A 115343-nucleotide genomic window follows, 5' to 3' on the forward strand; every position below is an offset into this window, starting at 1 on the left:
TTCTTTTTGATTTCTCAATGCCGCATCAGTGAAATTCTAGCGTTACGCATACAAGCCGGGTTGGCTAGCACTGTAGAGATTTGTCGAGTTTTGTTCAGCGAACTGCATGGTGGCGTAACAGTGGGGAATCGTCAACTTGCTGGGCAAGCGACGAAACTCGTTCATCGGAACGAGGAAGCGCGTTGATGTCTCGACGGAAAGTGGACTGGAAACTGGCAGCGACGCCACATGGGTCGCGATGAACGTGAAAGCGGCCTCGGAACTCGAGGCGTCACGCTCCGATATTGATGACATCCGGCTTGCAAAGACCGACAAGGAGCTTGCACGATTTAGCCGGACGTGTGTGCGGTCGGCAACGCGAATGAAGCATGAACACGCCTTACAAACGCCCCGGCCGCAAACGTTTCACAAGCACTGCGCCGCTCATGCCAGCGCACAGGCTTCGCTAATCCGCTCTTTCGGCTGCCGGGTCGCCTCGCCTTAAAACGTATGCTGCATGCCGACACCGTAGGTACTGCCCGAAGGATTGGCCGTCAGCTTGTCGTAGGAATAGACCGCGTACACATACGTGCGCTTCGACAACGTATGGTTAAAGGCAATGGAGCCGGTGTTGCGCACATTGCTCTGGTTCGACGGCGCGCTATGCTTCGTGCGCGCCCATTCCGCGAGAATCGTGTTCGACGGCGACAACGGTACGGAAACCCCTAGCTCATACGTATGCGAGCCGGTCTCGACGTTGTTGTTGCTGGTCATCTGCGCAGCCCCATAGAGCTTGACGAGCTTTGCATCGTACGCAGCGCCTGCGAGATAAAGATATTGACCGGTCGACGGCGCAACCGCCGCCGTTCGTACGCGCTGCGCCGAGAACACCGCCGTGAGCGGCCCGTTTGCGTAGGTCAGGTGCAAACCGATGTTGTCCTTCCCCTGTTGACCCGTGGTGCTGCTCACGCCGTAAATCACCGTACCCGTGAGGCCGTTGTAGTTTGGCGAAACGTACTCGACGGCGTTTTGCCAGACCGTGTCGCCGATCTGCGTATTACTATAGCTCGCGGTATACGACTGCACGATCAACGGCGAAAACACCACCGACGAACCGAACGGGTTGACGAGTTGCTGGTTGGAATAAGTCGGGTTGGTCTGCTCCCCCACTTTGAACGTGCCGTAGGCGCCGGTCAGGCCGACATAGGCATTGCGCGAAAACAGACCATCCGTGGTGTTGCGTCCCATCTGCCCCGTGTTCGGCCTGAAAAAACTCTCGAGCGCAAAGATCACTGCGTTGCCGCCACCAAGGTCTTCCCGGCCGCGCATGCCCCAGAACGACGTTGTCATTCCGCCGCCGCCCATCTGCACCGCGCTCGCACGCGTCGTGCTCAGTTTCGAACTGTCGATGTACATGCCGATGAGTCCATAGAGCTGCACGAAAGACGATGGCGTCGCCGCCGCGCCGCTTGCCGCCGATGAATCGTCCGCGTGCGCAACGCCGATTCCATTGACCGCCAACCATGCCGTTGCCACGCAGGCAGCGGTGAGACGTGCTCGCCCGGGCAAGCCGTTTTTCTTTACTGACATCATGTTTTTGTCTCCAGACCAGTTTGTTTTTATGCGCGCGAGCGCTCCCCCGCTGCGTGCACGGACAGTGCACGCAGACAGCGAAATACTCGAGGATTTTTCTCGCCGGCTAGCCCGTCATTCGGCGTGGCGGCGCGACATTTCGGCGTTCAGTTTCGAGCGGTCAAGCTCGTGTTCCCATGCCGACACCACCAATGTGGCGACACCGTTGCCGATGGTGTTGGCAATTGCGAGTCCCGTTCCCATGAAGCGGTGAATGCCGAGGATCAGCACCATTCCGGACACCGGAATAATCGGGAACACCAGCAGCGTCGAGGTCAGCATCACGAAGGCGGCACCCGCCACGCCGCTCGCGCCCTTCGACGTCAACATCGCCACGCCCACGAGCGTGAGCTCCTGTGTCAGGCTGAGCTCGATGTTGAATGCCTGCGCGATGAACAGCACGGCCATCGTCAGGTAAATGTTGGTGCCGTCGAGATTGAACGAATAGCCGGCCGGAATCACAAGACCCACCACCGATTTCGAGCAGCCGAGCCGTTCGAGTTTTTCGAGCATCCGCGGCAGCGCGGCTTCGGACGAACTCGTGCCGAGCACGATCAGGATTTCCTCGCGGATATAGCTCAGAAAACGCAGGATGCTGAAACCCAGCAGGCGAGAAATCACGCCGAGCACCACCAGCACGAAAAAGACGAGCGTCAGATAGAACGTGCCGATCAGCTTCAGCAAAGGCAGGACGGCGCCGATGCCATAGGTGCCGATCGTGAACGCGATCGATCCGAATGCCCCGATCGCCGCGACCTTCATGATGATGTGAACGATGCCGAAGAACGTCTGCGCGAAGCGGTCGATCATGCGAACCAGCGGCCGGCCGTATTCTCCCGTGGCCGCGAGCGCGGCGCCGAACAGCACGGAGACCAGCAGAATCTGCAGGACGTTGCCACTCGAGAATGCGCTGACCACGGTCTCGGGAATGATGTGCATCAGAAACTCGACCGTGTTCTGCTCATGCGCGGCCGTCGCGAATCCGGCGAGCGCTTTGGTGTCGATCGAAGCGGGATTCAGATTGAAGCCGGTGCCGGGATGAAACAGATGGCCGGCGAGCAGCCCGATCACGAGCGACAATGTCGATACGACTTCGAAATACAGCAGCGCCTTGCCGCCTACACGCCCGACCTTCTTGATGTCGCCCATGCCGGCAATGCCGGTGACGACGGTGCAGAAGATGATCGGGCCGATCACCATCTTGACCAGCTTGATGAACGCGTCGCCGAGCGGCTTCATCTGCACGGCGAGCGACGGCGCGAAATGGCCCAGCAGCACGCCGAGAAGGATCGCGAGCAGCACGTGGAAATACAGCGCGCGATAGAAGGGTTTCTTCGCGCTGCGCGCGGGGGATGTCATGACGGCGCTGTCGTTCATGGCGCCGCTCGCGAATGGGCCAAACGAGTCGAACGGGCCGAACGGGCCCCGTGGCAATGCATACCGGTCATTGTTGTCTCCTGATACGAATGGTGGACGGAAAGCCGGCCGATTCCGGATTTCCGCCTGGCTGCCATTCTTGGTGTGGCAGTTCAAAAGTGACGAAAGTGAAGCAAGCGAAATGCGGGAAGCAGGTCAAGCTAACGGTTCGCTCAGAATCCGTAAAGCCGTGCCGGGTTCGTGACGAGCAGTTGCTCGCGCAGCGCCGCGTCCGGGCAGAAGCGGAACAGCAGATCGACCAGCTCGCCGTCATTCGGCATGTCCTTGCTGATGTTCGGATGCGGCCAGTCGGTACCCCACAGCACGCGCTCGGGGGCCGCTTCGATCAGCGCGCGCGCGAATGGAATCGCATCGTCGAACGGACGGCGGCCGGCGGACACGCGCTCGGCACCGCACACCTTGACCCACGCAAGCGGATTGCGCATCAGTTCCAGAAGCTGGCGGAACGGCTGCTGATCGACGCCGGCTTCGGCGCGTACGCGGCCCATGTGGTCGATCACGAACGGCACCTTGATCCGCGCGATCCGCCCGGCGTATTGCAGGATGTCCTGCGCGTCGAGATGCAGCACGACGTGCCAGCCAAGGCCCTCGATCCGTTCGAGCACCCGGTCGAATACGTCGAGATCGGGCGCTCCGCCCAGATGCGCGACGAAATTGAAGCGCACGCCGCGCACGCCGTGCGCGTCGAGGTCGGCCAACTGTTCGTCGCTCACGTCGCCGTCGACGATCGCGACGCCGCGATAGCGCCCCTTGCCGCGTGCGATCGCATCCAGCATCGCCGTGTTGTCCGTGCCATGGCAGCTTGCCTGCACGATCACGCCGCGGCTCGCGCCGAGAAAATCGTGCAACGCGACAAGACGCTCGAACGGGGCGTCAGGCGGCGTGTAGCTGCGGTCCGGCGCATAAGGAAACTGATCGGCGGGGCCGAAGACGTGGCAGTGCGCGTCACATGCTCCGGCGGGAAGTTGCTGGGCGGGTCGAACGGGATGGGGATCGGGAGGCAGGCAGGATTTCATGAAGCGTCGTCTCGATGTCATGCCGCGTGGCGCGGCTTGGTATGGGTTGCATGCATTGTGGCGACGATGGCGGCTCGGTACAATCGCCATATTGAACTAGCTGATATGTGAATTTCACATAACTCGCCCATCATGGACCTGAAGCAGCTCGAGGCATTCGTTCACGTCGCCGAACTCGGCAGCTTTACCCGTGCCGCAATCACGCTGGACACGAACCAGCCCGCCCTGAGCCGGCTCGTGCGGCATCTTGAAGTGGAGTTGCGGCATACGCTGCTCGAACGGACCGGCCGCGGCGTAACGTTGACGCCGGCGGGCCAGCGGATGCTCGCGCATGCCAAAGGTATCCTGCAGCAGGTGCAGCGCGCCTCGCAGGATCTGGACGAGTTGCACGGCGCGCCCGGCGGCCATTTCGGCATCGGCATTACCCCCAGCTTCGCGCGGGTCGCCACGCATGAGCTGGTCCGTGGCTTCCGTTCCTCGTTTCCCGGCGCGACCATCTCGGTGGCGCAAGGCTTGTCCACTTATCTGATCGAATGGCTGATGATGGGCCGCATCGACGTCGCGGTACTGTACGACACGTTCGATACGCCGCTGATCGACAAGCGAACCATCTTTACCGAAGAACTGTTTCTGATCGGCCCGGACAGTGGCGATACGCACACAGAGTCGACTCGCGAGCCCACAACCACGATCACGCTGCGGGAAATCGTGCGCTACCCGCTCATCATCCCTGGCCGCATGCACGCGATCAGACGGATGGTTGAAGCGGCCGCCGCGGAACAGGGCGTAAGATTGCGGATCGAACTGGAGGTCGATGCCGTGACCTCCATCCTCGATCTGGTCAGCGAGGGTATCGGCTATGCGGTGCTATCGCTCAACGCGACGACGAGCGATGCGCTCAAGCGGCGCTTCCAGATGATCCGCATTACCGAGCCGACGCTCTTCAGCCGTCTTGCGATTGCAACCAGTAGCAAGCACACGCTGTCGCAACTTGCCATCCATGCGATTGCGATGCTTGAAGCGAAAATATTGCCGCTCTATGGCACCGCGGCGTGATTCTGCGTTTTGCTTCTGCGTTTTTCTTTTGCGTTTTGCTTCCGCGTTTTGGCCCAGCGCTTTGACCTAGCGTTTACTCCGCACGTCCGCTCTCTTGACCAACCCGACATCCGCGACCGCCGAACTGCTCAATCTCGCCCAACTGCGTGCGTTCACCATCGTCGTCGAACACGGCAGCGCAAGCCGGGCCGCGGCGCTGCTCTTTCGCGCGCAATCGGCCGTGACGCGCGCCGTGCGGGAACTCGAAGAAACGCTCGGCGAACGGCTGCTGGAACGCCGGCCATCGGGCATGCTGCCCACCTCGGTCGGCCGTGCCGTCGACGAGCGCAGCCGGCGCATCTTCGCGGAATTGCATGCACTCGCACAATGGTGCGCGACGCGCCAGGCGCGCACACGAACCTTCACTGCCGGCTCGATTCCTTCTTACTTGCTGAACACGCGCCGCCTGCAATTATTCGTGGCACTCGTGCGCCATCAGCATATGCCGAGCGCGGCGCAGGCCCTCGGGGTCAGCCAGCCGGCCGTCAGCAGCGCAGTGCGGATTCTTGAGAACGGTGCGGAGATTTCGCTGTTTCACCGTACGGCACGAGGCGTGCAACTCACCCGCGAGGGTGAAATTTTCGCACTGCACGTGCGGCGCGCGCTCAACGAACTGCGCCACATCCCGGACGATATCGCCGCCGTGCGCGGCGTTATCCGTGGTCATGCCGCGGTCGGCGCGTTACCGCTCAGCCGCACGTTGATCCTTCCGGAAGCGGTGGCGCGTGTCAGGCGCGACTATCCGGGTGTGCGCATCACCACCGACGAAAGCGCCTACGAAACGCTGGTGGCAAAGCTGCGTGCCGGCGACATCGACTTCATTCTCGGCGCCCTGCGTCCCACCGATGCCGCGAGCGGGCTGCATGGCGAACCGCTGATGTCGGACGATATGGTCGTGCTCGCCCGCGCGGACCATCCGCTCGCCGGCAAGCGGGGACTCAAGCTACGACAACTGGCCGATGCGGAGTGGCTTTTGCCGCGCAACCACACGCCGGCGCGTTCGATCCTCGATGCGCTCTTCGTGCGCATGAAGCTCAAAGCGCCAGTACCCGCAATCGAAACCGCGGATCTCGCGATGATTCGCGGTCTCCTGTTGCGTACGGACATGCTTGCCGTTCTGTCTGCGCAACAGGTTCACTACGAACTCGAGACCGGACAACTGGTGATTCTGGACGTCGCGCTCCCCAACACGGAACGCGCAATCGGTCTCACGACGCGCGCGGCAGCCGAACCCTCGCCGGCCGCCCGCAAGCTGATGGAAGCGATCCGCGACGTTACCCGACGGACCTGAGCCGATCCGCGCGATCCGCCGCGCCGGCCACCCGGCGCACAGCACCCGCCACTCGCCACTCGCCACTCGCCACTCGCCACTCGCCACCCAGCGCATTTTCATCGATTCCATCGGTATAAACGCGGACATCACCCCCTCCTCGCCGGCTCCGATAAACAAAACAGGCGGCACATTCAACACTTGGCAGCGGGCAAACGTCCGCGCCCCTCCATACTTTCGACATCGATAAAAAGCAGAACGGAGGAGACAGTGAGTCTGTTGAGGAAGACGTACGTCCAGGTGCTGATCGCCATCGCCCTTGCGATCGCATTCGGTCTGCTCGCGCCGCATCAGGCCGTGATGATGAAACCGCTCGGCGACAGCTTCATCGCGCTCCTGAAGATGATGCTCGGACCCATCATTTTCTGCACCGTCGTTCATGGAATCGGGCATGTCAAAGACTTCAGGCGGCTAGGCCGGCTCGGCATCAAAACCCTGCTCTATTTCGAAGTGGTCAGCACGCTCGCCATGCTGGTCGGATTCACGATCGTCAATATCGTGCGGCCTGGCGACGGACTGCATGCAAGCGCCCTGACCCTGAGTCCGGCGCAAGCCGCGGCGGACGCCATCAAGGCAGGCAGTTCCGGCGATTTCTCGTTTATCCACTTCCTGACTTCCATCATTCCCCACACCTTGCTCTCCGCTTTCGTCAGCGGCGACATTCTCCCCGTCCTGTTCGTTTCGCTTTTGACGGGCTTCGCGTTGAGCAGTTGCGCGAAGCCTGACTGGATCATTTTCCGGCTGATCGAAGAGGCGCAAACGGTCGTCTTCAAGATTCTCGGTTTCATCATGCGCCTCTCGCCGCTCGGCGCATTCGGTGCGATGGCAACCGCGGTGGGCAGCTACGGCGGCGTCACACTGCTTTATCTGCTGCGCTACGTACTGACCTATTACGCGAGCACATTATTTTTTGTGTTCGTCGTACTGGGCATTGTGGCGGCCACAGCAGGCTTCTCCATTCTGAAGATTCTTGGCCTGATCAAGGAGGAAGCGATTCTCGCGATGGGCACGGCCGCCAGCGAAGTCGCGCTGCCCCGTCTCATCACCAAGCTCGAACAGGCCGGCTGCGACGAAGCCGTGGTCGGCTTCGTGCTGCCGGCAGGATATAGCTTCAACATCGACGGCGCCTGCCTGTATATGGCGTGCGGGGTCGGCTTCATTGCGCAGGCGACCGATACTCCGCTCTCGCTCTCGCAACAACTGGCCCTGCTCGCGGTCATGCTGCTGACGTCGAAGGGCGGCGCCGGCGCGGCCGGTGGCGCGCTGGTCAAACTGGCGGCCACCTTGCAGTCTTCGCGCGCGCTGCCGTTGTCGGGCGTAGGTCTGCTGTTCGGCATCGATCGCGTGCTCGCGATCGCCACGTCGACAACCAACGTGATCGGCAACTCGGTCGCGGTACTCGTGCTGTCGAAATGGGAGCGCATGTTCGATCAGCAAAAATTCGACGCCTACGTAAGCGGGCGTCACGCGCCGCCAACTGCGCCGGTGACCGTCCGGACAAGCGAACATCCGCGTTGAAGCCGCGACGCAAATCACAGCGCGCCTTCCGATCAAATTGTCATTTCCACCCTTACTCGCAGAGAATCAGCATGGATCAGAATCTCACTCAGCCTACTGGCCGCATCGCAATCATCGGCTTCGGAGAAGTGGGGCCGATCTTCGGTCGCACATTGAAAGCGGCCGGCCATGATGTGTCGATCTTCGACATCAAGTTGCAAGACGCAGCCACGCGTTCGACGATCGTGCAGCGGGCCCACGAATGCAACGTTCACGTGGCCGACGATCTCCCCGCGGCACTGCGCGACACGCAACTCATTTTCTCCGCGGTCACCGCAAGCCAGGCTGAAGCGGTCGCCACAGCTTCAGCGGAATATCTGACGCGCGGCCAGACCTTCGTCGATCTCAATTCGGTTTCACCCGCTGTCAAACAACGCAACTGCCAGCAGATCGAGCGCAATGGCGCCGACTATGTGGAAGCCGCGGTGATGGCGCCGGTTCCACCGTACGGCATCAAAGTTCCGATGTTGCTGGGTGGGCGTCTCGCTACGCAAATGGCAGACCGTCTCAATGGTTTAGGGATGCGCACGGAAGCCGTGGCGCAGGAAGTCGGCCTCGCGTCGGCCATCAAGCTATGCCGCAGCATCATGATCAAAGGCATGGAAGCGCTATGCGTTCAGTCGATGCTGGCGGCTAAACAGTTCGACGTAGACGGCCGCGTGCTAGCATCGCTCGCCGCGAGCTTTCCGGGCGTAGGCTGGGATAAGGGCTACGAAGCGTATCTGATCGGCCGCGTGGTCGAACACGGGCAACGGCGCTCCGAAGAAATGCGCGAAGCCGCCTTGATGCTGGAAGGTTTAGGAATGTCGAGTGCCCTTGCGAACGCTGTCGCCGACGTTCAACAGGACCTGGCGACACGAGGCGCGCCATTGGTCGAAGCACTGGATCCGAAGGGAAGTCTTCCGGAGTGGAGAAACCTGCTCGGGCCGGCCTGATCCGATCAACGCCACGTTAACGCAAACCCGCTGCGATCACCCCTCGCCGCCCGGCACCACGATATTGAACACCAATGAGAGCGTGCCCACCAGAATGAGGCTCGATGCCCAGACTGCATCCAGATTGAACCAGCTCCGCGACACGAACTTCAATCCCACGTAGCGGTAGACCCACCAGGCCAGCAGTCCGCCGGCAACAGTCATGGCGGTGGCATGGACGCCGGAAACAAGCAGCGCCATGCCCAGGTTGGCGTCGATCAGCGCCCGTGCGGCCTGGTGCCCTTGATCCATGTCGTAGGACCGGCAAAGGCCGAGGTAGATCGGTACAAGCATCAGTCCCGCGCCGTGCGCGATCGCAACGGCGAAAGACCAGAGCGCGAGCCGCGACGGTGGAATCCGCGCGAGCACACGTGGATGACGCCGCCAGATCAGCAGGCAGACACCAAAGCCGATGACCAGCACACTCGCGCCGATCTGGATCTCGCGCCGCCAGGCGAGCAGGATCGCAAGCATGGCGAAGGGCACCATGACCGCGAGCATGGCCAGTACGTGCCCCGCCGCGAGGTATAAGAGCGCGGAGAACAGCGCCCGTGGCCGTCTCTCCATCAGCCCGCTCGACACGGCAAGCGGCCACCCCATCGCCGGGTTGATCCCGTGATAGAGACCGCTCGCCGCGACGGCCAACCAGAGGCCGGTCTGCTGCCAGCCGCCCCCGATCAAATCCCCACCGACGGGTAGCAGAATGAATCGGTCGAGCAGTCGCCACCTTCGAGCCGGATCTGGTGAGCCCGGTATCCGTCGGGAAAGTCGACCCAGTAATCGTCTGCCAGTGCGAGGCCGCCGCCAGGCTCAGCCCGGGCCATCACCTGTGCCGCCGGCACACCGTCCGGGTAGAACTGGTTGTCCCATGTCGAGTAGAGCGAGTTGGTCCAGTAGACCCGTTTCCCGTCGCGGCTGATCTCGACCATCTGCGGACCACCCGCAAAGGTTTTACCGTTCGGATGCGGCGTGCGCCGTACGATCCCGCCAATGTGGACCGAACCCGTGAGCTTCGGCTTACGCGGTTCCGTCACGTCGTACTGGCGCATCTCGCCGGTTCCCCAGCAGGCAACGTAGAGGAATTTGTCGTCGATGGAGAGATCGATATCGGTGACGAGCGGCGGCACCGCACCGAATCCCTGAAGCAACGGTGGCAGCAGTTCCGTGGCCGCGGGCTCGGGCGGAATGGTCGCGGTCTTCTCGATGTGGAATGTGCCCCCCTCGCGCCACCAGGTCCAGATCGATCCTTCAAGGTTCGTCGTATCCACCACCACGCCGATGAAGCCGTATTCGCGGCTGGGATCGTGCGCAGGCCGCACTTCGAGCGCCATCTGGTGGTTCGCGCCGAGATCGAGGGTCTGCACGTTGCGCCTCGCCCGCAGATCCCAGAAGTGGATGCGGTGCCCGTACTTGTTCGACAGAAGGTCTTCGGGGACGATCCCGTTCTCGAATTGCGGCGGCAACGCCCACTCGCTCGACACCATGTAGTCACGCGGCAGGTTCCACCAGAAATCGTAGTGCTTCTCCTGCGGCCCGCGGTCGATCTCCCAGCGGCCGAGCACATCGAAAGTCTCGCAGTCCATGATGAAAATGCCCGGGGGGCCGTCTATGCCATCCTTCCCACCGCCACCGAGCGTGCTGACGTAGATGCCTTCTGGCCCGCAATGGACCGTGTGCGGACGCGAATAACCTGTCTTGCTGAAAATTTCCTCAGGTTCGATGATCTTGTGGATGCGCGCCTGAGTCGGATGAGGCTGGGTGTCGACGATGTAGATGCGCGAGGAACGCATCCCCGGAATGATCAGATAGCGCCGCTCAAGAAAGGCATGACCGGTCAGCGGCGACAGTGACGATGAACAGGCATTCCATCCGAAGTGGTGGAATTCATCCCCCCTGTTCGGCACCGGCACGGTGTGAACCACCTGGCTGTAAGTCGGTGAGCCGGGCTTCACGTCGATGACGGCGAGCGCGTCCGGTTGCGAGAAATCGGGGCTGAGCAACAACGTGTAGGCGAAGTCCTCCGCCGGCGCATCCATCGCGAGTTTCGGCGACGCGTGGAAAGTGGGATCTGGGCGCATACGCATGACGGGACGCTCCTTGTCTATCTGGTTCAGGACCCAAGGCGCACGTCTACTCACAGTCGCCAACGGCTCGCACGCCTTGTTACGAACCGTCGTTTGTCGATGAGATGTTCAGCGTGCCGGCGGCAGGCCGCGACGCAGCTTAAGATTTGTAGCTCATGGCAGCGACAGGCGAAACCGGACGTTTCGCCAACGTTGGCACCCTTCGTATTTCATCAGTTTCAAATCAGGTTCAAGCGCGTTTCTACACTATAGTCGTCGCAGGCGTTGGGCTGTTAGTGCTGCACGCCCCAGCGCCGAACGGTCACGCGTTCGAGCGTATCGAACACCAGATGCTCGATCAGCAAACCGATCACGATGACCGCGGCCAACCCTGCGAAAACGCGATCCGTGTACAACTCGTTGCGATTCTGGAAGATATACCAGCCAAGCCCACCACTGCCGGAACTCGCACCGAATACGAGTTCGGCGGCGATCAGCGTGCGCCATGCAAAGGCCCAGCCTACCCGCAAGCCGGCCAGAATCGCGGGCAACGCCGCCGGCACCAGAATCAGCAGCACATGGCGCATGCCCGTGAGCCCGTAGTTGCGCCCCGTCATGCGCAACGTCGCCGGCACCGATTGAAAACCGGAGTAGGTGTTCAGCGCCAGCGGCCACAGCACTGCATGGACCAGCACGAACAACAGGCTGCCGGTGCCGAGACCGAACCAGAGCAACGCGAGCGGCAATAGCGCGATGGAAGGCAACGGGTTGAACATCGCCGTCAGCATCGACAGAACATCACGGCCGAGGCGCGTCGACACGGCGAGCGAGGTCAGCACGAACGCGAGTGCCGCGCCGAGCAGATAGCCGCGCAACAGCACGGACATCGACACAGCCGTTTTCTGCAGCAGCTCGCCGGACCACACGCCCTGGACGAATGCGCTGAACGTCGCGCCGAAGGTCGGCAGCAGCAGATCGTTGTCGATCGCGCGTGCGGCGATCTCCCAGATGGCGATCAACACCAGCGCGATCAGCGTCTTGCGCAACCAGCCTTGCGCGAAGATGCGTTTGCCGAGCGGCAGCGGCGCCTCGAGTGCGAGTTCGCCGAGCGGTTCGAGCGGACGCTCGTACTCCTCGCGAACCGGCGGCAACAAGGTGGCGGGAGAACTCATTGCACGGCCTCCGTCTGCTCGAATAACAGGTGATGAATACGCGCGACGCTGCGCTGAAAATCGCTGCGTCCGAAACTATCCTGCGAATACTGATGACTGTTCAACTCGGCACGCACACGCCCCGGATGCGGCGACAGCAACAGAATACGGTTGCCGACCACCAGCGCCTCTTCGATCGAGTGCGTCACGAACAGCAGCGTGAAGTTGACTTCCTCCCACAGCCGCAGCAGTTCTTCCTGCATCTTGCGGCGCGTGAGCGCATCGAGCGCGGCGAACGGCTCGTCCATCAGCAGCACGCGCGGCTGCATCGCCAGTGCACGGGCAATCGCGACGCGCTGCTTCATGCCGCCCGACAAGGTATGCGGATAGGCCTTGGCAAACGACGCGAGCCCTACCTTCTCCAGATAATGCAGCGCGCGCTCGTTGGCTTCCGCGCGCGAAAGCTTCTTCGCTACACGCAGCGGAAAGGCGACGTTCTGCAGAACCGTCTTCCACGGCGGCAACTGATCGAATTCCTGAAACACGACGATACGATCGGCTCCCGGCCCTCGCACAATCTGGCCATCGAGCGAGATACTGCCGGAGGTCGGCTCGATAAAGCCGGCCACGGCTTTGAGCAGGGTCGACTTGCCGCAACCCGACGGTCCCAGCAGCACGAAACGGTCGCCGCCGTAGACATCGAAACTCACGTCATGAGTGGCGCGAACGATCCGCTCGCGCGTGCGGTATTCGAGGTTGACATTCTCGACCGCGAGCAGCTTTTCGCTGGTCGCGGGCGCAGCCTGCCCAGCACCGTTCGGAAACAGCAAGGTAGGATTGGCCACCATCAGATCGCTCCCTGTAAGCCGGCCGTGCGGGCCGATGAATCACCGGCCAGGCTCGAGAAGAAATTCATGTTCAACTTCCCGCCGCGGTTGCCGGGTCGTCGAAGAAATAGTCCTTCCACGACTTGGGCTCGTTCTTGATGACGCCGACGCGATGCATGAACTGCGCGAGTCCGAACGTGTTCTGCGGCGCGACTTTGAACTGCACCTGCGGGTCCTTGATGATCTTCAGCAGCAGATTACGGTCGATCTTCGACTGGTTCGTGCGGATGTAGATGTCGGCTGCGGCGTCGGGATTCGCCGAGATAAAGCGTGCGGCGTCCGCCAGCGCGTCGACGAATGCACGGTAGGTCTTCGGATTGTTGTCGCGGAATTTTTCCGTCGCGTACAGAACGGTTGCCGAACTCGGGCCGCCCAGCACGTCATATGAGCTCAGCACGATGTGCGCCTTCGGATTGCCGGCCAGCTCCTGCTCCTGAAACGGCGGATTGCCGAAGTGTCCGGTGATTTCCGTGCCGCCCGCGATGATCGCCGCGGCCGCGTCGGGATGCGGCAGCGCCTGCGTGAACTTGTCGAGACGGTTGTAATCCTTGTCGCCCCAGCGCTTCGCCGCCGCGTATTGCAGCACGCGCGATTGCACCGACACATTGACCGCCGGCAACGCGATGCGGTCCTTCTCGGTGAAGTCGGCGATCGTCCTGACATTGGGATTGTTGCTGACGAGGTAGTACGGCAGGTTGCCGAGCGAGGCCACGCCCTTCACATTCTGCTTGCCGTGCGTGCGGTCCCAGATCGTCAGCAAGGGGCCGACGCCCGCGCCGGCGATATCCACCGCGCCGGAGAGCAGCGCATCGTTGACGGCGGCGCCGCCCGAGAGCTTCACCCAGTCGACCTTGATATCGAGCCCCTGCTTGCGCCCTTCCTTCTCGACGAACTGCTGGTCACGCGCCACGTTCAGCAGCAAATAGACAACCCCAAACTGTTCGGCAATGCGGATCTGCCCTTCGGCATGCGCGGGTATGGCTGCGCCGAAGCCGGCCGCACCCATCGATAAGGTCAGCAGCGTTGCGGTCAAGCGACGGGCAAAAGACGACCGCATAGCGGTCGGGCGAAACCTGGCAAGCATCGGGACTCCGGTCAGCATGGGGTGGTGATCATTGTTGTTAAGGTGAGCAGCGTTGCCGTCAGAACGGCACGTCGCCTTCAATCGTCGTGCGATACAGTTTGCGGCGCAGATGATCGGGCGTGCCGGCCGCCAGATGCATCAATGAGCGGTTGTCCCAGAACACCATGTCGTGTTCGGCCCATTGATGCCGGTACAGATGTTCGGGGCGCACGCTATGCGCGAAAATTTCCTCGAGTAATGACTTGCTCTCGTCTTCGGGCAAGCCGATCACGCGAGTCGTGAAATGCTCGCTGACGAAGAGCGCGCGGCGCCCGGTCTCAGGATGCGTACGTACGATCGGCTGCACCACCGGCTTCACTTGCGCGATCTGCTCCGCCGACAGATTCGGCCGCCACGGGCTGCGCTTCTGCAATTCCGCGTATTTCGCGAGATACGTGTGCTCCGCCGAACGCCCTTCCACTGCGCTGCGCAAGTGCGCCGGCAAGCTGTCCCACGCGAGGTGCATATTGGCGAACAGCGTGTCGCCGCCTTCCGAAGGCAGTTCCTGCGCATGCAGCAGCGAACCGAGGCTCGGCTTCTCCTTGTACGACAGATCGGAATGCCAGTAATGGCCGGCGTCGCCAAGACCGATCGGCTGGCCGTTCTCGACGATGTTCGAGACGACCAGCACCTCCGGGTAGCCCGGCAACTGAAATTGATGCAGCACGTGAATCTGCAGCGGGCCGAAGCGGCGGCTAAAGGCAATCTGCTGATCCGGCGTGATGCGTTGATCGCGAAACACCAGCACGTGGTGGTCCAGATGCGCACGGTGGATGCGGGCGAAATCGTCCTGACCCAGCGGCTTGCTGAGATCGAGACCCAGAACTTCCGCGCCGACGGGGCCGTCGAAAGCGCGAATCTCGATGGGCTGGGTCTGATTGGCACGCCCGGCAATGCCGGCGGCGGTGGATGCAAAGGCAGTCGTCACAGGAAACTCTTCGTCGATTCTGTTCGAAAGACGCCGGCGAGGGCGCAGTCAGACGAATTTACCGGCGCACGCGCGCGGCGACAACGAAGCAAATCCGATACGGTTATCTGCTGAAGTGATAAACCCGATGCTTTAACGCGCTGCGGGCAGCGCTTGATGGATAACGTCCCTCGAGTCCGGACCGATCGGTCCAACATGCCACGCATTGGCAACGTGCTGCAACGTGCCTCGCCGAGGCGCTGGAAAACCTTCGCACCCGGTGCGACGCGGTCTGGTTTGTCTGCGGGATGGGGATCGGGCGCGTGGGCGGCGCCCGGCGCACAGGCGTTTTTTTGATCGTCCGCTAGTGGTCGGACTTGGTGCCGGGGATCGGACTCGAACCGACAAGCTGTTAAGCGGCGGATTTTAAGTCCGCTATGTTTACCAATTTCATCACCCCGGCAAGGGTCGGAACTGCTTGTGGACGCGAATTCTACCATTGCCGGGCGGGCGCACCAAACCGGCGCAATCCAGCCGCAGGCCGTCCCGCCGCCCGCTCCGCAGGCGCACAACCCGGAGTCATCCGGGAGTCACAAAGCTTCCCGATAATCCGCTCACGAAAACGTTTACAACCTGAGCGGAAACGATGATCCCAACGATCAAAGATGTCGCCGCCCACGCGGGCTTTTCCATCGCTACGGTCTCGCGCGCCATCAACGCGCCGCATACCGTGAACCCAGTCACGCTCGACAAGGTGCGTCAGTCCATCGACGCCCTTAACTTCCGCCCCAGTCCGCTAGGCCGGCAACTGCGCGGCGAGCGCACGCGCCTCATCGGCGTGATCCTGCCGACGCTCGCCAACCCCGTGTTCGCCGAATGCCTGCAAGGTATCGACGAGCTCGCCGCGGCGCAGGGCTACCGGCTCATGCTGATGACCACCCAGTACGATGCCGACCGCGAACGCCACGCCATCGAAACGCTGCGTGAACATCGCGTGGAAGGCCTGATCCTGACCGTCGCCGATGCCGACACGCATCCGCTGCTCGACGAGCTCGACCGCGCCGGCCTGCTCTATGTGCTGATGCATAACGACACGGTGCGGCGTCCGTCGGTCTCGGTCGACAACCGTCTCGCCGCGTTCGATGGCGTACGCATGCTGATTGCGCACGGCCATCGCCGCATCCTGATGCTCGCGGGAACGCTCGCCGCCTCGGACCGCGCCCGTCAGCGGCATCTCGGCTACGCGCAGGCGATGCAGCAAGCCGGGCTCACCCCCGCGCCCGCGCTCGAGGTGGATTTCAACGCCGACGAACTGTCGCCGTCCGTGCTGGCCCATCTGACCAGCGGCGCGAACCGCCCCACCGCCCTTTTCTGCAGCAACGATCTGCTCGCCATGGTCGTGATGCGCGGTCTGCGCCGTGCGCGTATGCAGATTCCGCACGACATGTCGATTCTCGGCTTCGACGGACTCGCCATGGGCGAATTGCTGTCGCCGCCGCTGGCAAGTATCTGTGCGCCGAATCGCGAGATCGGCTGCGCCGCGTGGCAGCGTTTGCTGGCGCGCGTCACCGGTAGCTACGAAACATTAGGTGAAACGTCGCTCACGCTGACGTTGCCGCACAGCCTGCGCGAAGGCGCCACCATCGCGGCGATTTCGAACCGCACGGAAACGTCGGCGGCAACCGAGAAACCGTTTGCCTAGTCGCTTGTCTGGCCGCTTGTCTGGCCGTTTGCATCAGCATTCAATTCGAACCCCGAACCACCCGCTCTCTTCCGCTCCAGGAGACCCGCAGTGATCCGCTCTTCAACACGCTTTGCTTCATCGATCAAACCGCTCTGGCGCCGCGTCGCCCGCACCGCGGCTACCGCGCTCTCGGCCGGCATGATCGTCACCGCGGCCCTCGCCGCCCTCGCGCCACAAGCGGCCCACGCCGACGAAACCGCGATCTGCTACAACTGCCCGCCCGAATGGGCCGACTGGGCAAGCCAGATCAAGGCGATCCAGCAAAAGACCGGCATCCGCGTGCCGTTCGACAACAAGAACTCCGGCCAGTCGATCGCGCAACTGATGGCCGAGCAGAAGAGCCCCGTCGCGGACGTGGTGTATCTCGGTGTGTCGTCGGCGTTCCAGGCGAAGGACAAGGGCGTCATTCAGCCATACAAGCCCGCGCACTGGGACGACATCCCCGCGAACATGAAGGACCCGCAAGGCTACTGGTTCACGATCCACTCGGGCACGCTGGGCTTTTTCGTCAATAAGGATGCGCTGGAAGGCAAGCCGGTGCCGCGCTCGTGGGCCGATCTTCTGAAGCCTGAGTACAAAGGCATGATCGGCTACCTCGATCCGTCGAGCGCATTTGTCGGCTATGCCGGCGCGGTCGCGGTGAATCAGGCGCTCGGCGGCACGCTCGACAACTTCGAGCCGGGCCTCGACTGGTTCCGCAAGCTGAAAGCCAACGCGCCGATCGTGCCGAAGCAGACCGCCTATGCGCGCGTGATGTCCGGTGAAATCCCGATCCTGCTCGACTACGACTTCGACGCCTACCGCGCAAAATACAAGGATCACGCCAACGTCGAATTTGTGATTCCGAAGGAAGGCACGATCTCGGTGCCGTACGTGATGAGTCTCGTGAAGGGCGCGCCGCATGAAGCAAACGGCAAGAAGGTGCTCGATTTCGTGCTGTCTGACGAAGGCCAGAAACTGTGGGCCGACGCCTATCTGCGTCCGGTACGCGCCAACGCGATGAGCCCGGAAACCGCCGCCAAATTCCTGCCCGCAAGCGACTATGCCCGCGCCAAACCGGTCGACTTCGGCAAAATGGCCGAGAAGCAGTCGAGCTTCGGCGAGCGTTATCTACAGGTGATGCATTGAACGACGTCACGTTCCCGCTGCGCTGGCGCATCGCCTTGATCGCGCCGGCGCTGGCGGTTTTTATCGCCTTCTGGCTGTTGCCGATGGGCGCGCTCGCGCAAATCAGCGGCGACGGCCACGCGTTCGCGACCTATCGCGCGATGCTGACGAATCCGCGCTACATGTCGAGCCTCGGCTCGACCGTCGTGTTGTCCGCAGCGGTCACGGCGACGACGCTGGTACTCTCGGTCATCGCCGGTTTGCTGCTGGCGCGCCGTGAGTTTCCGCTCAAGCGCACGCTGCTCGCGCTGCTGACGTTTCCGTTGGCATTCCCTGGCGTCGTGGTCGGCTTCATGGTGATCATGCTGGCCGGACGCCAGGGTTTGATCGGCGCGTTGTCGCTGAAACTGACCGGCGACCGCTGGGTGTTCGCCTACTCGATGAGCGGCCTGTTTCTCGGCTATCTGTACTTCTCGATTCCTCGCGTGATCGTCACGGTGATGGCCTCGGCAACCAAGCTCGATGCCTCGCTCGAAGAAGCCGCGCGTTCGCTCGGTGCATCGCCGTGGCGCATTACGCGCGACATCGTGTTGCCCGCGTTGTCGCCAGGTTTGATCGCCGCGGGCGCGGTATGTTTCGCGACCGCGATGGGCGCCTTCGGCACCGCCTTCACGCTGGCCACCGACATCGACGTATTGCCGATGACCATCTACACCGAGTTCACGCTCAACGCGAACATGGTGACGGCCGCGGGTCTCTCGATCGTGCTCGGCATCGTGACATGGGCCGTGCTGGCGCTGGCTCGCAGTGTGAGCGGCTCCGCTGTGGCGGCAAGCGCATGAGCGGTGTGTCCCAACCCGATGACAAGACTTCGATGAATTCCGTCACTGCTCCAGTCAAACAGGCCGCCAGGCCGCGCGCGCAGCGGTTCAGGCTGCCCACCTCACGCACGTGGCTCGCAGCCGGACAGTGGTTCGTTACGCTGCTGCTATGCGCTTTTCTGATCGTGCCGGTTGTGATGTCGATCATGGCCGGGCTCACGGTCAACTACTTCAAAGGCGTATCGAGCGGACTCACGCTGCGCTGGCTCGGCGAAGTGTGGACGCAGTATCACGATTCGGTATTTCTCTCGCTCGAAGTGGCGGCGGCGACCTTGTTGATCACGCTGCTGACCGGCGTGCCGGCCGGGTACGTGCTGGCACGCAGCAAGACACGGCTCTCACGCATCATCGAAGAATTTCTGGTGCTGCCGATCGCCCTGCCCGGTCTCGCTTCCGCACTTGCGCTGCTGGTGGTCTACGGCGGCTTCACGATGTTTCGCATGAGCGTCGCGTTTATCGTCGTCGGGCATGTGGTGTTCACGCTGCCGTTCATGGTTCGCGCGGTCGCTGCGGTGTGCGCGAGCAGCGATCTGCGCACGCTCGAAGAAGGCGCGGCGAGCCTCGGCGCGAGCTTCTTTCAGCGCTTCATCACGATCGTGCTGCCGAATGCGCGGCCGGGAATCGTCGCGGGCGCACTGGCTGTGCTGACGCTCTCGATCGGCGAATTCAACCTGACGTGGATGCTGCACACGCCCGACACCAAGACGCTGCCGGTCGGCCTCGCCGACACCTATGCGTCGTTACGCATCGAGATCGGCAGCGCCTACACGATTCTGTTTTTCATCATGACGATGCCGCTGCTCGTCGCGATGCAATGGCTCGGCGTCGATGCGACCGGCCAGCGCAGCGCGGGGAAAAAGCGCAGCGCTGCCGCCCGTTCAAAGCCTATACCGACGTCCACGCCATGAAACTCGACTCCGTTCCCATCACGCTCACGCAATGCGCAAAAACGTTTCGTGGCACGCGCGTGCTCGAACCGCTCGATCTGCACATCGGCGCCGGCGAGACGCTGGTGCTGCTCGGCCCGTCCGGTTGCGGCAAGACCACTACATTACGCATGATCGCGGGCCTGGAGACACCTGACGCCGGTGGCAGCATCGCATTCGGCGACGAAGACGTCACCGCGCTGCCGATCGAAAAACGCCAGGTCGGCATGGTGTTCCAGAGCTACGCGCTGTTTCCGAACCTGACCGTGCGCGGCAATATCGGCTACGGACTGAAGATCAAACGCGTGCCGGCTGAAACCGCACGGCAACGCGTCGACGAATTGCTCGCGATGATGCGTCTCACCGCGCACGCGGACAAACCCATCGATCAGCTTTCGGGCGGCCAGCGTCAGCGCGTCGCTCTCGCGCGCGCACTCGCCGTGCAACCTCGTGTGCTGCTGCTCGACGAACCGCTGACCGCACTTGATGCGCGTTTGCGCGACACCTTGCGCAGCGAGATGAATACGCTGCTGCGCGAACTGGGCATCACGACCGTCTACGTGACGCACGATCAGGCCGAAGCGATGGAGTTGGGCGACCGCATTGTCGTGATGAGCGCGGGGCGCATCGAACAGATCGGCTCTCCACGTGATATTTACTACCGCCCGGCGAATCGCACCGTCGCGCAATTCGTCGGCACAATCAACCGGCTGGCGGGCGAGCGGCGCGATGGTCTGCTGACGACAACCGGCGGCGCCGTACCGCTGCCCTCAGGTCCCGCAAACGCCAGCGCGGCACACGAAATTTTCTTCCGCCCTGAAGACGCGTATCTGGCCGACCCGGCCAGCGCCCAATTGCGCGGCAATATCGAAAGCACGGCATTTCTGGGCGAACGCACCCGGCTGACAATCGGCGGCGCCGCGCCGGACGCCTTGCTGATCGACGTCGCGGGCCGGGTAGAACTTGCACGCGGCACACCGGTCGGGATTTCGATCGCGCAGGACGCGCTGATTGCGCTATCGTAATGAGGCAGCGCTGTGTTTTTAGCGCGCCATAAAAAAGGATCTCCCCATGCTGTTGGCTCAAATTAGCGACCTGCATATCAAACGGCCCGGCGCGCTGGCTTACCGCCGCGTCGACACCGGTGCCTATCTCGCGCGCACTGTCGCCGCGCTCAATGAGTTGGAGCCGCGTCCCGATGCTGTGATCATGACCGGCGACCTCGTCGATCAAGGCGATCCGGAACAGTACGAGCACCTCAAGACGCTGCTCGCACGGCTCGAAATCCCCTACTTCCTGCTGGTGGGCAATCACGACGAACGGGCCGCGTTGCGCGCGGCGTTTCCCGATCGCAACGAATTGCGCAGTGGCGGCGAGTTCGTTCAATACGCGGTCGATGTAGGACCGCTGCGCATAATCGCGCTCGATTCGATGGTGCCGGGACAAAGCGCCGGCCATCTGTGCGATGCGCGTCTCGCCTGGCTCGAGACGCAACTCGATGCGGCGCAGGGCAAGCCGACGGTGGTGGCGTTGCATCATCCGCCGTTCGTCTGCGGAATCGGGCATATGGATGAATTGCGGCTCGATCCCGCGGCCGCCGACAAGCTCGCCACGTTGATCGCGCGCTATCCGAATGTGGAGCGGGTGATCTGCGGCCATGTGCATCGGCCGATGTTCGTGCGGTTTGGCGGCACGATCGCGTCGGCAGTGCCGGCGCCCGCGCATCAGGTCGGGCTCGACTTGCGCGACGATGCGCCGTCCGCGTTCGTGATGGAGCCGCCTGCGTATGCGCTGCATCGCTACGATCCGGCAACGGGCATCGTCACGCATCATGCGTATGTCGATAAGGCCGATGGGCCGTATCCGTTTTACGAGCCGGAAGGCGACTTGATCGATTGACGGTGTCGCCTCGCCGGTTCAGAGGGCGACGAAAGTTTGCGCTACGCGCCGGGACAGTCTGAAATACGGTATTCCGAGCGCGGCGGCGATAACAGCCTGAACGAAGCCATCGAACGGGATGGCAATGTCGATGCCAATGGTGCGGGTCATGTGGTCGCCGAGCAGATAGGCGACGGTACGCATGACGACAACAGCCACCAGCCACGTCTGCACCTGCATCGGGAAGCGCGCCGATTTGCGCCGCGCGAGCAGCGCCAGCCAGCCCGCGCCGGCAACGATGAACGACCCGATGATCACGTCGAATCCGACCATCGCGATCACGGTGCGATACCAGCCGTGCGTTTCAGGACGCACGAATACCGCCAGCAATTCCCATTCGAGCATGAGCTTGAGCGGATCGCGCAATGCGACTGCGGTTGAGACTGCCCATGCGGCGAAGCAGATCAGGACGATGAGCAGCCAGCCGCTGACTCGTCGGGGTTCGGGTGTCGAGGATGTGTTCATGAAATCGGTCATGTGATGGATCGTGTTGCGCGCGCCGATTCTACGAACGAAAACCGAACGACCATCTCATTTTGTCTGCGAGGCCTGCCGGGGAGCGCCAGGCTCCGGCTGGCGTTACCGCTTCCCGTTGCGCGGCACCGGCCTCGCGCCGGCATTGCCTTTACGCTCATGTAGCGCTTCAGAGCGCATGCCTCACCGTCAGCACGATCCTTCCCGCTCCGGTATGATCGGCACGCTTGAGGACCGCGCATGGGCCGGTCCATCGACAGTCCCCCCTCATGTCCACATCCGACGCTTCCACTCCCGCTTCCGCCGACCGGTCGTTGCGCGGCTTGCTGCTTCTGCTCGCGACGATTGCCGGCGTGGCAGTCGCCAACATTTACTACAACCAGCCGCTGCTCGACGATTTCCGGCAGTCGTTTCCGAACAGCGCGTCGTGGGTCGGCGCGGTGCCGGCCGTGACACAGCTCGGTTACGCGGCCGGGATGCTGTTGCTGGCGCCGCTCGGCGACCGCTTCGATCGACGCCGCCTGATCCTGTTGCAGATCGTCGGCATGTGTATCGCGCTGGTGATCGCGTCCGCCGCGCCGACGCTGTCCGTGCTGATTGTCGCGAGCCTGGCGATCGGCGTACTCGCCACCATCGCGCAGCAGGCGGTGCCGTTCGCGGCCGAACTCGCGCCGCCAACGGAGCGTGGCCATGCCGTCGGCACCGTGATGAGCGGACTGTTGCTCGGGATTTTGCTGGCACGGACCGCAGCGGGCATTGTCGCGGAGTATTTCGGCTGGCGCGCGGTGTTCGGCGCTTCGGTCGTCGCGTTGCTGGTGCTGGCGGTGGTGATCATCATGCGTCTGCCGAAGAGCAAGCCGACGTCGACGTTGCCGTACGGCAAGCTGCTGGTCTCGATGTGGCACCTGGTGGTCGAGCATCGCGCACTGCGTGAAGCGTCGTTGACCGGCGCGGCAATGTTCGCGGCGTTCAGCATTTTCTGGTCGGTGCTGGCGTTATTGCTGGCGGGCGCACCGTTTCATCTTGGGCCGCAGGCGGCCGGCCTGTTTGGGATCGTCGGCGCGGCAGGGGCGATGGCCGCGCCGCTCGCCGGCAAGTTTTCCGACCGGCGCGGGCCACGGGCGATCATCACGATGTCGATCGTGCTGGTGGCGATTGCGTTTGTTGTCTTTGCCGTGTCGGCGAAGAGTATCGCCGGATTGGTGATCGGCGTCATCATCCTCGATATCGGTGTGCAGGCTGCGCAGATCTCCAATCAGTCACGGATTTATGCGTTGAAGCCTGAGGCGCGGAGTCGCGTGAATACGGTTTACATGGTGGCGTATTTTATTGGCGGTGCTGTCGGGTCCGGGGTCGGCGCGGCGGTTTGGCCGGCGTTTGGTTGGGTGGGCGTGAGTGTTGCCGGGTTTGGTTTTGCCGGGCTGGCGGCATGGAATCATTTGAGGCTCCCTGCTGCAGTTAAGCGATAGGTTTTTGCCTGCGCAACGCTTTGGTGATACGCCTGCGGTGTTGGCCTTTCCTTGATTGGCTGGTTGTCTATTAGCGTTGCCCCTGTGCGGGACGGCACGTCTACGCCGACGACGCAAACACCGCTGCACGCTTACAATAGGATCGCAGCGCAATTGATAGCACTGCCGCCGTCCTGTTTAACAGGCAATCAGACTGGATCGACTGGCGTAAGCCCCGGTCAGACGAAAGCTGGCCGGGCTAGCGCGTGCCGTAAAACATGAGCACGTCAACCAATGCATTATCGACAAGGAGAACTCTCATGAATCGACTAATCGCTTTGCTTCTCATTGCAGGGATGACCGCGCTCGCGGGTTGCAACACGATGGCGGGGGTCGGGCAGGATATTTCGAAGGGTGGCAACGCCATCACGAATTCGGCCGATCAAGCCAAGTAGGCCAGCAATAAGCAATCGGCTGCAAAGCGCCGCGCGGCGCCTTGCAATGCAGGATTCGCCACAAGCCCGCCGCGGGAAATCGCGGCGGGCTTTTCTTATCGTATCGATCGCATGCTATGCACGCCTGCGAGTTCGCGAGCTGATCGACCCGTCAGTGTGTTCGACCGCTCGATGCCCGGCGTGCGGGCGTTGCCTTTCTGTGCAATCAGCAGATGGATCTGCCCCGGCGCGATCTGGCTCTGCAACACGTGTGCTGCGAGGTTCGAGACAGCCTCTGACACCGGAAACATGTCTGACGGGCCAGCGGGTTGCGCGGATTAGAATTTTTCCTCGGCGGGTTGGCGCGTTCCGCGGTGTATCGTTCGCGCACAACCCACACTTACACGGTCCCCCGCATGTCCTACCACCACTTACTCGCCGAACTCGACCTCGGCTTCACCCGCTTGCGCAACCGCGTGGTGATGGGTTCGATGCACACCGGCATGGAGGACCGTTTCTGGAATTACCCGAAACTGGCCGAGTATTTCCGCGAGCGCGCGAGAGGCGGCGTCGGCCTGATCGTCACGGGCGGCATCTCGCCGAACCGGCAAGGCTGGTTGCTGCCCTTCGGCGGCACGCTGAACTCGGTGTTCGATCTGCGCAATCACCGTCTGCTGACCGGAGCCGTGCATGCCGAAGGCGGCAAGATCGCGTTGCAGATCCTGCATGCGGGCCGCTATGGGTACCAGCCGTTCGTGGTGTCGGCGTCGGCGCTCAGATCGCCGATCTCGAAGTTCAAACCGCGCGCACTCACCGAAGCCGGGATTGCGCGGACCGTGCGCGACTATGCACGCTGTGCACGCCTCGCCCAGCGCGCCGGGTACGACGGCATCGAGATCATGGGCAGCGAAGGCTATCTGCTCAACCAGTTCCTGTGTCCTCGCACGAACCGTCGCAGCGACCGTTACGGTGGCAGCATCGAGAACCGCATGCGGCTCGCGCGCGAGATTGTCGAGCAGGTACGCGCGGTGTGCGGCGAACGCTTTATCGTGGTGTACCGTCTCTCGCTGATCGATCTGGTCGAAGGCGGCAACACGTGGGAGGAAACCGTACAGGTGGCTCAGGCGCTCGAAGCCGCCGGCGTCACGATGTTCAACACGGGAATCGGCTGGCATGAGGCACGGGTGCCGACCATCGTGACGTCGGTGCCGCGGGCGGCCTTCGCGGCGCTGAGCGCGCGGCTGAAGGCCGCGGTCAAGGTGCCGGTGATCGTGTCGAACCGCATCAATACGCCCGAGGTCGCAGAGGAACTGCTCGCCCAGGGAGCGGGCGATCTGGTTTCGATGGCGAGACCGCTGCTAGCCGACCCCGAGTTCGTGCTGAAGGCCGCCGAAGGGCGCGCGCACGAAATCAACACCTGCATCGCCTGCAATCAGGCCTGCCTCGATCACACGTTCAAGAACCAGCGCGCGAGTTGCCTCGTGAATCCGCGTGCGGGACGCGAGACCGAATTGATCTATCAGCCGGTTTCAAGCCCGCAGGCGGCGCGTTCGGTTGCCGTGGTCGGCGCGGGGCCGGCGGGACTTTCCGCGGCCACCGTTGCGGCGTCGCGCGGACATCGCGTGACCCTGTTCGATGCGGGTGCAACCATCGGCGGCCAGTTCAATCTGGCGATGCGCGTGCCGGGCAAGGAAGAGTTCAGCGAAACGATCCGCTATTTTCAGAGCCAGTTGCAGCGCCATCGCGTCGACGTGCGGCTCGAAACGCGCGTCGATCCGGCGCTGCTCGCAGCAGGCCGTTACGACGATGTGATCATCGCCACGGGCATCGTGCCGCGGAGCCCGGCGATCCCGGGCATCGACGGGGCCAATGTGCGCTCTTATGTGGACGTGCTGCGCGGCGCGCCGGTGGGACGCCGCGTCGCGGTGATCGGCGCGGGCGGGATCGGCTTCGACGTCAGCGAGTTTTTGCTGCATCGTCCCGGCGATCCACTGCCGATGCCGCGCGATGCCTGGCTCGACGAATGGGGGGTCGATCTCACCGTGCGGGAGCGCGGCGGTTTGAAAGCGCCGGCGCCGGCGCAGCCGTTCCGCGAGATCTGGTTGCTGCAACGCAAGGCCGGCAAGCTTGGCATGGGGCTCGGCAAAACCTCGGGCTGGGTGCATCGCGCGACGCTGGCGAGAAACGGCGTGAAGATGCTCGGCGGCGTGTCGTATCTGGAGATTGGCGAGCGCGGTTTGAAGATTGCGCGTGAAGGTGTCGAGGAATGGCTCGAGGTGGATACGATCGTCGTGTGCGCGGGGCAGGAATCGTTGCGCGATCTGCACCCGGAGGCGGCAGCGCGGGCTGCGGATAAGGCAAACGGTACGAAAGGTCCGCGCTATCACCTGATCGGGGGCGCGAAAGTCGCGACCGAACTGGATGCGAAACGCGCGATTCGCGAAGGTGCTGAGGTGGCGGCGGCGCTCTAAAGCGGCGGAGTACAGAGGTGGTCACCACGCTCTGAAGCAACGGCGAGCGCAGGTACTCGCCGCACGCGGAAGCGGTGGAACGTGCAGACCAAGTACCGGAGTGCGACGGACAGCGGCCAGCAAGCCGCCGCCCACCTCAGGCAAGTCCCTTCTTCCGGTAATCGAACCAGAAAGACAGGCCCACGCTGGCCAGAATCACGATCGTCGCGATCACCGTCGAATGCGTAACCGGCTCGCCGAGCAACAACGCGCCGAGCGCCACCGCGACGACCGGATTCACGTACATGCAACTGCTGGCGATGATCGGACTCGTATGCCGGATCAGAAAACCATACGCAACATAGGCGGCCATCGTCCCGATCAGCATCAGGTAGACGAACGCCAGCACCGGCAGAAAATGCACCTCCATCATCCGCTCGCCCGATACCCAGGCGACCATCGTCGACATCGCGCCGCCGAGGCCGATCTGCAACGACGTCGATAGAAACAGGTCCGACGGCAGTTTCAACCGGCTGGCCAGATGCGCGCCACCCGCCCAGAAAAGCGCACCGCACAGTATCGCCAGGCTGCCGCCGGCCGATCCCGGCGCGCTATCGCCGTGACTCAGGATCGCGATGCCCACCAGTCCGAGACCGACCGCGAACCACTCGCCTCGGCCGATCTTGCGCCCCGCCACCGCCGCGATCACCGTCGCGAACAGCGGCACGGTCGCCACCATCACGGCCGCCGTGCCCGTGCCGACCGTGCGCATACCGTAAGCCAGCATGCCGCTCGACAAGCCGACCAGCATCGTGCCGACAATACCTGCATTGCGAATTTCACCCGCGCTCGGCCAAGCCGGATTGCGGCGCACCGCGAAGATGAAAAGCCCTATGCCGGCAAACAGATTGCGCAGCCCCGAGAGCAGCAGCGGCGGAAACGAACCGAGCGCGACGTGCACGGCGAGATAGGTCGAGCCCCATACGAGATAGACGACGGCTAGCGCGAGCGCGATCTGTCCATTGCGGGACTGCGGCAAACGGATTGGAAAACCACGCGAAGAACCACGCGAAAAGCGGCTGGGAAGTTGCGGCGCCATGCGTTCACCCCGCCCATGCCGCTCGAGGTGCCACGCCCCCGCTGAAAACCCGGTGTCGGGATGGCGGACACCGCATCGGCGATGCGGTCTGACGGGCGAGGCTGGCGGACATGTCGGTGGAGCAGAAGGACGATCGATGGCCAATGGGGCCACAACGCCGCGGCGGTCGATAGAAATCGATCCACGGCTGACACACGCCCAAAGTTTGGCGCGCATCGCATTATGCAGTAAGCGCCCACCGCGTCGGCTGAAAGAATCGTAACTTTTTTGCGTACATGCAACAAAAAAGCCGGGGACGTTTCCCCGGCTTTTGAGCCGCCTGTGATGCCGGCGTTGAAGCTATGCAACCGGCATTGCCGGCATCGCTCAGTTGGCCATCGCGCCCGACGCTTCGTGCTTCATGCCCATCGCGTCGCCGCTCTTTTTCATCTTGTCGTGCTTCATCGCGTCCTTCTTCATGCTGTCTTTCGACATGGTGTCTTTGGACATCGAATCCTTCGACATGGTGTCCTTGGACATCGCGTCGTTGGACATTGCGCCGCTTGCCTGGGCGAACGCGGCACCGCCGCTGGTCAGGAGGGCGACGGCCATTGCTGCGATTGCGAACTTTTTCATGGGAAAACTCCGTTTCGGTTTCGTTATGGATCAATCTGAACCGGCATCTCATTGACGCCGGGGTACTTCCGAAGCTTCTGCCGCCCGGGGTCGCGCGTCCGTCTTTGCACGCGCCGACCCGCGCGCGTCAGGAGCCTCCGAACCAGTTGTAGCCCTGGTCGACCCAATAGCCGCCGGGATACGTGTTGGTGACGAACATCTCGACGATGTGCTTCGGATTCTTGTAGCCGAGCTTGGTCGGCATGCGCAGCTTCATTGGGAAGCCGTATTTCGCGGGCAATCTCTCGCCGTCGTATTCGAAGGTCAGGAGCGTTTGCGGATGCAGCGCGGTCGGCATGTCGATGCTTTCGTAGTAGTCGTCGGCGCATTTGAAACCGACGTACTTCGCGCTCGTGTCCGCACCGATGCGCCGCAGAAAATCGGCAAACGGCGTACCGCCCCAGCGGCCGATCGCGCTCCACCCTTCCACGCAGATATGGCGCGTGATCTGCTCGGCATGCGGCAGCGCGTACAGCTCGGGCAAGGTCCAGACACGCTGACCGGTGACGAGGCCGCTGATCTTCAGCTTGTAGTCGGAGGCGTCGACATCGGGGACGTCGTCGATACCGTAGAACGCGTTGAACGGAAATGGCCGCGTGATCTGCGCTTCGGTGTAGGTCGGCGCAAGTTGCTTCGGATCGAACAGGGCGGCTTGCGCGCGGTCGTTCAGGCGCGACACGGCCGTCAGGAATGCGTTGACCGAATCGTTGTCGGTGAGCGAGCAGCCTGTCAGCATCGACAGGCCGCCGAGCGTCAGAAGCCGCTTGCCGAACAGGCGCCGCGACGGCATCGCGAGTTCGCGCCGTGCGTCGATCAGGATCGACTCGCGGTCGAGCTTATTGCCAGACATAGCAGCGAGCTTTCGATCAGGTCTTGAATCGGGCTTGGTCATGATTCGATATCCTTAAGCTTTGCGTATCCGTGTCTTGGTGTGTCCACGATTTAGCGTCCACGCAGCATGGCGAGCAGCGAGCGCGGCACGAGCGCCACCATCACCAGATGCACGGCGATGAACGCAGCCATCAGCGACATGGCGCAGAAGTGGACGATGCGCGCGTTGTCGTAACCGCCCATCAGTTCGCGCAGCAGCGGAAACTGCACCGATTTCCAGATCGCGAGACCCGAGAGCACCAGCACGATCAGATCGCAGACGACAAACAGGTAAGCGAATTTCTGCACCGCGTTGTAGACGCGCAGATCGGCGTGCGAGAGCTTGCCGGTCAATGCGGCGATGAAGTCGCGCAGCACGGCGCGCGGCGAAACCGGCAGAAACTTGCGCACGAAACGCCCGCTCACCAGGTTCAGCGCGAGATACAGCAGGCCGTTGAATACCAGCAGCCACATCGCCGCGAAGTGCCATTGCAGCGCGCCGCCGAGCCAGCCGCCGAGCGTGATCCCGGTGGGGAACGTAAAGTCTTTGAAGATCGGCGACGCGTCATAGATGCGCCAGCCGGACAGCATCATCAGGATGGCCGCGAGTGCATTGAGCCAATGCGTGATGCGCACCCACACCGGATGAATCGTGCCGCTCTTCGGCGTGACGGGCGGAGCGGTTTTGCTGAGAGCATGAGGCGTTGCCATGAGAGTCTCCGGTGAAATGGGGCGCTGGGTTGCGTCGCGCGGTCAATTGCAGGCGGCGAGTTCGCCCACTTGCAGCACGTCGCCGGTCGCGGCGTTTTCGACGAACGCGACGACGCCGAAGTTGTCAGCCGGGGCGTTGGCATCGGCGTCGTCGATGCGGATATCGCGGCGGATTTGCGCGTTACCGGCAACCAGCGGCACGGGGCCGATCCATTGCCGCACGACGCGTTCGTGATGCAGCGTTGCGCCGCTGTTTTCACCAGCTCCGACCTGCGAGTTCAACGCGTTCTGATAGACGGCGACGTAGGCATTCAGCGGACCTGTGGCGTCCCTCGCCTTGCTGGTGAATTGCGCATCCACATTGAAGGCGCCCTTCGCGTGGGGCTTCAGTTCAAGCGCCACGTTTGCCTGCGCCGGTTCGGCGACAACCTTGCCGATGCGGCTCTGGAAACTGTCGCGCTGCGACCAGCTACGCAGCTCGCGGCCGGATACGAAGATTTCGGGCGTGTAGATGGTGTGGCCGCCGGCGAGGTCGGTGAGGGCTTGCTGACGTTCGGTAAAGCGATGCTGCGAAAAGCGGTCGGTCCAGCCGAGGCTATTCCAGTAGTCCACGTGCAAGGCCAACGGCACGATGCTTTGAGTTGCGCCGCTGTTTTTCCACTGGCTCAGCCAGTTGTCCGCGGGCGGGCAACTGCTGCAGCCTTCGCTGCTGTAGAGCTCCACCAGCGCTACGCGGTGGGACGGGCTGTGCGACGCGCATACGGCGCCGGCAGCGGCGGCGAGGCCGCTGGCTGACAGGGTAGTCAGCGCGACGGCTAACGCGATTGCGCGGGCGAAAGGCCGGTGGGCCCGGTGGGTTCGTGCGGTTTGCATGGCGTGCTCTCATCAGGATCTGCACGTTTGTCGATCCACGAGCCCGCTTATGACAGCCAGTTCTGATTTTTATTTTGGTTTGTGTCGGCCGGCTACGGCCGCGACCGTTCCATGCCTGTTCCACGCTGTTGGCGCTCGCGGGGCGTCTGTCCACCTTCAGGGCGCGTCCCCATGCGCCCCGGCCCGGCCCGCAGAGGTGCCTCAATCGTAACTAACGACAACCGTCACGCGGGTATCCAGCGCCGCATTCTTCGGTGCAAGCGACAACACCCCGCCATCGCGGCCGACCCGGTAGTGTCCATCGCTAGCGGCCCGAAAGACACGTCCACCGCTATCGACAAAACGCTCAGTCAGCGCGTTACCATTACGCGCCGCCGTCGCGCCGTCGTTCACCTGAAGGGCGACATCGGCGCCCGTCGCGACGCCCGGCGAAGCGCTAAAGGTTAGCGTGACCGCCGAACCTGTTCGCGCTAGCCGTCCGCCGGCAGCGTCGGCAACTACCCCAGCCGGAGCCGCCGAAATCGTCAGTTGCGGCGCCACGATCGCTCCTGAAAAGCTGATCGTTCCACCACTCGCCGCCACCGCCGGCATCGGCGATACAGCCAGCGCCACCGTCGCCACACCTGCGCTGAGCGCCCCAAACCGCACTCGTCCCGTTTTCATGGGCACCTCTCCTTAAGCCGTCCCGATCCGCATCACGTCGTTGACGCGCCACCCACCGCCAGTCGCTCGACTGGGCAACGGCCGCCCCTACAGGTGGATTAACGGCAGCGCCACGGCGGCCTTGAACGGCCCGGTGCGAAAAAGACGCGCCACAGCCTGCGCACACGGCACCGCCCGGCAGCAGCTAAGGAGACGCCGGGGGTGCCGGGCCCGTGCTAACATTCACCTTTCGATTGCGTCGATCCAGTTTTCTTTCCGGCGCTTATCCCAAGACCTTTCGCTTCCTGCCGGCTACCCTCATGCGTCCTCCGTTCTCCCGTGCCCTCACCCGCTTGCGCCCCCGCCGCGCAACCGGTTGCGCACGCGCGGACGTCGCGGCGCCTCACGCCGGCCAGCCGTCCCGAACGCTCCCGCTTCCCGCCGCCCGGCGCCCGATCTGACGTTGCTTCCTCCATCATCGGAGCCACGTCGTCGGGCTCCGGGCTGATCTCATCCGTACGCCATTCCCTGACATGCAGATCAATTGGAGAACCCGTCATGAAAAAGACGAAACCCTGTTACCTCACCGAACTCGACGTCGCCCGTCTTGAAAAGCACTCGGCCGCGCCCGGCGCCGACGCCAGATGGCAGGACATGCTCGACGATGTGCTCGAGCGTGCCGTGATTGTCGAATCGCGCGACATTCCCGCGAATGTCGTCACGATGAATTCGCAAGCCACGTTGATCGACGAAACCAGCGGCGAGCAGATGACCTGGACGGTCGTCTATCCGCCCAATGCGGATTTCGCCCAGGGCCGCCTGAACGTGTTCTCGCCGGTCGGCCTCGCGTTGCTCGGCGCCAAACGCGGCGAACGCATCCGCTTCACACCGCCGAGCGGCACGGAGAAAGTCCTGAAGCTCGACAAGATCCTGTTCCAGCCCGAAGCCGCCGACAATTTCACGCTGTAGACGAGGCACACTCGCAGACATACGCGCAGGCGCATTCGCAGGCACACGCGCAGGCCCACTCGCAGGCCCACTCGCAAGCACGCGCGCGACGCAGTACTGCTGCGCCGCATCATTCCCGGCAGCCCTATCACAACAAGAATAGTGCGTGGCTGACCGGCGTTATCTCTAACATCTGACTTTTTCAAGACGGGTTGCCAAGCAACGCCCGGGCGGTGTATCGTGTGCGCTGCTAACGCGGGGGTCCTGCGTAGCGCGGAGGTTGGAGGTCCGTGTTGCGTGGGTGAGAAATACCCTTTGAACCTGATCTGGATAATGCCAGCGCAGGGAAGCGTACGGATTTCGCACCTGGTCTACCGTTTCATCTCTCGCGATTTCCGACAACTTCCGTCTCGTCTCCTGCTTAGCGGCCCCACATCAGGAGATAACGCATGAACGCCAATCCGAAGTTCCTTTCCGCCGACGCTCACGTCGATGCCGCCGCTGTCGCGCCGCTGCCGAATTCCCGCAAGGTCTACGTGACCGGCTCGCGCCCCGATATCCGCGTGCCGATGCGCGAAGTTTCCCAGGCGGATACGCCGGACAGCTTCGGCGGCGAGAAGAATCCGCCGGTCTATGTCTACGATACGTCGGGCCCCTACTCCGATCCGGAAGCCAAAATCGACATCCGCGCCGGTCTGCCCGCGCTGCGTCAAACCTGGATCGAAGAGCGCGGCGACACCGAAGCGCTGACGGGCCTCTCGAGCGACTTCAGCCGCGAACGCGCCGCCGATACCGCAACCGCCGATCTGCGTTTCAAAGGCCTGCATCGCACGCCGCGCCGCGCCATCGTCGGCAAGAACGTCTCGCAGATGCACTACGCGCGCAAAGGCATCATCACGCCGGAGATGGAATACATCGCGATTCGCGAGAACCAGCAGCGCGCCGCGTATCTGGAGACGCTGAAGACGAGCGGTCCGAACGGCGAAAAGCTCGCCGCAATGATGGGCCGTCAGCATCCGGGCCAGGCGTTCGGCGCGAGCGCCTTCGGTCCCGACGGCCTGAAGGAAATCACCGCGGAATTCGTGCGCGAAGAAGTGGCACGCGGCCGCGCGATCATCCCGAACAACATCAACCACCCGGAAAGCGAGCCGATGATCATCGGCCGTAACTTCCTCGTGAAGGTGAATGCGAACATCGGCAACTCGGCCGTGACCTCGTCGATCGGTGAAGAAGTTGACAAGATGACCTGGGCGATCCGCTGGGGCGGCGACACGGTGATGGATCTGTCCACCGGCAAGCACATTCACGAAACGCGCGAGTGGATCATCCGTAACAGCCCGGTGCCGATCGGCACGGTGCCGATCTATCAGGCTTTGGAAAAGGTCAACGGCAAGGCAGAAGACCTGACGTGGGAAATCTTCCGCGACACGCTGATCGAACAGGCCGAGCAAGGCGTCGACTACTTCACGATTCACGCGGGCGTGCGTCTGCAATACGTGCCGCTGACGGCCAAGCGCATGACCGGTATCGTCTCGCGCGGCGGCTCGATCATGGCGAAGTGGTGTCTGGCTCACCACAAGGAAAGCTTCCTGTACGAGCACTTCGAAGACATCTGCGAAATCATGAAGGCGTATGACGTGGCCTTCTCGCTCGGCGACGGTCTGCGTCCCGGCTCGATCTACGATGCCAACGACGAAGCGCAACTCGGCGAGTTGAAGACGCTCGGCGAACTCACGCAGATCGCGTGGAAGCACGACGTGCAGACCATGATCGAAGGCCCAGGCCACGTGCCGATGCAACTGATCAAGGAAAACATGGACCTGCAACTGGAATGGTGTGACGAAGCACCGTTCTACACGCTGGGACCGTTGACGACCGACATCGCACCGGGCTACGACCACATCACCTCGGGCATCGGCGCGGCAATGATCGGCTGGTTCGGCACGGCAATGCTCTGCTACGTCACGCCGAAGGAACACCTTGGGCTGCCGAACAAGGACGACGTCAAGACCGGCATCATCACGTACAAGCTCGCCGCGCACGCCGCCGATCTGGCGAAGGGCCATCCGGGCGCGCAGGTGCGTGACAATGCGTTGTCGAAGGCGCGTTTCGAATTCCGTTGGGAAGACCAGTTCAATCTCGGTCTCGATCCGGACAAGGCACGCGAATTCCACGACGAAACGCTGCCGAAGGATTCGGCCAAGGTCGCGCACTTCTGTTCGATGTGCGGTCCGCACTTCTGCTCGATGAAGATCACCCAGGACGTGCGCGAATTCGCGGCGCAACAGGGCGTCACCGACGACGAAGCGCTGAAGAAAGGCATGGAAGTGAAGTCGATCGAGTTCATGAAGAAAGGCGCTGAAATTTATCAGCGGCAGTAACGTACGGATCGCGGGCGCAGACGTGCGCGCCCGTCATTCGAACCTTCCGCTTCACTGCGTTGCAGCATCGAAGCCCGCCTCTGGCGGGCTTTTGCCTTTCCGCGCAAACCGGCATGCCAAATGCCACATGCCACATGCCACATGCCACATGCCGGCAGAATGTAAGCACGCGATCGCGAAATCGGCCATCTGCGGAGTCGCGCCCGCGCCTCTGAATGCCCGCCGATTACTGCGAAAAATGCTTTGCAACGGGGTGAAATACGCCGTTACGGTTTTGCAATCCTGTTGGCGCCACAGCGGCGTAAGCTCAGGCCATTACGCCCGCCGATGGCGGCGTCCGATGGTAAACAGGAGCGCGTCATGAAGTCCCGCGTCATCGATTCTCTTTGCACACTCAGCCAGCGGCTGCCGCGCGGCTTGCCCCGTTTCTCCCAAACTGGAATCGCGTTTGCCGGCGCGGTCTGCGTACTGACGCTATCCGGCTGCTATTACCCATACGGCTACTATCCGGGCGCCTACCCGTATTACGCCTACGGCACGGTCCCGGCCACCGACGTTCAGCGTGAAGTCCCTGTCGGCACGGCCGACGATCCGGCAACCTCGCAACAACAGCAAGCCCAGGCCTCGCAGCAGGCGCGGGCCAATGCGCAAACCCAACCGCCCACCTACGCGGTGGCCCAGCCGCCCGTGTACGTTGCGCCCGCCTATCCCGTCTACTATCCGCCGCCGGTCTATCCGGCTTATTACGGCTATCCGGGCTGGTATGGCCCGTCGGTCTCCATCGGCTTCGGTTTCGGCGGCTATTGGGGCGGCCGCGGCGGATGGGGTGGCCACGGACACTGGCACTGAGTCTCGCTGACCTGCTTTGACCGCCCCGTGCCCGCCGCTATCGGCGCACGGGACGGGCCCCCTGCCACACAACATTCGCGCCCCGGCCTTCCCCGAAACCGGCGTGTCCGCCAGCACGCGCCATGCCCCGCGGAACTGGCCTCACGCGCATCATCCCGCGACGCTCCCGGCATGCAAGACGCGGCGCGCCCTTCTCCCCCCGCCCGTAGTTTCCCTTCTTGACGCGCTCCAACCGGGCTCTATGCTTGGGGAAGCCACACGCAGTACTCGTTTAAATAAGCGACCCGGCGCGTCCTGCACGCTCCGCCGACGCCCATCCGTCCTGCCAGAGCGACGCGCCCGTAGTGCGTAGTCCCGCGTCGATTTCGAACAACAACGAAGGAGACGTGATGTTTCATCAACTACTCACTCCAGTCGGCAATGCGCTATTGCCGTCGTTTCTGGTTGCCGCGCTACCGATCGTCGTCGTCCTGTTACTGCTTGGCTGGGCGCGCCGGCCGGCCTGGCAGGCTTCACTCGCGGGGCTGATCGTCGGCCTGATCGTGGCGATTTTCGTCTGGCAGTTCCCGGTCGGACTCGCGTTCGCTTCGGTGGCCAACGGTGCGGTCTTCGCCTGCTGGCCGGTAATGTGGATCGTGTTCGCCGCGATCCTGCTTTACAACATCTCGCAACGCTCGGGCCGCTTCGCGGCCTTCCGGATGTGGATGATCGACAACCTGCCGAACGATAGGCGCGTCGTGCTGGTCGTGATCGGTTTTTCTTTCGGAGCGCTATTCGAAGGGATCTCCGGTTTCGGCACGCCAGTCGCGATCACCAGTTCGCTGTTGATCCTGCTCGGCTTCCCCACGCTCGAAGCCCTCACGTTTACGCTGATCTTCAATACCGCTCCGGTCGCGTTCGGCGCGCTGGGCGTGCCGATCACGGTGCTCGGCGCGGTCACGCACCTGCCGGCCGACACGCTCGCCAAGATGGTCGGACGGCAGTTGCCGTTCTTCGCCCTACTGCTGCCGTTCTACGTGATTGGCGTGTATGCGGGATTTCGCAACATGCTGCGCGTGTGGCCGGTACTGCTGGTGTCCGGCGCGAGCTTCGCGCTGACCCAGTTCGTCACGGCGAATTACGTCAACTACAGTTTGACCGACGTGCTGTCGTCGCTGGTCTCGCTGATCCTGACGATTGCGTTCCTGCGCGTCTGGAAACCCGCCGTCGATCCAAAGTTCGCGATCAACATCGACCGCGTGGGCGAAGTGCGCGGCAAGATCAGCGGCGCCCAGGGCTGGTATCCGTGGATCATCGTCTCGGCGGTGGTGATCGTCTGGACCATCGCCAAAATCTTCCTGATCGGCGACGTCAAGCTGCCGTGGCCGGGCCTCGACAAGGCCGTGTACATCACCCTGTACAACACGCCGTACGGTGCGGTGTGGGACTTCCAGCCGCTCGCCACCGGCACGGCGATTCTGGTCGCCGCCATCATCACGTCGTTCGCGACGGGTCTGGGGATCAGCGAATTCGGCAAGGCCATTGTCGACACGTGGGTCCAGACGCGCATCGCCATTCTGACGGTGGCGACCATCGTCGCGCTCGCCTATCTGATGAACTACTCAGGGCTCACCTATACGCTTGGGCTCGGTGCTGCGTCGGTCGGACCGTTCTTTCCGCTGGTGTCGGCGTTCCTCGGCTGGGTCGCGGTGTTCCTGTCCGGCAGCGATACCTCGGGTAACGCGCTGTTCGGCAACCTGCAGGTGGTGGCGGCTCATCAGTTGAACCTGAACCCGATCCTGATGGCGGCGACCAATTCGTCGGGCGGCGTGATGGGCAAGATGATCTCGCCGCAAAACATCTCGACCGGGGTGGCGACCACCGAGCTCAAAGGCAAGGAAGGCGTCGTCTTCGCCAGGACCTTCAAGCATTCGATTCTGTTGACGGTGATCCTCGGCGTGCTGGTGTGGCTGCAGCAGAACGTCCTGCAAGGGATGATTCCGCACTGAGACGCGCCTGGCCCATCGACGTGACTGCACGCACCTGCTAATTCCTTGAAGCGGCAGCTTGCGCGATGGGCCGGGATCACCGCTGAGTTGTCATAATATAATTCACCTCCACTAGGGTCCTGGCTTACCGGGCTTGGACCCGATCAGTAACCACCCCAATCTCATCGTAATTTTTCTCACATTAGCGTGAGAATTGCTCGTTTTGCAGTCCGCCCAGCCGCACTTACGATGACGGCTATCAGACGCCGCTCATCTCCCGAATCTTGCCGTTTCACTCCAGCCTGAAACGTTTCGCGCAATCGCGCTGCTACGATGCACTGGCGTCTCGACTCAACCGCGCGCGGCGCCACGACAATGAATACCAAGAGTTTGCTGCAATTGCTGATCCTGGCCGCCCTGTGGGGCGCCTCGTTTCTGTTTATACGTGTCGGCGTGACCGACTTCGGCGTCGCCCCGCTGATGGCGTTGCGGGTCGGCATCGGCGCGATTTTCCTCGCCGTCGTGCTGGTCGCGCGGCGCCCGTTGCGTCAGTCCGCGACGATCCTGCGCACGCGCGCCTTTCCGCTCCTCGTGGTCGGTATCCTGAATTCGGCGGCGCCGTTCTGTCTGTTCGCGTATGCCGAACTGACGCTGTCGGCGGGCGTGACGTCCGTCATCAATGCAAGCACGCCGCTGTGGGGTGCACTCGTCGGCTTCCTATGGCTGCGTGACCGCCTGAGCGCGCTGCGCACGCTCGGTCTCGTGATCGGCTTTCTCGGCGTGCTGTTGCTGGTGTGGGATCAGATCGCCGCGCCGGACGGTTCGGCCGCCACGCCGTTGAGCACCGCGCTCGCGGCCGCTGCCGCGCTCGGCGCCACGCTGCTGTACGGCATCGCCGCCAATTACACGAAGCGCCACCTGACCGGCGTCGATGCGTTGACCGTCGCGACCGGCACGATGACCGGCGCCACCATCGTGCTGCTGCCGCTCGCCGTAATCTACTGGCCGGCTGCGCCGATCTCGCTGCACGCCTGGGGCGCGGTCATCGCCCTGGGCGTCGCGTGTACCGGCATCGCGTACATGCTGTTCTTCCATCTGATCTCAGTCATCGGGCCGGCACGTACGATTACGGTGACCTTCGTGATCCCGATCTTCGGCATTCTGTGGGGTGCGCTATTTCTCAGCGAAACCGTGTCGCCAGGCATGCTGGCAGGCTGTGGCGTGATTCTCGTCGGCACCGCGCTGGCCACCGGCGTGGTTAAACGCCTGCCCTGGAGCGGCCCGCGCCACGCCGACACCTGAAAACCGCCGCGCGCACTACGTTCGGCGCAACCCGGTTCTCGCCCTGACGAGAATCGCGCCGGCACGGAATATATCTTCGGGCGACGCTTCCCTCCTTCAGCGTCGCCGTTTCCCGTCCTATACCGTTCGCCGCATCGGCACCCGCCTGGGACGCAATCCCGAACACCCAAAAAAATAGCCCGCACTCCATTGGAGTGCGGGCGAAACCGTCGCCCTACGAGGATAGGCGACGGGGCCACCGAGGCCGCGCGCCACGCGCGCAGGCCGTCATCGGGCTAAGCACCGGTTCGTTCGCCGGTGCTGAAAGGGTCTGGGAATCGCCGCTTCGAGACTCGCCGCAAGCTCATGACGGATGTTACGAATCCGGCCCCATGAGTCTTTAAAAGCAGCTTGCGTGCCAGTTATGGAAATTCACAAGAAATTGTTCGCAAACCATTGATTGTTATTGGATTGTTTTGCGATGAAAACAGGCTGGGGAGGTTGGCTGAAAGGGTTCTGCGAGTTACGTCACCGGGGTAACGTCACGTAACATACGGCCGCACGCGGCGGCCGCGGTGCCTCGCTTCAAGCCTTTGAAGCGAGGCCGAAAGCGAGGTTGAACATCAGGAGAACGGCCATTTCGTGCGTTGTGCAGCCGTATGCCGGACACGCAGGGCCGCCGGCCGCCGCGTCTCGCGCGGCGACAAGGCCGCACCGCAGACAAGTGCCAGGACGAGCAAGCTCGCCGCCCACATCCAGTAAGGAATCACGTCGAACATGGCCATCTCCCGTTGAGCGCCGGTTTATACCGGTGTTTCAGACAGAAGCAAAACGCGTGCGCACCATGCCGCCGATCTGACAACAGCCCGCGGACGAAGGCTGAAGCGGACATAAAAAATGTCAGCTATCAGGCTTTTCACGCGCATCACGCGCATCACGCGCATCACGCGCATCACGCGAATTTTGCCCGGTCGTAGTATCTCTGCCCTTGATCCGTCAGGGTCACGCTGCGCGTACTTCGGTTAAATAACACCACCCCGAGGCGTCTCTCGAGCGCGCCGATAGCCTTGCTGATGACCGACTGTGAGTCGCCGGTTCGACGCGCGGCGGCGGTAAAACCGCCTGCTTCAACCACGGCTATGAAGGCGTTTAATTCGTGAAATCGATCCATATTAATTCCACCATGGAATTAATATTATTATAATTCAAGCTATTATCATAGGATCAGGCATCACCCACAATCCAGCTTTCTCCACACGCTGAAGGACTGGTGCCATGAATATCGATCTCACGGGCCGCAAGGCCGTCGTTACCGGGTCAACGGCGGGTATCGGCCGAGCCATTGCAGAAGGGCTGGGGCGCGCAGGCGCCGCGGTCGTGATCAACGGCCGCTCAGAGAAGCGCGTCTCCACGGCGCTTCGGGAGCTTCGCGAACTCTTGCCAAAGACGGAGTTTACTGGCGTCATCGCCGATCTTGCGACCCCGGAAGGCGCGGCGGAGTTATTCGCTCAGGCGCCGGATGCGGACATTCTCGTCAACAATGTGGGGACTGGGCGTTGGAAGTCCTTCTTCGAAATTGAGGACCGTGAGTGGATCGATCTCTTCGAACTTAACGTCATGAGCGGCATTCGCGCCTCCCGCCACTATGTGCCGAACATGACGAAGCGCGGCTGGGGACGCGTCGTCTTCATCAGCAGCGAGTCCGCGCTTGCCATCCCCAAGGACATGATCGACTACGCCACGACCAAGACCGCTCAACTCGCCATTGCGAGGGGCTTGGCCGAGGTGGTAGGCGGAACGGGCGTCACCGTTAATTCGGTTCTTCCTGGTCCGACGAATTCGGAGATCATGGGTGGTTGGGCGCAGGCGAACGCAGATGCGCAAGGCATTACGCGTGAGGAAGCCGAGCAGCAGTTCCTGAAAACGAATCGCCCGACCACGCTCCTCAATCGCTTTGCGACAACCGAAGAAGTCGCAAACCTGGTTGTCTATGTCTGCTCGGAGCAGGCGTCGGCGACAACAGGCACTTCCTTGCGTGTCGACGGCGGTGTCGTTCGGACAATTGCATAGGGCGCACGCTTTTTCACTCGCTCATCCCGGAGTTCGACGGCCTGCGCCTAGGATTGTGCCGCATCGGCAACGAACGGACTTGGTGAGTTCGATCCTAGCCATGACGACTCCTCGGAAAGACCCGATTCCGAGGAGCCTGATAGGGGCCAGGAGCAGGGAAGCCAGGTCAAGCTTTGGAAAGCACCGACATAGGTTGAACTCACCTAAGCTATTGATAAACCTGCTGTAGCTGGCTGGGTCGTAGTCCGGCGAAGTACGGTGCTGGAGTCATCCTGAAATAAAAAAACCCGCCCGGGCTTCACCCCGGGCGGGTTTCAGACAGCGTTCGCTGCGTGCTACAACTTCGTTCAGTGCATCAGTGCAGCTGGTCGACCATCAGACCCATGATCTGCTTGGCCTGCGGGCTCTGATCGATCGTGCCGTTGCTGTCGACGACTGCCACACGGGTCTGGTTAGGCGTCACCGCGCGCACGTTCACGAGATACTGCTTGGCGACCTTTTCCTTCTTGCCGTGGAACACCTGGCTCCAGAAACCCTGCTCCGCCGAGGTCATGTCCTTCGGATCGACGTAGCGCACGAAGTACAAACCGCGGCTCGCATCGCGATCGTCGACCGTGAAGTTGCTGCGATCGAGCGCGAGGCCCACGCGTAGCCATGCACGGTCATACGGTTCGCCGAGGGTGAGTTCGGTGGAGGAGAACTGCGCGTCCGTGGTATTTGCCGCGTCATCCGGCATGCGCGGTTGCGCCGACAGCGCCACGTTTTGCGCCGCCGTGGCCGCAGCCGCCGACTTCGCACCCGCGGTAGCCGCGTTCGGAGCTACTTGCGCACCTGCCGGCGAGAGCTCGGCGCTTTGCGTATCCGCCGACTTCGTGCGCGAATCGGTCAGCGCCAGCGCTGCCATCAGCCGCTTCAGGTATTCCTGTTCAAGGCCCGGATCGTTCGGCTTGGCTTCCCACTTGGTCGAATCGTTGTTCGGGCCGGTGATCGCCTCACGCATACCCTTCTGGCTGATGAACACATAAGTGCCGCCGTTCGGCGCCGTTTCGAGACGCGTGCGGTACTTGTTGCGCTCGGAACTCACGTAGCTGTTGCCCATTGCCTTGGACAGCGTGTCGCGGATCAGGCCGTCGTTGATCTGCGCATGCGTTTCGTTCCAGTCCGTTTCCATCACGCCCTTGTCGCGCTGGTCGACCACCAGCAGGAAGCCCTGTTCCTGCCAGAAACGGCGGATTTGCGCCCAGGCCTGGTCGGGCGCCTTGTTGTCGATCACGAGCCAGCTTTCCGTACCGTCGCGCTGGATATGCATGCCGGTAACTTGCGGCACCACCGTCAGCGTGCTGGTAGCCGGTGCTTGCGCCTGGACCTGCTTGAGCGTGGACAGCGAGGTTTCGCCGCCTTGCGGAGGCAACGAACGCTGATCGGACGTCTCATCGATCATGTTCGGCGGTACGGCAAGCGACACCTGCTTCGATTTCGAGTCGCTCTTGTAGTCAATTTTGGTCGGCGACGAAGTGCCGCAGCCGGCGACCAGACCGCCTGCCATCAGCATTACTGCAAACCGCTTGGTAAGACGAAGATCAGTCATGTTCAGGGAATCCTTCCGCTACGCCACGGCAAGTTTCCGTGGATCAACCCAACATTTTACCGATCCCAGCGGGACATGTGCAAAAACCCGGGTTTGACCGCGAATTGAGCGGCGCCCAGCCGGCAAAATCGCGGGTTCGACAAGCGGTCCGGACACCGATAAATCGCTGCGCAGCACGCGGCCTCCCATTGCAGAAAAGAGCCCTGTTTCACGGCCGCGATCGTCTCCCACGACAGCAGATTTAACAGTTCACAACACTTCCCAATCGTCTGTCAGAGATGTACCCGGCTTCTGTCAGATTATTGTTTTAAAAGAGATTTTCCGCTCTTGTCACATGCTATTTTCAAGATTGCCTCAAGCGTCGCGCAACGCTCCTGACAAGGATCAGGAAACCCGGGTGTTATCTTGAATTGGACGTCTCAACAAAAGATTGAGCGCTCCAACTACGAGACAGGTTGCCATGCCAAATCATTCTTTCTTACCTGCCCTCACCGCCCCGGCAATGGCGCTTGCCTTGCTGTTTGCCGGCGCCGGCGCGCATGCCGAATTGGGCGGCACGATGCCCACCCAGGCGAATCCGCCAGCCGCCGCGCCCCAAACCTTGCTGAACGGCGCCTTACGCCTGCGCACGCTAACCGATGCGGGCAACACCACCGTCAACGAGTACGCGACGAGTACCGGCCAGATCATCGCTTACGCGTGGCAAGGTCCAACCATGCCGGATCTGCCCGCGCTACTGGGAAAGTACGCCGACTCCTACAGAACGGGGGTCGCAGCGGAAGTGCCGGACGGCAATCTGCACGCCTCGCGGGTCGTCCGCCCGGACGTCGTCGTGGAATCCGGCGGCCCGATGCGCGGTTACACAGGGCGCGCGTGGCTGCCCGCGGCCTTACCGGCCGGCGTCACGGCCGACGATTTCCACTGACGCGCGCAAATCAAAAAAACACTGCGGCGATTGCCGCCCTCGACATCATGAAACCTTCCTCTCGACTCCACGCCCTGCTCCTCGTCTGCGCGACACTCTCCGGTTGTGGGGGCGGCGGGGGCGGCGGCACATCGGCGGACTCGTCCCAGGCAGGCTCAGCCAGCCCGGCCAGCAGCCCGAACGAGGCAAACCCGTCCGGAGCCACCGTTCCGGACACGGTCACCTCCGTGCCACAGTCGAACACGCCGAACGTTCAGCCGATCGTGGTCACCAGCGCGCCCGGTCTGACGCGCAACATGCTCACGACGAGCGTCACCGTCTGCCAGCCCGGCACCAGCAACTGCGCGACGATCGACAACATTCAGGTCGACACCGGCTCGCATGGCTTGCGGATTCTCGCGTCCGCGCTGCCGGCCAGCCTCACGCTGGCTGCGGTGGGTTCGGGTAGCGGGGTCACCGGCGAGTGCGCGGTATTCGGCAGCGGCTATGCGTGGGGCGCAGTGCGCAGCGCGGATGTGCGCATGGCCGGTCAGTTGGCCGCAGCCACTCCGATCCAGTTGATCGCCGACCCGTCCGTGCCCACCGTGCCCGCCGACTGCGCGGGCTCAGGCAGGGCGATGCAGACCGTCTCGAGCCTGCGCGCCAACGGCATTCTTGGCGTCGGTTTATTCACGGCCGACTGCGGCGGCGGCTGTGTCGACACCGCGCTGCCACGCTGGTATTACAGCTGCGACGCCGGCGGCGCCTGCCTCGCGAGCACGCAAGCCCTTGCGCAGCAGGTGACCAATCCGGTCAGCAACTTCGCGCTCGACAACAACGGTGTGGTCATCGATCTGCCGGCAATCGCCGACGCCGGCGCGGTCAGCGTGTCGGGTTCGATGATTTTCGGCATCGGCACCCAGGCGAACAACACACTCGGCGGCGCCAGTGTGGTCAAGGCGAATCGGGTCACAGGGTATGTGGTCACGAACAGCGCCGGCCAGACTTACACGCAGAGTTACGTCGACAGCGGCTCGAACGGCCTGTTCTTCAGCAATAGCCAGTTGCCGCAATGCGGTTTCTGGTACTGCCCGGGTTCGACGCAGACAGCGAACGCCTCGATCGTGGGTACCGATGGCGCGTCGACCACCGTATCGTTTGAGATCGGCAATTCGGCCACGCTGTTCGCGTCGTCGAATAATGCCTTCGACAACCTGGCCGGCATCGCCAGCAATAGCTTCGGCTGGGGCCTGCCGTTCTTTTTCGGACGGCGGGTCTATACGGCGATCGCGTCGCGCGAAACGTCGGCCGGGCCGGGTCCGTATTACGCGTTCTGATCCCATTTTCCCGCACGGAAAATTCCCAAATGCCTATCCAGGGCTGATTTGATATGTGCCGGCTGCGATAATCGGCGCCCCCGGCTAACTTCGCCTCAACATAGTTAGTCATGCATATCTTAAAAAAGCCAATTGATGGAAGTCACTTTTTCGCTCGACCATTTCGAGCAACTCGTCTATACGCGACAACACGCAGAAGCGTCGGTCCAGCTTGTCACAGCACTGGCGCTGCTTCACGACAAGCGCGGCGAACTGGACGGCAGTTTCAAAGCCTCGGGCATGGTCAATCTGTCTCCCCGCGAGCAACGTCAGCGTTTCTGCACGCGCCTCGCCAGCGCGGCGTCGACCTTGTTCGCCAACCCGGATTTTCAGCCCACGGCCGAGTGTTTCAGGCTGCTCTTCACGCTGCATGAATGGACCGGCATGCTGTTCTCGACCACGGCATTCGGCAATACCGACCACATCACGCTTCACCTGAATCCTCGCGGCCCGGCAGACATGCAGTTTCTGCCAGGCGACACGTTCATTGAAAAACTGTGCGTGCTCTATTCGACCGAATCCGAACTGGAACTGGACTTTGCCGCGCTCTGGACGTACGACAAAGTCATCGCCGCCTGTCTCGCGCTTACTCTGCTGGCGCCGGTTTTCAAAGGCTCGGCGAACGCGCACGGCAAGCGCGAAGCGTTGCTGGAATGGCTGCCCGGCAAACTGCAGCACATCGACGACCTCGACGCGCTGCCGTCGGCCGTGCTGCACAACGCCTATATGTTCTGCAGCTACGCCGACTCGCCGCGGCGGCACGCGATCAAGCAGGACATCAACGTGCTGGTGCGCCGTAAGCTCGAACAACTCGGCCTGACCGACCTGCCCGCGCCAAAGCGCATGTCTGCCACAGGCGGCAAACCGCCGCGCCGCAAGAAGCCCTTGATGGTGGTTGTGCTCGAGTGGTTCAGCGGCGCCCATTCGATCTATCGCACGCATTCGCGCACGCTCGAAGCCGCGCGCGAACATTTCGAGGTGGTGGGTTTCGGCTTCGGTTACGCCGTCGACGACGTGGGCCGGAACATCTTCGACCGTTTCATCGAACTGGAGCAGCCGGACTACATCGGCGAGTGCATGAAGACAATTCGCGACTTTGCCGAGGCCGAGCAGCCGGACGTGTTGTACATGCCGAGCGTCGGCATGTTCGTGCTGACGGTGTTCATGTCCAATCTACGCATCGCGCCGTTGCAGATCGCCGCGCTCGGCCACCCGGCCACCACGCACTCGGACAAGATCGACTACATCAGCGTCGAGGAAGATTATGTCGGCGACCCGGCCTGCTTCAGCGAACGCCTGATGAAACTGCCGAAAGACGGGCAGCCGTACCGCCCGTCCGTCGCGCTGCCGAATATCGTCGCGCGGATTCCGCCGCCGCGCGAAACCCTGCAGATCGTCGTCACGGCCAGCGCGATGAAGCTCAACCCCGGTTTTCTCGATGCTTGCCGCGCGATCGGCGAGCGTGCCGCGACACCCGTTGAGTTTCACTTCATGACCGGCGTGCCCTTGGGTCTGCCGTTCTACCGTCTGCGCGACGTCGTCGCGCGGGCGGTGCCGGGCGCCGTCGTGCACGACTTCCACGACTACGCCGCATATCTGACGCGCGTCAACCAGTCCGACCTGTTCCTCAGCCCGTTTCCGTTCGGCAATACCAACGGTATCGTCGACGCCTTGACGCTCGGTTTGCCCGGTGTATGCAAACGCGGGCCGGAAGTGTTCGAACAGATCGACGGCGCGCTGTTCGAGCGTGTGGATATGCCGTCGTGGATCATCGCGGACAGCGTCGAGGCTTATATCGCTGCGGCTGTGCGAATGATCGACCAGCACGAAGAGCGGACGGCGCTGCGGCAACGCCTGATCGATACACAGGCGGTGCAGCGCTGCTTTGAAGGGCGGCCGCAGGCGTTCGGTGAAGGCGTGCTGGAATTGATGCGCGAAAACAAAAGCCGCCAGACGGACGGGGCGGCTTGAGGCTTGAGGCTTGAGGCTTGAGGCTTGAGGCTCGCAATTCGCATTTGCGGTTTGCGGTTTGCGGTTTGCGGTTTGCGGTTTGCGGTTTGCGGTTTGCGGTTTGCGGTTTGCGGTTTGCGAGGCGCCGGTGAAAACCGGCTGCACTCGTTACAAGCAAGGCTTTACTCCGTGGCTTCGCTGGCAGCGCCAACGGCCGGCGTGGCGAGCTTCGCCGGTGCCAGCCAGCTGAATGCATCAAGCACCGAGCCGTGAAACGTGCACTCGGCGGCGGCAGGCGTGCGGGTCGTCTTCGGCTTGGCCGATTTGAGCGAGGCTGCTTTGACCTCCGACGCAGCAAGACTTCCGGAAGCGGCTGTAGCACCCGAAGCCACGCCAGCCGTCACGCCGGACGCTGCCGCAGCGCCCGAAACCGGGGAAGCCGGGGAAGCCGCCGATACCGCCGACGCCGCGCGCACGCCCGAAGCCGCGCGGGCCGCATTCGCGAGTTGCGTGGCGGACGCTGCCGCCGATGCCGCCGATGCCGCCGCGGCAGCCGCAACCTCCGATGCCGTCGCCACATGCTCGATCGAGCCTTCGACAACCACTCGCGAGCCGTCGATACCGACACCCTTATGCGTGACTTTCAGCTTATCCGGCGATGTGTCGGCCAGCTTGCTTCGCATCAACTGCTCGCATGCATCCGAGTTCTTGTAGACGGCCGTGCAAGCCGCCAGCAGCGTTGCAGCGGCAGCGATACAGGCGATAGGGAGAATCCGAATCTTCATTGATGTTCCGTTTTTCAAGCTGTCGGCAATTGTAGCTTACGGGCTGAGGGATCGGCACCGCGGCCTGCGCCGCCACCAATATCGACAACCTTTTCGTGCTGCTCGCCTTTCATGCGGAAGCGGGCGGCCGGCGGCGTCGCATGATCACCGGGCGGTTTGCCGCGCAGGCGCATATGAATATGGCGATTGGCGATTTCTTTCCAGGCGGATCGCGGCCGATAATAGGCGCCATGGACACGCCCCCCACTCTCCAGACCCGCGCGCTGCGCTCCACGCTTGCAGCGCTGGGCGCCGCGCTGCTGCTGGCCGCCTGCGCCACCGCGCCGGCATCGCCCCCTCCCACCGCCGCTGATTCTGCCTCGCTCGACGCCGCCCTCTCCGGGCCGCAGCGCAGCGACAGAAACCGGGCACGCGACGTCTATCGCCATCCGAAGGAAACGCTGCAGTTCTTCGGCGTGGCGCCGTCGCAAACCGTGCTGGAAATCGCGCCCGGTGGCGGCTGGTACACGGAAATACTCGCGCCCTATCTGCACGACCACGGCAAGCTGTACGAAGCGCAATACGAGAGCCCGGATGCTGCGTCGGCGGCAGAGGAGCAGGCTGGCCGGGCGCCTTTCGCGCGCAAGCTGGCGGCCACGCCGGCGATCTACGGCAATGTGGTGGTCGGCACCCTGCGAGCGGGCCAGTTCAGCGGCTTTCCGGCCGACGGCAGCGTGGACGAGGTGCTGACCTTCCGCAATATCCACAACTGGATCAAGGATGGCCAGATCGACGCGAACCTGCGCGCCTTTTACGCGGCGCTTAAGCCGGGCGGCGTCCTGGGTGTCGAGGAGCATCGCGCGGCGCCGGGCACTTCCCTGCAACAGACCATCGACAGCGGCTATGTGACCGAAGCCTATGTCATCGAACACGCGCGCGCGGCAGGTTTCGAACTGGCCGGCCAAAGCGAAGTGAACAGCAATCCGCGCGACACGAAAAACTATCCGCATGGCGTGTGGTCCCTTCCGCCCACGTATGAAGGCCACGACGTCGATCGGGCGAAATACGCGGCGATCGGCGAATCGGATCGCATGACGTTGCGTTTCGTGAAACCCAGGTGACAGGCCTGACCGGCGCGGATCCCGGCGCGCCCCGCCGGGATAGGCCCCCGGCCGGCGCGTGCTTCGCCGCCCCGCGCTTGACGCCGTCTTAATAATATGTTCCTATTGCGCACTATGTACCGCGCCCAGACCACCCTATCGCTACTACTAGCCCGCTCTACCGGGCTAGGTCTGCTGCTGCGCGCTTCCATCTGATACACCCGAAGCACCGCTCAATTCCCCAGTAACTGACCCAGCCCCGGTTTCCGACCGGCGGCCATGCTTTGCGTTTTCGTCGTCCGGTCGACACCAGGTTGATCGATCCCAAAGGATGATGAAAATGTTGAAGAACCCTGCTACCAAGTACCACTCGTTCAAGCCCATCAATTTGACCGACCGCCAGTGGCCTTCGCGCGTCATCACGCGTGCACCGATCTGGATGAGCACCGACCTGCGCGACGGCAACCAGGCGTTGTTCGAGCCGATGAACGCGCAACGCAAGATGCGCATGTTCAAGACGCTGGTGCAGATCGGCTTCAAGGAAATCGAAGTCGCATTCCCGTCTGCCTCGCAGACCGACTTCAATTTCGTGCGCGAGTTGATCGAAGGCGGGCATATCCCCGACGACGTCACCATCGAAGTGTTGACGCAAGCTCGAGACGACCTGATCGAACGCACCTTCGAATCCTTGCGTGGCGTACCGCGCGCGATCGTCCATCTGTACAACGCCACTGCGCCGGAATTCCGCCGCATAGTATTCGGCCTCGAAAAGAGCGGCGTGAAAGAACTCGCGCAAAACGCCGCCCGCACGATGAAGCGTCTTGCCGACGCCGCGCCGGAAACGCACTTCACGTTGCAATACAGCCCGGAAGTGTTCAGCGGCACCGAGCTCGAATTCGCCAAGGAAGTATGCGACACCGTATTCGACATCTGGCAACCGACGCCCGAGCACAAAGCGATCGTCAACCTGCCCGCTACCGTCGAAATGGCTACGCCGAATGTCTACGCGGACCAGATCGAATGGATGCACCGCAATCTCGCGCGCCGCGATTCGTTGATCGTTTCCGTGCACCCGCATAACGATCGCGGCACGGCCGTGGCGGCTGCGGAACTGGCGGTGATGGCGGGAGCGGATCGTGTCGAAGGATGTTTGTTCGGCAATGGCGAACGGACCGGCAATGTCGATCTCGTGACGCTTGCGTTGAATCTGTACACGCAGGGTGTCGATCCTGAACTCGACTTTTCGAATATCAATGAAGTCGCGCGGACCGCCGAGGAATGCACGCAGTTGCCGGTGCATCCGCGTCATCCGTATGTCGGCGATCTGGTGTTCACGGCGTTCTCCGGCTCGCATCAGGATGCGATCAAGAAGGGGCTTGCTGTGCAGAAAGCGGATGCGGTTTGGGAAGTGCCCTATATGCCGATCGATCCGAGCGATCTCGGGCGGACTTACGATTCCGTCATTCGTGTGAATAGCCAGTCCGGTAAGGGCGGGATTGCTTACTTGCTCGAGCAGACTTATGGAGTGGTGTTGCCGCGGCGCTTGCAGGTCGATTTCAGCTCTGCTGTGCAGCGGTTTACCGACGCTAGCGGTCAGGAAGTTACGCCTTCGCAGATCTGGGAATTGTTCCAGCAAGAGTATGTGCACACTGCTGCGCCGATTCACTATGTTGGACATAGTCTGTCTGAGCGCGACGGGCGTGAACATATCAAGCTGACGGTCGATGTTCATGGCTCGCGGCGCGTTCTGAGCGGTGAAGGAAATGGGCCGCTTGATGCGTTGATGCATGCTATTGGGGTGCCGGTGCGGATTCAGCACTATGAGGAGCGGGCTTTGACGCAGGGGGCGGATGCGAGGGCTGTTGCTGTCGCGGAGATGGCGGGGGCGGATGTGGTTGGGAGCGCGTTTGGGGTTGGGATTGATGCCAATCTGGTGACGGCTTCGATTCGGGCGGTGATTAGTGGGGTTAATCGCGCTTACGCGCGGGCTCATGTTGAGGCTCAAGGGCGGTTTTTTGAGGTGGCCTTGAGGGATGATGTGGAGGGTTTGGTGGTTTGAGGTTTTTTTTGTTTGATCTGGGTTTTTTTTGTTTGATCTGGGTTTTTTGGTTTTTGGTTGATCTGGATTTTTTGGCCTTTGCTTGAATTGTTTGTGGTTTATTAGCGTTCGCCCCTGTGCGGGGCAGGCACCTACTTTTCTTTGCATGCCGCAAAGAAAAGTAGGCAAAAGAAAGCGGCTCACACCGCTAGCTTATAAGTGGGTCCCCCGCACAGTTGCGGTAGTGGTGCATCTGGAATCTGTGTTCTCGCACATCCAGCGCGAGTGACAAGGGCGTCATACTTCCCGGCTCGCACTATGTGCTCGTCGGAAGGGTCTGCTGGTGAGCCAGGGGCTGCTTTTTGTTTGTCGTAATTTTTTTGAGGGGCGCTTCGGCGCCCTTCTTTTTTTGCTGCGCTGCCTGGTCACGGAGAGGTCCTCGGTCCATCTCTCCATCTTTCCTTCTTCCCGTCTTGTCCTCTCTCTGGTCAGGCCTGCCTTGTCCATTCTTCCGGCAAGCTGTGCGTCAGCGTCGATACGAAACGCTCTGTTTCCGGCTCGCGGGGATTCATGAAAATGTCGCGCGATGGGCCCTGCTCTACCACGACGCCGTTGCTCAGGAACACTACGTCTCGCGCAATTGTCGCGGCAAGACGCAAGTCGTGGGTCGCCATCAACATCGTCATGCCTTCGGTGGCGAGCTGCTTGAGTACTTCCACCACCTCCGCGGCTAGTCCTGGATCGAGTGCCGATGTGGGTTCGTCGCACAACAATACTTCCGGCGACGGCGCCAATGCGCGCGCAATCGCTACGCGTTGTTGCTGTCCGCCAGAAAGCGTCGAGGGCCATGCGTCCGCTTTGTGGGCGATGCCTACTTTCTCGAGTAATTCGTCCGCGCGTACTCGCGCTTTTTCCTTGTCCCACTTCTGGACGGTCAGCAGGCCTTCCATTACGTTCTGGCGCACCGTTAAATGCGGAAACAACTGGAAATTCTGGAACACCATGCCGGTGCGGCGGCGAATGGTCAGCACCGCCTCTCGCGATGGTTTGTGATCGCGGCTGAATTCGAGGCGCTGGTCGCCCAGTTCAAGTGAGCCGGACTCGGGAATTTCCAGCAGGTTTACGCAGCGCAAAAGCGTACTCTTGCCGCTGCCGGATGGACCGATCAGCGCAGTAACGTTACCGGGCGCGAGTTGCAGATCTACCGAATTCAACACCCGGTTCTCGCCGAAGTACTTGTCGATTTTTTCCAGTCGAATCATCAGTTGCTCGCCTGGAAAAGTGCATGACGGCCGAACTTGCGCTCGAGTCGGACCTGCGCGGACGACAATACCGAACTGAACACGAGATAAACGAGTGCCGCTTCGGTGTAGAGAATCAACGGCTCATAAGTCACCGACGCAATCCGCTGCGCCGCCTGGAACACCTCGGGCACCGTCAGTACCGCAGCGAGCGATGTGTCCTTCACCAACGCGATGAACGAGTTCGACAGCGGCGGCAACGCAACGCGTGCCGCTTGTGGCAAGATCGCGCGGCGCAACGCCTGCTCACGCGTCATGCCCATCGAATACGCCGCTTCCCACTGTCCCTTCGGTATCGACTCGATCACGCCGCGTATCACTTCCGAGTTATACGCACCGACATTCAGCGAAAAACCGATGATCGCCGCCGTCAACGGATCAAGTACGATGCCCACGTTCGGCAGGCCGTAGAAAATCACGAACAGTTGCACCAGTAACGGCGAGCCGCGAAACAGCCACACGTAAAAACGCACGCACGCTACCGCCCAGCGCGGTCCGAATAGGCGAATCAGCGCGACGATAAACGCGAGCACGATCCCGATCGCGAACGATGCCAGCGTGAGCGGCACGGTGAAGACGAGCCCCGCATACAGCAGGGGCCACAGCGACTGCGCCATCAGATGCAACCATGCCGGCATGATTCAGCCTCGCAGGTGGCGCTTATTGGGAAACGTCTTTACCGAAATACTTCTGCGAAATCTTGAGGTACGTGCCGTCTTTCCTCATGTCGGCGAGCGCCTTATTGATTGCCGCCTGCAATTCCGGGCTGCCCTTGCGGATCAGCACCGCGGACTTATCGCTGCTGTCAGCCGACGTATCGAGCGCGGCAATCTTCACCTTCGCATCCGGCTTGTGCTTCTTGAAGTCGAGGAACGACAGCGAATCGTTGACGGTGGCGTCGACGCGGCCCGACGTCAACAGATCGATCGATTCGTTGAAGCCCTGCACGGGAATCACCTCCGCGCCGTGCGCGGCCGCGATCTTGCCGAAGTTGCTGGTCAGCGTGTTCGCCGACTTCTTGCCCTTCAGGTCGTCAAAGGTCTTGATCGTCGTGTTGTTCGAACCCACGATCAGCGCGGCGTGCGACGTGATGTACGGGTCCGAGAAATCGTATTTCACCTTGCGCGCGTCGGTGACAGCGACTTCGTTGATCACCGCGTCATAACGGTTCACGTCGAGGCCGGCGATCAATCCGTCCCATTTACCTTCGACGAATTGCGGCTTGACCCCCAGTCGTTTCGCGATCTCCGTGCCGATCTCCACGTCGAAACCGGTCAGCTTGCCGGATTCATCGTGGTACGTGAACGGCGCATAGGTGCCTTCAGTGCCGATCTTGAACACGCCCGCGGACTTGATCTGCGCGAGCTCGTCAGCGGCGAATGCCGGGCTCAGGGTCACCGCTTGCAGCAGCGCGATCAGCAGAATGGAACGAATCGACTTCATCAGGGGGCTCCGTAATGTTTGCTACGTCAGTTGCATGGTTTTGTGTGCGGCATTCCGCCAGCAGTCAAGCCCGGCAGAGTGGGCGGACTGTAGCAAACGGTCTGCGTTTTTACAAAGGATCAGGTTTCCGATCAATATGCGCTTGCGTGCTAAGCGGACAGCCAAGTCGTCTCGTACAACAGCGAATTCGACTTTACAGCAGATATGACAGACGCGGCATGCATCGCACCACGGAACGCGTACCGGGCGCCATCGGGGAAAACGCGGGAGGGTGTCGCCGCAGCGAATGCGCGGCGGTAAAAATAGTCGGCACGGGCGGTACTGCGGGACCGCCCGGCAGATTGCAGATTGCAAACCGCTTACCGTTCCACCGGATGCGGCTCCTTCCGTTTATTGGCAACCCGGATCGCATCGAAGTAAGCCGGATTCGGCGGACGCTTCAGATAGCGCCCCGCGCCACGCACGGCCCGCAGTTCGCCATCGGTCCATGCCAGCGCGCCGCGGGTGAGCGTATGCATCGCCACGCCCTGTACCGTCATCCCTTCGAACACGTTGAAGTCGACCTTCTGATGATGCGTCTTCACCGAAATCGTTTTGCTTGCCTTCGGGTCCCACACGACCAGGTCTGCATCCGCGCCCACCTGTACCGCACCTTTACGCGGATACAGGTTGAAAATCTGCGCGGCATTGGTCGACGTGATGCGCACGAACTCATTCGGCGTGAGACGCCCCGAATTCACACCGTGATGCCAGAGCACCGCCATGCGATCTTCAACGCCGCCGCAGCCATTCGGGATCTTCGTGAAGTCTTCGCGTCCCATCGCCTTCTGCGACGCGCAGAACACGCAGTGATCGGTCGCGGTGGTGTGCAACTGGCCCGCTTGCAGACCATGCCACAACGCCTTGCGATGCTCCGCGGAACGGAACGGCGGACTCATCACGTGCGCCGCCGCACGGGTCCAGTCGGGATCGCGATACACCGCTTCATCGATCACCAGATGGCCCGGCAGCACTTCGCCGAACACCCGAAGCCCTTCGCTACGGGCGCGCGCAATCGCATCGACCGCGTCTTTCGAGGACACGTGGACGATATACACCGGCACGCCCAGCACCTGCGCGATGCGAATCGCCCGATTGGCGGCCTCGCCCTCGACTTCCGGCGGCCGCGACAGCGGATGCGCCTCCGGACCTGTGAAGCCTTTCGCCAGCAACTGACGCTGTAACTGAAACACCAGTTCACCGTTTTCAGCATGCACAGTGGGCAGTGCACCGAGTTCGAGCGAGCGCGAGAAGCTGTTCACGAGCACTTCGTCGTCGGCCATGATCGCATTCTTGTAGGCCATGAAGTGCTTGAAACTCGACACGCCGTGTTCGTGCACGAGCGTGCCCATGTCGCGATAGACCGAATCGTCCCACCACGTCACCGCCACGTGAAAGCCATAATCCGCCGAAGCCTTTTCTGCCCAACCGCGCCATTCCTTGAAGGCCTCCATCAACGGTTGTTTCGGACTCGGAATCACAAAGTCGATGATGCTGGTCGTGCCGCCGGATAAACCCGCGGCCGTACCGGTATAGAAATCGTCGCTCGCCGTCGTGCCCATGAACGGCAATTCCATATGCGTATGCGGATCGATACCGCCGGGCATCACATACTGCCCGCCCGCATCGACGATCGTGGCGCCGGCCGGCGCTTCCAGGTCCACGCCGATCTGCAGGATCGTGCCGCCGTCCTCCGGGTCCGCACACAACACATCCGCACGATACGTGTTCTCCGCGTCGATAATCGTGCCGCCGCGAATCAGGGTCGTCATGTTGCCGCCTCCTTATGAACTGCTGGTTTCGGTGCTACGTATTTCATCTGCCTGGTGCAGGGTTTATGCACCCACCACGCGCGCGCTCGGTCCTTTGCTCAGCTTCATCCACGCGCTGTATACAATCGACGCCAACGCGAGTCCGACAAACCATGCATACGTATAGAGCGTGTTGAAAATCGCCGGCACATTCGGAAACGAGGCCGGAAACGCAGTGTGCAAAAAGCCCGGCAGGTTCGGCAGCACGCCGACCACGAGCGCCACCACCGCGCCGATATTCCAGCCGCCGGTGTAGCTGTACTCGCCATGTTCGTCGAACAGTTCACGCGGGTCCAGCCGCGTGCCGCGAATCAGAAAGTAGTCGACCATCAGAATGCCCGCCACCGGACCGAGCAAGGCCGAGTATCCGACCAGCCACGTGAAGATGTAGCCTTGCGTGGTGGCGAGAATCTTCCACGGCATCATCACAATGGCGATGGTCGCGGTAATCATGCCGCCCACGCGATACGAAATACCCTTCGGCCACAGGCTCGAAAAATCATAAGCCGGGCCGACGAGATTCGCCGCCAGATTGCAGCACATCGTATCCAGCGTCAGGATGATCAGCGCGAGACCGACGCCGATGCCGGTCATACGGCTCGTCAGGTCAATCGGGTCCCAGATCGCCTTCCCGTAGATCACCACGGTCGCCGACGTCACCACCACGGAGATGACCGAAAGCAACGCCATCGGAATCGGCAAACCAATCGACTGGCCGATGATCTGATCGCGCTGTGTTTTCGCAAAGCGTGTGAAGTCGGGGATATTCAGCGCGAGCGTCGCCCAGAAACCCACCATTGCCGTGAGGCCGGGCCAGAACGTCACCCAGAACATGCCCTCTTTCTTACCGCCCGGCACGAACTGCGACGGTGCCGACAGCATCGAGCCGAGGCCGCCCGCCTTCGAGGTGGCCCACCACACCAGTGCGATACACATCACGATCTTGATCGGCGCGGACCAGCTTTCGAGCCAGCGGATCGAATCGGTGCCATGCACGATGAAGTAGATCTGCAACGCCCAGAACACGAGGAAACACGCGAGCTGCGCAAGCGAGATGTCGAGAAATGGCAACGCCGCGCCGTGCAGCGCGTTGCCGGTCAGAATATTCAGCAGCGTGTAGATCGCGCTGCCGCCAAGCCATGTCTGAATGCCGTACCAGCCGCACGCGACGATCGCGCGCAGCATCGCCGGCAGTTTCGCCCCCTGCGTGCCGAAGGAAGAACGCACCAGCACCGCATATGGAATGCCGTGCTTCGCGCCCGCGTGTCCGATCAACAGCATCGGCACCAGCACGATCAGATTGCCGAGCAACACGGTCGCCACCGCCTGCCACGGCGACATGCCCTCTTCCGTCAACCCGGCCGCGAGCATGTACGAAGCGATGTTCATCACCATCCCCACCCAGAGCGCGGCGAAGTGATACCACCTCCACGTGCGCTGTGCGACGCCGGTCGGCGCAAGGTCATCGTTATAAAGACTGCTGCCCTGCGCGCCGGCCGCAAACTGCGGATCGACGGGTTGCGCTGTCTGCTTCATCGAAAGATCTCCACTGATCGTTGAGGCCCGCGCGGCTTCTGCTGGCGCGTCGGGCTTTGAGGGTAAGTTACAGGTTCAGCACAAGCGCATTGCTTCGTTTTCTTTCCTACTGGCAGTTCGTGTTTCAGGCTGCTTTCGCTGCATCAGCCTGCGCATGGGCATGCTCAGTGGTTTCAGCAGCATCCGACTTGTCGCTTTCACCCGCGGCCACACGCGCCGGGTTGTTCGGATGCGTGGTCCAATTTGCGTACTCGCCGCTGTCCACGCGCTCCATCGTGATGCACTGTTCGACCGGGCACACATGCATGCACAGATTGCAGCCGACACATTCGGAGTCCATCACTTCAAAATGCCGGACGCCAGCTTTTTCTTTCATGATCGCCTGGTGCGCGGTGTCTTCGCACGCGATATGGCAAAGGCCGCACTGGATGCACTTATCCTGATCGATACGTGCCTTGATATCGTATTTGAGGTTCAGGTACTTCCAGTCGGTCACGTTCGGCACGGCGCGGCCGCGAATGTCGTCGAGTGTCGCGTAGCCTTTTTCGTCCATCCAGTTCGAGAGGCCATCCGTGAGATCGGAAACGATACGGAATCCATAGTGCATTGCCGCCGTGCAGACCTGCACGCTGCCCGCGCCAAGCACCATGAACTCGGCCGCATCGCGCCACGTCGAAATGCCGCCGATGCCGGAGATCGGCAGATTGGGGGTTTCCACGTCGCGCGCAATTTCAGCCACCATGTTCAACGCGATCGGCTTCACTGCCGGACCGCAGTAGCCGCCGTGCGTGCCTTTGCCGTCGACCATCGGCAACGGCGACATGGCATCGAGATCCACCGCAACGATAGAGTTGATGGTGTTGATCAGCGACACGCCGTCCGCCCCGCCTTTATAAGCCGCACGCGAACCCAGGCGGATGTCGCTGATATTCGGCGTGAGCTTGACGAGGCATGGCAGCTTCGTGCCTTCCTTGACCCAGCGCGTGACCATCTCCACATATTCGGGCACCTGGCCCACGGCCGCGCCCATGCCGCGTTCGCTCATCCCATGCGGGCAGCCGAAATTCAGTTCGACCGCATCGGCGCCGGTGTCTTCGACGAGCGGCAAAATCCACTTCCAGTCGCGTTCGTTGCACGGCACCATCAGCGAAACGATCATCGCGCGATCCGGCCAGTCACGTTTGACCTGGGTGATTTCCTTGAGGTTGACGTCGAGCGGACGGTCAGTGATCAGTTCGATATTGTTCAGGCCCGCGATGCGCTGGCCATTCCATTGCACTGCACCGTAGCGCGAGCTGACGTTCACTACATGCGGGTCGAGGCCCAGTGTTTTCCACACCACGCCGCCCCAGCCCGCTTCGAACGCGCGGTTCACGTTATAGGCTTTGTCGGTCGGTGGCGCGGAGGCAAGCCAGAAAGGATTCGGCGACGTAATGCCGGCAATCGTACAGCGCAGATCGGCCATGTTCGGCTCCTTGGGGACTGCTGTTTTTTATCTGGTGAATACGTAACTTAAGTGGCTTAAGCGGTTTCGGTTGCTCACGCGACTCAGGCTCAGGCGGCTTTGACCGCCGTGCGGGCAAACTGAGCGTCAATCGCGGCGGCGGCGATCTTGCCGTCCTGCACCGCTTGTACCGTCAGATCGATCCCGCCAGTCGCCGCGCAATCGCCACCCGCCCATACGCCGGACAACGAAGTTTGTCCGTTTGCGTCGACCGCGATACGGCTTCCATCAAGCGTCAACAGTTCTCGCTCAATGCCGACCGGCACCAGCGTTTGCCCGATTGCTTTGAGCACCATGTCGGCCTCCACTACAAAGCGCTCCTGACTGCCATCGCCTAACGTGCGCTCGAATTCGACACCCGTCACCACGCCGCCCTCTCCGATCAAACGCATAGGCGTTGCGTGCGTGACGAGCGTAACGCCGTTGGTTTGCGCGAAATCGCGTTCGGCCCACGTCGCGCTCATCGATTCGACACCGCGCCGATACACCATCGTCACCGAGGTCGCGCCGAGTTTGTGGCTTTGCACGGCGGCATCCACTGCCGTATTGCCGCCGCCGATCACGACGACCCGGCGGCCCACCGGCACCGTGCCGAAATCAGTCGCGGTGCGTACCTGTTCGATGAAATCCACTGCGTTCATCACGCCGCTCAGGTCCTCGCCTTCCATCGCCAATGCGCGCACGCCCGTGAGGCCGATCGCGAGGAAAACCGCATCGTGCTGCTTGCGCAGCGTATCGAGATCCACGTCACGTCCAAGCGCGACACCGTGCCTGATCTCAATGCCACCGATCGAACATAGCCACGCCACTTCCTTCTGCGCAAAATCGTCGACGGTTTTATAGGCGGCAATGCCGTATTCGTTCAGACCGCCCGCCTTCTCGTGAGCGTCGTAAATGGTCACGTTATGGCCGGCCAATGCAAGCCGATGCGCACACGCAAGTCCAGCCGGTCCCGCACCGACCACCGCGACATGCCGCCCCGTTTCGGCCGCACGCTTGAACAGCGCTTCACCGCGCGCCATTGCCCAATCGGTCGCGTGGCGTTGCAGCGCGCCGATCGCCACCGGCTTCGCATCCTGATGGTTACGCACGCAAGCGCCCTCGCAAAGAATCTCGGTCGGGCAAACGCGCGCGCACATGCCGCCCATCGGATTCGCCGAGAGAATGTCCACAGCGGCGCCCTTCAGATTGCCGTTGCTGATCTTGCGAATAAAACTGGGAATGTCGATCTGGGTCGGACACGCGTTCACGCATGGCGCGTCGTAACAATAGTGACACCGGCTCGCCGCCGCGGCCGCGGCACTCGCGTCGAGCAACGGCGCGATGTCGGAGAATTCGCATGACAGTTGATCGGCCGATAGGCGTTGAGCCGCAATATCGCCGGTTTGCTTGATGGCCATACACGATCCTTCTTCGATGTGAGGACGTAGCCGGTCCCGCCGGCTGCGCCGAAGCGGAGCCGGGGCGGCATGTTTTATGGGTACTACGGTGAGGCTGGGGAATCGCTAAAACTCGCAACGACCCCGCAACCACAACCCGCTACAGCTACCGCTAACGTGTTATGAAACCGGCTCGCACGCTCGTTCGAGCATCGCGTGCAACAAGACGTTCGCGCCCGCTTCGATCCATTCGAAGGTGGCGTCCTCGATCTCGTTGTGACTGATTCCGTCGACGCACGGCACGAACACCATCGAAGTCGGCGCGACTTGCGAGAGATAGCAGGCGTCGTGTCCCGCACCGGACACCATGTTGCGATGCGGATAGCCAAAGCGTTCGGCCGCAGCGCGTACCGATTTCACGCAGGCCTCGTCGAAAGCGACCGGCGCGTAGTAAAAGATCTGCTCGAGTTCCGTTTCCAGACCGATCGTGCTCGTGATCTTCTCCACACCCTCGCGCAACGCGGCATCCATCTTCGCGAGCACCGCGTCATCGGGATGACGAAAATCGACTGTGAAGAACACGCGCCCTGGAATCACATTGCGTGAGTTCGGATAGACCTGCATCATGCCGACCGTCGCGCAACCGAACGGCGCGTTATCCAGCCCGATGCGATTGACCAGATCGACCACGCGTGCAGCGCCCAGCAAGGCATCGCGACGGCGCGGCATCGGCGTCGGACCCGCATGCGCCTCCTGCCCTGTCAACGTGATCTCATACCAGCGCTGACCTTGCGCATCGGTCACCACACCAATGGTTTTTTGCTCGGCCTCGAGAATCGGCCCCTGTTCGATATGCAATTCGAACGCGGCATGCAAGGGACGGCCGCCACAAGGCGCATCGCCCGCATAGCCGATGCGTTTGAGTTCCTCGCCGATGGTCTTGCCGTCAACGTCCTTGCGCGAAAGGCCGTAGTCCAGCGTAAAGACACCGGCGAATACACCCGAGGCAACCATTGCGGGCGCGAAGCGCGAGCCTTCCTCATTGGTCCAGATCACCACTTCGACAGGATGCTCGGTCTCGATACCGTGATCGTTCAGACTGCGGATCACTTCGAGTCCGCCGAGCACGCCGTAGATGCCGTCGAAGCGGCCGCCGGTCGGCTGCGAGTCCGCATGCGAGCCGGTCACGACCGGCAACGCATCGGGATTGCGCCCGGCACGGCGCATGAATACATTGCCCATCTGATCGACCGTGACGGTGCAACCCGCCTCCTTCGCCCAACTGACGATCAGGTCGCGCCCCTGTTTATCGAGGTCGGTCAGCGCCAGCCGGCACACGCCGCCTTTGGGCGTCGCGCCGATCTTCGCCATGGTCATCAGGCTGTCCCACAGCCGCTTGCCGTCGACCTTGATCGACGTAGCTGGCGCCGCTTGTTTCAGCGCTTCGGATACCGCGTTCATTCGTCTCGCTCCTTTCGGTGAACCGACATGAAACTGGTGCATTGGCGGCGAGTTTTGGGGCGTGGCCGCACGGTGGCGGTGCACACTCGACACCCTGGATCGCGTCTCGTACAGAGGGCAAACCCCAGGGCATCTCCCGCTCTCTCAATCCTGTCCAGTTGGACAGGTTGTAGACGATTAAGCTCGCCAAATCAACACCTTTCGTACGGTGGAAAACATAGCGAGAAGCGTGCCATTGCATTGCAACACGCATTTTTCGATGCCATTGAATGCGCGTGTCCATCCGCGCTCAAACGACTAGAATGAAGCGCGACGCGGCACACATGCCGATGAAGGCCAACATGAGAGACGACAACGTGGCTGCCGACATCACGGAAACCGACGAAACACAGGACGAAACTCGCGCACCTTTGCGGCGGCGCAAGGCGCACATTCGCGAGTCGAACGAAGCGCATTTATTGGCTTGCGCCGAAGCGGTTTTCGCGGAGCGAGGACTCGACGGAACCAGCACGGCGATGATCGCGGAACGCGCAGGCTTACCGAAAGCTAACCTGCATTACTACTTCCCGACAAAACTCGCGTTGTACCGGCGTGTACTGGAAGACCTGTTCGAAGACTGGCACCGCGCGGCGGATACGTTCGAAAGCAGCGACGATCCGGTCGAGGCGATCAGCGGATACGTACGCGCGAAAATGGAGTTGTCGCGCCGCCGGCCTTTGGGTTCGAAGGTGTGGGCGAGTGAGATCATCCACGGCGCGGAGCATATGGAGGACATTCTCACGGGGCGCGTCAAGCCGTGGCTCGACAGCCGCGTGAAGGTGATCGACAACTGGATTGCGCGCGGGCTGCTGGCGCCGGTGAATGCGCAAACGCTGATGTATATGATCTGGGCGACCACCCAGCATTACGCCGACTTCGATGCGCAGATTCGCGCGCTTAAAGGCAAACGCGCATTGACGCAGAAGGCGTTTGAGGCGACGACGGAGGAAGTCGTGCAGTTGATCATTCGGGCATGTGGAGCCGTCTCGCCGGCACAGCACGAAGACGGCGTGGACCCGTCGAGATAAAAAGAAAAAAACCCGGCTGCGCTCTTTTAATGGCAGCCGGGCTTTCGTACGATTGCGTTGAACCTCTCGCGGTTTAGCGGTTCAATACGTCTCCAGATGCAGCCGCCCTTCCCGCTTCAGCTTCATCCATAGCGCTTCCCAGTCGAGCTGGTGCTGCTCACCAATTTCCTTGAGCGCCTGCAACACGCCATCTTCCATCCCCTTCAACCCGCACACGTAGATATGCGTGTTGTCGTCCTTGAGCATGTGCGCGACGTCGACCGCGCGCTCGCGCATCGCATCCTGCACGTAGCGCTTAGGCTGACCCGGTGTGCGCGAAAACGCCAGATTCGTGTCGATGAAATCCTTGGGCAGATTCGTCAGCGGCCCGAAATACGGCAACTCTTCTTTCGTGCGTGCACCGAAGAACAGCATCAGCTTGCCCGTCGCGCCCTTCAGCCGACGCCGCCTGCGGTACTCAGTCATCGCGCGCATCGGCGCTGAGCCGGTGCCCGTGCAAATCATCAGCAGATGCGAGTTCGGATGATTCGGCATCAGGAAGGTACCACCGAACGGGCCTATCACGCTGACCACGTCGCCCTTCTTCAGATCGCACAGATAATTCGAGCAGACACCATCGAGTGCATCGCCGTGCTGCTGGGACACGCGCTTCACGGTGAGGGAAACATTGTTATAGCCGGGCCGCTCGCCGTCGCGCGGGCTCGCAATTGAATACTGCCGTGCGTGATGCGTGCGGCCGTCCGCTGTCGCGCCCGGCGGCAGGATGCCGATCGACTGGCCCTCCAGCACAGGAAAAGGCATCGAGCCGAAATCGAGCACAATATGATGGATATCGCTATCGGTCGAGCCGTCGGTGAGACGGTAGTTGCCCACCACCGTCGCGGTAGTCGGCTCCTTGTGCGTATAGAGATTCACGTACGGTTTCGCGGCGGACCATGGCGGCACAACCGACCCGCGCACAGTATCGACGTCAATACCGCTCGCTTCTGCCGGTGTATCGCCCGACGATCCCGCTGCGGCGTCTTCCACGGCCGGTACGGCCATGGTGTTCTGCTCGGGCAACACGTCCCACTTGAACTGCTCGTCGATGGGATACGCATCGGCTTTCAGTACCGTGCGCCAGTTATCGATCGCGCCGGTCGGACACGGCGGCACGCACGCCATGCAACCGTTGCAGACGTCCGCCTTGACTACATAATTGTTCTCGTCGTGCGTGATCGCATCGACCGGGCAAGTCTCTTCGCAGGTATTGCAGCGAATGCAGATTTCCGGATCGATCAGATGCTGCCTGAGAACTTCGATCGATACTGGGCCGTTCATGACTTCCTCCACCCTATATTCGTGCGAATACGGCGCCGCACGTTTTTAATCGCCGTACTCAGTTAAAGCGCACGTATTCGAAATCGACCGGCTGACGGTTCACGCCCATCGCAGGCGGCGCAATCCAGTTCGCGAACTTGCCTGGCTGAGTGACGGGTCCCATCAACGATGCGACATATGCACGGTCTTCCGGCGTCGCGAGCCACTTCGCTTCATTCGCAGCCCATTCGGTCTCGCTGACAACGCGGCCATCCGGTGAAACGCGGGTACCCGCAAATGTGCCGATCTGCCGGTTGAACGCTTTGTGCGGCACCGTCATACGGAAATCGATGCCGGCTTTTTCGAGCACCTTGTTCCAGCGGCCGACACCCGCCACCGAATCTTTAATATAGTCGTCGCGCAGTACTTCGTTCATTGCGTTGAGCATCGGCACTTCACGCTCCACCAGCTTACCGTCCTGCACATCGAGCAGCTTATAGCTCTGACCGTTCAATTGATGATCGTCGTCGCGCTTGTTCTCTTCATAGCGGCCCTTCAAACCCGAGCTATAGAACGTGGCCGCATTCGAGGAATGATCGGCGCCGAACAGGTCGATCGTCACCGAATAGTGGAAGTTAAGATAACGCTGAATGGTCGGCAGATCGATCACGCCGGCCGCGCGAATCTTTGCGACGTCGTCCGTGCCCAGTTCGTTCATCACTTGCGCGGTGCGCTGAATCACGCGCGACACACCCGATTCGCCGACGAACATGTGATGCGCTTCTTCGGTCAGCATGAACTTCGTGGTACGCGCCAGCGGATCGAAACCCGACTCGGCGAGCGCCGACAACTGGAACTTGCCGTCGCGATCGGTGAAGTACGTGAACATGTAGAACGCGAGCCAGTCCGGCGTTTTCTCGTTGAAGGCGCCGAGAATGCGCGGATTGTCTTCGTCGCCCGAACGGCGGCCGAGCAGTGCTTCGGCTTCCTCGCGTCCATCGCGGCCGAAGTAACGGTGCAACAGATACACCATGGCCCACAGGTGGCGCCCTTCTTCCACATTCACCTGAAACAGGTTGCGCAGATCGTACATCGACGGCGCGGTCAGACCCAGATGCCGTTGCTGCTCGACCGAAGCCGGTTCCGTATCGCCTTGCGTCACGATGATGCGGCGCAGATTCGCGCGATGCTCGCCGGGCACGTCCTGCCACGCGGCCTCACCCTTGTGCTCGCCGAAATGAATCTTGCGGTCCTGCTCGCCCGGCGTGAGGAAAATGCCCCAGCGATAATCCGGCATCTTCACGTGATCGAAATGCGCCCAGCCGCCCGCGTCGACGCTCACCGCCGTGCGCAGATACACGTCGTAGCCATGCGAGCCTTCCGGGCCCATATCGCCCCACCACGACAGAAAATTCGGCTGCCACTGTTCGAGCGCGCGTTGCAATGCGCGGTCGTCGGCGAGATTGACGTTGTTCGGAATCTTTTCGCTGTAGTTGATCGTAGACATGGTCGGTTCCTTGGTCGGAAACTGCAGTGCTTGAGTATGAGAGGCGCGTATCAGGCAGGCGGCGTTGCGTTCAGTTGCGTTGCGTTACGTCGCGTCGCGTCGAAAGGATCAAACGCGCGAGACGTCGAATTGCGCCTTGCTGCCCTTGCCGTACACCTTGAGCGCACCCTTCTCGCCCACTGCGTTCGGCCGGTTGAAAATCCAGTTCTGCCAGGCGGTGAGACGGCCGAAAATACGCGTCTCCATCGTTTCCGGGCCGTTGAAGCGCAGATTCGCTTCGAGGCCGGTCAATGCATCCGGCGACATCGCCGTACGTTCTTCGAGCGCGATGCGAATTTCGTCGGCCCAATCGATATCGTCCGGCGACGCGGTCACGAGACCCAGGCGCTCGGCTTCAACGGGCTTGATCGCCTGGCCGATCTTCGAGCGCACGGCATCGAGCGGTTCGGCTTCTTCATAGAAGCGGCGAGCAAGACGTGATTGATGCGTGACCATCGGATAGAGACCGAAGTTGACTTCCGACAGCGTGATCGCCGGTTCTTCGTCTTCGTTACTCGGCAGTGCCGCCATATAGCTGCGGTCGCAGGCGAAGGCGAGCTCCGCGAAGGTGCCCGCAAAGCACGAGCCCGGCTCGATCAGCGCGAACAGCGAACGCGACGATACGTCGATACGCGCCAGCGTGCGGCGCAGCAAGCCGATGGTTTCGCGCACGAACCAGTGGTCCTTGTGCTGCATCAGCGTGGCGTCGGCGGCGAGCAGGTTGCGGGCGTCGCCTTCAGTCTTGAAGACCCACGTGCCGACCTCGAGCTCGTTAGTGCGCATCGACAGGATCGCATCGTCGAGTTCGCGGGCGAACTGCAGCGGCCACCAGCTCGTGCCCGCCGCGACGATCGCGTCGATCTCCGTGGGTTGTCCCGCTTGCGGCGCTTTCGCCGTGAAGGTGGCAATGCGTTTCGCACGATCGATCGTCACGTCGAGCGTTTTATAAGTCAGGCCGTCTTCGCGCTCGGTGCGTTCGATACGCGTGAGCATCACGCCTTGCGCGTCCGACGGGCGATCGCTTTGTTCGGCGAGTTCGAGCGCACGGGCCTGAATCGTCTGATCGAACTGATTCGGCTTCACGACTTCATCCACGAGACGCCATGCTTTCGCACGCTCACCGCGAATGCCTTCGACCACCGTGCAGAAGATGTCCGCGCGATCGTGACGCACTTTGCGTTTGTCGGTAACACGCGTCAGGCCGCCCGTGCCCGGCAGCACACCCAGCAGGGGCACTTCCGGCAGCGATACCGACGACGAGCGGTCATCCACCAGATAGATTTCGTCGCAAGCGAGCGCGAGTTCGTAACCGCCGCCGGCGCATGCACCGTTCACGGCAGCGAGAAACTTCAGACCTGAATGACGCGACGAGTCTTCGAGACCATTGCGCGTTTCGTTGGTGAACTTGCAGAAGTTGACCTTCCACGCATGCGTCGACAGACCCAGCATGAAGATGTTCGCGCCCGAGCAGAACACGCGGTCCTTCAGGCTCGTCAGCACCACCGTTTTGACTTCGGGATGCTCGAAACGGATGCGTTGTATCGCGTCATGCAGTTCGATGTCGACGCCGAGGTCGTACGAATTCAGCTTCAGCTTGTAGCCGTCGCGGATACCGCCGTCCTCAGCGATATCGATGCCGAGGGTCGCAACCGGACCGTTGAAACTCAGCTTCCAATGCTTGTACTGCGAGGGATCGGTGCGGTAGTCGACCGGCGCGATTGCGGTTTCTGCTGTGGACATGGGGCGTCTCCTGACTGGACGATGCAAAACTTGTTTTTTGAACAATAGTGCATCGTCAAACCCATGTAAAGCACTTTAGTGCATGTTTGCTAGTAAACCCTGGCGTCGTACTGCATTTCAGCTCAGCCGTGCTTCGTCCGGCGATTCCGCCGCGAGCCTTGCCGCAAGCCGGTCTCGCAACTGCAAATAGGCGTCGGCCAAGGTTTGCTCGCTGGTGTCGAAGGTCATGTCGGCACGGCCGTACAGCTCGCTACGCCCGGCCAGGATGCGCTTCAGGTCATCCATCGCTTCCTTGTTGCCGGACATCGGCCGCAGGTCGCCTTGTGCGACGACACGGCGCATATGCTCCTCCGGCGTGGCTTGCAGCCATACGGTGAAACAGTGGGACAGCAGCGCATTGAAGGTGCCCGACTCCGACACCAGGCCGCCCGGCGACGCGATCACCGCGCGCTCATGCTCCTGAATCACCGCCTCGAGGGCCCGATGCTCATAGCGCCGGTAAGCGCTCGCGCCGTAGAGCGAATGAATCTCCGACGGCGGGCAGCCCGCGAGTTGCTCGATCACGCGCGTGAGTTCGACGAACGGCACCTTGCGCTCCTGCGCCAGCATCCGTCCAAAGGTCGACTTGCCCGCGCCGCGCAGGCCGATCAGCGCAATCCGGTCCTTGCGATGCGGGTCGCGCGGCGCCTGCGCGAACATGTCGGCCAACGCCACCCGTGCGCGTTGCAAGGCCGCCTGGTCGCGCCCCTGCAGCAGTTCGCGGATCAGCAGCCACTCAGCGGAGGCCGTGGTTTCGTCGCCGATCACTTCGGCCAGCGGGCAGTTCAGCGTCGCCGCGATCTGCCGCAACACCAGTACCGACGCATTTCCCACTCCCGATTCCAGATTCGCCAGATGACGCTCCGACAAACCGGTTTCAGTCGCCAGCGTCTTGCGCGTCATGCCGCGGCGCGCGCGCAGCAGGCGCACGCGATCTCCCATCGCCGTCAGGAAAGGATCGCGTTCCTCGCGCTCGCCGACACGCTCCGCCCCGCTCTCGGCCCCGCGGTTGGCCCCAGCGGCGCGGCTTGCATCCTCATCAGCCGGATCGTCCAGCGGCGCGGAAGAGTAATTTTGGTTCATGTTTAACTGCCCCTTGAATACGTTACATGTACTATAGTGCTTGACAGGGTCTTGGTGAACGGTTAATTTTCGCCAAATATTGATCCAATAACAAACGCTGTCGAGGTTTTTCGGCAGCGTCACGGAAACAGCGCAACAACACGTATGAATTAAGGTGCGTGTGCGCGCCGATCTGGAGGCTCGCATGTCCCCACATGACTTCCAACGCCTGATTGCGGGCGTGACAGAGCAACTCGCCGGCCGGCCGCTCGACGGCACGCTGGCCACGTGGCTCAACGACACTTATCCCGCGGACGGTCCGACTTTCCGCGATCTGTCGAATGCCTGCCGCAGCGGCGTGGCCGAAGGCTGGCTGTGCAACCGCGAAGGCGGCGGCATTCGCTATGGCCGGATCTTCAAGGCCTTGCCGGAGACCCACGGCTTTTCCGTCGACGTGGTTGATATGAAGGATATTGCCGGCCCGCATCATGTTCACCCGAACGGCGAAATCGATCTGATCATGCCGCTCACCGAAGGCGCCACCTTCGACGGTCATCCGGCCGGCTGGTGCGTGTACGGCCCCGGCAGCGCGCATCGTCCAACCGTCGCGAATGGGCAGGCGCTGGTGCTGTATCTGCTGCCGCAAGGCGCGATCGAATTCACTCCCGCCTCCCCCTCCGCCTGAGACTTGTCATGACCGAACTATTGAAAAATTACGTTGCCGGCGAGTGGATCGCGGGAGGCGGCGAAGGTGTGACGCTAACCGACCCGGTCACCGGCGTGGCGCTTGTGCGCGTGTCGAGCCAGGGCCTGGATCTCGCTCGCGCATTCGGCTTCGCTCGAGAAGAAGGCGGCGCGGCTTTACGTGAGCTGACCTATGCGCAGCGCGCCGCGCGTCTTGCCGAGATCGTCAAACTGCTGCAGGCCAAGCGCGACGATTACTATGCAATCGCGACCGCGAACTCTGGTACGACGCGTAATGATTCGGCGGTCGATATCGACGGTGGAATCTTCACGCTGTCGTATTACGCGAAACTCGGCGCATCGCTCGGCGAGGTACATGCGCTGCGTGACGGCAACGCTGTCTCGTTGAGCAAAGACCAATCGTTCAGCACGCAGCATGTGCTCACGCCGACACGCGGCGTCGCGCTCTTCATCAACGCGTTCAATTTTCCGTCGTGGGGCTTGTGGGAGAAAGCGGCGCCCGCGTTGCTATCCGGCGTGCCCGTCATCATCAAGCCCGCTACGGCAACGGCATGGCTCACGCAAAAAATGGTTGCCGACGTGGTCGACGCCGGCATTCTGCCGCCTGGCGCGTTGTCCGTCATCTGCGGTAGTTCAGCGGGTCTGCTCGATCAGATTCAGACATTCGACGTGGTGTCGTTCACCGGCTCCGCGCAAACCGCCGCAACCTTGCGCGCGCACCCGGCTTTCGTCGAGCGCGGAGCGCGTCTGAATGTCGAAGCCGACAGTCTCAACAGCGCCATTCTCTGTGCCGATGCAACGCCCGAGACGCCGGCCTTCGACCTGTTCATCAAGGAAGTGGTGCGCGAAATGACCGTGAAGTCCGGTCAGAAATGCACGGCGATCCGGCGCGCGTTCGTGCCGGAAGCATCGCTCGAAGCGGTACTGGATGCACTCAAAGCAAAGCTCGCGACAATAAGCGTCGGCAATCCGCGCAACGACGCGGTGCGGATGGGTTCACTCGTGAGCCGCGAGCAATACGAGAATGTACTGGCCGGTATTGCCGCGTTACGCGAGGAAGCCGTGCTCGCGTATGACGGCTCGGCTGCGCCGCTTATCGATGCCGAGGCCACGATTGCGGCCTGCGTCGCGCCGCATCTATTCGTCGTCAACGATCCCGATAGCGCAACGCTGCTGCACGATGTCGAAGTGTTCGGACCGGTGGCAACCGTGGCGCCTTATCGCGTCGCCGCCGCGGCAAACGGCACGCTCCCCGAAGCGCACGCCGTCGCACTCGCGCGACGCGGCCAGGGCTCGCTCGTCGCGTCGATCTATTCGAACGACGACGCACATCTCGGCCGCCTCGCGCTGGCGCTCGCCGATTCGCATGGGCGCGTGCATGCGATCTCGCCTTCAGTCCAGCAGAGTCAAACCGGCCATGGCAACGTGATGCCGATGTCACTGCATGGCGGACCGGGCCGCGCGGGTGGCGGCGAAGAACTCGGCGGCCTGCGTGCATTGGGTTTCTATCACAGACGCTCGGCCGTCCAGGCATCGAGCGCGGCAATCGACGCACTGACGCAAACCACACATTTGCCCACGGCGTAACCGCACAAGTCAAGCATCAAGCAATGAGGTAGCAAGCATCGAGCGGCTCACGAGCACATAACCGCCGGACCGCCCCCACCTGATGGAGGAGACATATGGAAGCCCTGCTGGAACCGGCTGCGAATCAGCCCGCCGCGACGGTCGAACCGCCACCCGCGGTATTTAACTTCGCGGCCTATCTGTTCCGACTGAATGAATCGCGCGCCGCCAAAACCGCTTATATCGACGACACCGGCACCACCACTTACGGCGAACTCGAAGAAAGGGCCCGGCGTTTCGCAAGCGCATTGCGCACGCTCGGCATCCATCCGGAAGAACGCGTACTGCTGGTGATGCTCGATACCGTCGAGCTGCCGATCGCATTTCTCGGCGCGCTCTATGCGGGCGTCGTGCCGGTCGTTGCGAATACGCTGCTCACCGCGGCCGACTACGTGTATATGCTGACGCACAGCCACGCGCGTGCCGTGATCGCATCGGGCGCCTTGCTGCCGAATGTCACGCAGGCGATGGCTACCGCCGAACACGACGGTTGCCAGTTGATCGTTTCACAGCCGCCCGAAGGCGTGCCTTTGACCGCGCCGTTACTTAAAGATCTGATCTATGCGGCCACACCGGCCATCAAGGCACCCGCAACAGGTTGCGACGATATCGCGTTCTGGCTGTATTCGTCGGGTTCGACCGGCAAACCGAAAGGCACCGTCCATACGCATGCGAATCTGTACTGGACTGCCGAACTGTACGCGAAGCCGATTCTTGGCATTGTCGAAAGCGATGTGGTTTTCTCCGCGGCCAAATTGTTCTTTGCGTATGGCCTGGGCAACGGTCTGACGTTTCCGCTTTCGGTCGGCGCCACGGCCGTATTGATGGCGGAGCGTCCCACTGCCGAGGCCATTTTTTTGCGCCTCGTACAGCATCGCCCAACCATCTTCTACGGCGTACCGACGCTCTACGCGAGCATGCTCGTGTGCCCTAACCTGCCCGCGCGCGCCGACGTCGCGATGCGTGTGTGCACGTCGGCGGGCGAAGCGCTGCCGCGCGAAATTGGCGAGCGCTTTACTGCACACTTCGGTTGCGAGATTCTCGACGGTATCGGCTCGACCGAAATGCTGCATATCTTCCTGTCGAATCGCGCGGGCGCGGTCGAATACGGCACCACAGGACGTCCGGTGCCCGGCTATGAAATCGAACTGCGCGACGAAGCGGGTCATCCGGTGCCTGACGGCGAAGTCGGCGATCTGTATATCAAAGGACCGAGCGCGGCACTGATGTACTGGAGCAATCGCGAGAAGTCGCGTGCGACGTTCCTCGGCGAATGGATTCGCAGCGGCGATAAGTACTGCCGTCTCGCGAACGGCTGCTACGTGTATGCGGGCCGCAGCGACGACATGCTGAAAGTAAGCGGCCAGTATGTATCGCCCGTCGAAGTGGAAATGGTTCTGGTGCAACACGATGCGGTACTGGAAGCCGCGGTGGTTGGCGTAGATCACGGCGGCCTCGTCAAGACCCGCGCGTTCGTGGTGCTGAAGCGTGAATTCGCGCCGTCTGAGATACTCGTGGATGAGTTGAAGGCCTTCGTCAAGGAACGGCTCGCGCCGCATAAGTATCCGCGCGATATTTTATTCGTCGACGATTTGCCGAAAACCGCTACCGGCAAGATTCAACGCTTCAAACTGCGCGAACTGTCATAAGGTGATCCATGCAGAACCCCGCAACCGCAACCATTGCTAGCGAATTTGCAGAATTGCCCGCCACGGCATCGCATGGGCCGTTGCGCATCGAATATCGCTGGGTGAATGAAGCGGCGACCCATGCGCCTATCGCCATCTTCCTGCACGAAGGACTTGGCTCGATTGCGATGTGGCGCGACTGGCCGCAAGCGCTGTGCGAGCGGCTCGGTATGCGGGGCCTCGTTTATTCACGACCGGGTTATGGACACTCCACGCCGCGTGAGCACAGCGTCAAGTGGCCGGTCGATTTCATGACTGAGCAGGCGCGCGATATCCTGCCCGCTTTGCTCGACGCGCTCGATATCGGCATGCAGGAACGCAGGCGCATGTGGCTGATCGGCCATAGCGACGGCGGCTCGATTACGCTGCTGTACGCGGCAATGCATCCGGATGCACTAGCCGGCGCGGTGGCAATCGCACCACATGTATTCGTCGAAGACATCTCGGTGGAAAGCATCGCGCAGACCAAACAACTCTACGAAACCACCGATCTGCGCAGCAAGCTAAGCCGCTATCACGCCGACGTCGATTCCGCGTTTTATGGCTGGAACGATATCTGGCTGAACCCGGTGTTCAGAGAATGGAATATCGCCGATAAACTGGCCACTATCGGGCAACCTCTGCTCGCGGTCCAAGGTCACGACGACAACTACGGCACGATGGCGCAAATCGACACAATCGCCGAGCGTGTGCCGCATGCGCAATTGGTCAAACTCGATGCTTGTGGACACTCGCCGCATCGCGATGCGCCGGATGCGCTGAATGAGGCAATCGCGGCGTTCGTTGCAAAACATCGCTAGCCGGAAACGTCCACCGAGACGCCCTAAAACTGCGCCGCCTCCGGCGCAGTTTTTATACAGCAGAAGTAAGGTAGTGCACCATTCGCAAAGCGACTTGCAAGATCAAGTGCTTTAATTCCCCACTCTAAAAGATACCGGTGCGTAAGCATTCAATATGCCCGCAGACTTCGCTGATTTCTTTAATTCATTGGATCCGACGTCGCCAAGGTTGCCGACTTATATGGGTGCCGGTGTGCCGCTGCCGTTTCTGAACATCGAGAAGTAAGTCGTCACGTCGCTGCCCGGATCGATTCGTCGATATATTCGGCGATGCCGGTCGGCATTTCCGCCCGGCGGTCGGTGTAGGCGCCTTGCCGGGCAATATTACCGTCGAGATCGAGGCCGTCACCGCGGTCCAGGATGGACTGCCGCCCAATTTTCAACAAATACCCAAATTTCCACATCTTCACAAAAGTTACACAGGTAAGCGACTATTCTTGCGCATCGCTGACCTGGGCGCGTGGATGCCCTGGCGCACCTTCCCCGTGCCGGAGACATTGTCATGTCTATTGTGTCGAAGCCGTCCATTGCCTTTCATCGCAAACGTTTGGCGGGCGCACTGGCCGCCGTGTCGCTCTGCTTGCTGCTCGGCGCTTGCGGCAACGACGACGACAAAACACCGGACCCGAGCACCACGAGTTCTACCGATGGCGCCGGCGATAACGGCGGCGCTTCGCAGGTCCTGTCAGCGAATCCGTGGTCCGCTTCACCCGCCGCATCCGCCTTACCCGCAGTCACGATTCAAACCCCAGCACTGCCCGCATCAAGCGCCGACGCGGCGTTGTCCGCTGCCGCGTCGACGCCGCTCGCTACACCCGTCATCCACACCGTAGATTGAGTTCCGCGCCCCATGCGGCACGTGGCTCATGCTCGCGCCGCATGGTTCGTTCCTCTTATGAAGATCGAAAGCCCAAACCATGACTTCAAAAAATCGCCGTGATTTTCTGCGCTCCGCCGCGCATGCAGCCGGTTCCGCCACCGCGTTGAGCATGTTGCCGCTGGGCATTCGCAACGCACTCGCCATTCCTGCCAACAACCAGACTGGCACGATCCGCGACGTCGAGCATATCGTCGTGCTGATGCAGGAAAACCGCTCGTTCGACCACTACTTCGGCACGCTCAAGGGCGTACGCGGTTTCGGCGACACGCGCGCGATCAACCTGCCTAACGGCAAGCCGGTGTGGTACCAGCCGCTCGCCGCGGATGTCGGCTACGTGCTGCCGTTCCGTCCGACCGCGCCGAACCTCGGTCTGCAATTCCTGCAGGATCTCGCGCACGACTGGACCAGCACGCACGCAGCGTGGAACGGCGGCCGCTACGATCAATGGGTGCCGTCCAAGGGCACCACGACGATGGCCTATCTCACGCGCGACGACATTCCGTTTCACTATCAACTCGCCGACGCCTTCACAATCTGCGACGCGTATCACTGCTCGCTGATGGGCCCGACCGACCCGAACCGTTACTACATGTGGAGCGGCTGGGTCGGCAATGACGGCAACGGCGGCGGCCCAGTGATCGACAACTCGGAACTCGGCTACGGCTGGTCCACGTATCCGGAAGTGCTGCAGAACGCCGGCATCACGTGGAAGATCTATCAGGACATGGGGACGGGACTCAACGCCAGCGGCTCGTGGGGCTGGACGCAAAACCCGTACATCGGCAACTACGGCGACAACTCGCTGCTCTATTTCAACCAGTATCGCAACGCGCAGCCGGGCAACCCGCTGTACGACAATGCGCGCATCGGCACGAACGCGGCCAATGGCGACGGTTACTTCGACATCCTCAAGCGCGACGTGCAGAACAACGCCCTGCCGCAAGTCTCGTGGATCGTTGCGCCGGAAGCGTATTCCGAGCACCCGAACTGGCCGTCCAATTACGGTGCGTGGTATATCGATCAGGTCCTGCAGATTCTCACGTCGAATCCCGAGGTGTGGAGCAAGACCGTGCTGTTGATCAACTACGACGAAAACGACGGCTTTTTCGATCACATGGCGCCGCCGTTCGCACCGGCATCGAGCGCAAACGGTTTGTCGACCGTCGACACCAGCAATGAAAACTATGCGGGCAGCGGCAGCACGCCGGCGGGTCCGTACGGACTCGGACCGCGTGTGCCGATGCTGGTGGTCTCGCCGTGGTCGAAGGGTGGCTACGTGTGCTCGGAACTGTTCGACCATACGTCGGTGATCCGCTTTATCGAAAAGCGCTTCGGCCAGCAGCACAATCTCGGCGAATCGAACATCACGCCGTGGCGCCGCGCGGTGTGCGGCGATCTGATGTCGGCGTTCAACTTCAGCACCCCGAACGACGCGTTCCCGACGCTGCCGAGCACGAGCGGCTACGTGCCGCCCGATCAGAATCGCCATCCGGACTATGTGCCGCTGCCGCCGCTCGTGCAGGCGGTGCCGAAGCAGGAACCCGGCGTGCGCCCCGCTCGTGCGCTGCCGTACGAACTGTTCGTGCGTGTGCACGGTGAAGGCGCGGAGAACAAGCTGACGATGCGTTTCGTCAATTCGGGCCGCGCGGGCGCCGTGTTTCTCGTCTATGCAGCCAATGGTCTCGCTGCGCCGCTGACCTATACGGTCGAAGCCGGCAAGCGGCTGCAGGATCAGTTGCCGTTGAATCTCGACGGTACATACGATTACACCGTCTACGGCCCGAACGGTTTTCTGCGCCGCTTCGCGGGCAAGCCGGTCGCGAGAAGCTGGTGGCACGGCTCGGATATCGCGCGCCCGGATGTTGCCGAGGGCTACGACATCGCGAACGGCAATCTGCAATTGCGGCTGGAGAACGTGGGCAGCGCGCGCTGCCAGTTCACCATCGTCAATGCTTATGACGCGAGCAATGTGGTCAAGCATTCGGTGCGCGGCGGCGATACCGAACAGTTGTACCTCGATCTGCGCAACGCCTACGGCTGGTACGACCTGACGATTACCGTCGACACGGACCCGTCGTTCGCGCGACGCTTCGCCGGACACGTGGAAACCGGCAAGAGCAGCATGAGCGATCCGGCACTGGGAAGCTAAGTTTCAGTTCGGTTTCGGTTCAGTTCGGTTCAGTTCAGTTCGCGCTAAAAGAAACGGCCGCTGCGATAAAAAGCAGCGGCCGTTTTTTCATGCATTCGCGTTGCAGCGCATAAGCCCGAATCTCAAGCCGCCACAGCCGCCCTCACCGACTCACGCTCGCGTGTTTTGTCGCGAATCGCCTGTACGATGAACTCCGCATCGCGCGCGACGCCGGAGAAGCGCCCCGATCCCCATGTATGCAGCCACGGCAGACCGACGAAATACAAACCGTCGATCGGTGTAATGCCACGGGTATGCGCCGGATAACCGCGACCGTTGAACACCGGCGCGTCGAGCCAGCTGAAGTCCGGTGTAAAGCCGATGCACCAGATGATTGCCGAAATGCCGCTGGTGTGGAGATCGAGCGTCGTGCGTTCTTCGGCCGGCCGCCAGACGGGTTCGTAGACTTCACCCGCTGGTGCAGCGATACCATGCTTTTCAATGAAACCGTCGATGCTCGCGTTGATCCGGTTGTACGTATCATCTGCGGCGTCGAGATTGGCGGCGAGTGTCGGTGCGAAATGGAATTGTCCGTCGCGCAGATCGTCGAGCTTGCCGTACAGCGCCATGCCTTCGGCGGCGAACTTGCGCAGATCGATGTCGCGGCCGCCGTCGCGGCCGGTTACGTAGTGATTGGTGTTGTCGCGCACGCCTTCACGTAATGGATGCTTTTCCACCGGCATGTCGTAGTACTGCATGTCGGCGAGCCAATCGACCACATCGCGGCCCCGATAGAAGCGCGCGCAACGCGGCGCCTCGCCAACCGCGAGAACGACCTTACGGCCTGCCAGATGCAGGTCCTCCGCGATCTGCGCGCCGGATTGCCCCGTGCCGACCACCATGACCACGCCTTCGGGCAAGGCCTGCGGATTCCGATACGCCGACGATTGCAACTGCACGACGCTTGCGGGCAAACGCTCTGCGAGACGCGGCACGATCGGCGTGTGATAGCCGCCCGAGGCCACCACGACCTGATCCGCGGTGAAATCGCCCTGCGTGGTCACAATCGTATAGACGCCATCGTCGCGCTGCTTCACGCGCTTGACTTCCGCGTGCTCGATCACCGGCGCATCGACGTGCGCGATGAAGCCGTCGAGATAGTCGATGATCTCGTCCTTCTTCATGAACCCGTGCGGGTCGTCGCCCGGGTAGGGATAGCCCGGCAATGCACACTGCCAGTTCGGCGTCACGAGACAAAACGCGTCCCAGCGTTGCTGACGCCACGTATGCGTCACCGTGTTCTTTTCCACAACCAGATGGCCGATGCCGGCCTGCTTGAGGTAATAGCTGACTGACAGGCCCGCCTGCCCGCCGCCGATGACAAGTACGCTGTAATGCCCGTCAGCGCGCCCGTGAGGGATTGGATTCGACATGATGCGTCCTCTGAAAAATAAGCGCCTAGCTGAACTCGATGACCTTGACGGTCGCCTCGGGACGATCGCGAAAACGCTCGGCATCGCGCTCGATCTGTGCGAGCTGATCCATCGCCGCCGAGCAGGCAAAGCCGTACTTCTCGCGCACGCGCTCTGATGCGATCCCTAACGCTTGCCGCGAACGTTCGACGAAATCGTCAAGCGCATAGGCTTCGCCGGGTTTGAAGAAATCACCGATAACGAGCGACGGCGAATAACAGTTCGCTTCATCGCCATCGGGCCACTGAATCCGGAAGTGCATGACAGGCATGGAAAATCCTCAATCGATCAATGAATAGCTAACGCGCGCGTTACGAGTAATTGGCGGTACACGTCGACGTGACGTCGAGCGCTTGCCGCCCAGCTAAAGCGTGCGAGTAATGCGGGCACTGCCCGGTCAAAATCAATACGACTACCGCTGCTGCTGAGAGCACGTAACAAGGCCGTTGCTATAGACTCAACATCGGCCGGATTGGCCCAGTAACAGGTGGTGTCGTCGAGATACTCGGTAAACGGTGCGAGTGCCGAGGCAACCACCGGCGTGCCACTTGCAAGCGCCTCCAGCACCACCAGACCGAAGCCCTCGCGCAACGACACCATCGACAAAACGTCCGCGCTGCGAAATAGTGCTGGCATTGCGGTATCTTCTAGCGGCCCGGTCACAACCACGCTTTCGTCCGGGCCAATCGACAGCCCCAACTCAGCCGTCCGCTTAAGCACGCCGCGGGCGTAGGCATCGTGGTCGAGCAGGCTTGCGCCGCCGGCAATCACAAGTTGCGCGCCCGGCAACGTGCGCAGAACCAACGCGAAGGCTTCGAGCAGTGCGAGGGTGTTCTTCCGCGCTTCGATACCACCCACTGAAAGTACAATCGGGCCGCTATCAATACCCAGGCGCCGCCTGATCTGCTTGTCGTGTGCATCTTCATCAGCGGTGAAACGCGCGATGTCGACGCCGTTCGGCACCGTCAGCGCCGCAATGCCGAGAGTCGAACGCATCTCGCGCGTCCATGTATCGCTGACACACAACACTTGCTCCGCATCCTCGTACGCACGCCGTTGCCATGCCGCGAGGCGTAGATCGTCGAAATGATCCAGGTGATGAACAGTACGGATGAAACTGCGAATCAACCCTTGCGCTCTCAGTTCCGCGAGTGCGTTGCCGCTGATACTGTCCTGCGCATGCAAGACATCAAACGACCACGCGTCGTGCTCCATCAAGGTCTGCTTGAATGCATGAATCCGCGCCTCCACCATGGCGACTGTGCCGGCCTGAGATCGCGTAATCGGCGCATAGACCACGCGGCACGGCGGCAGGCGAAACAGTGTCTCGCCCGGGACAGCCGGTGCAAAGACCGTTACGTCATGACCGAGCGCTGTCAACGCGGTTGCCAGTTCAAGCGTGTGCACGACCCCGCCACGCGGATTGACCGAATGCGTCAGCAATGCGATACGCAACGCGTTCATCGCGGACCGTCCTTCGCGACCATGAATGGCTCGCGATTGAAATCCCACAACACTGCCGCCTCATCGCGGTAACGCAAGACCACTTCAGACGACGCATCGACCGAACCGATCACGGCGCAAGCGAGCAAGCGCGAATCGAACTGCGCCTGCACTGCGTCCACCTGCTCTTCCCGAACCGATAGCAGATAGCCGAAGCTCGGAAATGCCGTGACCCAACGCTCCAAGGGAACGTCCGCTGGTTTCGGAATACGCTCGAGATCGATCCGTGCACCCACCCGCGAGCATTCGAGCAGCATCAGCGCCGTGCCGAGTGTGCCAGCCATACTGATGTCCTTCGCCACATCGCATAAGCCACTTTCCGCCAACTGCGGAAGCAGTTCGAGATCCGCTCTCAAACGTTCAGGCGGCGCACCCACCGACGCATTCCAGAACGGATACGGTTCCTCGAAGCGCCCACGCAAATCGACGGCCATCATCAAGCGGTCACCGGGTTGCGCATTGAAACTCGACAGCAACGCTTTCGCGCGCCCCACAATCGACACCGCCAGTTGCGCCGCATCGCTGCGCGTATTCGTGTGACCGCCGACTATCGGCACGCCATAAGCGACGGAAGCCGCAGCCATGCCCGCAAGCACCTCCTCGGCAGAGTCGATGCCTCGGCTCCATAGCGCATCGACCACCGCCAGAGGCCGTCCGCCCATCGCGTAGATATCGCTGACGTTGACCATCACGCTGCTGTAGCCGGCGAACCACGGCATTGCGCTCACGAAATCGCTGACCATGCCTTCAATGGCGAACAGCAGGTAGCCATCGCCATCGGCAATGGCCGCGCAATCGTCGCCAAGCGCAACAGCCTGCGCTAGATCCTGCGTGCCACCCGGCAGACGCCGGGCGAGTGAGCCGACCACGTCGACGATATCCGTCTTGTGCCGGAACCCGCGGCTTTCGCGCAGGCCGGCGACGAGATCGGCCACGCTCCTCATGCCGCACTCCGTGCAGACGCTGCGCTGTGCGCTTGCGTATGCGTCACGAAGCCGCTATACGGCGTCACGCATGGCGGATACCAGTCCAGTTGCGCCTGCATCAGATGATGCGGCCGGCCCAACAACGTTTCCTCGGCAAGCACGTCCCAATGCATTGCGCGAAAGAGCGGCACGTTCTGGCTCTGCACGTGGGCGAGAAAAGTCTCGCAGCCGAGTGCATGCGCACTGCTCACGGCGAGACGAATCAGCGTCGCGCCAATTTTTCCGTGACGGCGAAACGCGGCATGTACGGCAAGACGCGAGCCGAACCACACGCTGCCCTCATCGCGGTGAATGCGCACCGTGCCCACCACCTGCTCCGGCATGCCGGCGACACAGCTCACTGCCACCAGTTGCTGGGCGTGCGTGTCGATATCGTCCCGATCGTCGCCGACAAAAATACCCTGCTCGATGCAGAACACCGCGCGTCTCAGCTTGTACGCTTCGTCGGCCTCCCAATCCAGCGTCGTCCACTTGATGCGGAATTCACTCGGCGCATACGGTGAGAAAACCACGTCGCCATCCAGTGCCTCGCCTGCAATCGCTTCACCGAACATGATCACTCCTCGTACGACGACAACGACGAACACGCGCCGCATTTGCCGCAACCGGCCTTGATATCGCTCGAACGCATCGCGGCAACGTTCAGCATTGCGCCAAGCGGTTGCAGAACCGACTTCATGAATTCAGGCGTGGGCGCCGGATGATCTTCGAGCGGCGTGCCGCTGATCGGCACGAAGGGCACAACGAACGGATAGACACCGAGCTCGATCAACTCGCGCGACATGGACAGAATCGCTTCGGCGCTATCGCCAAGACCGGCGAGTATGTAGGTGCTCACCTGACCGCGTCCGAACACGGCAACCGCGGCCTTGAACGCTTCCATATAACGCGCCAGCGGCACGCTCGCCTTGCCCGGCATGATGCGTTCGCGCAAGGCGGGCGTCACCACTTCGAGATGCATGCCGAGCGTATCGATGCCGCTTGCTTTCATGCGCGCGAACCAGCGATCGTCGTCAGGTGGCTCGCATTGCGCCTGGATCGGCAGATCGACCGCCGCCTTGATGGCGAACGCGCTTTCGCACAGGATCTGCGCGCCACGATCGGACGTGGGCGGCGTGCCGGTGGTCAGCACCATATGCTTGACGCCGTCGAGCAATACCGCGGCCCGCGCCACCTCGGCCAATTGCTCCGGCGTCTTGCGCGCAATCGTGCGGCCAGCCGCGAGCGATTGCCCAATCGCGCAAAACTTGCAACTCTTGCGGCGGCTCTCGTAGCGGATGCACGTTTGCAGCACGGTCGTGGCCAGAACGTCCGCACTATGCAGCGCGGCAATGTGCGAGTACGGCACACCGTCGAGCGTTTGCATGCTGTAAAAACGCGGTGCTTTGGGAAAGCTGATACTGGCAATCGGAATCGTGCCCCGCAGCAACGCGCTCGAGCCGTTCGCGTCCGGCGTCTCCGCGACGAACGGCGAGTGCCATGCCGTACTCGTATGCACCGGCACCATGATCGTCACGCCGTCCACCGTCACCGCCTTGTGGTCCGATGGCCCCGCACCGCCACGCCGGCTCGCGGCGCCCGCATCCGGAGACACGAGCCGCAAACCGGCCGACTGCAATTCAGTCATTAATTGCCGGCTCGCTGCCGACAACGTCTCGCTGGAGTTCATCGCGCCATCCCTCGTTTGAATTGAAACCCGTATTCGACGCACCGGACCACGCCGCCATCGGCGCGACGGTTTCCGCCGGCCGCCGGTTGATCGCAAGACTCAGCAATTCCGGCCGCGCGTAGTGCCCGACAGAATCCATCATGCGTTTGCGCTTGGTGATCAAGGCCATGTCGAGATCGGCAATCACCATGCCTTCGCCTTCGCGCAGCGGCTGCGCCAGATGCTGGCCTTCCGGCGATACGATCGCGGTGTTGCAGCCGCCGCGCAGCGCTTTCTGCAGATTCGTATCGGATGTGACCGATGCAATCTGCGCTTCGCTCAGCCAGCCCGTTGCATTGACCACGAAGCAGCCCGACTCCAATGCGTGATGCCGGATCGTCACCTCGATCTGGTCGGCGAAGATCGGTCCCACCAGCGAGCCGGGAAACTGGCTGCAATGAATCTCTTCGTGCTGCGTCATCAGGGCATAGCGCGCGAGCGGGTTGTAGTGCTCCCAGCACGCGAGCGCACCGACGCGCGCCACCGCTGTTTGCGCGACTTTCAGGCCGGCCGCGTCGCCCTGCCCCCAGATCATCCGTTCATGAAACGTCGGCGTGATCTTGCGGCGCTTGAGCAGCAACTGGCCGTCCACGTCGAAGATCAGCTGCGTGTTGTAGAGGCTGCCGTGATCGCGCTCGTTGACGCCTAGCACCACCACCATCCGATGCAAACGCGCCCGTTCGGCCACCGCCTGCGTCACCGGGCCCGGCACGATCACGGCTTCCTCGTAAAGCTTCATGTGATCGGCGCCGGACGCAACCGGCGGACGCACGAAAGAGAAGTACGGGTAGTACGGCACGAAGGTTTCGGGGAACACGATCAGTTGCACGCCTTCGCGCGCCGCTTTCTCGATGGCCTCGCATACCTTCTCGAGGGTGCCGCCGCTGCGCTCGAAGTCGGGGGCGATCTGGACCGCGGCGGCACGCACGATGCGTTTGTCGGACATAGTGGTCACCCGCCTCTCGTCAAACCGTCCACGTGTGAATGATCAGCGCGTTGTCCTTGCGATGAAGCAGCTGGATATCGAGCACGTCGAGTGGACTGATCGGGCGAATGCCCTCGATCAGCGACGCTTCGCCGTGTCCATACAAGGCTTGCAGCGCGAAGCGGCAGGCGTATACCTTGCCGCCCTCTTCCATGAACTTCATCAGTTGCTTGTTGAAATTCAGATGGCCAGGAAACGCTTCGTCGCCAAGGGTTGGAAAGCCGCGTTGCAAACCGAGCGTGACGCCCGGCCCATACAACAGCACGGAGGTCTCGAAACCCTTACGCTGCAGACGCGTTGCCTGCAGCAAGTTGACGAAGCCGATCGAGCCTTCGAACGCAACCGTATGAAATGTGACGAGCGCCTTCTCGCCCGGTTCGGCTTTTACGTCTTCGAAGACTTTCTCTTCGTAGTCGACAAGGTAATCGCCTTTCTGATGCAGCGGTTTGTTGACGGCTGGCATGACACTCTCCGATCAGGTTTGCTAAGTAAAAGATGACGCGCATTCAATCCGTGCGCGCTTCTCCTGATGCAACGCCCGTGCCATTGATTGGCCAGGCAAATGCGATCAATCAGCAATCAATTCCGTCTCGATTCGACATGCAACTCGAAATTTTTTTGGCGCGAAGGTTGCATACAACCGCAGCATCACGCGCAATCGCACCTGGCGCCTCAACATCGCACCAGCCGGGTGCGATTTGCCGGCGAAGACGTGTCGGCGTGGTGCACTCATTCACCACAGACGATCAATCCGATCATTGATCGCCTCAAAATCCGATCAACTTTAACGATCTTCACCCGAAGCCCAAGACGATGAGCAGCCCGACACATCACTGGATCAAACGTCTCGCCGACATCCGCAAACCGGCCTACCTCGCGATTCCCGATCTGATTGAGGAAGATCTCGCCACTGGCCGTCTGCGTCCGCGCGACCGGCTGCCTGGATTGCGCGACCTGGCCAGCGAACTCGCGCTGAATTACACAACCGTGGCACGCGCGTATGCGGAAGCACGCAAGCGCGGTTTGCTCGATTCGCGCGCCGGCAGCGGCACCTTCGTGCGCGGCCGTACCGCCACCTTGCCGCTGGCCGGCGGCACCAGCATCGAGATGTCGATGAACACGCCACCCGAGCCGCCCGACTACGCCGCGCGTTTGCGCGATTCGGCCGCGCGCCTGATGAGCGGCAGCGACCCCTACCAGTTACTGCGTTATCAGGATTTCGGCGGTTCGGCCGCCGACAAGGACGCAGGCGCTGAATGGCTCAAGCGCCGGGTGCCGCATTGCGACGCGCAGAACGTGCTGGTGTGCCCGGGCATTCATAGCGCGCTGGTGGCGCTCGTCTCGCAGTTGGCGCGGCCGGGCGGCACGATCTGTCTCGACACGCTCGCCTATCCCGGCATCAAGGCGATCGCCGCGCAACTCGGCGTGCGTCTGCAGGCTCTGCCGCGCGACGACGAAGGTCCGCTCGCGCACGCTTTCGAAGCGCTCTGCAAGACCGACAGGCCGAGCGCGTTCTATTGCAATCCGACGCTGCAAAACCCGAGCACGCTGACACTCACGCACAAACGGCGCGAGGCCCTCGCCGACGTCGCGTTGCGCTACAACGTCCCGATCATCGAAGACGATGCCTACGCGATGCTGCCGCAGAGTGCCCCCGATGCGCTCGCGAGCTTCGCGCCCGAACTGACTTACTACGTGACAGGTTTATCGAAGAGCCTCGGCGCGGGTTTGCGGGTCGCGCATCTGCACGCCCCCACGGCAAGACAAACACAGCGCCTTGCCGGCGCATTGCGCGCAACCACGGTGATGGCGAGTCCATTCACGGTCATGCTCGCGACGCAATGGATCGCCGACGGTACCGCGTTCGACATGCTCAACGCGATCCGCAATGAATCGCGCGCACGTCAGGCGATTGCATCGCGCATGCTCGAAGCGTGGCCTTACGAAGCGAATCCGGACGGTTTTCATTTGTGGTTGCCCGTGCCGGCAGAAAGCGGCTGGAGTACTTCTGAACTTGCATTGCAATTGCGCAATCAGGGCATCGCCGCCGTCGCCGGCGCGGCGTTTTCCACCGACGGCAATCCGCCGAACGCGATGCGCGTGTGCCTCGGCGGCTCAAAAACGCGCGACGAATGCGAAGAGGCGCTGCGCATCGTGGGCGAGACGCTCGATCATCCGCATCATTTGCATTCTCCGGTGATGTGAATCCGGAGCGACGCGGCGATGCCCTAAGACTCGAAATCGAGGCCGCCGAGCAATACCGCCGGTTCGGCCTGTGTGTGCGAGACAAAATCCAGTTCGCGCACATGGCGCCAGGCTTCGAGCTTGCGCGGCAACGCAGCCAGATAGCCGGCGAAACGCGCGGGCCCTTCCGTACCCATCAGGCGTTCGATCTCATCGCTATCCCAGGTGAGAAACAGATTCAGCGGATGCGGGTAGTGACGCAGGTCTTCGATCGGCGTTGCATGAATCCGAACGCGTGTGGGATGCCCGTGGCCGCCGTAGGGCAGCACTTCGGTATGTACGGTGGTGGCGAAACATGCAGCGATCGCCTCGGCGATACGAGGCGCAAACTGTTCATCGAAACGGGCGGCACTCTCCGGACGCATCTATGTCTCCGACGTTCTTCACAACGAGTAAAGTATCGTAGCATGCGAGTGGAGACGTGCCTGCTTTGTACTTGCTGCAAGTTTGTCGCGCGCTTTTAGCGTGCCTGCTGTATCTGTACGTTGCTTCGCTTTGCCGCCGCACAGAGAAGCAAACAGGAGAAAACGGCTCACTTCGGCGACGGGTTACAAGCGAGCGTTCGCCCGGTTTAGCGCGCGTGCGACGGGTCCGGCGCCGCATGCCCCTCAAACGGATCGGACGAATACCCGTGCGCGAAGTTACCCTGTGCGTTTGTTTCGTTGGGCCCGATTTGCGCGCCAGCGAATCAGGAATCCGACTAGCGCCGCGAAAGCCGCTGTAGCCGCGTAGCCGGCGAAACGGATCGCCTCCTCACTTGGGAGACGCGAGATCAGCACAACGACAATGGCGATTGCAAGCAGAGCTAGAAATGCGCTTGTCCATTTCATCTCCGTCTCCCCTGAAGTTTGATGTGATGCCAGACACACGGCTATCCCGCCGTTTTGTTAAGCATACCCGTGAGTGAACCACCTGTGCTGACGCTATTTTTTGCGCGGCGAAGCATTGAGTCCCTTCCTGATCTGTTCGCTGGTTACGCACAGATCGTCGGCGTGCCAAAGAAAAAACGCCTCACTGCCGCTCAAGCGCGCACCCCTCTCCCACTTCCATGCGCCTGCTCCAGAATGAACTCGATAAAGCTCGCCGCCGCCCGCGTGTGATGACGATTCGGCATATAGAGCATGTACATATTCGTACCGAAGATGCTTAAACGCCATTCATCGAGCGCGGTCACCACATCGCCACGACGCAGGTCGTCCTGCACAACATAGTCGGGCACCAGACCGACACCCAGCCCGGCTAACACCGCCTGACGCAAGAACAGAAAGTTCTCGGAAATAATCGTCGGCTCCAGCAGTACTTCGTGGCGTTCATCGCGCAGATAAGCCGCCACTCGCAACTGCCGCCCGACCACCGCCGCCGTAATCAACGGCGCGGTGCGCAGATCGTCGAGACGTACCGGCATGCCGCGGCTTTCCGCAAAATCCGGCGATGCACACGCGACATATCGCACCGGCCCCATGTCGCGCGCGACGAGATTTTGCGGCGGCTCGGACATGACCCGAACCGCGATGTCGACTTCGTCGCGCATCAGATCCTCGACGCGATTCTCGAACATCACATCCAGCACGATGCCTGGATAAAGACGCTTGAACGCGATCAGCCAATCCGACATCACCAGTTGGCCATAGCCGCTCGGCACGCTCAATCTGACACGGCCCTGCAAGCTCTGCCCGAGCGTGGTGACCGATTCGCGCGCGGCCAGCAGCGCATTCTGGATCGTGCGGCCATGCTCGTATAACTGCAGACCGATCTCGGTCGCCTCGACCCGGCGCGTGGTGCGCCTGACCAGTTGCAGTCCGATCGAGCGCTCCAGTTGATTCAGGTGATAGCTCACATTCGCGCGGCTCATTTTCAGCCGGCGCGCGGCTTCGCTCAGGTTGCCCGCGTCGAGGATATCGACCAGCAAGGTCAGCGAATTGACGTCCATGGCAGAGCCTTTGTCAAAATAATTTTGACAGTCTGTCAACCCTCTATGCAATTGTCAATAAACCTTGACCAACCGACAATCGGAGAATTCGCCAGACCCGGCACGCCCCGATCCGCCTCGCCTGGGCCCGCTTGAGCCCGCTTGAGCCCGCTCGGCCCCGGTTTGCCCCGATATCAATCAGGAGACGACACGATGACCCTCAACCCTTCCGCCGACGTTGTGACGCGCGAATTGCGCGGCAAAGTCCTGCTGGTCACGATCGACCATGCACCGGTCAACGCCCTCTCCGCGGACGTGCGGCGCGGCCTGCTCGCCGCCATCGAAGCGGCGGATGCCGACAAGGTGGTCGAGGCCGTGCTGATCGTCGGCGCCGGACGCAACTTCATCGCGGGCGCCGACATTCGCGAGTTCGGCAAGCCGCCGGTGCCGCCCTCGCTGCCCGACGTCTGCAACCGCATCGAAGCCTGCACGAAGCCGGTGGTGGCCGCCATTCACGGCGCCGCGCTCGGCGGCGGCCTGGAAGTGGCGCTCGCGGCGCACTACCGGCTCGCCGTGGAGGGCGCGAAGCTCGGCTTACCCGAAGTGCAGCTCGGCCTGCTGCCGGGCGCAGGCGGCACGCAGCGCACGCCGCGTTTGATCGGCGCACAACCGGCCCTCGACCTGATCCTGAGCGGCCGCCATGCCGGCGCGAAAGAAGCGCTGGCACTCGGCCTCGTCGACCGGCTCGGCAGCAGCGACGACATCCTGGCTGAAGGACTCGCCTACGTGCACGAATTGCTGGCCGCTCACGCTCCCGTGCGGCGCACGCGCGATGCCGCCGCGTTAAACGATCGCGCCGCGAGCCTCGCGGCCGTCGCCACGGCGCGTGCGGAAACGGCGAAGAAATCGCGCGGTCTGTTCTCGCCGCTGAAAATCGTCGATGCCGTTGAAGCCGCCATCGAACAATCTTTCGAAGACGGCCTGCAACTCGAACGCAAGCTGTTCCTGCAATGCATCGACAGCCCGCAGCGTGCAGGGCTGATTCACGCGTTCTTTGCCGAACGCGAAGTGCTCAAAGCACCGGAGACACGCGATGCAAAACCCCGCGCGTTGAACAAGATCGGCGTGGTGGGCGGCGGCACGATGGGCGCGGGCATCGCCGTCGCGGTGCTCGATGCCGGCTTGCCGGTGACGATGATCGAACGCGACGACGCGGCGCTCGCACGCGGTCGCGCGCACATCGAAAAAGTCTACGATGGTCTGATCGCCAAAGGCCGTATGAGTGCGCAGAAGAAGGCCGACGTGATGACTCGCTGGCACGGCAGCACGTCGTACGACGCGCTCACAGACGCCGACCTCGTGATCGAAGCCGTATTCGAAGACCTGTCGGTGAAACAGGCCGTGTTCGCCGAACTCGATCGTGTGTGCAAAGCCGGCGCGGTGCTCGCCACCAACACGTCGTATCTCGACATTGACGCGATTGCAGCCAGTATTTCACGCCCCGCCGACGTGATCGGCCTGCACTTCTTCTCCCCTGCCAACATCATGAAGCTGCTGGAAGTGGTGGTGCCGAAGCAGGTCAGCGCCGATGTGGTCGCCACTGCATTCGAGCTCGCGAAGAAGCTGCGCAAGACGCCGGTGCGCGCCGGCGTGTGCGACGGTTTCATCGGCAATCGCGTGCTGGCGGTGTATCGAAGCGCAGCGGACGCGATGATGGAAGACGGTGCGTCGCCCTATCAGATCGATGCGGCGGTGCGCGCATTCGGCTTTCCGATGGGCCCGTTCCAGGTCGTCGATCTGGCGGGTGGCGATATTGGTTGGGCCACGCGCAAACGGCGCGCGGCTACGCGCAATCCCGAAGCTCGCTACGTGCAGATCGCCGATCGTCTTTGCGAACGCGGCTGGTTCGGCCAGAAGACCGGCCGTGGTTTCTATCTGTACCCTGAAGGTTCACGCAGCGGCGCACCCGACGCTGAGGTCGAAGCGATCATCGAAGCCGAGCGTGTACGCGCCGGCATCACGCCACGCACGTTCACCGACGAGGAAATCATCCGCCGCTATATGGCCGCCATGATCAACGAAGGCGCCAATGTCGTACACGAAGGCATCGCCCTGCGGCCGCTCGACGTCGACGTGACCTTCCTCTACGGCTACGGTTTTCCGCGTTATCGCGGCGGTCCGATGAAATACGCCGATACGGTGGGCCTCGCCACCGTTCTCGCGGACATTCGCGAGTTCGCCAAAGAAGACCCTCTGTTCTGGCAGGCATCGCCGCTGCTGGTCGAACTGGTCGAGCGCGGCGCCGATTTCGCGAGCCTCAACCAGACGGCTTGAGACGGCACATTATCTGGAGCATGCTCGACCGGTGGGCGCCTGCTCGCTACCGGTCGATCGCTCCGCCGGTCCATCGCTCCGCCGGTCCATCGCTCCGCCGGTGCGCCGCTCCAATAAATATCCAGGGAAGAAACCGTTATGGATCTGAATTTCACACCTGAAGAAGAAGCTTTTCGCGCTGACGTACAGCGTTTTTTGCGCGACAAGCTCCCACAGCGTCTCGCCGACAAGGTGCATGGCGGACGCCGTCTCACGCGCGACGACATGGCCGAGTGGCACGCGATTCTCAACGCGCAAGGCTGGCTCGCCAATCATTGGCCGAAAGAGTACGGCGGCCCAGGCTGGAATGCCGTGCAGAAATTCATCTTCGAGAACGAATGCGCATTGGCGGGCGCACCGCGTGTCGTGCCGTTCGGTGTCAACATGCTTGGCCCGGTGCTGATCAAATACGGCAACGAGGTACAAAAGCGCCACTGGTTGCCGCGCATTCTCGATGGCTCGGACTGGTGGTGCCAGGGCTACTCGGAACCGGGCGCGGGCTCGGACCTCGCCTCGGTCAAAACCACCGCGGTACGCGGCAGCGATGCGCAAGGCGAGCACTACATCGTCAACGGTCAGAAAACGTGGACCACGCTCGGCCACTACGCGAACATGATCTTCTGCCTCGTGCGCAGCGCCACTGACGTGCGCAAGCAGGAAGGCATCAGTTTCCTGCTGATCGACATGAATACGCCTGGCGTCGAAGTGCGCCCGATCATCACGCTCGATGGCGAGCACGAAGTCAACGAAGTGTTTTTCACGGACGTGCGCGTGCCCGTCGAGAACCTCGTCGGCGAAGAGAACAAGGGCTGGACCTACGCCAAATATCTGCTGACATATGAGCGCACCAATATCGCGGGCGTCGGTTTTTCAGTGGCCGCATTCAACCGGCTGCGCAAGATCGCCGCGAAGCAGCAGCGCAACGGCCGGCCGCTCGCGGATGATCCGTCGTTTGCGGCACGCATGGCGCGCGTCGAGATCGACCTTGAGAACATGAAGACCACCAACCTGCGTGTGATCGCCGCGGTGGCCGGCGGCGGTGTACCAGGCGCGGAAAGTTCGATGCTGAAGATTCGCGGCACCGAGATCCGTCAGGAAATCTCCTCGCTCACGCGTCGCGCGATGGGACCGTATGCTCAACCGTTCGTGGAAGAAGCCTTGCACGACGGTTTCGAAGGCCCACCAGTCGGCCCCGACGAAGCCGCGAGCGCGGCCTCGCTCTACTTCAACAACCGCAAGCTGTCGATCTTCGGCGGCTCCAACGAAATCCAGAAGAACATCATTTCCAAAATGATCCTGGGACTGTAAGGGGCAGACGCCATGAATTTCCAGCACACCGAAGACCGCCGCATGCTGGCGGATACGCTCAACCGTTTCGTGAGCGAGCAATATCCCTTTGAGACGCGTGACCGGATTGCACGCTCGCCCGAAGGTTTCAGTGCCGACCTGTGGAGTCGCTTCGCAGAGCTCGGCATTATCGGCGCGTTGTTCAATGAAACGGATGGTGGCTTTGGCGGCGGCGGTTTCGATATCGCTGTCGTCTTCGAAAGTCTGGGGCGCGGCCTCGTGGTCGAGCCGTTTCTCGATACCTTGATCGTCGGCCAGGCCATCGCACGCGATGGCAGTGAAGCGCAGAAAGCCATGCTCGCCGAACTGATCGACGGCTCACGTCTGGTTGCGCTCGCGCACGGCGAGCCGGAGGGTCACTATGAACTCTCGCGCGTAACAACGCGTGCTCAGCGTGTTGGCGATGCGTGGCAGTTGAATGGTGCGAAGGCGGTGGTTCAGCACGGAGAGAACGCCGCCCTCTTCCTGGTCTCCGCGCGCACCGCAGGCGCAGATGACGCCGAGGCCGGCATCGCGCTCTTTCTCGTCCCTCGCGACGCTGCGGGGGTCAGCGTGCGTGGCTATCGCAAGATCGACGGCGGCCGCGCGGCCGAAGTTACGTTCGACAACGTCAAGCTCGCCGACGACGCGCTGCTCGGCACAGCAGGCGAAAGTTTTGCGACGCTCGAATACGCGATCAGCTGCGGCGTGCTTGCCTTGTGTTCCGAAGCGGTCGGCGCGATGGATGTCGCAAAAGACCACACGCTTGAGTACTTGCGCACGCGCAAGCAGTTCGGCGTGCCTATCGGCAGTTTCCAGGCCTTGCAGCATCGGATGGCGGATCTCCTGCTCGAGATCGAGCAGGCGCGATCGGCGGTGATCAATGCCGCGGCAGCGCTTGGCGCTGAACGCACGGTGCGTGAGCGGGCGGTTTCGGCGGCTAAATACAGTATCGACAGGATTGGCGCGATGGTCGCCGAGGAATGTATTCAGTTACATGGCGGGATCGGCATGACATGGGAGTTGCCGATGGCGCACTATGCGAAGCGTCTAGTGATGATCGACCATCAACTCGGGGATGAAGATCATCATCTCGAGCGATATATCGCGCTTGGGAGAGCTGCCGTATGACGAAGTGGCAGGTACCGTCGCTGGCGCATCCGGCAACCCGGCGATTCTTGCATTTGCCAATACGCTCGCGCCGACGGACATCCGGGTCGGCCCGTTCGTCAAAACCGCAACACCTCATCCGCCTTGATGATCGCTTCGGCGACGGCCTCGATGTGTTCACGCTTCACCATGGCTTGTGAACGCAACAGGTCGTAGGCCTCCTGCTCGGAAAGATTGCGCGTTTCCATAAGGATGGTCTTGGCGCGCTGGATCTGCCGTTGCTCGGCGAGCTTGTCCTCGACACGCCGCACATAGCGCTCCATCTGCAGGCGGTTGCGGTGCTGATTGAGCGTGACGGCAATCGCCGTCAGCAGCCCGAACGAGCGCACCGGCGACGGCACCACGCAATACGCGCCAAGCTGCATGACCGCTTCGATGATGATCGGATTCTCATAACTGACGACCGGAATCACCGGGGGAGCGCCCTTCGCATTCATCCACGGCAGGCTCACCGAGAGTGTCTCCGGACGCACCGCGAGAAACACCACATCGGTAGCATCCGGCAACGTGTCGAGCGCGGGCCAGGTCATCTGGACCTTGCAGCCGATACGGCACAGTTGCCCCAGCAGTTCCTCTCCATCCTGATCCTGAGGGTGAATGGCCAGCACGCTCAGCGACCGGATATCGCGAAGCGCCTGAGGGGTGCGGGAAGACGAGCGCTGCTTCATGACCTCACCTCGCCGGGTCCACCGTGCGACGCCGCCTCGTCGACCAGCGAGTGCGAAATGACAAACGGATCCGCTCGCGTCCACCCGGGTGAATCGCTCAGGATATCGAACTGGCCATGCCGGTTCAGGCGCCCGATGCGAGGATGCAGATAGGTATGGTGATTGTGCTCGTCAATCCTGATTCGCCCCTGCGGCGCATTCAGTTCGAGTCCCGGCAGCGCCTTGAGCAAGGCATTGGTGTCGTCCCCGCCGGTCATGCGCATCGCGTTGGCGAGTACATGCATCTGGAAGTAAGCCGCCTCCCAGCACATATCGGTCACGACGCCGCTGCCGAAGCGCTGGTGATAGTTGGCGAGGCAACGCTGATTGACGGGGTTGCTCACCGATTGAAAGTAAGTGGCCGCGGTGATGTGCCCTTCGCCGAGCGCGACACCCATCGCAGCCACTTCCGTTTCGCTGGTTGTCAGGCTCGCGATCGGCGTCTTGTAAGGATCGAGCCCAGCTTCCGCAAACGCGCGGTACATGTGGGAGATGCCGCTGCCCACCACGGTCGAGAAAACAAAGTCCGGCGCCTGCGCCGCAATCTTCCTCGCCACGCCCAGGTAGCTGGACCAGCCTGCATCGAGCGGCAGATAAATCTCTTCGAGTTTCTCGCCACCCCGCTCGAACACGAGATCGCTCATGATACGGTTCGACTCGTAAGGATAAATGTAATCTGAACCGACCATGAACACGCGTGAGCCGAAGTGGCCCAGCATGTAGTCCGCGAGCGGCAAGCTGTTCTGGTTCGGCGCGGCGCCGGTGTAGATCACGTTACGGCTGTACTCGAAGCCTTCATAGAGCGTCGGATAGAACAGCAATGCGTTATGCCGCTCGACGATTGGGATCACCGCCTTGCGCGTGCTCGACATATAGCATCCCACCACAACACGAATCTGCTCCTCGACGATCAACTGTTCAATCAGTGCGGCGTAACGGGCCGGCGTCGAAGCCGGGTCGCGAAACACCAGTTGCAGCTCACGGCCATTAATGCCGCCGGCGTGATTGATTTCTTCGGCCGCCAGGATCGTCGCGCGCTGCTGTGACAACTCGATCGGCGCGGTCACACCGGACGAGGAAAACAGCACGCCGACCTTGATCGGTTCATTGGGTGATGAGGTCATAGTTCAGCCAGAGAGTGACGGCAGGTTGAGCGGCCCACCAGCGCGCAGCGCTGTGCACGACTCCGGTTCCATGCACGGGCATTGTGCGCATTCACCCCAGCTTGGGGAACACGCCGTGCGATGAATCATGAAAACCGGAAAGACGATCACGGCCTGCGAGCTGACAGTAATGTACTGATCCAAAAGGCGTTGCGCACGGATTGCCTGCATGAGGCAGCCTGAAATTCGCACGCGCGCTGCCGATGGCACAGCTTTTGCGTTATCGCTGCTCGTGATCGAGTGTGAAGCCGAGACCTGCACCCTCGATCCTAACGAGTTTCGTTGTGCGAGACAAAGGCGTCTTGCATGACACCGGCCAAAAAAGCCCGAAAACCAGCTAAGCACTGGTTTCGGGCTTTTTTTTGTCTTTAACTTTTGTGAAGGGCGCCATGAAGAACAACAGACGTGACTTTTTGAAGACCGCGATCGCCACCGCCGCTGCCGGTGCCATTCCCGGGTCGCTGATGCTGGCCTCGCGTTCTGCTGCGGCAGCGGACCCGGTGAAGGTCGGCATCCTGCACTCGCTGACGGGGACGGTCGCGATTGCTGAAGCCCACGTCGTCGATGCCGAGAAGCTCGCGATCGACGAAATCAACGCCGCGGGCGGCGTCCTCGGCCGCCCGATCCAGCCCATCGTCGAAGACGGCGCGAGCGATTGGCCGACCTTCGCGGAGAAGGCGCAAAAATTGATGGAAAGCGACAAGGTCGCCGCTGTGTTCGGCTGCTACACATCGGCGTCGCGCAAGGCCGTCCTGCCCGTATTCGAACGCTATAACGGCCTGCTCTACTATCCGACGTACTACGAAGGGCTCGAGATGTCGAAGAACATCATGTATACGGGCCAGGAAGCCACGCAATCGGTGATCCCGGCCGTCAACTGGCTGGCAAAAAACAAGGGCAAGAAGTTCTACCTGATCGGTTCGGATTACATCTGGCCGCGCACGACCAACCGCATCGCGCATCCGACCATTGCAAAAGCAGGCGGCACCGTCGTCGGCGAAGACTACTTCCCGCTCGGCACCGTCGAGTTCTCCTCGGTCATCAACAAGATCAAGGCCGCCAAACCCGACGTGATTCTTTCGACGATCGTGGGCGGCTCGAATGTGGCGTTCTACAAGCAACTGAACTCGGTCGGCATCACCGGCAAGAACCAGCCGATCATGGCGCTCGCGGTGACCGAAGAAGAAGCCATCGGCATCGGCCGCGACAACCTGACCGGCGTGCTCTCGTGCATGGGCTACTTCCAGAGCGTGCAGAACCCGGTGAACGCGAAGTTCGTTCCCGCGTTCAAGGCAAAGTACGGCGCCGACCGCGTGATCGGCGACACGATGGAAGCGGCCTACACGTCCGTCTATCTATGGAAACTGGCGGCGGAAAAAGCCAAAAGCTTCGCCGTGGAGAAAGTGGTCGCGGCGTCGTCGAATCTCGCCTGGGACGCACCGGAAGGACAGATCCATTTCCACGTCAGCAACCATCACTTGTGGAAGCACGCGCGGATCGGCGCCTTCAAACCGGACGGACAGGTCGACATTCTGTACGAATCGCCGCTCATCGAGCCGAATCCGTTCCCGAAACTCGGCTGAGCGAGTTCCCATGCCATACCCGGCGCCGATGGGCCACCCCTGCCCATCGCGCCTTGTTTTCCAGGCATCCTTTCCGGCAAAAGAACTGCGATGACTCTCGATACTTTTCTGACCCAGGTCTTCAACGGCTTGTCGCTCTTCACCGTGCTGGCGTTAATGGCCATCGGCCTTGCGATCGTGTTCGGCCTGATGGGCGTCATCAACATGGCGCACGGCGAATTGATGGCGCTCGGTGCATATGTGACTTACCTCACCTCGCTCGTATTCGCCCGCTATCTGCCTTCGCTGATGGGTGCGTATTTCCTGGTCGGTATCGTGGCGGCGTTCGTGGTGACGGGGGCGGTCGGTTTTGTACTGGAACGCTCGATGATCCGCTTTCTCTACCACCGGCCGCTCGACACAATGCTGGCAACCTGGGGGCTGTCGCTGGTGTTGCAGCAACTCTACCGCCAACTGTTCGGACCGATCGATGTGAGCGTGCCCACCGTGACATGGCTGCAGGGTGCATGGAATCCGACGCCGGGGATCGCGATCCCGCTCTCCCGTATCTTCATCATCGGTCTCACGCTGGCGGTGGCGCTCGCGGTGTACCTCTTTCTGTTTCGCAGCCGCTGGGGACTGCGCATCCGCTCGGTGATGCAGAACCGCGCGATGGCGGGCGCCGCCGGCATCAATACCGAGCGCGTTGACGCGGTGACCTTTGCGGTGGGCTGCGGCCTCGCCGGCATTGCAGGCAGCGCCCTCACGATGCTGGCCTCGACCGGACCGGTAACCGGGCAGCAATACATTGTCGACACCTTCATCGTGGTCGTGTTCGGCGGCGTCGAGAGTCTCGTCGGCACCTTCCTTTCGGCATTCTCGATCGGACAGTTGCAGTCGATGTTCGAACTGGTCCTGAGCGGCTCGATGGCGAAGGCGGCCATTCTGCTGCTGGTGATCGTCGCACTGTATTTCCGGCCCAATGGGCTCTTCGCACTCAAGGTTCGCCGCTAACCATGAAAGACCTCCCTATTTCATCGCCGCGCTCTTCGAATCCCGCCGCATCGACACATAACACCGGACTGCGTGCGACGCTGCTGCTCGAACGCTATTCCGTGGTGATCCTCGCACTGCTTCTGCTGGTGGCCATTCCGGCGGTGTCCGGCTCGTTTCGCCTCGGCCTTTTCGCGAAGTATCTGAGCTTCGCGTTCTGCGCGGCGGGGCTCGTGCTCACCTGGGGTTACGGCGGCATTCTGAGTCTCGGACAAGGCATTTTCTTCGGCCTCGGCAGCTACATGATGGCGATGTACATGAAGCTCGAGGCGACCTCGGCCGACCCTGCGGCGGCCGTGTTCGGCAATGGCGGGCCGCCTGTGCCCGACTTCATGACCTGGAACAGCATCGACAAACTGCCGTGGTGGTGGGCCCCCTTCGAACACGCGTGGTTTGCCCTGCCTGCCATCGTGATCCTGCCGACGCTGCTCGCTTTCATCCTCGCGTACGCGAATTTTCGCAAGCGCGTGGGCGGAGTGTATTTCTCGATCGTGACGCTGGCGCTCGCTTCGATCATGTCGATCGTGATCATCGGGCAACAAGGCTACACAGGCGGCATCAACGGCATCACGAATCTGCCCACCTTCATGGGTTACAGCGTGCAAAGCGATACCGCCGTCTACGTGCTCTACTACGTGAGCGCGTGCCTGTTGCTGGCCGCGATCCTCGCCGGCCGGTTCATTCTGAAAAGCCGCCTCGGCAAGGTATTGATCGCGATCCGCGACCGCGAGGACCGCATCCGTTTCTCGGGCTATGACCCCGCCCTCTTCAAGGGCTTCATCTTCGCCGTGGCGGCGTTGTTCTCGGCGATCGGCGGCGCGATGTTCACGCTGCAGGTCGGCTTCGCATCGCCCTCGGTGTGCGGCATCGTGCCGTCGATCGAAATGGTGATCTACGCGGCGGTGGGCGGACGGCTGTCGCTGGTCGGCGCGGTTTATGGCGCGATTCTCGTCGGTGCCGCCAAGAGCTTCCTGTCCGAGAACTTTGTCGGCTTCTGGCTGTACCTGATCGGCGCACTCTTTATCTTCGTACCGATGTTCCTGCCCAAGGGGCTCGCCGGTGTCATCGAATCGCTGCGCGAGCGCCAGGGAGCGGCCCAATGAGTCAGATGATCCTTTCGGTCGAGAACCTGACCGTGTCGTTCGACGGCTTCAAGGCGGTCGACGATCTGAACTTCTACGTCGAAGAAAACGAGCTGCACGTCGTGATCGGCCCGAACGGCGCCGGCAAGACCACGCTGCTCGACATGATCTGCGGCAAGACGAAACCCACCTACGGAACGATCGCCTTTAAAGGTCTGAACCTCGAACGCCTGCTCGAATATCAGATCACCCGTGCGGGCGTAGGCCGGAAATTCCAGAACCCGCTCGTCTACGAAGATCTGACCGTAGCCGAGAATCTGGAAATTTCCTACCCGAAGAAGCGCGATGTGATCGGCTGCCTGTTCTTTCACCGCGACGATACCGTGCGCAACGAAATCGACCGGGTCGCGCAAATGATTTTTCTCGCCGACCAACTCGATCGCAAGGCGGCGCAGTTATCTCACGGCCAGAAGCAGTGGCTCGAAATCGGCATGTTGCTGATGCAGGATCCGGAACTGCTGCTGCTCGACGAGCCCGTTGCCGGCATGAGCGCAAAAGAGCGCGAGCAGACCGGCGCGCTGCTGCGCGAGATTGCAAAGGGACGCTCGGTCGTGGTCATCGAACACGACATGGAATTCGTCAAATCCGTGGCACACAAGGTGACCGTTCTGCACCAGGGCAAAAAACTCGCCGAAGGCACGATGGAACAGGTGCAAAACGACCCGCGTGTCATCGAAGTCTATCTGGGACACTGAACATGCTCGCGATCCAGAACCTCAACGTGTTCTACGGCGAAAGCCATATTCTCCACGACCTCAGTTTCGAGCTGACGGCGGGCGAAACGATCGCCGTGATGGGCCGCAACGGTATGGGCAAGACCACCTTGCTGAAGTCGCTGATCGGCATGATTCCGTCGCGCAGTGGCGAAATACGTCTTGGCGGACGCGATCTGGCGGGAACCAGAAGCTACGAGCGGGTCGCCGCGGGCTTCGGCTATGTGCCACAGGGACGGATGATCTTCCCTTATCTGAGCGTGGAAGAAAATATCCTCACGGGCATGGACCGGATGCGCAAGCCGAAGATTCCGGAGTACATCTATGACTCGTTTCCGGTGCTCGCGGAAATGCGCAACCGGCGCGGCGGCAATCTCTCCGGCGGCCAGCAACAGCAGCTTGCGATTGCCCGCGCTCTCGTATCCGAACCCAAGGTGCTGATCCTCGACGAACCGACTGAAGGCATCCAGCCGTCGATCATCAAGGACATCGCCCGCGCGCTCAACCGTCTGAAGAAGGAACGCAACTTCGCCCTGATCGTCTCGGAGCAGGTGTTGACCTTCACGCTCGAAATCGCCGACCGGTTTCTCATCATCGAAAAGGGACGTTTCGTGCACAGCGACCGGCGTGAGAACGTCGACGCGGAGCGGATCATGCGCTATCTGACCATCTGAATTGACCATCTGGATTCGTGACGCTCCCGCACGGGAGTTCATCCTTACCACCAAGGAGTACTTATGTTACATGGTGACATTTCAAGCAGTCTCGACACGGTTGGCGTAGCAGTGGTCAACTACAAGATGCCCCGTCTTCACACCAGGGCGGAAGTGCTCGCGAACGCGCGCAAGATCGCCGAGATGGTCAAGGGCATGAAGATCGGCCTGCCCGGCATGGACCTGGTGATTTTCCCCGAATACAGTACGCACGGCATCATGTACGACCAGCAGGAAATGTATGACACCGCGGCGGCCGTGCCCGGCGAAGAAACGGAAATTTTCGCCGAAGCATGCCGCAGCGCCGGCGTGTGGGGCGTGTTTTCGCTCACGGGCGAGCGGCACGAGGAACATCCGCACAAGGCCCCGTATAACACGCTGATCCTGATGAACGACAAGGGCGAGATCGTGCAGAAGTACCGCAAGATCATGCCCTGGGTGCCGATCGAGGGTTGGTATCCCGGCAACTGCACGTATGTCTCCGACGGTCCGAAGGGACTGAAAATCAGTCTGATCATCTGCGACGACGGCAACTACCCGGAGATCTGGCGCGACTGCGCGATGAAAGGCGCCGAGCTGATCGTGCGCTGTCAGGGCTACATGTACCCCGCCAAGGAGCAACAGGTGCTCATGGCGAAATCGATGGCGTGGGCAAATAACGTCTACGTGGCGGTCGCCAACGCCGCCGGCTTCGACGGCGTCTACTCCTACTTCGGCCACTCGGCAATCATCGGCTTCGACGGCCGCACGCTGGGCGAATGCGGTGAAGAAGAATTCGGCATCCAGTACGGCGCGCTGTCGAAGAGCCTGATCCGCGATGCACGCAAGAACATGCAGTCGGAGAACCATCTGTACAAGCTGCTGCATCGCGGCTACACCGGCAAGATCAATTCGCGCGAGGACGCCGACGGCGTGGCCGACTGTCCCTACGACTTCTACTCGAAGTGGATTACCGATCCGGAAGGCACCCGCAAGATGGTCGAGGCGCTTACGCGCGGCACGCCAGGCACCGAGGAATGTCCGATCCCCGGCATTCCCAATCCGTCCGATCTGGCACACCGCTAAACCGACTGGCGGGAGCGATTCGCGATGATGACCTACACGTCGATCATAGGCAGCGCGGCCGAACCGCGCATTGCCGATCTGTTGCACTCGCTCGAACATCGCGGGCGAGTGGATTATGTGACGCTCGCCGCCGACGATATCAAACGGCACCGCCTGCGCGTGCGCACTCAGCACGGTGACGAATGCGGCATCGCGCTCGACCGCGATACGCATCTGTTCGACGGCGCGGTGCTGCGGCTCGATCGCGACGCGGCGCTGGTCGTCCGCACCGAGAACACGCGCTGGCTGCGGCTCGCGCCGCGCGATGCGGCGGCGGCGCTCGAACTCGGCTACTTCGCGGGCAACATGCACTGGAAGGTGCGCTTCGATCTGGGCACACTGGAAATCGCGGTGAAGGGCGCGCTCGACGACTATCTGCAAAGACTCGCGCCGATGCTGGCGGATCATCGTATTCGCCTCGCGAGCGAGGTGTCTGATGGCAGAGGGCATCGCCATGCCTGACATGTCCTCTATCCGGGCAAGCGGCGCAAGCAGCGAAATCGCGGCCGGCCCCATCGGGCTGCTTGCCAGCCTGCAACAGTCGGACAGCTTCTTTCCGGGTGGCGCGATGGCTTTCTCGTGGGGTCTCGAAGGCCTCATGCGTGACGCGCTGGTCACCGACGCTGCAACGCTGTTTGCATTCGTTGAGTCGCAGGCACTGTCGCGCTGGGCTAGTCTGGATCAAGGGCTCGTATGCGCCGCGTGGCGTGCCGGCGATTCGTTCGACGCATGGCGTGAAGTCGATGCGCTCGCCGAGGCGACGTCCTTGCCGCCGGCCCTGCGCAATGGCTCACGCCGGCTCGGGCGCACGCTTGCCGATGTGCACGCGCGGCTCGGCTCGGAAACCGCGAGCCGGATACGCGAGGCCATCGTGGATGGCCGCACGCGGGGCCATCTCGCCGCTGTTCAAGGCGCCATATGGCGAAGCCTGCACATCGCGGAAAACGAGGCGCGCGCCATCTCCGCGCACATGACCTGCACCGGCGCGGTGAGTTCAGCCGTGCGCCTCGGCATCGTCGGGCATCTCGACGCGCAGCGTGTGCTTTCGCTCCTGCGCGCGCCGCTCGCACAAGTCCTCGCGCAGCCGGCGGCGCCTCTCGACGATCTGCATGCCGCCACCTTCGCGGCCGACATCGCCGCGCTGCGCAGCCAGACCCACGATGCACGGCTCTTTGCCAACTGACAGGAAGGAAGATCGCGATGCTGTTGACCCCGACCGAATACGAGCGCCTGACACTCTTCACCGCCGCGCAACTCGCCCGCCGTCATCGCGACAAAGGTCTGAAGCTCAATCATCCGGAAGCCGTCGCGCTGATCGCCGATGAGATTCTGGAGGGCGCGCGCGAAGGCCGCAGCGTGGCCGATCTGATTGCGTACGGGTCGACGCTGCTTTGCGAGGACGACGTGCTTCCCGGCGTCGCCGATCTGGTGCCGATGCTGCAGGTAGAAGGCTCGTTTCCCGATGGCACCAAGCTCGTCACCGTGCATCAGCCGATCCGGCCCGGCATGCAAGCGAGCGCCGCCGATGCCGTGGTCCCCGGTGAAATCCTCGCTGCGGACGGCGAGATCGAACTGAACGCAGGCCGGGTTCGCACCACCGTGCGCGCCGTCAACACGGGCGACAGGCCCATTCAGGTGGGCAGTCATTTCCACTTCTTCGAAGTCAATCGCGCGCTGCGTTTCGACCGTGCGACCGCGTTCGGCATGCGGCTCGATATCCCGGCGGGTACGGCCGTGCGCTTCGAGCCCGGCGATGCGAAGGACGTAACGCTGGTCGCCTTCGGTGGCACACAGGAAATTTTCGGCCTCAATGGTTTGACTGACGGCGCGCTCGACGACCCCGGCCGCCGCGAGGCGGCCATCGCACGCGCCGCGCAGCGCGGCTTCGAAGGAGCCTGAATGGTTACGATGACACGCAAGGCCTACGCCGAGATGTTCGGCCCGACCACCGGCGACGCAGTGCGGCTGGGCGACACCTCGCTTCTCGCCGAGATCGAGCACGACTATGCGGTGCCGGGCGACGAATGCCTGCACGGCGGCGGCAAGACGCTGCGCGACGGCATGGGCCTGAAGGCCGGTCACGATAGCGCGGACGGCGCACTCGACATGCTGATCTGCAACGCGACGATCATCGATCCGGTACTCGGCATCGTGAAAGGCGACATCGGCGTCAAGGACGGCCGGATCGTGGCGATCGGCAAGGCGGGCAATCCGCAGGTGATGGACGGCGTCGATCCGCGCCTCGTGTGCGGCGTCTCGACGACCGTCAAGGATGCCGAGGGGCTGATCGCAACCCCGGGCGGCATCGACGTCCACGTGCATTTCGATTCGGCGCAGCTCTGCGAACACGCGCTCGCCTCCGGCCTCACCACGTTGATCGGCGGCTCGCTCGGGCCCATCACGGTCGGCATCGATTGCGGCGGCGAGTGGAACGTGGGACGCATGATGCAGGCCTCCGAGCAGTGGCCGCTCAACTTCGGTTTTCTTGGACGCGGCAATTCGAGCAAGCCGGGCTCGCTCATCGGCCAATTGCGGGGCGGCTGCCTCGGGCTGAAGATTCACGAAGACTGGGGCGCCATGCCCGCGGTGATCGACACCTGTCTGACCGTCGCCGATGAATACGATTTTCAGGTGCAACTGCATAGCGACACGTTGAACGAGTCCGGCTTTCTCGAAGACACCGTTGCAGCGATGAAGAACCGCACGATCCACATGTACCACACCGAAGGCGCGGGCGGCGGCCATGCGCCCGACATCATCGCGGTGGCGGGACGCATGAACTGTCTGCCCTCGTCGACCAATCCGACCAATCCGTACACCGTGAACACTTTCGACGAGCACCTCGACATGATCATGGTGTGCCATCACCTGAACCCGGCGGTGCCGGAAGACGTCGCGTTCGCTGAATCGCGCATCCGCGCACAAACGATTTCCGCCGAAGACGTTCTGCACGATCTCGGTGCGATTTCGATGCTCGGTTCGGACAGCCAGGGGATGGGACGCATCAATGAAGTGATCTGCCGGACCTGGCAGTTGGCCTCGAAGATGAAGGACCAGCGCGGGCGTCTTGCGAGCGAGCGCACGGCGCGCGGCGACAACGAGCGGATCAAGCGCTACATCGCCAAGTACACGATCAACGCGGCGCGCACCTTCGGCATTGCCGACACGGTCGGCTCGCTCGAAGACGGCAAGCTCGCCGACATCGTGCTGTGGCGGCCCGCGTTCTTCGGCATCAAGCCCGAGGTCGTGATCAAGGGCGGTTTTATTGCCTGGGGGGCGATGGGCGATTCGGCCGCTTCGCTCATGACCTGCGAGCCGCTCGCGATGCGTCCGCAGTGGGGAGCGTTCGGGCGCGCGCCCGCCTCGCTCGCGGTCAACTTCGTGAATCCGCTTGCGCTCGATGCCGATCTGCATGGCCGGCTAGGCATCTCGCGCAGGCTGGTCGGCGCATATGGCACACGAAGCCTTGGCAAGCGCGACATGCTGCATAACGACGCGTGTCCGTCCATCTCCGTCAATGCGCAGACGTTCGAAGTGTCGGTGGACGGCCAGGTGATCCGCTGCGATCCCGCGCGCGAAGTGCCGCTTAGCCGGCGTTACATGTTGCGTTAGCGGCATCGGACGCGATAGAGGAGTGTTTTCGATGAGCATCGATTCTGATTTCTCCGGCGGCGTGGAGCTCGCAGCGAGTCCCTTTGAGAACGCCGCGCAGTCTGCTGTCCATGCTGCACGTGCAGCCCGCGTCGGCATAGGCGGTCCAGTGGGATCGGGCAAAACGCGCCTGCTCGAACAGTTGATTCCGCGCTTCGCCGCACGCGGGATCGACCTCGCGGTGATCACCAACGATCTCGTCACACGCGAAGACGCCGAACGCGTGCGTCGCAGCGGCCTGATCGATCCGGCGCGCGTGCTGGCCGTCGAAACGGGCGCGTGTCCGCACACCGCGATCCGCGAAGACCCGACCCTCAACCTGCAGGCCGCCGACGAACTGGACGCACATTACCCCGGTTTGCGGCTGGTATTGATCGAATCGGGCGGCGACAATCTCGCGTCGTCGTTCTCGCTCGACCTGGTCGACTACTGGATATTCGTCATCGACGTCGCAGCCGGTGACGACATCCCACGCAAACGCGGGCTCGGCGTGCTGTCCTGCGATCTGCTCGTGATCAACAAATTCGACCTCGCGCCTTACGTGGGAGTCGATCTGCAACGGATGGTCAAGGAGGCGCGCGAGGTGCGCGGCGAGCGGCCCGTGCTGTTGACCAACTGCGCAACAGGCGACGGGGTCGACGCGGTAGCCGATGCCATTGTCGAGAACGTGCTCTTCGATGCGCGCTGAAACACTGCCCGGATACGCCGGCGCGGGCGCTTGCACGGCGTCCGGCGAAAATGCCGACTCGTGCGCGCCTGCCGCCATTCCGGCCGCCTCCGGACACGCCGAGAATGCGCAACTCGATCTGTGTTTCGAACGCGCGCCGTCCGGCAAGACGTGGCTATCGCGGCAGCGCGGCGGCTATCCGTTCCATGTCGGCCGTATCTTGCCGGTAACACGGCGTGCCGATCGTGCGACGTCGTCCGATGTGACAGCGGAAGTGATCGTGCAGTCTTCATCGGGCGGCCTGTTCGAGGACGACCGCGTGTTCCAGCGCTTCGTGGCGATGCCGCGCGCGCAAGCCGCCATTCGCACGGCGGCAGCAACCATCGTACATACGATGACACACGGCGCCGCGCATTCGCGGGTCGCCATTGAAGCGCATCCGCAATCGCGATTCGACTATCTGCCGCAGCCGACCATCCTGTTTCCCGCTGCCCGGCTTGTGAGCACCATCGACGTCGTATTGCATAGCGGCGCGACGGTTCTCATCGCCGATACGTGGCTCACTCACGACCCCACGCGCCGCGCCGCGGCATTCGGCATGCTGGATGCGACCATCAATATACGCAACGCCGACGCGCAACTGCTGGCGCGCGACCGCTTTCGCCTCGCGCCCTGCGCGTCACGCGGTTCGCTCTCCGGCGTGCGCCAGATGTATGGCGCGCACGGCGGCCTGCTCGTGCTCAGGCTCGGCGGCGACGGCGACGGTGAGGCAGGCAACGAAGCCCTGGCTCACGCTATCAACACAGCCCTTCAGGCACTCGACATGCCTCTCACGGCGGCCTATGCGGCAGCCGGTGTGCTACCGGGCGCGTGCGGCACGTTCGTCAGGATGCTGGGCGCCGACAGCGTCGCGTTGCGCGCCATCTTTTCCACCGCCGTCGAGGCCGTCCATCGGACGCTCGACGGTGTCCATGAAGGGACGCCGCGCGCGTCCCATTCGTCCCAGAACCGCAACCGAGAGGTATGCCCGTGACACTTCGCCGTCCTTCCAAAGCCGATCTGATCGAAATCAGCCGAGCCCGTCATCTGTCTCTGACCGAAGTCGAACTCGACGAGTACTACGAACTCGTCTGCGAAAACCTGTCGCTTTACGACACACTCGATCAGTATCCCGAACCTCCATTCGACGTCTTGCCGGCGGTGCGTATCGCGGGCACGCGTCCGGCTCCGCACGACGATCCGCTCAATGCAGTGGTGCGCAGCTGCTCGGTGCATCTGCCCGGCGCCCAGGGGCGGCTCTCCGGGAAGACCGTTGGGCTCAAGGATACGATCAGCGTCGCCGGCATTCCGATGTCGTGCGCGTCGCGCCTGCTATACGACTACGTGCCCGAGCGCGACGCAACCATCGTCAAGCGGCTGCTCGCCGACGGCGCACACATCACCGCGATTCTCAACACCGACGATTTCGCGTTTTCGGGCGGCGGCCACACGAGCACTTACGGCCCTACCCTCAATGCGGCGAACCCGGCGCATCTCGCGGGCGGCTCGTCATGCGGCTCGGCCGCGGCGGTTGCGAACGGTCTGGTCGATCTCGCGATCGGCGGCGATCAAGGAGGCTCGATCCGGATTCCGTCGTCGTGGTCGGGCACCGTCGGCCACAAACCGACACACGGTCTCGTACCGTATACGGGCATCGTCGGCTTCGACCTGACGATCGACCATATCGGTCCCATGACGCGCACCGTCAGCGATGCCGCCCTGCTGCTCTCGGTCATCGCCGGGCTCGACGATGCCGAGGCCGACCCGCGTCAGACGAAACCCGTTGAAAAGTGCGACTACACGCGTGCGCTGACCGGCAGCATCCAGGGTCTGAAGATCGCGGTCGTGTCGGAAGGATTCGGCTCGGAGGAGGCGCTGCCTGAAGTCGACGAAGCCGTGCGCGTTGCGGTGCAGGCGCTGATGCGTCTCGGCGCGACGGTCGACACGATCTCCGTGCCCGAACACCGGATGGTCGTGCCGGTGTGGAACGCGGTCGCAATCGAGGGTGGCGTCGCCAGTTTCTATGCAGGGCATCACGCCTACCAGAACAAAGGGCTCTACGATCCGCGCCTGATGTCGGCGATGGGACGCGGCATCAAGACTCACGGCGGCGACTTCTCGCCGACCGCCAAGATGGGTGTCCTCGTCGCCGCCTATATGACGGACTACTACGAAGGCGTGTTTTATGCCCGAGCCCGCAATCTGGCGCGCCAACTGAACGCTGCGTACGAGCGCGTGTTCGGTACGTACGATCTCGTCGTCATGCCGACCACGCCGCAGACGGCGCATGCGCGGCTTGCCGGTCAGGAGACCGATCGCAAGACCTTTGTGAGGCAAGCGCTCAACATGTGCGCCAATACAGCCGCGTTCGATCTGACAGGTCATCCTTCGATTTCGGTGCCATGCAACGCGGTGGATGGCTTGCCCGTCGGCCTGATGATCACAGGACGGCATTTCGCCGATGCCACCGTACTGCGGGCTGCGCACGCCTACGAGCAGGGGGGAGCATGACGCGACCGCAACTCGCGCCGGCCGGCACACCGCTGGACGCGTGGCGCGTCGCGCAGGAGCCTTGGTATGAACCCGTCGACCATGAACTGGCGTGGTTCGAAGCGGCTTACCGCGCGCGGCTGCCGATCATGCTCAAAGGGCCGACCGGCTGCGGCAAGACGCGGCTGGTCGAACACATGGCATGGCGGCTGAAACGCCCGCTCGTGACCATTGCCTGCCACGAGGACATGAACGCAGGCGATCTGGTCGGGCGCTACCTGCTCGACGGCAACGGTACCTACTGGCAGGACGGGCCGCTCACGAGCGCCGTCAGACATGGCGCGATCTGTTACCTCGATGAGGTGGTCGAAGCCCGTCAGGATACGACCGTGGTCATCCATCCGCTCACCGATTCGCGGCGCATTCTGCCGATCGATAAAAACGGCGAGCTGATTACCGCACACCCGGATTTCACCCTGGTGATTTCGTTCAACCCGCACTATCAGCATGCGTCGAAAAATCTGAAACCATCGACACGTCAGCGCTTTGTCGCGCTCGACCTCGGCTGGCCAGATGCACAGACGGAAGCCGCAATCGTCGCGCATGAAGGCAGTGTGCCACGCGACGTGGCCGAAAAACTCGTGACGATTGCAGCGCGTACCCGCGTACTCGACGATCCCGCGTTGCCGGAAGGGGCTTCGACACGCATGCTGATCTACGCTGCGACGTTGATCGCGCACGATATGGATGCACTGGCCGCGTGCCGGATCGGCATCATCCAGCCGCTCAGCGACGACGCCGATCTGTGCGCCGCGCTGACGGCAATCGCCAGCGGCGTGTTCGGATGAACGCCGGTACGGCCGTAGCGGCGAGCCTCGGCATCGACGAGACACGCGGTGCGATCGCATCGCGTGAGGCCTTTCCGCTCACGCACTTCGAGCGGACGCTCGGTTTGTATCTGCGTGCGGCGTGGCAAATAAACGCTCCCGTGCAGGCGCTCGTGCGCAGCGAACAGACCGTCGCCGCACAACCCTGTCCGATTTTGACGGACGCCGCGCTGATGTTGCCGCGTGAGTACGAGGCCGATGCTCCGGACGAGGCGCGCCGCTTCTACCTGGCGTGCGTGGCTCATGCGGCGGCTCATCTGACTTATTCGACGGTGCGTTTCGATCCCGCCAGATTGCGGCCGCTACAGTTGACGCTGGTTGGCGTAATCGAGGACGCACGGGTCGAGCGGCTCGCGATTGCACGCTATCCGGGGCTGCGGCGCTGGTGGCTGCCGTTTCATCGAACGGGGCCAGAAAGCAGCGGCACCGCGGCCGCTTTGATCGCGAGACTTGCGCGCGGTCTGCTCGACCCCGGCTATGTCGATCGCGACGGTTGGGTCACGAAGGGGCGCGCGCTATTCGAAGCGGCATTCGGCAGAACAGATGGTACGGACGCGAGTATCTCGCGCCATCTGGGTAACTTGCTGGGCAACGATCTCGGCCAGATGCGCATCCAGTTCAACGCGAAGACTTATACCCCAGCCGCCATCTATCGTGACGACAACAGCGGATTGTGGGACTTGCCGCCGACAGCGGTCGCGCCGGTATCCGGCGATGCCGCGCCCGAGCGCACCGTCGCGCCACGGGAAAGCGAGGGAGCCGGCGAGCTTCCACCGGATCAGGCAACGCCGCCCAAACAGATGGCGGATAGACCCGGCGACACGCCCGCAGCCGCTGCCCCGCACGACGACGAGCCGCCCACGCGCGTCGTCTCTTTGCATCGCTATCCGGAGTGGGACTACGTGATTCGACGCTATCGCGGCGACTGGTGCAGCGTCGAGTCACTGCGTCTTGATGCCGCTTCGCCCGACTGTGCTGTCCCTCACGATCACGCCGTGCCGGTTCGGCGCGTCCGGGCGGTGCTCAATACGATACGGCAGCACGCCGTCACGGGCAGAACCCGCGAGTTCGAAGGCGATCTGCTTGATCTCGATGCATGTATCGCCGGACGCATCGATGCGCTGCGCGGCGGACGGGACCGCTTCAAAGGCTTCGTGACGCCCCGCCGCGAGGCGCGCGGTGTGCCGCTCGCGATACTGCTCGACCTCTCGGCATCGAACGCGTTCGACGGGCGCATCGATACCGTGCTGGACGTAGCGCGCGTACTTGGGCAAGCGCTACGCACGGGCGAGCGTCCTTATGCGATGTACGGCTTTCATTCCGATGGACGGCATCGGGTGCGCTTCCATGTGTTCAAGGATTTCGACGAGGCGTGGAGCGCGTCGACGGAGGCCTATATTGCGCGGATTCGTCCTGGGCTATCCACCCGCTTTGGTGCGGCGCTTCGGCACGCCGGTACGCACGTGAGCCACGAAGCCGCGCGTATGGGCTTGTCCAGGGCCAGCTTGTTGACTGTGTCCGATTGCGTTCCGTTCGATATCGATGTCTTCGATCCTCGCTATTTGCGTGAAGACACGCGGCGTGCATTGAAGGAGCTCGCTGGGCGCGGGATCGAATGCGGGTGTCTGGCGCTTGACCCGCGGACGCATGAGGATGCGAAAGCGCTATTCGGCCGACACCGGGTTGCACCTCTTAGTGACCTGAGTGGTTTGCCGGCGGCGCTGGTTGCGGTTGCGTCACGATAGGAATGGTAGGGCGTGCAAGTCCTGAGGGGTCGTCATCAGGTTGTTGGTGCGGGCACGTAAGAGTAAGTGCCGATCGCTGTGTAGGGGGCAAAATCTGCCCAAACGAAAAAGGCCTTACAAGCATTGCTTGTAAGGCCTTGATTTCTTTGGTCGGGGCGAGAGGATTTGAACCTCCGACCACCTGCACCCCATGCAGGTACGCTACCAGGCTGCGCTACGCCCCGAACAGCTAAAAATTATAACAGACACTTCAAGCGATTAGAACCGCCCCGGGCTAACAAAGCAAACTAGTGACCCAACACGTCGATCACATGCAGCAATTCCTTGCGCAACTGCTCGACGTCAACCGTAGCCGTAGCGGCTGCCGGCGCCGCTGCGCCCTCGCCTTCCTCGACCAGATCAGCCGCTGTGCCGTGCGCGCCACCGCCATGTGAATCAAGCCGGTTGCGCGCACCGTTGATCGTGAAGCCCTGCTCATACAGCAGTTCACGAATCCGCCGGATCAACAGCACCTCGTGATGCTGGTAGTACCGGCGATTGCCGCGCCGCTTGACCGGCCTCAACTGCGTGAATTCCTGTTCCCAATAGCGCAGCACATGCGGTTTCACACCGCATAGTTCGCTGACCTCACCAATCGTGAAGTAGCGCTTCGCCGGAATCGGAGGCAAGACGACTTTTTCGATCGTCGCTGTCATCGTCAGTTAGCCGTCGTGGTGGGTTGCGCAGGAACGCGCCAATCGATCAGCGCGCGAAGCTCGCTTCAGCGCCGTTTTCGACCAGCGCTTTCAGCTTTTGACTTGCATGGAACGTCACAACGCGGCGCGCGGCGATTGGAATCGCCTCGCCGGTCTTCGGGTTTCTGCCGGGACGCTGGGGTTTGTCGCGCAACTGAAAGTTGCCGAACCCCGACAGCTTCACGCTGTCGCCACTCTCCAGCGCATCGCGGATCACCTCGAAGAACGCCTCGACCATGTCTTTCGCTTCCCGCTTGTTGAGCCCGACATTGTCGAACAGCAACTCGGCAAGTTCAGCCTTGGTAAGCGTCGGCGTTTCGGGAGAAACGGCCGCGGGTGATGTCGGAATATCGCGAATCATGGCGCTGCGTTGCGCCGTAAGAAGGGCTTCGAAATCACTCGAGTTCATTTCATTCATATCTATCAAATGGCGCGCCAAGCAGAAACGGAGGTTGCGAAAAAATGCCGTGCAAATGTTAAATGCGGGTTATCCACGCAACCGTGCGCCATATACTCGAGCCAGACGTTCCACCAGAGTTTGAATAGCCAGATCGACCGTTTCATCCTGAAGGGTCCCGCCAGTATCTTGCAAGGTCACACGGAACGCAAGGCTTTTCTCATGAGCAGCCAGACCACCGGAAGTGTTTGATTTTGGACGGAATTCATCGAAAAGCGCAACCCTCTGGACAGTCTTGCAGGCCTCCTCGGACTGGGCCTTCTGGAGCTCGTCCAGCAGCGCCTGCACCTCGATTTTCTGATCGACGACCACCGCAATATCGCGACGCACCGGCGGGAATTTAGACACCTCCGACGGAGTCGGCAATACGCGCTGCATTAATGCTTCTGCTTCGACTTCAAACAGAATCGGCGCATGCGGCAAATCATATTTCTGCATCCAGCGCGGATGTAATTCGCCAATCCAGCCCACTGCGCGGCCATTCAGTTCAATACGCGCGCTGCGGCCCGGATGCAATGCCAGATGCTCCGCTTTCACGAAGCTCGCCACGGCCGGCGCGAGCACGGCTTCCAGATCGCCCTTCACGTCGAAATAATCGACCGCGCGAGTTTGCGTACCCCACTGCTCTTCGAGCGCGGGACCGTAGGCAAGACCGCCGATCATCTTCGGCTGCGCGAAACCTTCTACTGTCAGCTCGCCTGCCTTGATCGACCGATCGTGCAGGAACACGCGGCCGGCTTCGAACACGCGCACGCGATCGGCCGCGCGGCGGTTCAGATTCGTGCGCAGCACGCTGATCAGGCTGCCGAACAACGTGGTGCGCATGACCGACAACTGGCTCGCAATCGGATTCAGCAGACGAACCGGCTTGTCGTTGCCGGCGAAGTCCGACTCCCACTCGGCATCGACGAAACTGAAATTGACCGTTTCCGCGTAATCGCGTGCGGCGAGCGCGTGACGGATCGCGTGGATCGAGCGCTGCGTTTCGTTGGTCGGCAGCATTTCGCTGGTCGCGACCGGCGGACGTGCCGGGATCTTTTCGAAGCCGTAGATACGCGCGACTTCTTCGATCAGGTCTTCTTCGATTTCGATATCGAAGCGGTACGACGGCGGCACCACCGAGAACGTATCGTCGTCGCGTTCGAACGTCAGGCCGAGGCGCGTGAAGATCTGCGCGATTTCGTCCGCATCGATCTTGATGCCGATGATGCGGTTCGCACGCGAAACCCGCATCTTCACCGGCTCACGTTTCGGTACGTTGACGATCTGATCGTCAACCGGGCCGGCTTCGCCGCCGCAGATATCGAGGATCAATTGCGTAATGCGTTCGATATGTTCGACGGTGGTCGCGTAATCGACGCCGCGCTCGAAACGATGGCCCGCATCGGTCGAGAAGTTGTACTTGCGCGAGCGGCCGCGAATGCTATCGGGCCACCAGAAGGCGGCTTCGAGATAGATGTTGGTGGTGTCCAGCGTAACGGCCGTGCTGTCACCGCCCATGATGCCGGCGAGGCTTTCGATATGCTGTTCGTCGGCAATCACACCGACGGTTTCATCGAGTTCAACGGTGCTGCCATTCAGCAGCTTGAGCGTTTCGCCCTTGCGGCCCCAACGCACGTCCATGCCGCCGTGGATCTTGTCCAGATCGAACACGTGCGAAGGACGGCCCAGTTCGAGCATCACGTAGTTCGAAATATCGACGAGCGCGGAAATGCTGCGCTGACCCGAACGCTCGAGACGCTGCACCATCCATTGCGGCGACTTCGCGCGCGCATTCACGCCGCGAATCACGCGACCCGAGAAACGGCCGCACAGATCGGGGGCCGAGATTTTGACGGGCAAGGTTTCGTTGAGCGTCACTGCGGCCGGCTTGATCTCGAGCGGACGCAGTGCTGCGCCGGTGATAGCCGAGGTTTCGCGCGCCACGCCGAACACCGACAGGCAGTCCGCCTTGTTCGGCGTCAGCTTGATTTCGAAAACGGTATCGTCGAGATTGAGCGTTTCGCGGATGTCCTGGCCAATCGGCGTAGCTTCCGGCAGGATCATCAGGCCGCTATGGTCTTCCGAGAGCTTCAGTTCGCGTGCCGAGCACAGCATGCCCTGGCTTTCCACGCCGCGCAGCTTCGAGAGCTTGATCGCGAACGGTGCGCCGCCCTCTTCGGCCGGCGGCAGTTGCGCGCCAACCAGGGCGACCGGCACCTTGATGCCCGGCGCGACATTCGGCGCACCGCATACGATGTTCAGCGTCGCGCCCGTACCGGCGTCGACCTGACACACGTTGAGCTTATCCGCGTCCGGGTGCTTGACGACTTCCAGCACCTGGCCGACGACGATCTTCGAGGTCGGCGGCGCAGCCGGCCGCAGGTCTTCGACTTCGAGACCCGCCATCGTCAACGCGTGCGACAGCTCATCGGTCGTCAGTTGCGGGTCGACAAAGGTTCTCAGCCAGGATTCCGGGAATTGCATGGTTCTGTGTACGTTCTGATCAGGTTAGGTCCAAGTCCGGCAGGCGGCCCGTTGATTCGCTGGGCACTTGCCGGGGACGCTGCTGGCGGCACTGCGTGCAGTGCCGCGCTCTATGCTTGTCGCGTTCGTACGCGCCAGTTCACGCGAATTGACGCAGGAAACGCAGGTCGTTTTCGAAGAACAGACGCAGGTCTTGCACGCCGTAACGCAACATCGTGAGCCGCTCGAGGCCGCTGCCGAAAGCAAAGCCGATGTAACGCTCGGGGTCGAGGCCCATGTTGCGGATCACCGTGGGGTGAACCTGGCCGGAACCCGAAATTTCGAGCCACTTGCCGGCGTTCTTGCCCGTTTCGAACAGCATGTCGATTTCAGCCGACGGTTCGGTGAACGGAAAGTACGACGGACGGAAGCGCACCTGAATATCGTCGCGCTCGAAGAATTTCTTGAGGAAGTCGGAATAGACGCCCTTCAGATCCGCGAAGCTGATGTTCTCGTCGATCCACAGACCTTCGACCTGGTTGAACATCGGCGAATGCGTTGCGTCGCTGTCCACACGATACGTGCGGCCCGGCACGATCACCTTGATCGGCGGCGTGTTGGTACGGGCATAGCGCACCTGCATCGGGCTGGTGTGCGTGCGCAGCAGCAATTGACGGCCGTCGGCGTCTTTGCCGTCGACGTAGAAGGTATCTTGCATTGAACGCGCCGGATGGTTCTCCGGGCTGTTCAACGAGGTGAAGTTGTACCAGTCGGTTTCGATTTCGGGGCCGTCGGCCACGTCGAATCCGATCGACCGGAAAATCTGTTCGACGCGCTCCCATGTGCGCATCACCGGGTGCAGGCTGCCTGCACTGGTGCCGCGGCCGGGCAGCGTGACGTCGATGGCTTCAGCGGCGAGGCGCTGGTTCAGCAACGCGTCGGCCAGCGCCTGACGGCGGGCCGTCAACGCGGCTTCCACTTGTTGCTTGACGAGGTTGATCCGAGCGCCTTCGGTCTTGCGCGTTTCGGGGTCGAGCTTGCCAAGGCCCTTCAATAGCTCGGTCAGCGCACCCGATTTGCCGAGAAAGCGTGCTTTCTCGTTCTCGAGGGTGGTGACATCCGAGGCTTCTGCGAAGGCTTTTTGCGCGTCGGCGACAATCTGGTCCAGATCCATTGATCCCATCATTTCAACGTCAGTGTTCTATCGAAGCAAACTGGCTCTACCAACAAAAACGGGGCTCGGTGAGGAGCCCCGTTTTTGCTGCAGCGTCACCGAGACTACCGGATGTTCGCTGCAACGAACCACGCAGTTTAATTGCCCAAAGCGCAATCAGGCTGCAACGGCGGCTTTCACCTGCTGAACGATCGCAGCAAAAGCAGCCTTGTCGAACACAGCCATGTCGGCCAGCACCTTGCGGTCGAGTTCGATCGAAGCCTTCTTCAGGCCGTTGATGAACACGCTGTACGTCATGTCGTGCTGACGCACCGCCGCGTTGATACGCGTGATCCACAATGCACGGAACACACGCTTCTTGTTGCGGCGATCGCGGTAGGCGTATTGGCCTGCGCGCATGACCGCCTGCTTGGCGATGCGATAGACGTTATTGCGACGGCCGCGGTAACCCTTGGCCAGCTTGATGATCTTCTTGTGACGGGCCCGTGCGGTAACCCCACGTTTTACTCGAGGCATGTCTTGCTCCTATGAGTGTCGGTTAAGGGTTAAGCGAACGGCAGCATTGCGCGCACGGAGTTCATATCTGACTCATGAACTGACGTGGAACCGCGCAGATGGCGTTTGTTCTTGGTGGTCTTCTTGGTAAGAATGTGGCGCTTGAAGGCTTGACCGCGCTTGACGGTACCGCCCGGACGCACCACGAAGCGCTTTGCAGCACTCTTCTTGGTCTTCATCTTCGGCATGACAACTCCATTATTAGATGGATATGGGTGTGCGGTCGGCCAGATGGCCATTACCCGCCCTTCGAAACCCATTCCACTTGGTATGCAGACCGCCGCTACTGCCGGCAGCCGCTTTTCAGGAAACGGCGCCCATTTGCATAGGCACCGATCCGAAACCTGCCGATACCACGCCGGACACCCGGCACAGCACCGCTTCAATCTTTGAATCTTCAACAATCGGAGCGCGCACCTTGGGGTACGCCGTCGCTCCAGCCGCTTACTTCTTTTTCTTCGGAGCGATCACCATGATCATCTGGCGACCTTCCATTTTCGGCATCTGCTCGACCTGACCGACTTCGTCAAGGTCTGCGCGCAGGCGCTCGAGCACCCGCATACCGATTTCCTGGTGAGCCATTTCGCGGCCACGGAAACGCAACGTGATTTTCGTCTTGTCGCCGTCGTCGAGGAAGCGGATGAGGTTGCGCAGCTTGACGTTGTAATCGCCGTCATCAGTGCCCGGGCGGAATTTGACTTCCTTGACCTGGACGACCTTCTGCTTGAGCTTGGCCTCGTGCTGCTTCTTCGCTTCCGAGTACTTGAACTTGCCGTAGTCCATCAGACGGCAGACCGGCGGGACCGCTTGCGGAGCGATTTCAACCAGATCCACATCTTGCTGTTCCGACATCCGGAACGCATCAGCGAGCTTCACGATGCCGAGCGGTTCGTTCTCGACTCCGACCAGACGCACCTCGGGTGCAGTAATCTCACCGTTGATGCGGTGCGCAGAC

At 61.9% G+C, this 115343-nt stretch carries 102 protein-coding genes, 2 tRNA genes and 1 riboswitch (1 of these 105 only partly in view); of the genes, 50 read left to right on the top strand and 54 right to left on the bottom strand.

Annotated elements, in window-relative coordinates; all coding sequences use genetic code 11:
- Positions 1–480 precede the first annotated feature (480 nt).
- From ACOSV0_RS13580 to ACOSV0_RS13590, 3 genes are all read right to left on the bottom strand, one after another.
- Complete coding sequence (locus ACOSV0_RS13580) at positions 481–1569, bottom strand: porin (RefSeq protein ID WP_434110276.1); 1089 nt, start codon at positions 1567–1569, stop codon at positions 481–483.
- Between the two features lie 117 nt (positions 1570–1686).
- A complete protein-coding gene (locus ACOSV0_RS13585) occupies positions 1687–2988 on the bottom strand; it encodes a dicarboxylate/amino acid:cation symporter (RefSeq protein ID WP_434106670.1) in 1302 nt (433 codons plus the stop codon).
- Between the two features lie 212 nt (positions 2989–3200).
- Positions 3201–4064, bottom strand: a complete 864-nt coding sequence (locus ACOSV0_RS13590) for an amidohydrolase family protein (RefSeq protein ID WP_434106671.1) — start codon at positions 4062–4064, stop codon at positions 3201–3203.
- A 132-nt stretch (positions 4065–4196) separates the two neighbouring features.
- On the opposite strand from ACOSV0_RS13590, the gene ACOSV0_RS13595 reads away from it, so the two are divergent.
- The 4 genes from ACOSV0_RS13595 to ACOSV0_RS13610 all read left to right on the top strand — a co-directional run bounded on the left by ACOSV0_RS13595 (position 4197) and on the right by ACOSV0_RS13610 (position 8981).
- Positions 4197–5120, top strand: a complete 924-nt coding sequence (locus tag ACOSV0_RS13595; RefSeq protein WP_434106672.1) for a LysR family transcriptional regulator — start codon at positions 4197–4199, stop codon at positions 5118–5120.
- Between the two features lie 94 nt (positions 5121–5214).
- Complete coding sequence (locus tag ACOSV0_RS13600; protein ID WP_434106673.1) at positions 5215–6450, top strand: LysR family transcriptional regulator; 1236 nt, start codon at positions 5215–5217, stop codon at positions 6448–6450.
- Positions 6451–6699: 249 nt separating this feature from the next.
- Entirely contained in the window at positions 6700–8007 is a 1308-nt protein-coding gene (locus ACOSV0_RS13605) for a cation:dicarboxylate symporter family transporter (protein WP_434106674.1), read from the top strand.
- 71 nt (positions 8008–8078) lie between these two features.
- Entirely contained in the window at positions 8079–8981 is a 903-nt protein-coding gene (locus ACOSV0_RS13610) for a DUF1932 domain-containing protein (protein WP_434106675.1), read from the top strand.
- 36 nt (positions 8982–9017) lie between these two features.
- On the opposite strand, the gene ACOSV0_RS13615 is transcribed toward ACOSV0_RS13610, so the two are convergent.
- The 7 genes from ACOSV0_RS13615 to ACOSV0_RS13645 all read right to left on the bottom strand — a co-directional run bounded on the left by ACOSV0_RS13615 (position 9018) and on the right by ACOSV0_RS13645 (position 15614).
- A complete protein-coding gene (locus ACOSV0_RS13615) occupies positions 9018–9701 on the bottom strand; it encodes a hypothetical protein (protein WP_434106676.1) in 684 nt (227 codons plus the stop codon).
- Positions 9698–11104: a selenium-binding protein SBP56-related protein gene (locus ACOSV0_RS13620; RefSeq protein ID WP_434106677.1), complete on the bottom strand. Its 1407-nt coding sequence runs from the start codon at positions 11102–11104 to the stop codon at positions 9698–9700. The genes ACOSV0_RS13615 and ACOSV0_RS13620 overlap by 4 nt, the downstream gene beginning before the upstream one ends.
- 272 nt (positions 11105–11376) lie before the next feature.
- Positions 11377–12255, bottom strand: a complete 879-nt coding sequence (locus ACOSV0_RS13625) for an ABC transporter permease (RefSeq protein ID WP_434106678.1) — start codon at positions 12253–12255, stop codon at positions 11377–11379.
- Positions 12252–13082 carry an ABC transporter ATP-binding protein gene (locus tag ACOSV0_RS13630; protein WP_434106679.1) on the bottom strand — a complete coding sequence of 277 codons (831 nt, stop codon included), beginning with the start codon at positions 13080–13082 and terminating at the stop codon, positions 12252–12254. Before ACOSV0_RS13630 ends, ACOSV0_RS13625 begins: the two co-directional genes overlap by 4 nt.
- A gap of 70 nt (positions 13083–13152) precedes the next feature.
- Positions 13153–14205: an ABC transporter substrate-binding protein gene (locus ACOSV0_RS13635; RefSeq protein ID WP_434106681.1), complete on the bottom strand. Its 1053-nt coding sequence runs from the start codon at positions 14203–14205 to the stop codon at positions 13153–13155.
- A gap of 58 nt (positions 14206–14263) precedes the next feature.
- A complete protein-coding gene (locus ACOSV0_RS13640) occupies positions 14264–15172 on the bottom strand; it encodes a TauD/TfdA dioxygenase family protein (protein ID WP_434106682.1) in 909 nt (302 codons plus the stop codon).
- A 357-nt stretch (positions 15173–15529) separates the two neighbouring features.
- Positions 15530–15614, bottom strand: a tRNA-Leu gene (locus ACOSV0_RS13645).
- A 183-nt stretch (positions 15615–15797) separates the two neighbouring features.
- On the opposite strand from ACOSV0_RS13645, the gene ACOSV0_RS13650 reads away from it, so the two are divergent.
- The 6 genes from ACOSV0_RS13650 to ACOSV0_RS13675 all read left to right on the top strand — a co-directional run bounded on the left by ACOSV0_RS13650 (position 15798) and on the right by ACOSV0_RS13675 (position 21708).
- Positions 15798–16853, top strand: coding sequence for a LacI family DNA-binding transcriptional regulator (locus ACOSV0_RS13650; protein ID WP_434106683.1), 1056 nt, complete (start codon positions 15798–15800; stop codon positions 16851–16853).
- Positions 16854–16943: 90 nt separating this feature from the next.
- Positions 16944–18023, top strand: a complete 1080-nt coding sequence (locus ACOSV0_RS13655) for an ABC transporter substrate-binding protein (protein WP_434106684.1) — start codon at positions 16944–16946, stop codon at positions 18021–18023.
- Positions 18020–18844, top strand: a complete 825-nt coding sequence (locus tag ACOSV0_RS13660) for an ABC transporter permease (RefSeq protein ID WP_434106685.1) — start codon at positions 18020–18022, stop codon at positions 18842–18844. Before ACOSV0_RS13655 ends, ACOSV0_RS13660 begins: the two co-directional genes overlap by 4 nt.
- A 32-nt stretch (positions 18845–18876) precedes the next feature.
- Entirely contained in the window at positions 18877–19791 is a 915-nt protein-coding gene (locus ACOSV0_RS13665; RefSeq protein ID WP_434106686.1) for an ABC transporter permease, read from the top strand.
- Positions 19788–20834, top strand: a complete 1047-nt coding sequence (locus ACOSV0_RS13670; protein WP_434106687.1) for an ABC transporter ATP-binding protein — start codon at positions 19788–19790, stop codon at positions 20832–20834. Before ACOSV0_RS13665 ends, ACOSV0_RS13670 begins: the two co-directional genes overlap by 4 nt.
- A gap of 46 nt (positions 20835–20880) precedes the next feature.
- On the top strand, positions 20881–21708 hold the full coding sequence (locus tag ACOSV0_RS13675) for a phosphodiesterase (RefSeq protein ID WP_434106688.1): 828 nt from the start codon (positions 20881–20883) through the stop codon (positions 21706–21708).
- An 18-nt stretch (positions 21709–21726) separates the two neighbouring features.
- On the opposite strand, the gene ACOSV0_RS13680 is transcribed toward ACOSV0_RS13675, so the two are convergent.
- Positions 21727–22212, bottom strand: a complete 486-nt coding sequence (locus tag ACOSV0_RS13680; RefSeq protein ID WP_434106689.1) for a DUF2569 domain-containing protein — start codon at positions 22210–22212, stop codon at positions 21727–21729.
- Between the two features lie 278 nt (positions 22213–22490).
- Here ACOSV0_RS13680 and ACOSV0_RS13685 point away from each other — a divergent pair, with 278 nt between their 5' ends.
- The 3 genes from ACOSV0_RS13685 (at position 22491) to ACOSV0_RS13695 (ending at position 26574) form a co-directional block, all read left to right on the top strand.
- A complete protein-coding gene (locus ACOSV0_RS13685; protein ID WP_434106690.1) occupies positions 22491–23690 on the top strand; it encodes an MFS transporter in 1200 nt (399 codons plus the stop codon).
- 299 nt (positions 23691–23989) lie between these two features.
- Positions 23990–24124 carry an entericidin A/B family lipoprotein gene (locus ACOSV0_RS13690; protein ID WP_154559099.1) on the top strand — a complete coding sequence of 45 codons (135 nt, stop codon included), beginning with the start codon at positions 23990–23992 and terminating at the stop codon, positions 24122–24124.
- Positions 24125–24519: 395 nt separating this feature from the next.
- The gene (locus ACOSV0_RS13695; RefSeq protein WP_434106691.1) at positions 24520–26574 is read left to right on the top strand and encodes an FAD-dependent oxidoreductase; all 2055 of its coding nucleotides are present in this window, start codon (positions 24520–24522) and stop codon (positions 26572–26574) included.
- Between the two features lie 136 nt (positions 26575–26710).
- On the opposite strand, the gene ACOSV0_RS13700 is transcribed toward ACOSV0_RS13695, so the two are convergent.
- From ACOSV0_RS13700 to ACOSV0_RS13725, 6 genes are all read right to left on the bottom strand, one after another.
- A complete protein-coding gene (locus ACOSV0_RS13700; protein ID WP_434106692.1) occupies positions 26711–27652 on the bottom strand; it encodes an EamA family transporter in 942 nt (313 codons plus the stop codon).
- 366 nt (positions 27653–28018) lie between these two features.
- Positions 28019–28267: a pentapeptide MXKDX repeat protein gene (locus ACOSV0_RS13705; protein ID WP_120344511.1), complete on the bottom strand. Its 249-nt coding sequence runs from the start codon at positions 28265–28267 to the stop codon at positions 28019–28021.
- A 127-nt stretch (positions 28268–28394) separates the two neighbouring features.
- Positions 28395–29156 (bottom strand): molybdopterin-dependent oxidoreductase, encoded by a 762-nt coding sequence (locus tag ACOSV0_RS13710; RefSeq protein WP_434106693.1) that lies wholly within the window; start codon positions 29154–29156, stop codon positions 28395–28397.
- Between the two features lie 92 nt (positions 29157–29248).
- On the bottom strand, positions 29249–29887 hold the full coding sequence (locus ACOSV0_RS13715; protein WP_434106694.1) for a cytochrome b/b6 domain-containing protein: 639 nt from the start codon (positions 29885–29887) through the stop codon (positions 29249–29251).
- Between the two features lie 42 nt (positions 29888–29929).
- Entirely contained in the window at positions 29930–30760 is an 831-nt protein-coding gene (locus ACOSV0_RS13720; RefSeq protein ID WP_434106695.1) for a DUF1223 domain-containing protein, read from the bottom strand.
- A 201-nt stretch (positions 30761–30961) separates the two neighbouring features.
- Positions 30962–31423, bottom strand: coding sequence for a hypothetical protein (locus ACOSV0_RS13725; RefSeq protein WP_434106696.1), 462 nt, complete (start codon positions 31421–31423; stop codon positions 30962–30964).
- Between the two features lie 537 nt (positions 31424–31960).
- Here ACOSV0_RS13725 and ACOSV0_RS13730 point away from each other — a divergent pair.
- The 5 genes from ACOSV0_RS13730 to ACOSV0_RS13750 all read left to right on the top strand — a co-directional run bounded on the left by ACOSV0_RS13730 (position 31961) and on the right by ACOSV0_RS13750 (position 38849).
- Positions 31961–32371 (top strand): GreA/GreB family elongation factor, encoded by a 411-nt coding sequence (locus ACOSV0_RS13730; RefSeq protein ID WP_434106697.1) that lies wholly within the window; start codon positions 31961–31963, stop codon positions 32369–32371.
- Positions 32372–32597: 226 nt separating this feature from the next.
- Positions 32598–32716, top strand: a riboswitch (TPP riboswitch).
- A gap of 83 nt (positions 32717–32799) precedes the next feature.
- On the top strand, positions 32800–34731 hold the full coding sequence (thiC, locus tag ACOSV0_RS13735) for a phosphomethylpyrimidine synthase ThiC (protein ID WP_434106698.1): 1932 nt from the start codon (positions 32800–32802) through the stop codon (positions 34729–34731).
- Positions 34732–35091: 360 nt separating this feature from the next.
- The gene (locus tag ACOSV0_RS13740; protein WP_434106699.1) at positions 35092–35580 is read left to right on the top strand and encodes a hypothetical protein; all 489 of its coding nucleotides are present in this window, start codon (positions 35092–35094) and stop codon (positions 35578–35580) included.
- 389 nt (positions 35581–35969) lie between these two features.
- The gene (locus ACOSV0_RS13745) at positions 35970–37568 is read left to right on the top strand and encodes an L-lactate permease (RefSeq protein WP_434106700.1); all 1599 of its coding nucleotides are present in this window, start codon (positions 35970–35972) and stop codon (positions 37566–37568) included.
- A 354-nt stretch (positions 37569–37922) separates the two neighbouring features.
- Positions 37923–38849 (top strand): DMT family transporter, encoded by a 927-nt coding sequence (locus ACOSV0_RS13750; RefSeq protein WP_434106701.1) that lies wholly within the window; start codon positions 37923–37925, stop codon positions 38847–38849.
- Positions 38850–39451: 602 nt separating this feature from the next.
- Here the strand turns inward: ACOSV0_RS13750 and ACOSV0_RS13755 are convergent.
- Complete coding sequence (locus tag ACOSV0_RS13755; RefSeq protein ID WP_434106702.1) at positions 39452–39607, bottom strand: hypothetical protein; 156 nt, start codon at positions 39605–39607, stop codon at positions 39452–39454.
- A 173-nt stretch (positions 39608–39780) separates the two neighbouring features.
- The gene (locus ACOSV0_RS13760; RefSeq protein ID WP_434106703.1) at positions 39781–39999 is read right to left on the bottom strand and encodes a LysR family transcriptional regulator; all 219 of its coding nucleotides are present in this window, start codon (positions 39997–39999) and stop codon (positions 39781–39783) included.
- A 104-nt stretch (positions 40000–40103) separates the two neighbouring features.
- On the opposite strand from ACOSV0_RS13760, the gene ACOSV0_RS13765 reads away from it, so the two are divergent.
- Positions 40104–40898, top strand: coding sequence for an SDR family NAD(P)-dependent oxidoreductase (locus ACOSV0_RS13765; RefSeq protein ID WP_434106704.1), 795 nt, complete (start codon positions 40104–40106; stop codon positions 40896–40898).
- A gap of 355 nt (positions 40899–41253) precedes the next feature.
- Here ACOSV0_RS13765 and bamC read toward each other — a convergent pair whose 3' ends face one another.
- On the bottom strand, positions 41254–42486 hold the full coding sequence (gene bamC, locus ACOSV0_RS13770; RefSeq protein ID WP_434106705.1) for an outer membrane protein assembly factor BamC: 1233 nt from the start codon (positions 42484–42486) through the stop codon (positions 41254–41256).
- 460 nt (positions 42487–42946) lie between these two features.
- Between bamC and ACOSV0_RS13775 the strand changes: the two genes are divergently transcribed.
- From ACOSV0_RS13775 to ACOSV0_RS13785, 3 genes are all read left to right on the top strand, one after another.
- Positions 42947–43411, top strand: coding sequence for a DUF2844 domain-containing protein (locus ACOSV0_RS13775; protein ID WP_434106706.1), 465 nt, complete (start codon positions 42947–42949; stop codon positions 43409–43411).
- Between the two features lie 47 nt (positions 43412–43458).
- Positions 43459–44727, top strand: coding sequence for a DUF3443 domain-containing protein (locus ACOSV0_RS13780; RefSeq protein WP_434106707.1), 1269 nt, complete (start codon positions 43459–43461; stop codon positions 44725–44727).
- A gap of 135 nt (positions 44728–44862) precedes the next feature.
- Complete coding sequence (locus ACOSV0_RS13785; RefSeq protein ID WP_434106708.1) at positions 44863–46737, top strand: glycosyl transferase family 1; 1875 nt, start codon at positions 44863–44865, stop codon at positions 46735–46737.
- 161 nt (positions 46738–46898) lie between these two features.
- Here ACOSV0_RS13785 and ACOSV0_RS13790 read toward each other — a convergent pair whose 3' ends face one another.
- The gene (locus ACOSV0_RS13790; protein WP_434106709.1) at positions 46899–47501 is read right to left on the bottom strand and encodes a hypothetical protein; all 603 of its coding nucleotides are present in this window, start codon (positions 47499–47501) and stop codon (positions 46899–46901) included.
- Positions 47502–47731: 230 nt separating this feature from the next.
- On the opposite strand from ACOSV0_RS13790, the gene ACOSV0_RS13795 reads away from it, so the two are divergent.
- Complete coding sequence (locus ACOSV0_RS13795) at positions 47732–48601, top strand: class I SAM-dependent methyltransferase (RefSeq protein ID WP_434110278.1); 870 nt, start codon at positions 47732–47734, stop codon at positions 48599–48601.
- Between the two features lie 319 nt (positions 48602–48920).
- Positions 48921–50639 (top strand): 2-isopropylmalate synthase, encoded by a 1719-nt coding sequence (gene leuA, locus ACOSV0_RS13800; protein WP_434106710.1) that lies wholly within the window; start codon positions 48921–48923, stop codon positions 50637–50639.
- 467 nt (positions 50640–51106) lie between these two features.
- Here the strand turns inward: leuA and ACOSV0_RS13805 are convergent, their stop codons facing one another.
- The 8 genes from ACOSV0_RS13805 to ACOSV0_RS13840 form a co-directional block, all read right to left on the bottom strand.
- Positions 51107–51880 (bottom strand): amino acid ABC transporter ATP-binding protein, encoded by a 774-nt coding sequence (locus ACOSV0_RS13805; RefSeq protein WP_434106711.1) that lies wholly within the window; start codon positions 51878–51880, stop codon positions 51107–51109.
- Positions 51880–52557, bottom strand: a complete 678-nt coding sequence (locus ACOSV0_RS13810; RefSeq protein WP_434106712.1) for an amino acid ABC transporter permease — start codon at positions 52555–52557, stop codon at positions 51880–51882. Before ACOSV0_RS13810 ends, ACOSV0_RS13805 begins: the two co-directional genes overlap by 1 nt.
- 22 nt (positions 52558–52579) lie before the next feature.
- The gene (locus ACOSV0_RS13815; RefSeq protein ID WP_434106713.1) at positions 52580–53362 is read right to left on the bottom strand and encodes an amino acid ABC transporter substrate-binding protein; all 783 of its coding nucleotides are present in this window, start codon (positions 53360–53362) and stop codon (positions 52580–52582) included.
- Positions 53363–53721: 359 nt separating this feature from the next.
- The gene (hydA, locus tag ACOSV0_RS13820) at positions 53722–55173 is read right to left on the bottom strand and encodes a dihydropyrimidinase (protein WP_434106714.1); all 1452 of its coding nucleotides are present in this window, start codon (positions 55171–55173) and stop codon (positions 53722–53724) included.
- Between the two features lie 63 nt (positions 55174–55236).
- Positions 55237–56748, bottom strand: a complete 1512-nt coding sequence (locus ACOSV0_RS13825) for an NCS1 family nucleobase:cation symporter-1 (protein WP_434106715.1) — start codon at positions 56746–56748, stop codon at positions 55237–55239.
- Positions 56749–56872: 124 nt separating this feature from the next.
- Positions 56873–58213, bottom strand: a complete 1341-nt coding sequence (preA, locus tag ACOSV0_RS13830) for an NAD-dependent dihydropyrimidine dehydrogenase subunit PreA (protein WP_434106716.1) — start codon at positions 58211–58213, stop codon at positions 56873–56875.
- An 89-nt stretch (positions 58214–58302) separates the two neighbouring features.
- Entirely contained in the window at positions 58303–59652 is a 1350-nt protein-coding gene (locus tag ACOSV0_RS13835) for an NAD(P)-dependent oxidoreductase (protein WP_434106717.1), read from the bottom strand.
- A 159-nt stretch (positions 59653–59811) separates the two neighbouring features.
- A complete protein-coding gene (locus ACOSV0_RS13840) occupies positions 59812–61092 on the bottom strand; it encodes a Zn-dependent hydrolase (RefSeq protein WP_434106718.1) in 1281 nt (426 codons plus the stop codon).
- A gap of 302 nt (positions 61093–61394) precedes the next feature.
- On the opposite strand from ACOSV0_RS13840, the gene ACOSV0_RS13845 reads away from it, so the two are divergent.
- Positions 61395–62159 carry a TetR/AcrR family transcriptional regulator gene (locus tag ACOSV0_RS13845; RefSeq protein WP_434106719.1) on the top strand — a complete coding sequence of 255 codons (765 nt, stop codon included), beginning with the start codon at positions 61395–61397 and terminating at the stop codon, positions 62157–62159.
- Positions 62160–62240: 81 nt separating this feature from the next.
- On the opposite strand, the gene boxA is transcribed toward ACOSV0_RS13845, so the two are convergent.
- From boxA to ACOSV0_RS13865, 4 genes are all read right to left on the bottom strand, one after another.
- On the bottom strand, positions 62241–63479 hold the full coding sequence (gene boxA, locus ACOSV0_RS13850) for a benzoyl-CoA 2,3-epoxidase subunit BoxA (RefSeq protein WP_434106721.1): 1239 nt from the start codon (positions 63477–63479) through the stop codon (positions 62241–62243).
- A 58-nt stretch (positions 63480–63537) separates the two neighbouring features.
- Positions 63538–64965: a benzoyl-CoA 2,3-epoxidase subunit BoxB gene (boxB, locus tag ACOSV0_RS13855; protein WP_434106722.1), complete on the bottom strand. Its 1428-nt coding sequence runs from the start codon at positions 64963–64965 to the stop codon at positions 63538–63540.
- 108 nt (positions 64966–65073) lie between these two features.
- Positions 65074–66744: a 2,3-epoxybenzoyl-CoA dihydrolase gene (gene boxC, locus ACOSV0_RS13860; protein WP_434106724.1), complete on the bottom strand. Its 1671-nt coding sequence runs from the start codon at positions 66742–66744 to the stop codon at positions 65074–65076.
- Between the two features lie 117 nt (positions 66745–66861).
- Positions 66862–67866, bottom strand: a complete 1005-nt coding sequence (locus ACOSV0_RS13865) for a helix-turn-helix transcriptional regulator (protein WP_434106726.1) — start codon at positions 67864–67866, stop codon at positions 66862–66864.
- A 184-nt stretch (positions 67867–68050) separates the two neighbouring features.
- On the opposite strand from ACOSV0_RS13865, the gene ACOSV0_RS13870 reads away from it, so the two are divergent.
- The 4 genes from ACOSV0_RS13870 (at position 68051) to ACOSV0_RS13885 (ending at position 72664) form a co-directional block, all read left to right on the top strand.
- Complete coding sequence (locus tag ACOSV0_RS13870) at positions 68051–68530, top strand: DUF4863 family protein (protein ID WP_434106727.1); 480 nt, start codon at positions 68051–68053, stop codon at positions 68528–68530.
- Between the two features lie 8 nt (positions 68531–68538).
- Entirely contained in the window at positions 68539–70137 is a 1599-nt protein-coding gene (locus ACOSV0_RS13875; protein ID WP_434106729.1) for a 3,4-dehydroadipyl-CoA semialdehyde dehydrogenase, read from the top strand.
- A gap of 95 nt (positions 70138–70232) precedes the next feature.
- Positions 70233–71825, top strand: coding sequence for a benzoate-CoA ligase family protein (locus ACOSV0_RS13880; protein ID WP_434106731.1), 1593 nt, complete (start codon positions 70233–70235; stop codon positions 71823–71825).
- 8 nt (positions 71826–71833) lie between these two features.
- Entirely contained in the window at positions 71834–72664 is an 831-nt protein-coding gene (locus ACOSV0_RS13885) for an alpha/beta fold hydrolase (protein ID WP_434106733.1), read from the top strand.
- A gap of 269 nt (positions 72665–72933) precedes the next feature.
- On the opposite strand, the gene ACOSV0_RS13890 is transcribed toward ACOSV0_RS13885, so the two are convergent.
- A complete protein-coding gene (locus ACOSV0_RS13890) occupies positions 72934–73113 on the bottom strand; it encodes a hypothetical protein (RefSeq protein ID WP_434106734.1) in 180 nt (59 codons plus the stop codon).
- Positions 73114–73205: 92 nt separating this feature from the next.
- Between ACOSV0_RS13890 and ACOSV0_RS13895 the strand changes: the two genes are divergently transcribed.
- Both ACOSV0_RS13895 and ACOSV0_RS13900 read left to right on the top strand, forming a co-directional pair.
- Entirely contained in the window at positions 73206–73541 is a 336-nt protein-coding gene (locus ACOSV0_RS13895; protein WP_434106736.1) for a hypothetical protein, read from the top strand.
- 79 nt (positions 73542–73620) lie between these two features.
- Complete coding sequence (locus tag ACOSV0_RS13900) at positions 73621–75732, top strand: phosphocholine-specific phospholipase C (RefSeq protein WP_434106737.1); 2112 nt, start codon at positions 73621–73623, stop codon at positions 75730–75732.
- Between the two features lie 122 nt (positions 75733–75854).
- Here ACOSV0_RS13900 and ACOSV0_RS13905 read toward each other — a convergent pair whose 3' ends face one another.
- Genes ACOSV0_RS13905 through ACOSV0_RS13940 form a run of 8 tightly spaced genes read right to left on the bottom strand, consistent with a single transcriptional unit; the run spans position 75855 to position 82828 of the window.
- A complete protein-coding gene (locus ACOSV0_RS13905; protein ID WP_434106738.1) occupies positions 75855–77144 on the bottom strand; it encodes an MSMEG_0569 family flavin-dependent oxidoreductase in 1290 nt (429 codons plus the stop codon).
- 25 nt (positions 77145–77169) lie between these two features.
- Positions 77170–77454: an MSMEG_0570 family nitrogen starvation response protein gene (locus tag ACOSV0_RS13910; protein ID WP_266259640.1), complete on the bottom strand. Its 285-nt coding sequence runs from the start codon at positions 77452–77454 to the stop codon at positions 77170–77172.
- A 17-nt stretch (positions 77455–77471) separates the two neighbouring features.
- Positions 77472–78647 (bottom strand): MSMEG_0565 family glycosyltransferase, encoded by a 1176-nt coding sequence (locus ACOSV0_RS13915; RefSeq protein WP_434106739.1) that lies wholly within the window; start codon positions 78645–78647, stop codon positions 77472–77474.
- A complete protein-coding gene (locus tag ACOSV0_RS13920; RefSeq protein WP_434106740.1) occupies positions 78644–79630 on the bottom strand; it encodes a sll0787 family AIR synthase-like protein in 987 nt (328 codons plus the stop codon). The genes ACOSV0_RS13915 and ACOSV0_RS13920 overlap by 4 nt, the downstream gene beginning before the upstream one ends.
- Entirely contained in the window at positions 79627–80226 is a 600-nt protein-coding gene (locus tag ACOSV0_RS13925; RefSeq protein ID WP_434106741.1) for an MSMEG_0567/Sll0786 family nitrogen starvation N-acetyltransferase, read from the bottom strand. Before ACOSV0_RS13925 ends, ACOSV0_RS13920 begins: the two co-directional genes overlap by 4 nt.
- Positions 80227–80228: 2 nt before the next feature.
- Complete coding sequence (locus ACOSV0_RS13930) at positions 80229–81299, bottom strand: MSMEG_0568 family radical SAM protein (RefSeq protein WP_434110280.1); 1071 nt, start codon at positions 81297–81299, stop codon at positions 80229–80231.
- The gene (locus ACOSV0_RS13935; protein ID WP_434110282.1) at positions 81292–82326 is read right to left on the bottom strand and encodes a Nit6803 family nitrilase; all 1035 of its coding nucleotides are present in this window, start codon (positions 82324–82326) and stop codon (positions 81292–81294) included. Before ACOSV0_RS13935 ends, ACOSV0_RS13930 begins: the two co-directional genes overlap by 8 nt.
- A 19-nt stretch (positions 82327–82345) precedes the next feature.
- The gene (locus ACOSV0_RS13940) at positions 82346–82828 is read right to left on the bottom strand and encodes an MSMEG_0572/Sll0783 family nitrogen starvation response protein (protein WP_054040483.1); all 483 of its coding nucleotides are present in this window, start codon (positions 82826–82828) and stop codon (positions 82346–82348) included.
- 350 nt (positions 82829–83178) lie between these two features.
- On the opposite strand from ACOSV0_RS13940, the gene ACOSV0_RS13945 reads away from it, so the two are divergent.
- Positions 83179–84570: a PLP-dependent aminotransferase family protein gene (locus ACOSV0_RS13945; RefSeq protein ID WP_434106742.1), complete on the top strand. Its 1392-nt coding sequence runs from the start codon at positions 83179–83181 to the stop codon at positions 84568–84570.
- Between the two features lie 23 nt (positions 84571–84593).
- Here ACOSV0_RS13945 and ACOSV0_RS13950 read toward each other — a convergent pair whose 3' ends face one another.
- Positions 84594–84974: a DUF5594 family protein gene (locus ACOSV0_RS13950; RefSeq protein ID WP_434106743.1), complete on the bottom strand. Its 381-nt coding sequence runs from the start codon at positions 84972–84974 to the stop codon at positions 84594–84596.
- A gap of 656 nt (positions 84975–85630) precedes the next feature.
- A complete protein-coding gene (locus ACOSV0_RS13955) occupies positions 85631–86539 on the bottom strand; it encodes a LysR family transcriptional regulator (RefSeq protein WP_434106744.1) in 909 nt (302 codons plus the stop codon).
- A gap of 192 nt (positions 86540–86731) precedes the next feature.
- Between ACOSV0_RS13955 and ACOSV0_RS13960 the strand changes: the two genes are divergently transcribed.
- From ACOSV0_RS13960 to ACOSV0_RS13970, 3 genes are all read left to right on the top strand, one after another.
- A complete protein-coding gene (locus ACOSV0_RS13960; protein WP_434106745.1) occupies positions 86732–88852 on the top strand; it encodes a 3-hydroxyacyl-CoA dehydrogenase NAD-binding domain-containing protein in 2121 nt (706 codons plus the stop codon).
- A gap of 138 nt (positions 88853–88990) precedes the next feature.
- Positions 88991–90199, top strand: a complete 1209-nt coding sequence (locus tag ACOSV0_RS13965; RefSeq protein ID WP_434106746.1) for an acyl-CoA dehydrogenase family protein — start codon at positions 88991–88993, stop codon at positions 90197–90199.
- Between the two features lie 12 nt (positions 90200–90211).
- Positions 90212–91348, top strand: coding sequence for an acyl-CoA dehydrogenase family protein (locus tag ACOSV0_RS13970; RefSeq protein ID WP_434106747.1), 1137 nt, complete (start codon positions 90212–90214; stop codon positions 91346–91348).
- A gap of 98 nt (positions 91349–91446) precedes the next feature.
- Here ACOSV0_RS13970 and ACOSV0_RS13975 read toward each other — a convergent pair whose 3' ends face one another.
- Both ACOSV0_RS13975 and ACOSV0_RS13980 read right to left on the bottom strand, forming a co-directional pair.
- Entirely contained in the window at positions 91447–92055 is a 609-nt protein-coding gene (locus ACOSV0_RS13975) for an ANTAR domain-containing response regulator (RefSeq protein WP_434106748.1), read from the bottom strand.
- A complete protein-coding gene (locus ACOSV0_RS13980) occupies positions 92052–93218 on the bottom strand; it encodes a transporter substrate-binding domain-containing protein (RefSeq protein ID WP_434106749.1) in 1167 nt (388 codons plus the stop codon). Before ACOSV0_RS13980 ends, ACOSV0_RS13975 begins: the two co-directional genes overlap by 4 nt.
- A gap of 428 nt (positions 93219–93646) precedes the next feature.
- Between ACOSV0_RS13980 and urtA the strand changes: the two genes are divergently transcribed.
- The 15 genes from urtA (at position 93647) to ACOSV0_RS14055 (ending at position 109023) form a co-directional block, all read left to right on the top strand.
- Positions 93647–94840 carry an urea ABC transporter substrate-binding protein gene (gene urtA, locus ACOSV0_RS13985; RefSeq protein WP_434106751.1) on the top strand — a complete coding sequence of 398 codons (1194 nt, stop codon included), beginning with the start codon at positions 93647–93649 and terminating at the stop codon, positions 94838–94840.
- A gap of 90 nt (positions 94841–94930) precedes the next feature.
- Entirely contained in the window at positions 94931–95833 is a 903-nt protein-coding gene (urtB, locus tag ACOSV0_RS13990; RefSeq protein ID WP_434106752.1) for an urea ABC transporter permease subunit UrtB, read from the top strand.
- A gap of 2 nt (positions 95834–95835) precedes the next feature.
- Positions 95836–96975 (top strand): urea ABC transporter permease subunit UrtC, encoded by a 1140-nt coding sequence (gene urtC, locus ACOSV0_RS13995; protein WP_434106753.1) that lies wholly within the window; start codon positions 95836–95838, stop codon positions 96973–96975.
- Positions 96972–97709, top strand: a complete 738-nt coding sequence (gene urtD / locus ACOSV0_RS14000) for an urea ABC transporter ATP-binding protein UrtD (protein ID WP_434106754.1) — start codon at positions 96972–96974, stop codon at positions 97707–97709. Before urtC ends, urtD begins: the two co-directional genes overlap by 4 nt.
- Before the next feature lie 2 nt (positions 97710–97711).
- Positions 97712–98401 carry an urea ABC transporter ATP-binding subunit UrtE gene (gene urtE, locus ACOSV0_RS14005; RefSeq protein ID WP_434106755.1) on the top strand — a complete coding sequence of 230 codons (690 nt, stop codon included), beginning with the start codon at positions 97712–97714 and terminating at the stop codon, positions 98399–98401.
- A 63-nt stretch (positions 98402–98464) separates the two neighbouring features.
- Positions 98465–99505, top strand: a complete 1041-nt coding sequence (locus ACOSV0_RS14010; RefSeq protein WP_093643257.1) for an aliphatic amidase — start codon at positions 98465–98467, stop codon at positions 99503–99505.
- A 24-nt stretch (positions 99506–99529) separates the two neighbouring features.
- Positions 99530–100006, top strand: a complete 477-nt coding sequence (ureE, locus tag ACOSV0_RS14015) for an urease accessory protein UreE (protein ID WP_434106756.1) — start codon at positions 99530–99532, stop codon at positions 100004–100006.
- On the top strand, positions 99981–100727 hold the full coding sequence (locus ACOSV0_RS14020) for an urease accessory protein UreF (RefSeq protein ID WP_434106757.1): 747 nt from the start codon (positions 99981–99983) through the stop codon (positions 100725–100727). Before ureE ends, ACOSV0_RS14020 begins: the two co-directional genes overlap by 26 nt.
- Before the next feature lie 17 nt (positions 100728–100744).
- Positions 100745–101443, top strand: a complete 699-nt coding sequence (locus ACOSV0_RS14025) for an urease subunit beta (RefSeq protein WP_434106759.1) — start codon at positions 100745–100747, stop codon at positions 101441–101443.
- Between the two features lie 9 nt (positions 101444–101452).
- Positions 101453–103156: an urease subunit alpha gene (gene ureC, locus ACOSV0_RS14030; protein ID WP_434110283.1), complete on the top strand. Its 1704-nt coding sequence runs from the start codon at positions 101453–101455 to the stop codon at positions 103154–103156.
- Positions 103157–103187: 31 nt separating this feature from the next.
- Positions 103188–103883, top strand: coding sequence for an urease accessory protein UreG (ureG, locus tag ACOSV0_RS14035; RefSeq protein WP_434106761.1), 696 nt, complete (start codon positions 103188–103190; stop codon positions 103881–103883).
- A complete protein-coding gene (locus ACOSV0_RS14040) occupies positions 103873–104895 on the top strand; it encodes an urease accessory protein UreD (RefSeq protein ID WP_434106762.1) in 1023 nt (340 codons plus the stop codon). Before ureG ends, ACOSV0_RS14040 begins: the two co-directional genes overlap by 11 nt.
- A complete protein-coding gene (locus ACOSV0_RS14045; RefSeq protein ID WP_434106764.1) occupies positions 104886–106412 on the top strand; it encodes an amidase in 1527 nt (508 codons plus the stop codon). Before ACOSV0_RS14040 ends, ACOSV0_RS14045 begins: the two co-directional genes overlap by 10 nt.
- Entirely contained in the window at positions 106409–107239 is an 831-nt protein-coding gene (locus tag ACOSV0_RS14050) for a CbbQ/NirQ/NorQ/GpvN family protein (protein ID WP_434106765.1), read from the top strand. The genes ACOSV0_RS14045 and ACOSV0_RS14050 overlap by 4 nt, the downstream gene beginning before the upstream one ends.
- Positions 107236–109023, top strand: coding sequence for a nitric oxide reductase activation protein NorD (locus tag ACOSV0_RS14055; RefSeq protein ID WP_434106766.1), 1788 nt, complete (start codon positions 107236–107238; stop codon positions 109021–109023). Before ACOSV0_RS14050 ends, ACOSV0_RS14055 begins: the two co-directional genes overlap by 4 nt.
- 147 nt (positions 109024–109170) lie before the next feature.
- Here the strand turns inward: ACOSV0_RS14055 and ACOSV0_RS14060 are convergent.
- From ACOSV0_RS14060 to infC, 8 genes are all read right to left on the bottom strand, one after another.
- Positions 109171–109247 (bottom strand) — tRNA-Pro (locus ACOSV0_RS14060).
- A 63-nt stretch (positions 109248–109310) separates the two neighbouring features.
- Positions 109311–109718, bottom strand: a complete 408-nt coding sequence (locus ACOSV0_RS14065; RefSeq protein ID WP_434106767.1) for a MerR family transcriptional regulator — start codon at positions 109716–109718, stop codon at positions 109311–109313.
- Between the two features lie 46 nt (positions 109719–109764).
- Positions 109765–110175: an integration host factor subunit alpha gene (locus ACOSV0_RS14070; RefSeq protein ID WP_325044244.1), complete on the bottom strand. Its 411-nt coding sequence runs from the start codon at positions 110173–110175 to the stop codon at positions 109765–109767.
- 69 nt (positions 110176–110244) lie between these two features.
- Positions 110245–112680, bottom strand: a complete 2436-nt coding sequence (pheT, locus tag ACOSV0_RS14075) for a phenylalanine--tRNA ligase subunit beta (RefSeq protein ID WP_434106769.1) — start codon at positions 112678–112680, stop codon at positions 110245–110247.
- 139 nt (positions 112681–112819) lie between these two features.
- Positions 112820–113833 (bottom strand): phenylalanine--tRNA ligase subunit alpha, encoded by a 1014-nt coding sequence (gene pheS, locus ACOSV0_RS14080; protein WP_434106770.1) that lies wholly within the window; start codon positions 113831–113833, stop codon positions 112820–112822.
- A 156-nt stretch (positions 113834–113989) separates the two neighbouring features.
- Complete coding sequence (rplT, locus tag ACOSV0_RS14085) at positions 113990–114349, bottom strand: 50S ribosomal protein L20 (RefSeq protein WP_006052502.1); 360 nt, start codon at positions 114347–114349, stop codon at positions 113990–113992.
- A 29-nt stretch (positions 114350–114378) separates the two neighbouring features.
- A complete protein-coding gene (gene rpmI / locus ACOSV0_RS14090) occupies positions 114379–114576 on the bottom strand; it encodes a 50S ribosomal protein L35 (protein WP_074282768.1) in 198 nt (65 codons plus the stop codon).
- Between the two features lie 256 nt (positions 114577–114832).
- On the bottom strand, positions 114833–115343 hold the 3' portion of the coding sequence (infC, locus tag ACOSV0_RS14095; RefSeq protein WP_434110285.1) for a translation initiation factor IF-3. It continues 14 nt past the right edge of the window; only the last 511 of its 525 coding nucleotides appear in the window; the start codon falls outside the window, past its right edge; it ends in the stop codon at positions 114833–114835.

The organism is Paraburkholderia caffeinilytica (assembly GCF_051027425.1).
Lineage (GTDB): Bacteria > Pseudomonadota > Gammaproteobacteria > Burkholderiales > Burkholderiaceae > Paraburkholderia > Paraburkholderia caffeinilytica_A.

Coding starts and splice junctions, on each gene's coding strand:
- pheS (WP_434106770.1), bottom strand. CDS start 113,833: ATGGATCTGGACCAGATTGTCGCCGACGCGCAAAAAGCCTTCGCAGAA.
- ACOSV0_RS13610 (WP_434106675.1), top strand. CDS start 8,079: ATGGATCAGAATCTCACTCAGCCTACTGGCCGCATCGCAATCATCGGC.
- ACOSV0_RS13940 (WP_054040483.1), bottom strand. CDS start 82,828: ATGCCAGCCGTCAACAAACCGCTGCATCAGAAAGGCGATTACCTTGTC.
- ACOSV0_RS13840 (WP_434106718.1), bottom strand. CDS start 61,092: ATGAACGCGGTATCCGAAGCGCTGAAACAAGCGGCGCCAGCTACGTCG.
- ACOSV0_RS13700 (WP_434106692.1), bottom strand. CDS start 27,652: ATGGCGCCGCAACTTCCCAGCCGCTTTTCGCGTGGTTCTTCGCGTGGT.
- ACOSV0_RS13775 (WP_434106706.1), top strand. CDS start 42,947: ATGCCAAATCATTCTTTCTTACCTGCCCTCACCGCCCCGGCAATGGCG.
- ACOSV0_RS13870 (WP_434106727.1), top strand. CDS start 68,051: ATGTCCCCACATGACTTCCAACGCCTGATTGCGGGCGTGACAGAGCAA.
- ACOSV0_RS13880 (WP_434106731.1), top strand. CDS start 70,233: ATGGAAGCCCTGCTGGAACCGGCTGCGAATCAGCCCGCCGCGACGGTC.
- ACOSV0_RS14025 (WP_434106759.1), top strand. CDS start 100,745: ATGCTGTTGACCCCGACCGAATACGAGCGCCTGACACTCTTCACCGCC.
- ACOSV0_RS13740 (WP_434106699.1), top strand. CDS start 35,092: ATGAAGTCCCGCGTCATCGATTCTCTTTGCACACTCAGCCAGCGGCTG.
- ACOSV0_RS14055 (WP_434106766.1), top strand. CDS start 107,236: ATGAACGCCGGTACGGCCGTAGCGGCGAGCCTCGGCATCGACGAGACA.
- ACOSV0_RS14050 (WP_434106765.1), top strand. CDS start 106,409: ATGACGCGACCGCAACTCGCGCCGGCCGGCACACCGCTGGACGCGTGG.
- ACOSV0_RS13895 (WP_434106736.1), top strand. CDS start 73,206: ATGTCTATTGTGTCGAAGCCGTCCATTGCCTTTCATCGCAAACGTTTG.
- boxA (WP_434106721.1), bottom strand. CDS start 63,479: ATGAACGGCCCAGTATCGATCGAAGTTCTCAGGCAGCATCTGATCGAT.
- ACOSV0_RS14070 (WP_325044244.1), bottom strand. CDS start 110,175: ATGAATGAAATGAACTCGAGTGATTTCGAAGCCCTTCTTACGGCGCAA.
- ureG (WP_434106761.1), top strand. CDS start 103,188: ATGAGCATCGATTCTGATTTCTCCGGCGGCGTGGAGCTCGCAGCGAGT.
- ACOSV0_RS13695 (WP_434106691.1), top strand. CDS start 24,520: ATGTCCTACCACCACTTACTCGCCGAACTCGACCTCGGCTTCACCCGC.
- ACOSV0_RS13805 (WP_434106711.1), bottom strand. CDS start 51,880: ATGATTCGACTGGAAAAAATCGACAAGTACTTCGGCGAGAACCGGGTG.
- ACOSV0_RS13750 (WP_434106701.1), top strand. CDS start 37,923: ATGAATACCAAGAGTTTGCTGCAATTGCTGATCCTGGCCGCCCTGTGG.
- urtB (WP_434106752.1), top strand. CDS start 94,931: ATGACTCTCGATACTTTTCTGACCCAGGTCTTCAACGGCTTGTCGCTC.
- ACOSV0_RS13620 (WP_434106677.1), bottom strand. CDS start 11,104: ATGCGTATGCGCCCAGATCCCACTTTCCACGCGTCGCCGAAACTCGCG.
- preA (WP_434106716.1), bottom strand. CDS start 58,213: ATGGCCGATCTGCGCTGTACGATTGCCGGCATTACGTCGCCGAATCCT.
- boxC (WP_434106724.1), bottom strand. CDS start 66,744: ATGTCCACAGCAGAAACCGCAATCGCGCCGGTCGACTACCGCACCGAT.
- ACOSV0_RS14040 (WP_434106762.1), top strand. CDS start 103,873: ATGCGCGCTGAAACACTGCCCGGATACGCCGGCGCGGGCGCTTGCACG.
- ACOSV0_RS13785 (WP_434106708.1), top strand. CDS start 44,863: ATGGAAGTCACTTTTTCGCTCGACCATTTCGAGCAACTCGTCTATACG.
- ACOSV0_RS13905 (WP_434106738.1), bottom strand. CDS start 77,144: ATGTCGAATCCAATCCCTCACGGGCGCGCTGACGGGCATTACAGCGTA.
- leuA (WP_434106710.1), top strand. CDS start 48,921: ATGTTGAAGAACCCTGCTACCAAGTACCACTCGTTCAAGCCCATCAAT.
- urtC (WP_434106753.1), top strand. CDS start 95,836: ATGAAAGACCTCCCTATTTCATCGCCGCGCTCTTCGAATCCCGCCGCA.
- ACOSV0_RS13650 (WP_434106683.1), top strand. CDS start 15,798: ATGATCCCAACGATCAAAGATGTCGCCGCCCACGCGGGCTTTTCCATC.
- boxB (WP_434106722.1), bottom strand. CDS start 64,965: ATGTCTACGATCAACTACAGCGAAAAGATTCCGAACAACGTCAATCTC.
- ACOSV0_RS13935 (WP_434110282.1), bottom strand. CDS start 82,326: ATGTCCGACAAACGCATCGTGCGTGCCGCCGCGGTCCAGATCGCCCCC.
- ACOSV0_RS13765 (WP_434106704.1), top strand. CDS start 40,104: ATGAATATCGATCTCACGGGCCGCAAGGCCGTCGTTACCGGGTCAACG.
- thiC (WP_434106698.1), top strand. CDS start 32,800: ATGAACGCCAATCCGAAGTTCCTTTCCGCCGACGCTCACGTCGATGCC.
- ACOSV0_RS13665 (WP_434106686.1), top strand. CDS start 18,877: ATGAATTCCGTCACTGCTCCAGTCAAACAGGCCGCCAGGCCGCGCGCG.
- ACOSV0_RS13910 (WP_266259640.1), bottom strand. CDS start 77,454: ATGCCTGTCATGCACTTCCGGATTCAGTGGCCCGATGGCGATGAAGCG.
- ACOSV0_RS13970 (WP_434106747.1), top strand. CDS start 90,212: ATGAATTTCCAGCACACCGAAGACCGCCGCATGCTGGCGGATACGCTC.
- rpmI (WP_074282768.1), bottom strand. CDS start 114,576: ATGCCGAAGATGAAGACCAAGAAGAGTGCTGCAAAGCGCTTCGTGGTG.
- bamC (WP_434106705.1), bottom strand. CDS start 42,486: ATGACTGATCTTCGTCTTACCAAGCGGTTTGCAGTAATGCTGATGGCA.
- ACOSV0_RS13960 (WP_434106745.1), top strand. CDS start 86,732: ATGACCCTCAACCCTTCCGCCGACGTTGTGACGCGCGAATTGCGCGGC.
- urtD (WP_434106754.1), top strand. CDS start 96,972: ATGAGTCAGATGATCCTTTCGGTCGAGAACCTGACCGTGTCGTTCGAC.
- ACOSV0_RS13925 (WP_434106741.1), bottom strand. CDS start 80,226: ATGTTCGGTGAAGCGATTGCAGGCGAGGCACTGGATGGCGACGTGGTT.
- urtE (WP_434106755.1), top strand. CDS start 97,712: ATGCTCGCGATCCAGAACCTCAACGTGTTCTACGGCGAAAGCCATATT.
- ureE (WP_434106756.1), top strand. CDS start 99,530: ATGATGACCTACACGTCGATCATAGGCAGCGCGGCCGAACCGCGCATT.
- ACOSV0_RS13915 (WP_434106739.1), bottom strand. CDS start 78,647: ATGAACGCGTTGCGTATCGCATTGCTGACGCATTCGGTCAATCCGCGT.
- ACOSV0_RS13625 (WP_434106678.1), bottom strand. CDS start 12,255: ATGAGTTCTCCCGCCACCTTGTTGCCGCCGGTTCGCGAGGAGTACGAG.
- ACOSV0_RS14065 (WP_434106767.1), bottom strand. CDS start 109,718: ATGACAGCGACGATCGAAAAAGTCGTCTTGCCTCCGATTCCGGCGAAG.
- ACOSV0_RS13790 (WP_434106709.1), bottom strand. CDS start 47,501: ATGAAGATTCGGATTCTCCCTATCGCCTGTATCGCTGCCGCTGCAACG.
- ACOSV0_RS13585 (WP_434106670.1), bottom strand. CDS start 2,988: ATGAACGACAGCGCCGTCATGACATCCCCCGCGCGCAGCGCGAAGAAA.
- ACOSV0_RS13865 (WP_434106726.1), bottom strand. CDS start 67,866: ATGAACCAAAATTACTCTTCCGCGCCGCTGGACGATCCGGCTGATGAG.
- ACOSV0_RS13715 (WP_434106694.1), bottom strand. CDS start 29,887: ATGGCAACGCCTCATGCTCTCAGCAAAACCGCTCCGCCCGTCACGCCG.
- ACOSV0_RS13595 (WP_434106672.1), top strand. CDS start 4,197: ATGGACCTGAAGCAGCTCGAGGCATTCGTTCACGTCGCCGAACTCGGC.
- ACOSV0_RS13825 (WP_434106715.1), bottom strand. CDS start 56,748: ATGAAGCAGACAGCGCAACCCGTCGATCCGCAGTTTGCGGCCGGCGCG.
- ACOSV0_RS13725 (WP_434106696.1), bottom strand. CDS start 31,423: ATGAAAACGGGACGAGTGCGGTTTGGGGCGCTCAGCGCAGGTGTGGCG.
- ACOSV0_RS14010 (WP_093643257.1), top strand. CDS start 98,465: ATGTTACATGGTGACATTTCAAGCAGTCTCGACACGGTTGGCGTAGCA.
- ureC (WP_434110283.1), top strand. CDS start 101,453: ATGACACGCAAGGCCTACGCCGAGATGTTCGGCCCGACCACCGGCGAC.
- ACOSV0_RS13875 (WP_434106729.1), top strand. CDS start 68,539: ATGACCGAACTATTGAAAAATTACGTTGCCGGCGAGTGGATCGCGGGA.
- ACOSV0_RS13760 (WP_434106703.1), bottom strand. CDS start 39,999: ATGGATCGATTTCACGAATTAAACGCCTTCATAGCCGTGGTTGAAGCA.
- rplT (WP_006052502.1), bottom strand. CDS start 114,349: ATGCCTCGAGTAAAACGTGGGGTTACCGCACGGGCCCGTCACAAGAAG.
- urtA (WP_434106751.1), top strand. CDS start 93,647: ATGAAGAACAACAGACGTGACTTTTTGAAGACCGCGATCGCCACCGCC.
- ACOSV0_RS14020 (WP_434106757.1), top strand. CDS start 99,981: ATGGCAGAGGGCATCGCCATGCCTGACATGTCCTCTATCCGGGCAAGC.
- ACOSV0_RS13930 (WP_434110280.1), bottom strand. CDS start 81,299: ATGACTGAATTGCAGTCGGCCGGTTTGCGGCTCGTGTCTCCGGATGCG.
- ACOSV0_RS13580 (WP_434110276.1), bottom strand. CDS start 1,569: ATGTCAGTAAAGAAAAACGGCTTGCCCGGGCGAGCACGTCTCACCGCT.
- ACOSV0_RS13965 (WP_434106746.1), top strand. CDS start 88,991: ATGGATCTGAATTTCACACCTGAAGAAGAAGCTTTTCGCGCTGACGTA.
- ACOSV0_RS13835 (WP_434106717.1), bottom strand. CDS start 59,652: ATGGCCATCAAGCAAACCGGCGATATTGCGGCTCAACGCCTATCGGCC.
- ACOSV0_RS13845 (WP_434106719.1), top strand. CDS start 61,395: ATGAAGCGCGACGCGGCACACATGCCGATGAAGGCCAACATGAGAGAC.
- ACOSV0_RS13885 (WP_434106733.1), top strand. CDS start 71,834: ATGCAGAACCCCGCAACCGCAACCATTGCTAGCGAATTTGCAGAATTG.
- ACOSV0_RS13720 (WP_434106695.1), bottom strand. CDS start 30,760: ATGCAAACCGCACGAACCCACCGGGCCCACCGGCCTTTCGCCCGCGCA.
- ACOSV0_RS13680 (WP_434106689.1), bottom strand. CDS start 22,212: ATGAACACATCCTCGACACCCGAACCCCGACGAGTCAGCGGCTGGCTG.
- ACOSV0_RS13755 (WP_434106702.1), bottom strand. CDS start 39,607: ATGTTCGACGTGATTCCTTACTGGATGTGGGCGGCGAGCTTGCTCGTC.
- ACOSV0_RS13690 (WP_154559099.1), top strand. CDS start 23,990: ATGAATCGACTAATCGCTTTGCTTCTCATTGCAGGGATGACCGCGCTC.
- ACOSV0_RS13670 (WP_434106687.1), top strand. CDS start 19,788: ATGAAACTCGACTCCGTTCCCATCACGCTCACGCAATGCGCAAAAACG.
- ACOSV0_RS13900 (WP_434106737.1), top strand. CDS start 73,621: ATGACTTCAAAAAATCGCCGTGATTTTCTGCGCTCCGCCGCGCATGCA.
- ACOSV0_RS13950 (WP_434106743.1), bottom strand. CDS start 84,974: ATGCGTCCGGAGAGTGCCGCCCGTTTCGATGAACAGTTTGCGCCTCGT.
- ACOSV0_RS13705 (WP_120344511.1), bottom strand. CDS start 28,267: ATGAAAAAGTTCGCAATCGCAGCAATGGCCGTCGCCCTCCTGACCAGC.
- ACOSV0_RS13590 (WP_434106671.1), bottom strand. CDS start 4,064: ATGAAATCCTGCCTGCCTCCCGATCCCCATCCCGTTCGACCCGCCCAG.
- ACOSV0_RS13685 (WP_434106690.1), top strand. CDS start 22,491: ATGTCCACATCCGACGCTTCCACTCCCGCTTCCGCCGACCGGTCGTTG.
- ACOSV0_RS13795 (WP_434110278.1), top strand. CDS start 47,732: ATGGACACGCCCCCCACTCTCCAGACCCGCGCGCTGCGCTCCACGCTT.
- ACOSV0_RS13815 (WP_434106713.1), bottom strand. CDS start 53,362: ATGAAGTCGATTCGTTCCATTCTGCTGATCGCGCTGCTGCAAGCGGTG.
- ACOSV0_RS13745 (WP_434106700.1), top strand. CDS start 35,970: ATGTTTCATCAACTACTCACTCCAGTCGGCAATGCGCTATTGCCGTCG.
- ACOSV0_RS13710 (WP_434106693.1), bottom strand. CDS start 29,156: ATGTCTGGCAATAAGCTCGACCGCGAGTCGATCCTGATCGACGCACGG.
- ACOSV0_RS13980 (WP_434106749.1), bottom strand. CDS start 93,218: ATGACCTCATCACCCAATGAACCGATCAAGGTCGGCGTGCTGTTTTCC.
- ACOSV0_RS13635 (WP_434106681.1), bottom strand. CDS start 14,205: ATGCTTGCCAGGTTTCGCCCGACCGCTATGCGGTCGTCTTTTGCCCGT.
- ACOSV0_RS13630 (WP_434106679.1), bottom strand. CDS start 13,082: ATGGTGGCCAATCCTACCTTGCTGTTTCCGAACGGTGCTGGGCAGGCT.
- ACOSV0_RS13810 (WP_434106712.1), bottom strand. CDS start 52,557: ATGCCGGCATGGTTGCATCTGATGGCGCAGTCGCTGTGGCCCCTGCTG.
- ACOSV0_RS13675 (WP_434106688.1), top strand. CDS start 20,881: ATGCTGTTGGCTCAAATTAGCGACCTGCATATCAAACGGCCCGGCGCG.
- ACOSV0_RS13730 (WP_434106697.1), top strand. CDS start 31,961: ATGAAAAAGACGAAACCCTGTTACCTCACCGAACTCGACGTCGCCCGT.
- ACOSV0_RS13780 (WP_434106707.1), top strand. CDS start 43,459: ATGAAACCTTCCTCTCGACTCCACGCCCTGCTCCTCGTCTGCGCGACA.
- ACOSV0_RS13955 (WP_434106744.1), bottom strand. CDS start 86,539: ATGGACGTCAATTCGCTGACCTTGCTGGTCGATATCCTCGACGCGGGC.
- hydA (WP_434106714.1), bottom strand. CDS start 55,173: ATGACGACCCTGATTCGCGGCGGCACGATTATCGACGCGGAGAACACG.
- ACOSV0_RS13920 (WP_434106740.1), bottom strand. CDS start 79,630: ATGAGGAGCGTGGCCGATCTCGTCGCCGGCCTGCGCGAAAGCCGCGGG.
- pheT (WP_434106769.1), bottom strand. CDS start 112,680: ATGCAATTCCCGGAATCCTGGCTGAGAACCTTTGTCGACCCGCAACTG.
- ACOSV0_RS14045 (WP_434106764.1), top strand. CDS start 104,886: ATGCCCGTGACACTTCGCCGTCCTTCCAAAGCCGATCTGATCGAAATC.
- ACOSV0_RS13975 (WP_434106748.1), bottom strand. CDS start 92,055: ATGAAGCAGCGCTCGTCTTCCCGCACCCCTCAGGCGCTTCGCGATATC.
- ACOSV0_RS13945 (WP_434106742.1), top strand. CDS start 83,179: ATGAGCAGCCCGACACATCACTGGATCAAACGTCTCGCCGACATCCGC.